This window comes from Kallipyga massiliensis ph2 (assembly GCF_000311985.1).
Lineage (GTDB): Bacteria > Bacillota > Clostridia > Tissierellales > Peptoniphilaceae > Kallipyga > Kallipyga massiliensis.
Genome location: NZ_HE978585.1, coordinates 1,125,512 through 1,240,854, shown reverse-complemented (window position 1 = coordinate 1,240,854; position 115,343 = coordinate 1,125,512). Strand labels below are relative to the sequence as shown.

The window sequence follows — 115,343 nt, the reverse complement described above, 5'->3', positions numbered from 1 at the left end:
TCCTTTACTCCCTTATCGGGGCAGGATTGGCAGCAGTTGTTTTGGCGCCCACCCTCTATTCCATTGTCTTATCCAAGGGATCCTACACCCAGGAATTCCTTCCGAAAATCGAATGGAACTATCCCCCCTTTGACTTTTTTGCCAAGATTATTCCCGGTGCTTTTTCCTATGACCAGGTCCCCTACGGCTTGCCTAATATTTTCGTGGGTAGCTTGGTGAATATCCTGATTATCCTCTACTTTTTTCAAAAGGGCATTTCCTTCCGGGAAAAATTAGGGGCATTCTTCGTCTTGGCTGTCCTTTATTTCTCCATGGGAATTGATGCTCTTAACATGATATGGCATGGGATGCAACACCCTCTTTGGTATATTTACCGCTACTCCTGGCTCATGTCTTTTTTCATGGTCTACCTGGCTTACCGGTCCTTTGACCGGATCAGGTCCACCCGCCCCATTGCTTATCTCGCCACCCTGGTCCTTTACGGCGGTCTACTGGCCTACCTCTATTTTAATCTGGACCGCTTTAAGGATTTCCTGACCCTCTACCACCTCCTGGCAACCGGAGTTATCATCCTTGTTCTGGTCTATCTCCTTCATGCCAGGGCATCTTCCCCATCTTTACTTTTCCGTCGCCAGTTGACAGGAATCCTGGCCCTGGTGACCTTTGTGGAGATGGGAATCCACGGGGCCTTCCTGACGGGCTGCTATGACTACGAATCTCACCAGCAATTCCGCTTTTTTGAACAAGCTTTAAAAGAGACTGTTGATGAGATCCTGCCGGGAGAAAATGACTTTTACCGGATTGAAAAGGACTTTCAGCATGACAATAACGACGGTATGCGGTTTGCTTATCCCTGTCTCTCCCATTTCAATTCGGATTTGAACCGGACAACGGTTGATGTCATGTCGGGTCTGGGTTTTCCGGTAACCTCCAATTCTGTAACGGGATCCAACCCCACCAAGTTGACGGATGGCTTATTTGGACTCCGCTATTACCTGGTTTCCAAAGTAAAAGATAATGGCCAGGTTCCCTATTACTCCCATTTCAAAAAAAACTCCTACCGGCCGGACATTCGAGATATGAAAAAGGTGGGATCCACGCCATATATGGATGTCTATGAGCTGGACCAAGCCCTACCCCTGGGCCTTCTCGCTGAAGAAGGAATCCGGAACTTTCATTTTGGACGGAAGAACCCCGTGGATAGTCAGGATATGATCGCTAACTTTTTGGATGGCAATCCCGGGTCCATCAACTACTTCCAACGAGAGGTTTGTGATCTGACAGAAAGAAAGAATATGAAGGAAAGTCAGTCCAAGGACAATCTCTCCCGCTTCCGCCAGATTGAAGACGGAAAAGAAGCCTCCCTCAACTACCATTTTCAAACAGAAAAAGGAGCCTCCTATTATCTATCCATCTCCAACACCCTCAATAAGAAGAACTCCAAACTTTCTTTAAATGGCGACCCCTTGCCTTCAAAACGAAACTCATCCTTCAGCTTTTCCCAGGTTTATAATGTGGCGGCAAAATCTGACCCAAGTCGGGCCCAGAATTTGAAGGTGACTCTCGATAAGAAGAAAACTAACTTCACCATCAATAACATCTCCCTTTTCCGCTTTAATGAAATGGCTTGGGACCAGGCCAAGAATTTCCAAGAGACGAATGGCCTGAAAGTGACTTATTGGCAAGATACCTACTTGGAAGGAAGCTTTCAGGCAAAAAAGAATACTCCCTACCTCCTCCTCTCCATTCCCTATGATGAGGGCTGGACATTCTTTGTGGATGGCCAACTGGTCCATAGTCAAAAAGGCTTGGACGGTCTGACCCTGGTCTCCGTTCCTGAAGGAAGCCACCGTTTTTCCATGACCTATACCCCGCCCTATTTGAATTATGGGGCCATTACATCCGCCCTTTCACTCGTGGTCCTTCTTATCTTTGAAATGACCTACCTCCGCCTAAAACAAGGTCGTAAGACAAATCTCCGCCGTGGAAGCTTTCGCTATCTGATCGCTTATGAACCCGAGGATGAAGCAACTTTCGACGAGGTGGAAGAATGAGCCTCCGAACGACCAGAATCCTCCACCTCATTCTTCGCCTGGCCATGGTGGGCTCTCTAGTCATTTTTTTCCTTAATAAAAATAAGGACCAGCTCCCTATCTTGGAGTTGGTCCTTTTGCTGGTCTTTATCCTGGCTGCCTATCTGGATTATAACCTCTGGCGCTGTCCTCATTGCGGCTTTCACCTTGGAAAGATGATCCCCTTTCCCCCGGCCTGCCCCCACTGCGGGAAGAAGATCCGGCCCGGAGATAGGATCCACGCTAGAGAAAACAGACAAGTGCAGAAGGAGACCATGGATAAGGAGAAGGATGAGGACTAATTCTTCTCCTTGATTTTGGAGAAGATGTAGCCGACAATCACACCCAACAAGGAGAAAAAGATCCAGGAAAAACCGTATTCGGCGAGAGGGATGTGGTCAAAGGCTTTAACGAGAGAGAGGTCTTTAAAGCCATAGGCTCGGATGCTATCGACCACTGAGGCAATAAAGGTGAAACTGATGGAAAATTTGTATACCCAGTGGCTGATCCGTCCTCGGTCAAGAAGGTTGAGGATGGTAAGGAGGATCATGACCGGGTAGACCACGAAAAGAAGGGGGGCCGATAAGGAGATGATCCGGTCAACCCCAAGGAGGGAGATGGCACAGGCAACCAAGGTGGTTACCGTCACCATCAACTTATAGGAGATCTTTCCCTTGGTAAAATCCCGGAAGAAGAGGGAGGTAGCATGGGTCAATCCGACGGAAGTGGTTAGGCAGGCCAGGAAGGTGCATAGGCTTAAGGCAATTTTACCAAAGGACCCCATGGTCATCTCAACAATTTTTGTCAAGAGCTCTGTCCTCTGCATTGAGGGATCTGCAAAAGTCGAGGAAATAGCTCCCAGGTAAGCCAGACCTCCATAGACCAGGGCCAGGAGGAAACAGGCAATCCCACAGACCCGGGTCATGGTCCAAGACAGGCTTTTTTTGTCCTGGATCCCCACCTCCCTGAAATGGGAGAGGAAGGTGGCGGCGATAATAACCGCAGTGATGGCATCCATAGTTTGGTAACCCTCGACAAAGCCTGCTCCCAGCTGGTTTTCCACCACCTGGTCGGAAGAAGTCAGGGGGGAAAAAATTCCGATAACAAGAATAATGACAAGGATGATGAGGAGGGCCGGGGTCAAATACTTTCCGATGAAATCAACCACGGAACTCCCATTGATGGAAAAGAAAAAGGTCAAACCAAAGAAAAGAAGAGAAAAGAGGATGGGGTTGAAGTCCGGAAAAAAGGGCAGGACCGACATCTCGAAGGTGGTCGCCGCCGTTCTGGGCACAGCAATGATAGGGCCGATCAAAAGCATGATAATAATTCCCAGCAGGACCCCAAAATTCCTGGAATACTTCCGGCCAAATTGCTTCATATCCCCTTCGCAGTAGACGGCCGCTTGAAATCCCATAAAAAGAAAGATAATTTCGGATAAAAGAAAACCGAATAGGGCAACCGGCCAGCTGGCCCCGGCCTTTAGCCCCATCATAGGCGGAAGAATGAGGTTCCCTGCCCCGAAAAAGATGGCAAAAAGGGCTAGGCCGGATACAATTATTTCTTTGTTGGATATTTTTCGGGATGGGTCCATAGTTTTCTCTCTTTCCGATTATTTATTGGGGGACATTTTTCATTGTAGAAGTTTTAATAATGATATCATTTCTCCCGATCTTTTTGTACAAAAAAGAGCCTATCCCCTAAGATAGGCTCTTTTCCTTTTGTTCATTTATTTTGCAAATGCTTGTGCACGGGTCTGACGGATCATGTTGATTTTGATCTGGCCGGGGTATTCCAAATTTTCTTCGATCTTGTGAGCAATCTCATTGGCCAGAACGGTCATCTGGTCTTCAGAGATGGCTTCCGGCTTGACCATGATCCGAACCTCACGTCCGGCCTGAATCGCGAAAGAATTCTCAATCCCCTTGAAGGAATTGGTAATCGCCTCCAGGTCTTCCAGGCGCTTGACATAGTTTTCCATGGATTCGCGACGAGCTCCCGGTCTGGCTGCAGAAATCGCATCAGCCGATTGAACCAAGAGGGCCTCGATCGTGGAAGGCTCCACATCGTTGTGGTGGGACTCAATGCAGTGGAGGACTTCCTTCTTCTCCTTGTAGCGGCGGGCCGCTTTAATGCCCAACTCGACATGGGGCGCATCGATCTCATGGTCGATGGCCTTGCCGATATCGTGGAGAAGTCCACCTCTTTTTGCCACCTTGACGTTGGCCCCCACCTCCTCTGCCAGCATGCCGGCAATATGGGCCACTTCAATGGAGTGGGCCAGGGCATTTTGGCCATAGGAAGTCCGGTATTTAAGCTTACCCAGGATATAGACCAATTCGGGATGCATATTCCGAATGCCGACATCATTAAGGGCTTCTTCACCGGCCTTTTTGATGGTCTGGTCAACTTCGGACTCTGCTTTTTTGTAGAGTTCTTCAATTCGAGTGGGGTGGATACGGCCATCAGCAATAAGCTTTTCCAGGGCCACCCGGGCTTTTTCCCGACGGACCGGGTCGAAGCAGGAGAGGACAACAGCTTGTGGAGTATCATCGATAATCAGGTCCACGCCGGAGATGGTCTCAAAGGACCGGATATTCCGACCTTCCCGGCCGATAATCCGTCCCTTCATTTCATCGTTGGGCAAGGAAACTACGGTTACCGTTGATTCTGCGACATAGTCTGATGCATAGCGTTGGATCGTCCGAGTGACTATCTCCCGGGCCATATCTTCCGCCGTCTCTTCCGTTTTCGATTGGTATTCTCGGAGAATCTGGGCCTGTTCATGAATGGTCTTGGCCTTCATCTCCTCCAGGACTTCTTCCTTAGCCTGGTCCTTGGTTAAACCGGAAATCCGCTCCAGCTCTTCCTGGTGTTTGTTAAGGAGGGCAACAGCCTCCTCCTTTGTTTGGGCCAGCTTTTTCTCGTCGGATTGAAGCTGGTTGAGCCGCCTTTCAAAGCTGGCGGTTTTGGATTCAAGACTATCTTCCCTCTTTAAGACCCGGCGCTCCATGTCCTGGAGTTCACTCTGGCGCTTAAAGTATTGGGCTTCCTGTTCGTCTTTCATCCGATGGATTTCATCCCGAGCTTCCAGTAGGGCTTCCTTTTTTGCAGACTCGGCGTCTCGGTTAGCCTCATCGACAATCTTTTTCGACAAGGACTTGGCCGATCCTACCTCCGACTCAAATTGATTCTCCTTTACCTTGCCTCCGATAAAGAAGAAAGCAGCAGCACCCACGAGAAAGGCCAGGATAGACATAATGATTAGATCCATCGTTCACCTCCTTTCATCTGGAATATAAAGGTACATTTTTAATGGGAATCAGTCGATATCAAAAAATGCGTCGTCGTCTTCCTTGTCACTCACTGGGGAAACGGCATCTTCCTGATCAGGACCCGAAGATCCTAACCGATTGTCGGACTGACTGGACTGGATGGTTGCACGAACCTTTCCTTCGATTTCTTCCAAAATGTCTGGATTCTCCTCAAGGAAGGTCTTGGAATTTTCACGGCCCTGGCCCAGCTTAACATCATTATAACTGTACCAGGCACCGGCTCTTTCCACAATTCCCATATCGTTGGCAGTATCTAAAATCGTGCCAATGCGGGAAATGCCGCTACCATACATAATATCAAACTCCACTCTTTTGAATGGAGGAGCAACCTTATTTTTCACGACCTTGACCCGGGTTCGGTTTCCGATGACGTCATTGCCATCTTTGATCTGTTCACCCCGCCGGATCTCCATCCGGACTGTGGAGTAAAACTTAAGAGCAATTCCGCCCGTAGTCACTTCCGGGTTTCCATAAAGAACCCCGATCTTTTGACGGATCTGGTTGAGGAAGAGGACGGTCGTATTGGTTTTGGAGACGATAGGTGTTAGCTTACGAAGAGCCTGGCTCATTAACCGAGCCAAAAGCCCCACATGGGTATCCCCCATCTCTCCTTCAATTTCAGCACGGGGTACCAAGGCGGCGACGGAGTCAATAACAACAATATCAACGGCATTGGAACGGACCAGGGATTCACAAATTTCCAGGGCCTGTTCCCCATCATCCGGCTGAGAGAGGACAAGATTGTCGATATCCACCCCTAAATTCTTTGCATAGCCCACATCCAAAGCATGCTCCGCGTCGATAAAGGCGGCAATACCACCCATCTTTTGGGCCTGGGCAACGGTTTCCAAGGCTAAAGTGGTCTTCCCGGAAGATTCCGGACCATAGAGTTCCACAATCCGTCCGCGGGGAATTCCACCGATTCCGAGGGCAATATCCAGGTTCAAGGCCCCGGTGGGAATGGCAGCAATTTCCATGTGGGGCATATCCCCCAACTTCATCACTGATCCCTTGCCAAACTGTTTTTCAATTTTATTAAAAGCCATCTGGAGGGCCTTATCGCGGTCGCTCACTTTTAGGTTTTGATTGGCCATTCTTCCTCCTTCATATAATTATAGAGAGTTCGCTAAATTCGATCAAATCAATTTTAGGCATTCTCCAGGTCCAGAACTTCCTTGTTCTTGACCAGGTAGTCCAGGCCGGACACGATAGTCAGGCCTAATGCCAAATAGAGTAGTACAGTGGACAAGGAGCCCAGGAAGGTCCATCCAAGCCGGTGGATCAAGAAGGGCTTGGAAAGAAAGACAATAATGGCTAGCATCTGGATGAAGGTCTTGTATTTTCCCCACATGGAGGCGGCGATGGTGATTCCATCAGCAGCTGCCAGGGTACGGAAGGCGGTAATCATCAGCTCTCTGGCTAAAATGACCAGGGCAATCCATCCGGCCACTTCACCCCGGTCAACCAGGAGAATAAAGGCCGCTTGGGTTAAAAGCTTGTCCGCCAGGGGATCAATAAACTTTCCAAAGGTGGTAACTAAACCCCGTGACCTGGCCATCCGGCCGTCGATAAAGTCAGTGATGGAGGCCAGGATGAAGATGAAGACCGGCCAGAGGCTCTCCTCAGGGAGGAGGTAAAATAAGACGATGAAAAGGGGGACAAGCAATATCCGGACCATGGTGATTTTATTCGGCAGGTTCATTGAGATTCCTCTCCTTCCATTCCTCAGGATCCCCTTGAACCAAAACTTCTCTGGGCTTGGATCCGTCCTGCGGAGATACGGCACCAATGGATTCCAAATCATCGATAATCCGGCCGGCACGAGCGTAGCCGATCCGGAAGCGACGTTGGAGACCGGAGATGGAGGTGGTTTCTTCATGGGAGATAAACTCCAAGACCTCATCCATCAGGTCATCCATGGGCTCATCCTCCCCTCCCCCATCGTTCCCGGAAGAGGGGTCTTTTTCAATCTTTTCAATAAAGCTGGTGTCATACTGGGCATTGTGCTTTTCTTTGATAAATCCAACTACCTTGGATACTTCGTCATCAGAGACAAAGGCTCCCTGGACCCTTTTGGGCTTAGGTAGGTTGGAGGGATAATAAAGCATATCTCCTTTCCCCAGAAGGGTCTCCGCTCCCGATTGATCCAAAATCGTTCTGGAGTCGATCGAAGAAGAAACCTGGAAAGAAATCCGGGAAGGAATATTCGCTTTAATGGTTCCGGTGATGACGTCAACCGAGGGACGCTGGGTGGCGATAATCAGGTGGATGCCACAGGCCCGGGCCATCTGGGCCAATCGGGTGATGTGGGCTTCCACATCCTTGGATGCTACCATCATGAGGTCGGAAAGCTCGTCAATAATCACGACGATAAAGGGGAGCTTCTCCATTCCTTCTTCCACCAGGCACTTTTCACGGTAACCTTGGATATCTCGGACGGAATATTTGGAGAAGAGCTTGAACCGTCTTTCCATCTCCTGGACGGCAGTATAAAGGGCCTTGGCCGCCTTCTTGGGATCGGTGACCACCGGGATTAAGAGGTGGGGAATTTCATTGTAAACGGAAAGCTCCACCACCTTGGGGTCGACCAGAACCATCCTGAGGTCGGAAGGTGAATATTTATAGATCAGGGAAAGAATAATTGTATTTATACAGACGGACTTTCCTGATCCGGTTGCCCCGGCAATAAGAAGGTGGGGCATCTTGGCAATTTTAGCGACGATGGGCTTTCCGGATATGGACTGACCCAGGGCAACAGGCAGGGAATCCTTGGCCTGGCTAAACTCGGGTGCTTCAAAAATCTCCCGGAGACAGACCATATCTGCAGAGGGATTGGGTACTTCGATCCCCACATAGGGCTTGCCGGGGATGGGGGCCTCAATCCGTATATCCGCTGCTGCCAGGGACAGGGCCAGGTCATCAGCTAAGTTGGTGATCCGGGAGACCTTAACTCCTGCAGCCGGCTTGAGCTCATAAAGAGCGACCGTGGGTCCTCTTTGAATGGAGACCACTTCGGATTCGATGCCAAAAGAAGCGAGGGTGGATTCGATAATCCGGGCATTTTTCTTCAAAACTTGAGGATTCATGTCCGAAGAATGGGTCGGTGAACGAAGGAGGTCAAAGGAAGGAGGAATATAATCCACTTCTTTCTTATCCACAGAAAAAGCAAGGTCCTCATCAGCCGATTCAGTAAATGATTCATCTTTTATCGAATGGTCCACCCCTTGGTGACGGGCGTAATCATTAATAGGGATAGGGTCCTTCTTAACAGGGAGGACTTCTTCCTTCTTCTCTTCCTTCCATTCCTCCTGATCAAACTGAAGGAGAGGCCCCGAGACTTCCTGATTAAAAGTCTCTGATTGGGATTCCTTCCTCCCCTCTCTTGTTAGGGGGAAGGGGTCATCCTTCTTCTTTTCTTCCTTTTTCCGGCTGGAAGCCTCTTTGAACTCCCGGACCGACCTTCTCGTCTTCTCAAAGAGACCGGAGAAGGCATGACCCATAATTTGGAAAAACTCCACAAAGCCAAGATCGAAGAGGTGGAGAAGGAAGAAAAAGACACAGAAAAAGGAGAGGAGGTAGATGCCGATGGAACCGATGACCTTGGAAAAGAGGAAACCAAAGAAGCCGCCAAAAAGGCCGGGACCTCTTTTTACCAGTCCCCACTCCCCCGCCATCTCCATGGATGTTTGAAAGGAGCCATCCGGGTTGACCCGGGTCCAGAGAACCAGGGACAGGCAAAAGAAAAGGGCGAAGACGAAAAGAACGCTTCCACCAAATTTTGACCGCCACTGTCGGGCCCACTCCGTGCAGAGGAAGAGCAAAAACAGAAGGGGAATGCCATAGGCCATGAGGCCAAAAAGGGTAAAGAAAAAATTACCAACCTTGGCGCCAACAATCCCGGTCATTGACTGGAAATAGATGGACGCCGCCATCAGCAAAAAGAGGAAAAATCCAAAAACCAGGAGTCCCTCTCTCTTCCCCTCTTTCTTTCGATTCTGTCGTTTCCGCTTATTCTGTCCTGCCATGGAACCTCCTAACACTACCCTTAATTATACCATAATAGAAGGAACATTTTCCCTCCAATCTCCCTTCCTCCAAACTTGGAACAAAGTGAGATGGAGGGAAAGAAAAAGGCTTAGACCGAAAGTCCAAGCCTTGATATTCTTCATAATTATCCAGAAAGGGATTAGAGGAGGTCTTTACGAGAGAGGTTGATCCGACCCTGGTCATCAATTTCAATAACCTTGACCTTGATCTTATCTCCGATATTGACCACATCCTCCACCTTGTTCACCCGGCGGTTTTCCAGTTTGGAGATGTGGACCATGCCTTCTTTCCCGTATCCCAAGTCAACAAAGGCACCGAACTTGAGGATGCGGACCACGGTCCCCTCATAGACATCGCCGACTTCCACATCTTTGACGATGTTATAAATGATTTCTCGGGTTCTCTCACCGGATTCCCCGTCCACAGACATGATGGTGATCAGACCGTCATCATCCGTATCAATGGAAGCACCGGTTTCTTCAATGATGGAGTTGATGGTCTTCCCACCCTTGCCGATAACGTCGCGGATCTTTTCCGGATCAATCCGCATGGTAATCATCCGAGGAGCGAAGGGAGAGAGTTCCTTCCGGGGCTCGGCGATTGCCCCGGTCAGGACATCCAAAATTTCATACCTTGCTTTCTTGGCCTGGGCAAGAGCCGTCGTCATGATGTCCTTGTCAATTCCTTCAATCTTGATATCCATCTGGAGGGCCGTAATCCCTTCCCGGGTTCCGGCCACCTTGAAGTCCATATCGCCCAGGTGGTCTTCCAGGCCTTGGATATCGGTCATAATGGAGGTCTTGTCCCCTTCTTTTATTAGACCCATGGCAATGCCGGCAACCGGTGTTTTAATGGGAACACCGGCATCCATCAAAGCCAGGGTGGACCCGCAAATGGAAGCCTGGGAGGAGGAGCCGTTGGATGAAAGAACTTCTGAAACCACCCGGATAGTGTAGGGGAAGTCCTCCAGGTCAGGCAGGACAGGCAGGAGGGCCCGCTCAGCCAGGTGTCCATGGCCGATTTCCCGTCGACCGGGAGACCGCATGGGCTTAACATCCCCCGTGCAGAAGGGAGGGAAGTTGTATTGGTGGAAGTAGTTTTTCACAATCTCTTCCGCATGGAGACCATCGATATATTCCACATCTCTGGGCCCGCCAAGGGTAACAACAGACATGACCTGGGTCTGTCCCCGGGAGAAGAGACCGGATCCATGGGTCCTTGGCAGGACGCCGGCTTCCGCATGGAGGGGACGAATCTCGTCCATAGCCCGACCATCGGACCGAACCTTATCCTCGGTAATCAGGCGGCGGACCTCATCACGAATGATCTCTTCCATTATGGTGTCGATATCACCCTTCTCCTGGGCAAAGGTCTCCCAGTCGGCCGCTTCAAATTGATCCATGGTCTCTTTTTTGATCTGGTCGATCCGGTCATTTCTGGCCACCTTATCATCCGAACGAAGGGCTTGAAGGAGGTCTTCCTTGCAGGCCCGCTCCACCCGGATCCTGAGCTGGTCATCCGGCTTGTGGACAGAAAAAGCCATTTTTTCCTTGCCGACTTCCTCTTGGATCCCTTTAATGAAACGGCAGATGGCCTTGATTTCTTCATGGCCATAGAGGATGGCACCTAACATCACGTCTTCGGAAAGTTCGTTGGCTCCGGCTTCGACCATCATAATGGCTTCTTCCGTCCCGGCGACAGTGAGGTTGAGGTCGGAATGAAGGGCCTGGTCCTCGGAAGGGTTGATGACGTATTCCCCATCAATATAGCCTACAATGACCGCTCCTGTCGGGCCATGGAAGGGGATATCTGAAATGGAAAGGGCAACGGATGACCCGTTCATAGCAGCAATTTCAGGAGGATCCTCCGGGCTGACCGAGAAGACCGTGGCAATGACCTGGGTGTCATTCATGTAACCTTCCGGGAAAAGGGGCCGGAGGGGCCGGTCCATCTGACGAGCGTTCAGGGTGGCTTCCTGGGACCCTCTCCCCTCTCTCTTGTTGTAGCCACCGGGAATTCGCCCGACCGCATAGAGCTTTTCCTGATAATCGCAGGTCAGGGGGAAGAAATTCTGGCCCTCCCGGACCTCCTTAGAAGCCGTTGCGGTGGTTAAAACAGCCGTATCACCGGCCTGGATCATACAGGCTCCATTGGCCTGTTCGGCATATTTTCCAATGGTCACGGTAAAGGCATTGTCCGTGAGGGGGGATTGGTATTGGTACTCCTTAATCATGTTGCCTCCTATGGCGGTTTCTAGGTGAAGATACGCCCTTCGTAACGACGAGTTTCTATAAAATTCAACATTGTTCTATTATACCCTACTTCTCCGAAATTATGGCCTCGTCGACACTATTCCCCAAGGGAGTTCGGATGGACAGGGCCTTGGGCAAGACCCGGATCCGGCTCTCCTTCCCCTTAAAGCCTTCTTCCCCATCCAGGGTCCAAGCCAGGTCGTCCTGAGAAAGAATATCGAGCTTGGTGGTCCTGAGACGGAGGATCAGGGCATTGTCCCGGCCGGCTAAAAGGTCGTGGAGGGCTCCCGCTAAATCCAGGGGCTTGGCAGCAGCTTTAACCAAAAGGACTTCAAAAAGGCCATCATAATAGTCCGTAGGTCCCGTTATCGAGCTAAAGCCGGCTACGGATTCAGAATTGGAAACCAGTCCCAGGATATAATCTCCTTCCAATTCACCCTCATCGTAGCGCAACTTCAGGGAATGCGTTTTTATCTGTGTCAGGTCTTTAACACCCTCAAAGAAATAAGCCAGTCGTCCGAGAAGGTTCTTCTGGTCTTGGGAGGTCCGGTAGGCCACCGATGTAAAGAGGCCAAAAGCAGCGACATAAATAAAGGACCGGTCATTCAAACTTCCTACATCAAAAAGAGAGGCCTTCCCCTGACAGGCCAGGTCAACCAGGTCATCTCGGTGGAGTTTACCCATACCCACTCCACTGGCGAAATCATTGGTGGACCCGGCTGGAATATAGGCCAGGTCCGGCCTGGGGTTGAGGGATAGGAGGCCGGAAACTACCCGGGAGAGGGTTCCGTCACCCCCCAGGCAGATGACCAGGTCAACCTCCGGTCCCCATGTTTTGACAAAAATTTCTTCATCCCCTTCTTTTTGGGTGGCCAGGACCAAGGGAAGGTAGCCTTCCCGGGTTAAACGGTTGGTCAGTGGTGCAAGAAAATGGCCGGCTTCTTCCACTCCGGCTACGGGATTAAAAACGACAAGGGCTTTTATCATACCTGCCTCCTCATCTTCATCAGATCATCAAAAAAAGAGTGCGCTCGGCACTCTTTTTCAGTCTATGGTTTTGGACTAGCCGCGCAATTCCAGCTTGGCGATGATTTCGCGGTAGCGTTCGATGTCGTTTTTCATCAGGTGGTCAAGAAGGCCCCGACGACGACCGATCATTTGATACATACCACGGCGGGAGGAGTTATCTCCCTTATGTCCACGAAGGTGTTCGGTCAGGTCGGAAATCCGCTTGGACAAGAGGGCGATCTGAACTTCCGGTGAACCCGTATCATTCTCATCTTTTCCGAATTCACGAATAATTTCTTGCTTTTCTTCTTTGGTTAACATTTATTTCTCCTTATGATTCTATCTTCCCAGTGCAAGAACCATTTCTCTACACCGAGCAAGAAGTACCAGAAAATACTACCATAATATCCCAACAGAATCAAGTCATTCGCCCATTTCCTTGATCTTTAACCGTAAAATTCCTTCATCCTTTTTGATCTGGTCGATTAATTCCTCCGCATTCCGGAAGACCAGGTCCTCTCTCTCGAAAAAGAGGAAAGAAAGGTCAAGGTCCGCTCCATAGAGGTCCCCCTGAAAGTCAAAAAGGTGGCATTCAATTTTCACCGGACCATTTTGAACAAAGGTGGGATTGGAGCCGATATTGGTCATCCCGTAATAGCTTTTCCCTTGGATCATGGACCGGGTCAGGTAAACGCCATCGGCCGGGAGGATATAGGGAAAGTCCAGGCCAATATTGGCGGTGGGAAAACCAAGTCTCCTCCCCCTCTGTGCCCCGGAAACCACCCGACCCGTCATCCGGTAGGGTCTACCCAACATGGCTTGTGCTTCTTCCACCTGGCCATGAGCCACCGCCTCCCGGATTCGGGAAGAAGAAATTCGACCTCCCCCATCTTCCACATAGGGAAGAAGGGAGACCTCATAGCCCAGCCTTTCCTGGCCTTCCAGAAGGTCACTGACCCTCCCCTGGGCCAGGCGGCCATAGGAATAATCCTTGCCACAAACCAGGTGCTTCACACGGAGGCGGTCCAAAAGAAAGTTCTCCAAAAAGTCCTCTTTGTCCATGGTCATGAAATCATGGTCAAAGGTCTTCAAAAAGACAAAATCCAGGCCCATTTGGTCCAGGATTTCCAACTTATCCTCCAAGGAGGTCAGGTGGCGGACCGGGTTATGGGTAATCTCTTCCAAGGTATGTTGTTTGAAAAGGAGGACCGAGGAATGAATCTTCTCTTGCCGGGCAAAATCCATGGCACGATGAATAAGGGCCTGGTGGCCCCTATGGATGCCATCAAAATTGCCCAGGGCCATGGATTGGTCCCCCGGGGAAAATGAATCGGCTTGGTCACAATCGATAATTTTCATCTTCATCCTTTAATCATTTCTCTTGCATCATATTTATCCCTAACTCCTCGCTGTACCTAGGCCAGGACCTTCTTCATCCGGAGTCTTTCTTTTTCACCGTCAAAATACCCCAGACCGATGAAGCCCCGGGGATCATAAATCCGGTAGAGCTTATCCGGTGGAGAGTCAGCCAACTGGGGCTGGCGGATAAAGCCGCCTAAGCGGAGGACCTTTCCTTCTGAAGATCCCAACTCCAAAACAGGAAGATGGGGAATGGATTGATCCATGGGTAATAGAAGGGAAGCAATCTCCTCCCGTTCCATAGTCCGGAGGCGGGAAATGGGAACGGCCCGGTCGATGGAAAAAGGACCTACCCGGGTCCGGACCAGGCGGCTGGTTGTCGCCCAAGTCCCCAGGGCCTTGCCTAGGTCATCCACCAGGGTCCGGATGTAGGTCCCCTTGGAACAGGAGCAAGTGAAGTCCACCCCCTCCTCATGGAAGGCCATGGGCGAGAAGTCATAAATGGTGACTTCCCTGGCCTTCCGTTCTACCTTCTTTCCCTGGCGGGCCAGGTCATAGAGACGCTGGCCTTGGACCTGGACAGCGGAATACATGGGAGGGACCTGTTGGATGGTCCCAATGAAAGCCTTCATGGCCCGACGGATTTCCTCCGGACTGAACCGGGTTTGGTCGGATCTTTCAGTAATCTCCCCGCCCAGGTCCAGGGTGTCCGTCCGGATCCCGAAGACCAGGCTCCCTTCGTAGGTCTTTCCCTGTTCGCTGATGTAGTCGGCCAGTTTGGTTGCCCTGCCCAGGCAGATGGGGAGGACGCCGGTGACCTGGGGGTCCAGGGTTCCGGTATGGCCCATCCGCCGCTGACCGGTCGTTCCCCGGAGGATGGCTACCACATCGTGGGAGGTCATCTCCTCTTCCTTAAAGACATTGAGAACCCCCTCCATATCAGCCTTCCTCCCCGGGGGCCAGGAGGGCTGTGGGGTCCAATTCTTCAAAATAGGTCTTGATCTGGTCAAGGGACTGGTTTTTTGGCAGGGATAGGGAGGCACCGGCCGCCTTGATATGGCCCCCTCCTCCGAAGGAACGGGCTACTTCCTCCACATTAAAGAAGCGCTTGGACCGGAAGGAGAACTTGCTGGATTTTTCCCCCATTTCCTTGACCAGGCAGGCCACTTCCACCCCATCCAGGTTTCGGAGGACGTCGACTACGCCCTCCGCCTCCCCCATGGTGATGGAATAATGGGCCAGGTCTTCTTGGCTAACCGTGGCCAGAACAACCCTTCCATCCCGGAGGAAGGTGGCCCGGTCGACGACGGCCCCCTTAAAAGCAAAGAGGCGGGGGTCAACCGACTGGTATTCATGGAGGTAGACCAGGCCGGGGTCGGCACCCCGGTCGATGAGGTCGGCGGCCAGGCGGAGGCAGCGGGCCCGGGCCGTGTCGTACATGAAGCGGTTGGAATCGGTGGTGATGCCGGCAAACAAGGCCGTCGCTGCCGGGGCCGGAATAGAGAAACCCTGGTCAATTAAATAGGCCCCTAAAAGCTCACAGGTGGAGGAGGCATCCTTGACCTGGCAGACCAGGTCACAAACCCCTTCGTTGACCTGGTGGTGGTCAAAATTGACGGTCATCTGAGCCCTATCCAAGAGGACGGCGGAGTCTTTTAAACGGTCACGGTCTCCCAGGTCCACCATAACAAAGAGGTCATAGGACTTATTCGGGTTAAGTGCCTGAAGACGGTCGAAACCGGGCAGGTAAGCCAAGTGACGGGGCCTTTCATTGTGGATCATGTCCACTTTTTTCCCCAGGGACTCCAGGGTCAAGCCCAGGCCCAGGATGGATCCCAGACAGTCTCCGTCGGGATTGACATGACCTGAAATGGCAATGGTTTCCGCCTCATGGATAGCCTGAGTAATCCTAGGCCAGGTCGGATGGGTCATGGTCCCCTCCCTCCTCATCCAGGTCCCCTCGGGCCCTCTGACTCTCCCGGTCTTTTTGGATGACCTCTTCAATTAAGGCATCCATCTTCATCCCCCGGTCGATCGATTCATCCAGGTGGAAGCGGATATCGGGGATCTGGCGGAGGTCCATCTTGGTGGCCAGCTGGTTCTTTAAAAAGCCAACCCCGGCTTCCAGACCTTCAATCGTTTGTTTTTTATCCCATTCCTTTCCCATAACGGAGATATAGGCATCGCAGTAAGAGAGGTCGGAAGAGACGGTAACATCCGTCACTGAAGTCATGGGTGCGATCCTGGGATCCTTCATCTCGTAAATGATGGCATTGGAAAGAACTTTTTTAATTTCCTGAGAAATACGTCCCATTCGTTTATGGTTCATCTTTCTCTCCTTTCATAAGGCAGGTCTAGTCCAGCTTCTGGGCCACTTCCACCTCATGGTAGCATTCGATCATATCGCCTACCTTGATGTCGTTATAGTTGGCGATGCCCAAGCCGCCTTCATAGCCGTGGGCGATTTCACGGACATCATCCTTAAAGCGACGGAGGGAGGCAATATCCCCTTCAAAAATAACCACATCGTTCCGGAGGAGGCGGGCCTTATAATTCCGAACCATTTTCCCGGAAACCACATAGATTCCGGCGACCAAACCGGCATTGGGAACCTTGAAGGTGTCCCGAACCTCGGCACGGCCGGTGACCTCTTCCACAATATCGGGCGAGAGCATGCCTTCAATAGCCTTCTTGATATCTTCGATGGCATCGTAGATGACCCGGTAGGTCCGGATGTCGATGCTTTCTCTGGCCGCCTGGGCAATAGCACCCTGGTTGGGCCGGACATTAAATCCGATGATGATGGCATTGGAGGCCACGGCCAGCATGACGTCCGATTCGGAAATCCCACCAACGGCTCCATGGATGATGTTGACCTTGACCTCTTCATTGGAGAGTTTCTCCAGTGACCCGGCCAGGGCATCAATGGTCCCTTTGACATCTGTCTTGACGACCAGGTTAAGTTCCTTTAGGCCTTCCTCGGAAATCTGCATATGGAGGTCATCCAAGGAAACATGGGTGGTCATGTTAAGACGCTCTTTACGGGCCCTCTGGGCAGCCTTTTCAGCGTATTCACGTGCCACCTTCTCATCCTTGACAGCATAGATCTTATCCCCCGCCTCCGGAAGGTCGGAGAGGCCCATGATCTTGACCGGCATGGAGGGGCCGGCCTTCTTGACCCGCTTTCCAAAGGAATCTTCCATGGCCCGGATATGGCCGGAAACCGTCCCTGACACCACATAATCATCATCGGTCAAGGTTCCCTTTTGAACCAGGATAGAGGCGGTAGCCCCCTTGCCCTTTTCCAACTGAGATTCGATGACGACCCCGACAGCCGGACGCTTGGGGTTGGCCTTGAGCTCCAGGATTTCAGAAAGAATGACGACATTGTCCAAAAGGTCCTCAATCCCTTCCTTGGTCTTGGCGGAAACGGGGACCATGATGGTATCGCCCCCCCACTCCTCGGCAACCAGTTCATATTCCATGAGCTCCTGCTTGACCCGGTCGGGGTTGGCCCCATGACGGTCCATCTTGTTGATGGCAACGACAATGGGGACATTGGCGGCCTTAGCGTGGTTGATGGCTTCCACGGTCTGGGGCATGACGCCGTCATCGGCGGCGACAACCAGGATGACGATATCGGTTGTTTTCGCTCCGCGAGCCCGCATCTGGGTGAAGGCTTCGTGGCCCGGGGTATCCAGGAAGGTCAGCTTATGACCGTTCACATAGGCCACAGAAGCACCGATATGCTGGGTGATTCCCCCGGCTTCTCCCCGGGTTACTGCAGTTTCACGGATGGCATCCAAAATGGAGGTTTTTCCGTGGTCGACGTGACCCATGACGGTGATCACAGGTGGACGTGTTTTTAGGGTCTTGGGCGAATCTTCAAAGTCCAAGTGGTCAAAGATCTCATCCTGGAGGCTTTCTTCCGGTTCGGTAATCAGGACACCGAAGTGGTCAGCCACCTTCTCGGCGGTTTCAAAGGTGATGGATTCGTTGAGACCGGCCATGATCCCCATCTTGATTAAAACCGTAATCACCTGCATGGCATCCTGGTGGATGACCTTGGCAAAATCGCCTACGGTGATTTCCGCCGGAATTTCGATGATGGCATCGAATTCGTCCTCTTCTTGAGGAGGTGTTATCTCTTCTTCTCTGGCCTTCTCCGGCTTTTGAGCCTTTTCTTCCTTCTTGGCCTGGGGCTTTTTCTTCTTTTCTTCCCCCTGCTTGGACGCTTTCTTCTTTGTCCGCGCCTTGGCCTGGTTCTTGAGCTTTGCCTCCAGCCGGTCTTCCTCTTCCTCCTCCAGGTCTTCGCGATTTTTCGCCTTCTTATGGGAAGGGGATTTGTCTTTTTTCTTATGGTCTTTCTTCTCTGCAGAAGGGGCGGCAGCCTTCTCTTTCCGGTCACGAGCATTCTGTCGGTTTTCCCGGTAGATGGCTTTGACCTTCTCGATATCTTCATCCTCTATCGTTGACATGTGGGAAGGGTAGGTCAGGTTCAGCTTCTTTTCCATCAAATCCCGCAGGGCTTTTGTGGGGACATTCAACTCTTTAGCAACTTCATAAACTCTCATCGTCCACCTCTATTCTTGTGTTACATGCATGAGCTCCTCATAAATCTCTTGGGGCGGGTTTCCCCTTAGGGCGGCATTGAGCCGCTTGCTGTCCAGAACTTTTTGAATACAGGCCTCCGACTTGCAAATATAGGCCCCTCGTCCCGGCATCTTCCCCGTTCTATCCAGGGAAAAGTTTCCCTCCTTATCCTTAACAACCCGGATAAGTTGGTCCTTTTCCTTCCTCTCTAGGCAAGCCAGACACTTGCGCAAAGGAGATTTTTTCATATTAGAAGACGTCCTCCTCTGCCGGGGATTCTTCCATGCCGGCTTCCTTTTCAAGATCCGGATCCTCAGAATCCTCATCCTCCTCGGTCAGCTGGAAGGCTTCGGGATCCTCAAAGTACTGGGATTCTCCTTTAATATCAATCTTCCATCCGGTTAGTCGGGCCGCCAGGCGGACATTCTGTCCTTCTTTTCCAATGGCCAGGGAGAGCTGGTCATCGGGGACTACCACAACGGATGTTTTTTCTTTTTCGTTAATGATGACACGGGATACTTTGGCCGGGCTCAAGGCATTGGCAATAAAGACCTGGGGGTCGGTGTCATAGATGGTAATGTCCATCTTTTCCCCACCCAGTTCTTCGACAATAAAGTTAACCCGACTTCCCTTATACCCAACACAGGCTCCGATGGGGTCCACATCGCTTTCCGTGGAATAGACGGCCACCTTGGACCGGGACCCGGGTTCACGGGCTACGGAATAAATCTCCACGATCCCTTCACCGATCTCGGGAACCTCCTGTTCAAAAAGGCGGGTAACTAAATTGGGGTGGGCGCGGGAGAGAAGGACCTGGGCTCCCTTGGAGGAGTTTCTCACATCCGCCACATAAAGCTTGACCCTGTCCCCGGGTTTGAGGTGTTCTCCGGGAATCTGTTCCTTGGAGGGGACGATCCCCTCGGTTTTTCCCAAGTTAATAAAGACATTCCCCCGGTCTACTCTTTGAACCGTTCCATTGATAATTTCCCGGACCTGGTCAATGTAGGCATCGTAGATGGTTTCCCGCTCAGCATCGTGGAGTTTCTGAATGACGATATTTCTTGCCGTTCCTGCTGCCACCCGGCCAAAATTTTCAGGGGAGACTTCCACCCGGACCTGGCCCCCTACTTCGGCGGAAGGATTGTAGCCCTTGGCTTCCGCCAGAGAGATTTCCGTAACGGGATCTTCCACTTCATCCACCACATTGCGGAGGGAGTAAACCCGGATATCTCCGGATTCCCGGTCCATCACCACGTCAACATTGGTCCGGTCGTCGTAGTTTTTCTCATAGGATTTCTCCAGGGCTTTTTCAATAGCTTCGAGGATGACCTCCTTGGAGAGCCCCTTGGACTTTTCTAAAGCGTCCAAGGCTTCAATCAGATTCTCGTTCATACTTCCTCCTAAAATTCCAAAGCGACTTTCACGCTGGCAACCTGGTCCCTTTGCAAGAGGACCTCTTGACCTGCCAGGTCATCTTCTTTTTTCTTCTTGCCTTTTTTTCTTCCGACATCCGTTTGGCGGACCAGGACCCGGTAGGCTGAATCATCGTAGTCCACAAGGTCACCCTTTAAGGCCTTAATCCCTCGATAGGTCCCATAAAAGGTGAATTCCAATTCCTGACCCCGGTAGATTTCCAAATAGCGGTCTTTGGTGATGGGCCGGTCCAGGTCCGGGGAGGAAACCTCCAGGTTGTAAGCTCGGTCCACCGGATCCAGCTCATCCAGGAGGGGACTGAGAACATCGTTGACCTTTTCACAGTCGTCAATGCCGATCCCGTCAGGATGGTAAATATAGAAGCGGAGGGCCTGGCCGGAAGAATCCCGGATGAATTCCAGGTCCAGAAGTTCATATCCTGCCCGGGCCACCGGTTCCGTCAACTTCAATTGAAGGTCCTCAAGGGCCTGTTTGTTCATGGATTTCCTCCTTAAAAAAACAAGAGCGGGAACCCGCTCTTGTCACACACATCCAATCATCTTCTGTATTTTACCACATTTTCCGGCTATAGACAAGTCAGAAGCCGATGAGGAAGGACATCTGGTTGGAGGAGGGATAGGCATCCAGGAGGCCATTTGCTTCCAGAGATTCCATCCCGGACTTATTGACCCCTGTGCGGTCCTTAAAGTCCTTCTTGGAAATAAAGTCTCCCTTCTCCCGTTCCCGAACGATGGCTTCCCCCATGGCCTCAGAGACGCTGTCCAAGGCGGAGAGGGGTGGGAGGACGGTCATTTCATCATAGACAGTGAAGCGGTTGGCTTCCGAGGTCATGAGGTCAACCGGGTGGAAGTGGAGGCCCCTGGCCAGCATTTCTTCGACCACTTCCATAAGGGTAATCTTCCCCTCATTTCCCTCGTCGCCGGCTTTGAGCTCCTCTAACGTCCGTTGCGCGGTCTCCAGGTCGTTAACCAGGAAGGCGGTGGAGAAATTGCTCAACCTCTGAGTGAAGTAAGAAGCGTAAAATGCAGCAGGCCTGTGGACTTTGAACCAGGCAATCCGGAAGGACATCATGACATAGGCAGCCGCATGGGCCTTGGGGAACATATATTGAATTTTCTGGCAGGATTCAATATACCAGTCCGGCACGCCGGTTTCCTTCATCTTGGGCAGGTATTCCTCCGGAATCCCCTTCCCCTTCCGGACCTTCTCCATAATCTTAAAGGAATCCAGCTTGTCCATCCCCATGGCGATGAGGTTGTTCATGATGTCATCCCGGGTGCAGATGGCATGGGTCAGGTCGATGGTTCCCTTTTGGATGAGCTCTTGGGCATTGTTGAGCCAAACATCCGTTCCATGGGAGAGGCCGGAAATCCGGACCAATTCAGCAAAGGTGGAGGGCTTCGTATCCTTGAGCATGGATCGGACAAAGTTGGTTCCGAATTCGGGAATCCCCAGGGACCCGTCCCGGCTGTTGGAATAGTCGGCCAAGGCATTCAGGGATTCCGTCCCGGAAAAGAGGGCCATGGTGGGAGGATCATCAAAGGGAATTTCCATGGGGTCGATCCCTGTCATCTCCTCCAGCTGGCGGATGATGGTGGGGGTGGTCTGCCCCAGTTCGTCGAGTTTAAGGAGCTGCTCCTCCAAATAGCGGTATTGGAAGTGGGTGGTAATATCGGAATTAGGGTCATCCGCCGGGTACTGGATGGGGGTGAACTCGTAGATTTCATTGTCCTTGGGAACAATAATCAGGCCACCCGGGTGCTGGCCAGTCGTCCGCCGGGTCCCTTCCATCTGCTTTTGAAGGAGGGAAATTTTAGCCGGAGAAAGGATCCGGTCTTCCTCGGGAACATAGCGAGCTTCCTGGTACTTGCGGATGAAACCATAGGCGGTCTTCTCCTGGACCCCGGATACCGTTCCGGCCCGAAAGACCTTGCCTTGACCAAAGAGTTCTTCGGTGTACTTATGGATCGTGGCCATGTATTCGCCGGCAAAGTTAAGGTCGATATCCGGCTCCTTGTCCCCATCAAAGCCCAAAAAGACTTCAAAAGGGATCTCCTGGCCGTCCCGGCCCATCTCTGTCCCGCAATGGGGGCAGGCTTTGGGTGGGAGGTCGAAGCCGGAGCCAACAGAACCATCTTCAATAAATTCGCTATGCTTGCATTGAGGGCAGATATAGTGGGGTGGTAGAGGGTTGACTTCGGTAATCCCGGCGGCAAAAGCAGCAAAAGACGAACCGACCGATCCCCGGGAGCCCACCAGGTAACCATCCGAATTGGACTTTTTTACCAGGCGCTCAGCGATGATATAAAGGGAGGCATATCCGTGGGAAATGATGGAGGTCAGCTCCCGATCCAGGCGACGGTCAATCAGGTCAGGTAAGGGATCTCCATAAATCGCCTTAATTCGGCGGTAGGAGGTCTCCTTAAGCTCCCGGTCGGCCCCTTCCAATTCCGGGGTAAAGGTTCCATGGGGAATAGGAATGATCCTGTCAATGGTTTGGGCCAGGCGGTTGGGATCCTCCATAACAACCTTCTGGCGGGTCTCCGGATCCAAATAGGAGAAGGCCTCCAGCATTTCCTTGGTTGAAAGAAAGCGGTAGCGACCATTGTAGTCAAAGTCGATATTCCTCTGGTAGTTGACCAGGATATTCCGGGCCAGTCTCTCTCCCGGATCCAGATAGAACGGCATGCCGATCGCGCAGCAAGGAAGGTCCAGGTCCTGGGCCAGGCGGATGATGGTCCGGGTGATCTCCTTAAAATGGTCCAAATCTCCGACAAGCTCTCGCCGGAGGGCCTTGTCCACAAAGGAGGGCGGCTGGATCGTTAAAAAGTCATAGCGTGAGGCGATTTCTTTCAAACTTTCATCCGGCCAGCGTCTGGAAATGGCTTCAAAAAGATCGGAGCCGACGAAGCCCGACCCATAGAGAAGACCTGAGTGGTTTTCCTCCAGAAGGGAGGCGGGAATACCTGGGCTTCGCCAGAAGTAGTCCAGGTTAGCTCGGGAGACCATGTGATAGAAATGAGCCAAGGCCTCCTGTTTCTGGACGTAGACCAGGACCTCCCGGTCCTCATGTCTGGCCAAGGGATATTCCGATGGAATTGCATTGATATCGGCCAAGGCGATTCCCTGGTTTTTGACCTCCTCCCACATGGCTAGGAAGGCATCCGCCGTCGCCTGGGCATCGTCAATGGCCCTGTGGTGGTGAAAGGAAGGAACCTTGAATTCCTTACAAACCGTATCCAGCTTATGATTCTTCAAACCGGGACGAAGAGCCCTGGCCAGGCCTAGAGTATCCAGGGAGAGGGGGTGAAAATCCAGGCCCAGACGGAAGGCATTTTCCCGAATAAAGCCGATATCGAAGTCCACATTGTGGCCCACAAAGGTAGAGCCTTTAGAAAACTCTAGGAAATCGGGCAGGACCTTCTCTATAGGATCGGCCGTTCTGACCATAGCATCAGAAATGGAAGTGAGCTCTGTTATCCTTTCAGGAATTGGACGGTTGGGGTTAACAAAAGCAGAGAATTCTCCAACCTTGACGCCTTCTTTTATTCGAACACCACCGATTTCAATGATGGCCTCCTGGAAGGGGGAAAATCCTGTCGTCTCCAGGTCAAAGACGGTAAAATCCTCCGGGATCCGGTCCAAGTCCTTTCGATAGGGGTTAACCAGAATTTTGTGGTCATCCCGAAGAACCTTGGCATGGAGGCCATATATGGCCTTGATATCAGACTTCTCAAAAGCCTGCTGGAGGAGGGGGTAGGATTGGACATTGCCAAAATCCGTTATGGCAAAGGCCCCCATCCCCAAATCCCTTAACCTCTTTTCCAGACGTGGAATGTCGATCAGGCCTTCCATGGTAGTCATCTGGCTGTGAACAGAAAGTTCCACCCTTTTTATGGGTGAAGGGTCGGCGATTTCCTCCGGACAGCCCTTCCGGATTCCCTGGGCCATGAAAACTAAAGACTGGTCAAAATCATCGTATTGAAGTTGGCCCCGGACCTGAACATAATCTCCATTTTTAAAAGCAAGGGCCCGGTCACTTTCTTTGTCCTTGACAAAGATTTTTCCCTTCTGGCATGCCCCCTCCCGGTTGAAGAGGATAAAGCTGAGGATGAGGCTACCTTTCTTCGTCGTTCGGCTTGTTATCCCCAACAAAAAACCTTCCACCAGGCTCACCCCGGATGCCTGGGTCAGGTTCTCTAAAGGGGTCAGGTCAGGTTCTTTTTTGGGGAATCGGCCAATGACCCCGTCCCTTGTCCCCTTCTTTGGAGGGGTCTTTTCTTTTTTCACCAGGCTGACGGCCTCCTGGTAAAAGCCTATAGTACTTTCCCCTCCAAAAGTCATGGCTTCCGCTTCTTGCTCAGAACTCTCGGAAGCTTCTTCCCCCTTTCCGGGATCCGCATAAAGGAAAACCGGACAGGCAAAATAAGCGGAAAGTTCTCCTTCCAACTCCTTTTGATCAACCGCCGACAATTGGACAGATAGCAGTAAAGAAAGAGCCTCTTTCTCCTGAGAATAAGAGGCTCTGATAATATCGGCATCCAAAAGCCCGTCGGCCTTTCTTTCCATGTCGGGATTTTTTCCGATCTTTTGGTAGAGTTCCCTAACTTTCATGGTCCATCCGTTCTATTTCTTCAAAGAGAGCATCCAGCAACTTTTCCTCCGGGACCTGGCGGAGGACCTTCCCCTTGCGGAATAGGACACCCGCCCCTTTGTTGCAGGCGATCCCGATATCCGCTTCCCTGGCCTCCCCCGGTCCGTTCACGGGACAACCCATGACGGCCACGGTGATGTTTCGGTCCATGCCCTTCAGACCCTTGTCCACCTTTTCGGCCAAGCCGATCAGGTCAACCTTGGTTCGGGCACAGGTAGGACAGGAAACCAGGTTGGGGCCCCATTGACGGAGGCCAAGACTTTTTAAAATCTCCATCCCTATGGTGACTTCCTGGACAGGATCTCCGGTGATGGAGACCCGAATGGTATCCCCGATCCCCTGGTGGAGGAGAACCCCCAAACCGACGGAGGATTTGATGGTTCCGGCAAAGGGTGGGCCGGCTTCCGTTACCCCCAGGTGGAGGGGACAGGAGGAGACTTGGGCAAAAAGCTGGTTGGCCCGGATCATGGTCCCAACATCTGACGATTTGATGGAAACGGCAACCTGGTCGTAGCCAAGGTTTTCAATGGCCTTAACCTCCTCCAGGGCCGAATAAACTAAGGACTCCTCATTGACCCCATGGTATTTATCGATCATGGACTTGTGGACGGAGCCGGAGTTGACCCCTACCCGGATGGGGATGGATTTATCCCGGCAGGCCTTGACGATCCGGTCCAGGTCCTTTTTTGACCCGATATTTCCGGGATTAATCCGAAGGGCATCCGTTCCATATTCAATGGCATACATGGCCAGGTCCGGATCAAACTGGATATCGGTAATGAAAGGAATATGGGTCCTGGCCTTGATCTCCGGAATGGCTTTGGCGTCTTCCAATGAATTGATCGCTGATCGGGAAAGGTCACAACCTTCCTTTTCAAAGGCCAGGATCTGACGAACCGTGGCCTCAACATCCTTGGTATCCGTATTGGTCATGGACTGGACGGTGATCGGAGATCCTCCTCCTATGGCTATGCCCCCTACAAGCAGCTTTCTTGTCTTATTGTGGGTCCACATGGCCCCTCCCCTCAACGGTTTCAACTAGCTACTGGAAGATGTTCCAGACGTCTTTAATCGATACAAGCAGGATCAGTGCAATCAGGAAGATGAATCCGGCAATGGTAATTTTGGATTCGATCTCCTTTTTTATGGGTTTGCCTCTTAACTTCTCCACCAGGATCAGAACCAACTTGGATCCGTCCAAGGCCGGAATGGGGAGAAGGTTGAAAAAGGCCAGGTTAAGAGAAATATAACCCGTGAAAAAGAGGAGGGGAGCCATTCCTTCTTGGGCAGCATCACCAATTAGACGAACCACCCCTACCGGCCCGGAAAAAGAAGATAGTGAAAGTCCGCCTGTGAAGAGTTGGCCGATGGTGACGAAGATCATGACGTAAATGGAGACCATCTTGTCAAAAGCCCCTTTAAAAGCATAGGCCAAGTCCTTATCCCGGTCAGCAATGAAGCCCAGGAGGTAGTCTCCATTTTCCTCCCGGACGGGTTCAACGGACACATCGTGCGTGGCATTGTCCCTTAAGTAGGTCAGCTTGAGCTCTTCCCCCTTGCTTTCGTGGATCAACTTAGTGAGCTGGTCATAGGAGTCCACCGGACGATCATTGATGGCAGTGATGGTGTCCCCTACCTTCACTCCTTGCCGGGGAAGGTTTGAATTTTCTGAAAATTCCAGAATTCGAGGGACCGGCTTCCCTGTCATCCCAAAAAAGAGAACAAAGCAGATATAGCAAATGACCAGGTTCATCAAAGGCCCGGCTAGGATCGTCAGGAAGCGGCCGAGGGCAGGAGCCTGGTCAAAACTGTCCTCTGCATCCGATTCCTCATCTTCTCCTTCCATGGCACAAAATCCCCCTAGAGGGATAGCCCGCAAGGAATAGAGGGTCTCCCCCTTCTTCTTCTGAAGGAGGGCAGGACCCATGCCTACGGAAAACTCATTGACTCGGATACCCTGCTTTTTGGCCATGATAAAGTGACCGAATTCATGGAACAATATGACCACCATAAATACAAAAAGTGCTGCGATAATTTTTAACATAAAAAACTCTTTCTTTTTCGAATAGGAGACCCTAAAAACTTTTCCTCATGAGTACATCGGGCCTTCTTTCACTACGCCTCCATTGTACGAAATCCATAATGAACCATCAATATCAAGAAAGTATCAAGAGGTCCCATTACGGACATAAAGATAGGATCAAAAAATCAAAAAATATAGAAAACGAAAATCAGCCAGATGTAGGGAATGGTAAAAACAACCGAATCAAAACGGTCCAAAAAACCTCCATGGGAACGAAGGATATGGGAAAAATCTTTGATCCCCGTCTTCCTTTTTAAGGATGAAGCAAAAATATCCCCCAATTGGGCAATGATGGACCCGATAGCTCCAATGACCAGCATGGGGATTAGGGATAGACCCTGGTAAAAAAAGCTTCCGATCCCACAAAGAGCCATGGCCCCTACCATCCCTCCAATGGAACCCTCCCAGGTCTTGTGAGGAGAGATTCGAGTCAAGGGGGTTCGTCCAATCCATGAGCCTACCAGGTAGGCAAAGGAATCCGTCCCCCAGGCAATGAGGAAGATGAAGAAGAGATAGGTCTGCCGGTCATTGGGAAAAAAGTAAACAAAGCAAAAGAGAAAGCTGATATAGATGGTTGAAAAGAGAACTTCCATAATGTCCTTCAGACCCTTTTGTATCCGGAAAATGGACAGGATAAAAAGGAGGACGATGGCCAGAGCCCAGACCGCCATGTAGAGATAGAGGTTGCTCAGGAAGGCGGTAACGTTGGCAAAGAGGTTCAGGACCTGTCCCCAAATCCGGAAGGGAGAAGATCGTTTGGGGTCCAGGGCATGGAAGACCTCCTCCAAACAGATGAAGGTGATAATTTCCATCCCGATAAAGAGGACCAGCCGATTAGCGGAAAAGATCATTAACAAAATAAATAGGAGAATGCCGGCTCCTACAGCCAGGCGGGAAAGAAAGTTTTTCATGATGTCAGCCCTCCAAACCGGCGGTTTCGTTGGGAAAAGGAAAAGCATGCTTGGACCAGGTCCTCTTTCGAGAAGTCGGGCCAATAGCAATCCAAAAAGGCAAATTCCGCATAGGCCGCCTGCCAAATCATAAAATTGGACAAACGAATTTCCCCCCCTGTTCGGATGATCAAGTCCAGGGGAGGAAAATCCCGGGTATCCAGGAAGGCATCCAGGTCCTCTGCTGTCAGGTCATGTGGACTTATGCCCGCCTGACCGGCCCGGCGGAAGGCCCGGATGATCTCATCCCTCCCCCCGTAGTTCAGACCAATGTTAATGACCAAGCCTTGGTTATTTTTGGATTTTTCAATGGCATATTCCACAGCCTTGCGGGTGGGCAAAGGAAGGCGGGTTATGTCCCCCATGACCGTAATTTTAGCCCCTTCGTCCATAAGCTCTTTAAAGTGGATTCTGACCACTTCAATCAATAGGCTCATCAGGGCGGCAACCTCTTCTTTTGACCGTTTCCAGTTTTCCGTGGAGAAGGCATAGAGGCTTAGGACTTCGATGCCCAACTCATCCGCCCAACGGCAAGCCTCGATGACCTTTCCCGCACCGGCCTTGTGGCCCTCCGTCCGAACCAATCCCCTTTGCTGGGCCCAGCGACCATTTCCATCCAAAATAATGCCGACATGACGGGGACCGTGGTCAAGGATTTCTTCAATTTTCTCCCGGCTTTCCATTGTCTCCATCATTCAACCTTACTCAAACTTCCATTAACTCTTTTTCCTTATTCTTAGTGATCTCTTCCATCTTTTCGATATACCGATCGGTCAGCTTTTGGAGATCATCTTCCGCACGGTAGCGGTCATCCTCGGCCATCTCCTTGTTTTTCTCGGCTTTTTTGATCTCTTCCATTCCTTCGCGGCGGATATTTCGGATAGCGACCTTCCCCTCCTCCATCCGCTTATTGACCTCTTTGACCAGGTCCTTCCGACGCTCTTCCGTTAATTGGGGGAAGGGAAGACGAATGGTCGTTCCGTCATTGGAGGGGGTAATACCCAGGTCGGAGCTGAGGATGGCTTGCTCGATGGGTTTCAGGTTGGCCTTATCCCAGGGGGTGATGGTGATTAAGCGGGCTTCCGGCACGTTGATGGTGGCAGCCTGCTTAATCGGTGTCTCCACGCCATAATAGGAAAAGCTGATGGCATCCAGGAGGTTGGGGTTGGCTCTACCGGCTCGGATGTACTTAAAATCGTATTCCATGGATTCCAGGGACTTTTTCATCTGACTTTCGAGTTCACTTTTCTTATACATACTGATTCCTTTCTCCTTGGGAAGTCGATATGCTGAAGGCCAGCATTATATTAGTTATTCTCGCTGGTAATGGTTGTTCCCAGGTCTTGACCCCGGGCGACCTTCACCATGTTCTCCGGTTGGTCAATGCCGAAGACCAGAATGGGGAGGTCATTGTCCATGGCCAGAGAGGTTGCCGTGGAGTCCATGACCGTAAGGCCCATGGTCAAGACATCACGATAAGTTAAATGGTCAAATTTTTGAGCATCCTTAAATTTGTTGGGATCCTTGTCATAGACCCCATCGGTTCCCTTTTTCCCGACCAGGATGCAGTCGGCATCAATTTCCAAAGCTCTCAGGGCTGCCGTGGTATCGGTCGAAAAATAGGGCAGGCCGGTTCCGGCGCCGAAAATGACAATCCTTCCTTTTTCGATATGGCGGATGGCCCGGCGGCGTATATAAGGTTCAGCCACTTCCTGCATCTGGATGGCCGTTTGAACCCTTGTCTCCACCCCTAAATTTTCTAAAGAAGCCTGAAGCCGGAGGGCGTTGATGACCGTGCCCAGCATCCCCATGTGGTCAGAGCTGGCCCGTTCAATAGAAGTCGATGACCGTCCCCGCCAAAAGTTCCCGCCACCGACAACGATGGCCATTTCAATCCCTAAATCATGGACTTCTTGGATGGATCGGGCGATCTCTTCAATGGTTTCATCATCCAGGCCAACCCGGTTGGGTCCGGCCATGGCTTCACCCGATAGTTTTAAGACAATTCGTCGATAGGAAAACATAATCCCCCCTCCCTATTTGATCCTTTTAATTTTACCATAAAAAAGAGGAAGGGTCTCAGACCCTTCCTCTCATATTTTATCAATACGTAAATCTTAGCCGTTAATCTGCTTGGCCACTTCCTCAGCAAAGTTCTCTTCTCTCTTTTCCAGACCCTCGCCCACCTCATAGCGGACAAAACGACGGATGACGATGTTTTCACCGATCTTGGAAATGAGTTCCTTGCGGATGGTATCCACGGACTTATCGGTATCCAGGATGAACTTCTGGTCCAGGAGGCAGATTTCCTCAAAGTACTTGCCCATCCGGCCTTCCACCTTCTTCTCAGCGACGAAGCGACGGCGGTCTTCCGGAATGTTCTGTCCTTCATTCATGGCCTGCTGGGTCAGGATTTCCTTCTCATGGTTGACCTCTTCTTCAGGAACGTCAGCCTGGGAAACGTACTTGGGGTTCATCGAAGCAATGTGCAAGCAGAGCTGGTGGACAAACTGAATAAACTCTTCGTTACGGGCGGCAAAGTCGGTCTCGGTGTTGACCTCTACCATAACGCCGATCCGGCCGTTATGAACATAAGTGTCGATCAGGCCTTCTGCCGCAATCCGGTCACTCTTCTTGGCCGATTTGGCAATGCCCTTTTCACGAAGGATATCGGAGGCCTTGTTAACGTCTCCGTCCGCTTCCACTAAAGCTTTCTTACAATCCATCATACCGGCACCGGTCATTTCACGGAGTTCTTTTACCAATCCAGCAGTAATTTTCATATTTGCTCCCTTTCTCTACAGGTAACGATTGTTAACCAACAGCCAAAATTGCTGCCTAGCTTATTCTTCTTCAGCGTGATCCAATTCCTGTCCAACCTCAACGTCTTCTTCGGTCAGGTCCTGGCTCACTTCTTCGGGGGCCTCATCTTCTTTGGCTTCTTCTTCAACCTCAACCTGGCTATCATCCTCTTCGGCAGGGGATTCTTCGTCATCCATTTGAACGCCTTGTTTTCCTTCCAGGACAGCGTCAGCCATGGTCTGGGTAATCAGCTTGACCGAACGGATGGCATCATCGTTTCCGGGGATGGGGTAATCCACTTCATCAGGATCCGCATTGGTGTCCAGGATGGCGACAACGGGGATGCCCAGTTTCTTGGCTTCGTTGATGGCAATGTGCTCTTTCTTGGGGTCAACGATGTAGATCAGGTCGGGCAAGCCACCCATATCTTTAATTCCACCCAGGAAGCGGTCCAGGCGCTCATATTCATGTTCGAGTTGGGCAACTTCCTTCTTTGGCAGAAGGTCAAAGGTTCCGTCTTCAGACATTTTTGCAATCTCTTCCAGACGGTCGATGGACTTGCGGATGGTTTGATAGTTGGTCAGCATACCGCCCAACCAACGCTGGTTGACATAGTACATGTTGCAACGCTTGGCCTGGAGTTCGATGGAGTCCTGGGCCTGCTTTTTGGTCCCGACAAAGAGGATCTTTCCGCCATCTTCAGCGGCCTGACGAACTGCCTCATAAGCATCGTCAATCATCCGGATGGTCTTCTGCAGGTCGATGATGTGGATCCCGTTTCTTTCGGTGAAGATATAGGGAGACATCTTGGGGTTCCAACGACGAGTTTGGTGGCCGAAATGGACACCGGCTTCCAGCAAAGCTTTCATGGATACTACGGACATAAGAAATTTCCTCCTATTGTGTTAAACTTCCAGCCCTCTCAAATCCGCACCAATCACCGAAATAAGCCCGGTGACACACGGCTATGGATATTCGAGAACTGTGTGACATACCCGGTTATTATAGCGTAAAAAGGTCAATCCGACAAGCAGAAAGGGGCATTTTTCAAGTCTCCACCCCTCTTTTTATGATTTTTTCTTGTCTTTCTTCCCTTCCCTTTGGTCAAAATTGTGGTTTGGGCAATCTTCATTGGCGCAGATCACCAGATCCTCCCTCCGATTCTTCCGGTGGACCAGAAGGTCACCGCACTTGGGGCAGGTCTCCCCGGTCGGCTTATCCCATGTGGCATAGTCGCACTTGGGGTAGTTCTGGCAGCCATAAAAAACCTTCCCCCGCTTGGAGACCTTTTCGATGATCTCTCCTCCGTCCTTGGGGCACTTCACCCCTATTTTTTTCACAATGGACTTGGTGAAGGTGCAGTCGGGGAAATTAGAGCAACCGATAAACTTACCATTCCTCCCGTGCTTATAGACAAGGTCATGACCGCATTCCGGACACTTCTCCCCGGTAGGCTCATCTTTAATCCGATAGGACCGGTCATCTTCCTTGGCTTTGGCCAGGTTCTTTTCGAAGACAGCATAGAAATCCCCTACCATCTTTTGCCAATCCAGTTCCCCCTCAGCCACCTGGTCCAAGCGGTCTTCCATTTGGGCGGTAAAGTTGATGTTAATAATTTTTTCAAAATTTTCTTCCATAAAATCATTGACTTTTCTTCCCAGTTCAGTGGGCTGGAAGCGCTTATCCTCCAACTTGACATAGAGCCGCTTTTGGATGGACTTGATCACCTGGGCATAGGTGGATGGACGGCCGATTCCGTTTTTCTCCAAGGTTTGAACCAGGGAGGCTTCGGAGTAACGGGCAGGGGGCTGGGTAAAATGCTGACGCTTGTCCAGCTTCACCGCTTTGAGGGTCTCACCCTGGAGGATCTCCGGAAGGATGAGGGACTTTTCCTGGATGGGCCAGACCTTCTGGAAGCCGTCAAAGTTGGGCTCCACACCGTTGACCCGAAAGAGGGCACCGGCATTGACCATATCCACTGTGGTTGCCTGGTAGGAGGCGGACTTCATCTGGGAGGCTACCGCCCTCCGCCAGATCAAATCGTAAAGGCGGAACTGGTCATTGGTCAGGTAGGACCGGATGCTTTGGGGATCCCGGGTAACATCCGTAGGCCGGACCCCCTCATGGGCATCCTGCTGGTTGGCCTTCTTCGAAGCATAGGAAATCCCCTGGGTGGCATAATTCTTTCCGTACGTCTCCGTGATATAGGCCTTGGCTGCAGAAGTAAACTCCTTGGAGAGGCGGGTGGAGTCTGTTCTCATGTAGGTGATCAGACCCACTTCCCCATGCCCCGTGGAAAGACCTTCGTAGAGCTGTTGGGCCACCATCATGGTCTTGGAGGTCGAGAAATTCAACCGTCGGGAGGCCTCCTGTTGGAGGGTGGAAGTGGTGAAGGGAGGGTAGGGCCGCTTCATCCGCTTTTTCTTCTCTATGGATTTAACCGTGAAGTCGGGGCCCAGGCTCTCAACCAAGGCTTTGGCCTCCTCTTCCGTCGCTAAATCCACTTTCTTTAGCTTTTTACCCTCATCCATCCCCATAAATTGGCTCTCAAAATTGACCCTGTTTTTATTATGGATAGCGTGGATGGTCCAGTATTCCCGGGGGATGAAGTTTTCAATCTCCCTTTCCCGGTCCACAATAATTTTGACAGCAACGGACTGGACCCGGCCGGCAGAAAGGCCTGACTTGACCTTCTTCCAGAGGATGGGTGAAATTTCATAGCCCACAATCCGGTCCATGACCCGACGACCCTGCTGGGAATCAACTAGGTCCATATCAATGGTACGAGGGTTTTCAATCCCCTGCTTAACCCCCGATGGGGTGATCTCCTGGAAAGAGATCCTATTCTTCTCCTGGGGGTCCATGCCCAGGATATGGGCCAGGTGCCAGGAGATGGCCTCGCCCTCCCGGTCAGGGTCGGTGGCCAGATAGGTGATATCGGCATTCTTCTTGGCCTTTTTCAGGGCATTAATGGTGGATCCCTTTCCCCGGACATTGATATATTTGGGCTCGAAATTATTTTCAATATCCACGCCGAACTGGCTCTTAGGAAGGTCTCGGAGGTGGCCTTTGGAAGCGAGGACTTCATAGTCCTTTCCGAGAATCCGGGATATAGTTTTTGTTTTCGTCGGTGATTCCACAATCACGAGTTTCTTGGTCATAATCCATCCTATCTATCCGAATTCATCATTGAACAAATTTCATGAAATGCGTTCCCGAATCTGATAACGGCCGGACAAATCCTTCTCGATAATCCCCTTCATTTCCATCAGGGTCAAAACCGTCCAAATGTCGGAAAGCTCTCCGCCCAGCTCCCGAATTAAAAGTTCGGGATACATGGGCCCGGAAGATAGCCTATCATATATCAAGACCTGGTCCTTTGGCAAATTCAGAGTTTTTACCCGCAACTTGTCTTTTTCAGGAGGTCTTGAAGGGATCCTCCCTTTCAGGGCCATTAAGATATCCGAGGGCCGCTGGGCCAGCATGGCCCCTTGTTGGATGAGCCAGTTGCAGCCGGAAGACCGGGGCTGGTTGATGTTCCCCGGTATGGCAAAGAGGTCCCTCCCCTGTTCCCCGGCAAATCGGGAGGTAATCATGGTCCCGGACTTGTCCCGGGCTTCCACCACCAGGGTGGCCATGGATAGTCCGGATAAGATTCGGTTCCGGTTCATAAAGTGGTGCTTAAGGGGTGGACTTCCAGGCGGGTATTCGGTCAAGATTCCGCCTTCCCGGCAGATCCTCTCCGCCAGGTTCCGGTGGCTGGCCGGGTAGACCCGGTCAATCCCACAGGCCATAACGGCCAGGGTTCGACCTTTCCCCTCCAGGGCTCCCCGGTGACAGGCTCCATCAATCCCCAGGGCCAGGCCGGAGACAATGACCAGACCTGCCGAGGCCAGGTTCCTGGCAAAACGGTTGGCAACACTTAAGCCATAGTTGGAGGCCTTCCGGGTTCCTACCATAGTCAGGCAGGGACCCGATAGAACTTCCTTTTGACCCCTACCGTAAAGAACGGCAGGGGGATCAGCCATCTCCCGGAGGAGGGCGGGGTAGTCAGGATCCAGGTAAGTGAGGATCCAATAGGAAGGATCCGGCCTAGGGTCGGGCTGCCGGTCACCATTATTCCCCTCTTTCAAATATTGGTAGAGCCGGGCCGGTTTAGCCGGAAGAGAGGAGAGATCCACCTCCTCCGATTTCAAGTCAGCCAACATGGCCCGGGAAAGAGCCATGGGGTCCGAGCCGGTTAGAGAAAGGTCAATCAGCCTGGCTCGTAGGACCTCCTTTTCTTCCGGACTCCTGGGCCAAACCATCAGGCTCCTTCTTTCAGAGCAAAGGCGTTCGGAATCCGGTGGATGGTTTTCTCCCTCAGGTTGACCTCAACTACATCAAAAAGATAGTAGGTCCAGGTCCCTTGTCTGGATTGTCGGGAGAGAAAATGAAAGGCCGTCCGGCGGATTTTATCCCGCTTTCGCCGGTCGACAAAATCGGCAGGCCGCCCATACTTGGACCTGGTCCGGGCCTTGACCTCCACAAAGCGGAGGCAGTCTTCCCGGCTGACGATGAGGTCGATTTCGCCAAAGGGAGACCGGTAATTTCTTTCCAGAACTTGGAAGCCCTGGGATTGGTAATAAATAGCAGTCGCCTCCTCTCCCCATCGGCCTTTCTCTCCCTCCGTCATCTGACTAATTTGGAAACTCCCATCCGAAGGGGCTTTTTCTATTTTCTGACCGGATCCCTCATGGCCGGTCTTCCTTTTCTTGACATCCTGCATGCTTGAATAATCCCTCTCTGTGGATAAAAGACATGCGGTGGATGGGCAATAATCCGTATTTCTCGATGGCCTCGTAATGCTTCTTGGTGCCGTAGCCCTTGTGACTTTCAAAGCCATATTCCGGGAATTCCTTCCCGTATTGGACCATCATCCGGTCCCGGGTTACCTTGGCAATAATGGAAGCACAGGAGATGGCATAGACTCGGTCATCTCCCTTGATAATGGATCGCTGTGGAAGGCTAGTCTTCACCTTCTCCGCATCCACAAGGACCAGGTCCGGAACCACAGGCTTACCTTCTCGGTCCCGGAGTCCTTCCAAGGCATCCTTCATGGCCGCCAGAGTGGCCTGGCGGATATTCATTTGGTCAATTGCCCTTTCATCCCGCATCCCAATCCCCCATGCTAAACATTGAGAGAGGATCCTGTCATATAAGGATTCCCGCCTTTTCTCCGTCAGCTTCTTGGAATCCTTGACACCCGGTATCGGTTCACCGCTCGGCATAATAATAGCACAGGCAAGAACCGGTCCGGCAATGGGGCCCCGTCCCACTTCATCAATACCGCAGACCAAATTAACCCTTTCCATTTCTTTTTCCAGGGCCTCCTGGTCTTCCGGTGTCCAGTGGTCACGCTTCATCCTTATCCTCCGGAATCTCCAAGCTGATCCGACCCAGCTTTCCCTTTTGAAAGTCATCTAAAAGCCTGGCGGATACCCGGTCATAGTCCGTATAGCCCCCCACCTTGGCCCCCATTTTTTTCCCAATCCGGTCCATGGCCTCCAGACCGGATAGGCCGGCAGGGAGGTCATAGCGGTCTACCAGGACTTCTCCATAGTGATCGACCATAAAGTTGATGAAGGCATAGCCGATTTCCTGGAGGTTAAGAACCTCCTCTTTGATGGCCCCGGTCCAGGATAAATGAAGGCCCTGGGTCCGTCCCATCTTCTTGACCATAATGCCCGGGGTATCCAAGAGGAGGAGGTCAGTTGGGGTCTTAATCCACTGGTTGGCTGTGGTGACCCCCGGCCGGTCTCCCGTTTTCGCACTTTTCCGTCCGGATAGCTTGTTGATAAAGGTGGACTTGCCGGAATTAGGGATCCCAAATACCATCATCCGGATCTCCCGGTTTTGAAGTCCTTTTTCTCTTCTTTTCTCCAGGATGGGCCGGCAGAGGACCTTAGCCCGCTTTTCCACAATAGCGGAAAAGTCCTCATCCCTGGCATTGAGGGCCAGGACGGATTGGTCTTTCCTTTCAAGAGCCTCCATCCAGGCCTTGGTTTTGTCAGGGTCCGCCAGGTCGGCTTTATTCAGGATGATGAGCCTGGGTTTACTTGCCGTAATGGCTTCCAGGGCCCGGTTTCTTGAAGACTCGGGAATCCGGGCATCCAGGACTTCACAGGATAGATCCACCTGGTCAAACTGGGTTTTGATCCGGTCTGTGGCTTTTTTCATATGGCCGGGAAACCAATTGATATTCATAGGACCTCCTTCCTAGAAAAAACCAGCGTCTGGTTGGACCAAACGCTGGCGGAAGAATTTAATATTCCTTCTTTTCCTTAACCTTAGCCCGCTTACCGACACGGTTTCTAAGGTAAAAGAGCTTGGCTCTGCGCGCCTTACCCCGGCGGGTAGCTTCAATCTCCTCTACTCTGGGGGAGTGAACCAGGAAGGTACGCTCTACACCCACGCCATAGGACAGACGACGGACGGTGAAGGTTTCATTCATGCCCCCACCTTGTCTTTTAATCACAGTACCTTCAAAAATCTGAATACGCTCGCGGGATCCTTCCTTGACCCTGTAGTGGACCTTGACGGTATCGCCCACGCGGAATTCAGGCATTTCTTTTCTCATTTGCTCCTGTTCGAGCTCTTTAATGTAGTCCATTCTTACCTCCTCAGTATTCTCTCAAAGATTCTTCTTCGATGGTGGATTTTCTTGGCAGTATTTTTGGTATAAATCAGGTCGCTTCTTCTTGGTGTTTTCCAGGGCCGATGCCTCCCTCCACTCGGCAATCGCCTTATGGTTTCCGGAAAGAAGAACCTCCGGAACGAGATAGCCTCGAAAATCTCTGGGCTTGGTGAATTCGTCATGCTGGAGAAGGCCATTGGCCAGGGAATCGGTCGATGCCGATTCTTCATTTCCCAGAACCCCGTCAATCCAGCGGACCACGCTATCAATCAGGACCATGGCTGGAAGTTCCCCGCCGGTCAAGACATAATCACCGATGGAAATCTCCTCATCCACAAAGTGGTTGACCACCCGGGAATCAACCCCCTCATAATGGCCGCAAAGGAGGACCAAGTGGGGCATTTTCGCCAGGTCCCTGGCCTTATCCTGGTCCAGGACCTTCCCTTGGGGAGAGAGATAGATGATATGTCCATCCTCCCCCTTGACCGACTCCAGGGATTCCACAACCGGCTCTGCCTTCATGAGCATGCCGGGGGCTCCCCCGAAAACGCCGGCATCAACTGTCCGGTGCTTGTCGTAGGTGAAGTCTCGGATGTTAGTTACTTGAATATCCAGTTTCTTTTCTTTCATGGCCCGGCCGATCACCCCATAGGATTCCATAATGGTGAAGATGTCGGGGAAAAGAGTCAGGATATCAATTTTCATCAAAGAGTCCTTCCCATTCATGGATGACGATTTGCTGACGGTCCAAGTCAACTTCCCGGATAAAGGCTTTGACAAAGGGGATGAGGACCTCCCGTCCCTGGTATCGAAGGGACAGAACGTCATTGGCCCATGTGGATATTACGGATTCCACTCTACCCCGGTCCAGACCTTCTTCATTCACCACATCCAAACCTTCCAGGTCCAGGATATAAAAGCGGTCCTTGGGAAGGTCGGGGAGGTCGGTCCGGTCGACGTAAAGAGAAAATTCCCTCAGGGCTTCCGCCTGGTCCAGGGTCTGACAGCCTTCCAGATAGAGAATGCCGAAAAGGCCCTCTTCCGAATAGGACTTGACCTGAAAGGTCTGTCCTTCTCCCCTTTCTCTCGGTCCCTTTAAAAGGATGGTTTGACCCGCCTGAAAGCGGTTAGGGCGCTCATCGGAAACCTTGATCTTAAGTCCCCCTCTTACACCATGGGGTCGGACAACCTGACCCAAAAATACCGGATTACTCATCGAGAGAAGCGATCTCCAAGCTGACTTTCACATTTTCTTTAATGGCACAAGCCTTTAGAATTTGTCGCATGGAATTGGCAATCCGGCCTTGCTTTCCGATGACCTTACCCATATCTTCGGGATTGACCTTTAAGGTTAAGTCAACGACACCGCCCTCGGAATGCTCTTCGATTTGGATGTCTTCTTTGTGGTCAGCCAGACTTTTTGCCATCATCTCCAATAAATCTCTCATGGAATTATTCCGCTTCTTCTGTGGCTTCTTCGCCAGCTTCAGCCTCTTGTGTCTCCGCTTCCGCTTCTTCCGGAGCTTCCGCTTCCTCCTGGTCATCCTCTTCAGGAGCTTCTACGGCTTCTTCCTTGGGAGGCAGGGGTTCAGCGTCATAGTGCTTCTTAGGTTTGGCTTCATTGGAGCAACCCTGCTCAATGATTCCCTTCCCTTCATAGACACCATACTCCTTAAACAGGCGGTTAACGGTATCCGAAGGCTTGGCTCCATTGCTCATCCATTCCTTGACCTTATCGGCGTTAATCCGGAACATCCGGGGATCGGAAATGGGGTTGTAGAAGCCGATCTCTTCAATGAACTTGCCCTTAACGGCCCGACGGGAGTCGGCAACAACAATCCGGTAAAAGGGTCTCTTTTTTGCACCAATGCGTTTCATTCTAATTTTTACAGCCATGCATTCCTCCTACTTGAAAAACCGCTGGAAGGGGTTTTTCTTGTTCTTTTTCAGCTTGTTCATCTGCTTCATCATCTTCTTTGTCTCCTTGAACTGCTTTAGGAGACGGTTGACGGTCACCGGAGACGTTCCGGCACCCTTTGCGATACGCTCACGCCTTGAGCTATTTATTATATCGGGATTCCTGCGCTCTTCATCGGTCATTGACGTGAGGATCGCTTCGATGTGGACGATTTGTTTATCATCCACATTCATTCCCGCTATCGCCTTTTGATTGAGTCCCGGGATCATGCCCAGGATATCTTCCAAGGGGCCCAGCTTCTTCATCTGTTGGATCTGGTCATAAAAGTCATTCAGGTCCATCTGGGACTTCCGGAGCTTGGCCTCCATCTCCCGGGCCTTTTCCTCATCGAGCGAGGCCTCAGCCTTTTCAATCAGGGTGAGGACATCCCCCATCCCTAGGATCCGGGAGACAATCCGGTCGGGGTAAAATTCGGACAGGTCGTCCAGCTTCTCTCCCGTACCCACTAGTTTGATGGGCTTTTCGGTTACGGCCCGGACGGACAGGGCCGCTCCTCCCCGGGCATCGCCGTCCATCTTGGAAAGGATAATGCCGGTGAGTTCAATCTCTTTATTAAAGGTATCCGCCACATTCACCGCTTCCTGGCCGGTCATGGCATCGACCACCAGGAGGGTTTCTTGGACGGGAACCGCTGCTTTGATATCCCGGAGCTCTTGCATTAAGTCCCGGTCAATTTGGAGGCGACCCGCCGTGTCGATGATGGCGATGTCGTGTCCCGTTTTTTTGGCCTCCCAGACCCCTTCTTTGGCAATATCGACAGGGGATTGGTCAGTCGGCCGGGTGAAGACTTGGGCTCCTGCCTGTTTCCCCACCACCTTCAACTGGTCGATGGCGGCCGGGCGGTAAACGTCACAGGCAATCAGGAGGGGGCGGTGGCCTTTTTTGATGTAGAACTTGGCCAACTTCCCCGCATGAGTGGTCTTCCCTGCACCTTGAAGTCCGCAGAGAAGGATAACCGTAGGTGGAGAGGAGTAGGTCAAAGCCTGGTTATCATCGGACATGAGGGCGACCAGCTCTTCACGAACGATCTTGACCACCATCTGGCCGGGCGTTAAGGACTTCATAATGTCCTCTCCCATGGCCTTGTCTTTGACGTCCTTGACGAACTTCTTCACAACCTTGTAGTTGACATCCGCTTCCAAGAGGGCCAGACGAATTTCCCGCATAGCCTGGTCAATGTCTGCTTCGGAAAGGCGGCCTTTTCCGGTTAGCTTGGCAAAGGTGTTTTGCAAGCGGTCTGCTAAATTTTCAAACATAAATCAGCCTTCCCTCCTTTCCTTAAAGAGGATGGTATTAAGTTGGTTGATAAGGGGCTTGATTTGATCGGCAACTTCAGGATCCAGTCCATCGACCGTCCGGTCCAAATCTTCAATCACTGATTGGCAAGCCAGGACCATCTCCACATGGTGGACCTTGTCCTCCATCTTTCTCAACTTGGTCCTTGCTTTCCCAACCTGGTCGGAAACGGCCTGCTTGGAGATCCCGGCATTGTCGGCAATTTCCTGGAGGGAGAGGTCATTGAAATAGTAGGCTTCCATCAGGTCTTCCTGGTTATCGGTCAATAGGGAACCGTAAGCCGACAAGAGCAAGCCGATCTCAATATTTGGGTCCATGACTCGTCCTCCTTTTATCAACGTTCCTATTCTAAACAGGAAAGCCTCCCCTGTCAAGTCTTTTTACTTGACAGGGGAGGCTTTTTTATAAAACGGTCAGGAAAAAATCGCTTCGACAAAAGAAGCCGGGTCGAAAGGACGGAGGTCGTCCATCCCTTCCCCAACCCCGATCCACTGGACCGGTACCTGACACTCATGCTGGAGGGGGTAAACCACCCCACCTTTTGCCGTCCCATCGAGCTTGGTCAAGACCAGGCCCGTAATATTCGTCACCTCATTAAAGGCCTTGGCTTGAAGGACCGCATTTTGTCCCGTCGAGGCATCCAATACCAGGAGGGATTCCAGGCAGGCTTCCCCATACTCCCTTTCGATGATGGAGTGGATTTTCTCCAGCTCCTTCATGAGGTTCTTCTTGTTGTGGAGGCGGCCGGCCGTATCAATAATCAGGACATCGCTGGACCGGTTCTTGGCCTCCTGGATCCCGTCAAAAACAACCGAAGCGGGATCGGAACCTTCTTCCTTTTTTACTAAGGGAACCCCGACCCGGTCGGCCCACATTTGAATCTGGTCGATGGCGGCAGCCCGGAAGGTGTCTCCGGCGCAGAGGAGGACGGACTTCCCTTGACTTTTCAGGTAATTAGCAATCTTGGCGATGGTGGTAGTCTTCCCCACCCCGTTTACTCCGATGACCAGGAGAACGGTGGGTCCCTCCCTCCGGACAATGTCGGTCACGGCAGAGTCGGTCAAAAGCCTCTGGGCCATGATCTCCTTGAGAGCCTGGATGACCCCATCCGTCTCCCGGATCCTTTCTTTGGCCACCCGATCCCTCAGGTCATCAATGATAGCCATGGAGGAATCGAAACCGATATCCGCCATGACCAGGGTTTCTTCCAGGTCATCGAACATATCATCGTCGATCGTAGCCCGACCATTGACGATATTGTCCACGGCCCCGGCAAAACTGTCCCTTGTTTTGGACAGGCCTTCCTTCAGTTTGTCAAAAAATCCCATTGTTAGGCTCCTTCCCCACTAATCTCTTCTTCAATCTGGTCAAAGCGCAAGGACACCACCCGTGTAATTCCCTTATCCATGGTGATCCCGTAGAGCATATCCGCCGGCTCCATGGTGGTCTTCCGGTGGGTGATGATGATGAACTGGGTCCCTTCCGTCAATGTTTTAATGAAACGGACATAGCGGCCGATATTGGCCTCATCCAAAGAGGCATCAATTTCATCCAGGAAGCAGAAGGGGGCAGGATGGATGGAGAAGATGGCGAACATAAGGGCTAGGGCCGTCATGGACCGCTCTCCACCACTCAGGAGGGCCAGAGACTGAAGCTTCTTGCCCGGAGGTTGGGCCTGGATGTCGATCCCGGCCTGCAGGGTATCCTCCGAATCCAGTGTAAGCTTGGCCTGGCCTCCGTTAAAGAGAACTTGGAAGATCCGGTTATACTCCCGGTTGATTTCCTCAAAGGCCGTCTGGAAGCGTTCCTTCATGACCCGGTCCAAGTCGCTGACCATCTCCCGGATATCTTCTTCGGACTTTTTCAGGTCTTTAACCTGCTGGTGGAGGAAGTCCACTTCCTTGGCTAATTCCTCATAGGCCTCAATGGATTCATAGTTAAAGAAGCCGATCCTGGACAGTTCCTTTTTAATGTCATTAACCTTGGACCGGGTAGTCTCCACCGGAATCAGCTTATTCAAACGTTCCTCGACGGCTTCCAAGGATAGGTCATAGCTTGCCCGATAGTCTTCCCGGATCTCCGCCTTCCGGTTCCTCACCTGGTCCAGGCGGAGGCCCAGCTGGTAGTCTTCTTTCTCCAGTTCATTTTTCCGGGCCAAACCGGTCTCCTTCCGCTTGACCTGGTCAGCAATCTTCTCTTCCAGCTTGGCCCTCTCTCCTTCAAGGGCCTGGCGGTCAAGGACGAGTCGATCGGCCTCCTCGGCCCATTTTTTCTCTTTTTCCTCGGCCTCTTTTAAGAAAGCCTCATTGTCCGCCATTCGAGCGAGGAGACCGGTCCTCTCTTCCTTGTCGGCCGTATCCTCCTGGAGGCTAACTTCCAAACGCTCCTGGATATCCGCCAGCCGGTTCTTCTCTAAAACCAAGTCCCTTTCCTTGAAGCTGAGTCGGTCGGTCAGGAGGGCCCTTTCTTTCTCCCTCTCATGGGCTAGGGCCATGGAGGCCCGTGCCTTTTCCAGGGCAAGGTCCAAGGCTTCCTGGGCCTTATCCCTGTCGACGACCAATCTTTCCCTTTCTTCTTCATAATCTTCCAAGGAGAAGGTGGATTTTTGCTGGAGGAAGGTCTGGAGGCGGTCATAGGCATCCCGGCAAAGGCCGATCTCGGTGGAAAGTCGGGCCCCTTCTTCCAGAAGTTCCTCCCTTCTCTCCCGAATTTGGGCCAGGACCCGGTCAAGGTCCTCCCTCTTTTCCAACAGGAGGGCCCGGTCTTCCTCCGACCTACGGAGGAGGTCCTCCTTCCGGAGGATTTCCTTCCGGAGATCCTCCATCTCCTCCTTGAGCTTCTTGACCTGGGTCTCCCGGTTGATCAAAGATCCCTCATTGCGCTGGTAGGTCTTTCCACCCACCATAGATCCCCAGGAATGGATGACATCCCCTTGAAGGGATACGATCCGGATCCCTGGGAGCTTTTTTTTGGATAGGACGACCGCATCATCCAGGTCCTTGGTGAAGACCGTTTTTGCCAGGAAATGTTCCATAATGGGGCGGAGATCCTCAGAAAAGAGGACGGCATCCATCCCCATGCAGGCCACTTCCTCTTCCCGGATCTTGGGAGGGCGAGTCCCCTGGATCCGGTCCTTGGGGAGAAAGGTGATCCGGCCTATTCCCTTTTTCTTGAGGACATTGATCAGGAACTTCCCGTCTTCCTGGGTCTCCACCACGATGTTTTGAAGGGCAGGGCCTAAGGCCACGTCGATGGCCTTCTCATAGGAGGGTTTAACCTCAATCAGATCAGCCAGGGGGCCGATGATCCGCCGACCCACTTCCGGCTCTCTCTCCCCCAGGCGAAGGAGGTCCTGGACCGACCGGTGGTAACCTTCGAAATTATCGATGAGGGATTGGAGGACCTGGAAGCGGGACCGCTTGGCTGCCAGATCTTCCAGGAGGACCCGGTAGCTATCCCGGTTCTGGTCCATCTTCTCTTCCCCCGCCTGGAGGTCCTCTAGGGTTCGGGCAAGGTCCTCGCCCGTCCGCTTAAGTTCATCGGACAGGTCCTTTTGAGACCGGTCGATATCTTCTTTTTTGCTGACCAGTCCCTTCAAGCGGTCTTCTTCTTCCTTGGCCGCTTGTCGCTTAGCTTCCTGGTCGACTTGGAGTTTTCGGTCCTGGGCCTGGGCCCTTTCCTTCTCATATTCGAGAAAGGACAGGCGGTCCCGGATTTTTTCCAGGCGGATTCGGGCCTCCTCAGCCCCATCCTTCCCTTCCTCCTCCCCTTCTTCCGGAGAAAGGCCGGCCACCCGGGCCTTCAAGTCCTCCACTTCCTGGGTCAGGCGAAGGATGGATCGGTCAGCTTGGGACCGGTCCTCCTCCAGGCCCTCCACCCGGACTTGGCGGTTTTCCATAGCCTGGTTGAGCCTTTCCAAGTCACCGGTAAAGAATTTCACCTGCTCTTGGCGGACGGAAACTTCCTGGCGGAGGGCAAGGGTCTTATTTTCCAGGGTCCTGGACCGGCCTTCCAACTCTCCCAGTTCTTCCCTTCCCCGGTCAATGGAGGACTGGAAGGGGGCCAAGAGGGCTAGAGCCTTATCCAGCTCGCCTTCCACTTCCAGGAGTTCCTTCTTTACCCTCTCCCGGTCAGCGAGGATTTCTTCTTCCGTCCGGTCTGCCCGGTCCAGCTGGCTCTTCACCAGGGAAAGTTCATGCTGGTTGAGCTCCCTGGTCAGGGCAACCCCCTTGCGGGCATTGTCCGCCTGAATCTTGAGAATCCGGGCCTCCTGGTCTTTTCCCCGAAGGTCCATCCTGAGGGAAGCCAGGTGGTCTTCTGTCTTTTCCAGCCGGTCCAGAGCCTCCTTTTTCTTATACTTGAACTTGGCGATCCCGGCCGCCTCATCGAAAATGGCCCGCCGGTCATCGGACTGGTTGGACAAGAGGTCTTCAATCCTTCCCTGGCCGATGAGGGAATAGCCCTCCTTTCCAATCCCCGTATCAAAAAAGAGGTTCCGGACGTCCTTCCGCCGAACCTGGTTCCGGTTAATCAGGTATTGGCTTTCCCCGGACCGGTAAACCTTCCGGGAAACCGTCACTTCCTCATAGGGGAGGTCGATCCCTCCATCTGAGTTATCAAAGGCCAGGGTCACCTGGGCCATATTCATGGGCTTGTGCCAGCGACTCCCGGCAAAGATGACGTCCTCCATTTTCTCTCCACGGATGGACTTGGCGGAAAGTTCCCCCAAGACCCAGCGAACGGCATCTGAAATATTTGATTTTCCTGACCCGTTGGGACCAACAATGGCCACGAAGTCCTTGTCAAAGGAAAGGCGGGTCTTTTCCGCAAAGGACTTAAACCCGTACATTTCCAGATATTTCAGTCTAGGCAATGCTGTCACAACCTTTTCTTTTCATCTTTTCCAAAGCGGCCTTGGCCGCATCCTGCTCGGCTGCTTTTTTTGACTTTCCTTCCCCCTGGGCTAACTTTCGTCCATTTACGAAGACCTGGACCCGGAAGATTTTATCATGGGGAGGTCCTTCTTCTCCAACCAGCTTGTATTCAAAGGTCTTTCCCGCCTTCTGGACCCTTTCCTGGAAGGCTGACTTGTAGTTTAGAAAGAGAGAATGGTCCTTTTCTTCCAAGTCTTCCAGTTTGGGAAGGTAGGCTTTCAGGGTCGTGTAGAGGAAATCATAACCTCCGTCCAGGTAGATGGCCCCGCAAAGGGCTTCAAAGGCATCCGAGACGATGGAGTCCTTCTTCCTCCCCCCCTGTTGTTCCTCCCCATTGCCCAGGACCATGAGGTCGGGCAGACCCCAGGACCGTCCCAGGAAGGCAAAGGAGGGCTCACAGACCATCTGGATCCTTTTCTTGGTGAGGACCCCCTCAGGCTCATCCGGAAAGGCCCGGAAGAGGAGGTCGGAAACCAGGAGTTCCAAAACCGCATCCCCTAAAAATTCCAGGCGCTCATTGGATTCCACCCCTTCCTGCTTGCATTCATTGACAAAGGAGGTGTGGACCAGAGCCCGGTCCAGGAAGGCTCTTTGACGGAAATGGTAACCCAGACGGTCCTGGAAGTTATCCAAGGCCAATTCCCTTTCCCTTCCCCTCTTATTCATGGGTCCCACTTTCACCAGGCTCCTGGATTTGAGCCATGATCCTCGCCAAATCCTTCTCTACCTCTCCTTCTACATGGGCTTCCGCATAATCCAGAGCCTCCTGGATAGCCAGGGCGAAGGTCTCCGGACTGGCGTTCCCGTGGGCCTTGAATACCGGCTTCCGGGCGCCCAGCAAGGGAGCTCCTCCGTGGCGGGTATAGTCCAGGGGAGAGAGCTTGGCTTTCAGGGACTTTTTCAAAAGAAGCCCCCCCAGCTTGGTCCCGACCCCCTCCATGATGGCCTCCTTAACCAGGCCCAGGAGGGTGGCCGCCGTCCCTTCTGCTGTTTTTACGGCAACATTGCCGGCAAATCCGTCGCAGATGAGGACCTCCCCATCCAGGTTGAGGAGGTCCCGGGCTTCCGCATTCCCTATGTAGAGAAGGTCGGTCTTTCTAAGGAGTTCGGCCGTTTTCAGGACCCGGTCATCCCCCTTGTGGTCTTCCGCCCCAACGCTCAGTGTCGCAATCCGGGGCCGGTCAATCCCCAGACCGGACTTGGCATAGGCGGAGGCCAGGACAGCAAATTGAACCAGCATCTCCGGGGTCGTATCCATATTGGCGCCCGCATCGGCAAGGATGATGTCCCTGCCCGTCACATTGGGCAGGATGGCGGCCAGGCAGCAACGCTTGACCCCCTCCAGGCGTTTGGTGATGAAGGTTGCCCCGGCGAGAAGAGCCCCGGTAGAACCTGCAGAAAGGAGGACCTGGGCATCCTCTGCATTGAGCCGGTGGAAGGCCAGGACCATGGAGGCGTCTTTTTTCCTCCGGATGGCCATAACCGGAGATTCATCATTGGAGATGGCCTGGTCACTCCCGATCCATTCGATCCGATCCCCATATTCCTCAAGGAGGGGGGTAAAGTCATCCTTTGGACCAACCAAGACGGCCTGAAAATTCGGATTTTTTTTCATGGCCAAGGCCAGTCCCTGGGCCACCATCTTGGGCCCCCGGTCTGCGCCAAGTCCATCAATTACAATCTTCGTCATCATTACTTCCTTGATCTCTAAAAAATAAAGTTTATGTCCAATCGGTTTTGGCTGAAAAGCTACAAAAAAAGAGTGTAGACCCTAATCGGGGCACTACACTCTAGTCGGTCAAACTAATCGTTAACTTGGACGACTTCTTTGCCATCATAGTAACCGCATTCGCTGCATACCCGATGGGGTAGTTTCGGCTCACCACAGTTAGGGCAAGTTTGGGTCGCATACGTCTTTAAGCGATAGGATGAAGCTCTTCTTTTATCTCTTCTGGTCTTAGATGTTCTCCGCTTGGGAACGGCCATGTCAAACACCTCCTTGAAAATAGTCTCGTTATGAATAACATAGAAATTATAGACTTGAAGCCGGACTTTGTCAAGGGCTCTTCCGACTGATAGAATAGCTTATGAAGAAATTTTCATGCCATATCCCCTCCCGGGTCGAATAAAACCCCCTGAAAGGACCTCCTATGAAAGTCAAAGGCATCATTTGTGAACTCAACCCCCTCCACCAAGGCCACCGCTATCTCATGGACCGGGCCATGGAGGGCGAAGACCCTGAGTCAACCTGCCTGGTCGCCGCCATGTCCGGCCCCTTTGTCCAACGGGGGAACCCGGCCATTTTGGATAAATGGACCCGGGCCCGAATTGCCGTCCTGGAAGGCTTTGATTTGGTCCTGGAAATCCCTGCCGCCTACGTCCTCCAATCTGCCCGAACCTTTGCCTATGGCGGCCTCCGGACCCTCTCCCTCCTCCCCGGCTTCGAGAGTCTGGTCTTTGGGGTGGAAGAGGACTTTTTTAGCCCTTCCTTCCAAAAGACTCTGGCCCGCCCGGAAGAAGATGAGGTCCAGGAAATCATCCGGGAGTACCTCCGTCAGGGCCTCTCCTACCGGATGGCCGTCAGCCGGAGCCTGGGACTGGACTTGGGGCCTAATACCATCTTGGCCATGGAATATATGGCCATGGCTAAGAAACTCGCCCTCCCCATCCGCTTCCAAGCCATCGCCCGCCAGGGGATGGGCTACCACCAAAAGGAAATGGTCGGAGACTTCCCTTCCGCCTCCGCTATCCGCCAGGCCCTGGTTCAAGGCCTTCTGGATAAAAAGGACTTGCCTGGCGGTCAGGAAATCACCCAGAACGCCTTCACGGAATCCCTGGACCCTCTGGCGTCCTATCTGGACCTTCGGGATATCCTGGACCCCTTGGACTATGCCTCCTCCCCTCTCTTTGAAAGCGGGATGGACTTCCGCTTAAAGGCCTGTCTGGATGAAAGGCCCGGCGTGGACGAGGCCATGATGAAAGCCGCCAACAAAAGGCAGTCGGCCTCCCGCTACCGGCGGATGCTGGTGACCTCCCTCCTGGGCCTGGAAAAAGGGAAAATCCCCCCCATCACCTTCCTCCGACCCCTGGCCTTCAATGAAAAGGGGAGGGTCCTCCTCCGCTCCCCCTCCTGCCCGGTCATCCAAAAGCTGCCGGCTTCCAATTTGAATGGCCCGGAAAAGGACCTCATGGCGGTCAACCTCAGGGCTCAGGCCCTCCAGGAATACCTCCTAGGCCTTCCCCCAAAGATGGACTACAAACAGTCCTTCTTCCTCCCCTCCTCCCACTAGCCCCGGAATCCCGGGGCTTTTTTTATGACCCTAGTCTTTCTCCATCATCCGCTTGGACGCAGGCCTTAGCCACTTCCGTATCGGGGACCATGGGCTGGGAGCCCCGCCCCACCGATTGGCTGTCCTCATCCCCCTTGCCCAGGATGAGGATGAGGGTCTTCCTCCCCTCTCTTTCGTAGCGGTCTCGCCCGGCCCGGAAGGCTTCCTTTATTGCCCCCTCCCGGTCCAGATTAATCTCATAGGATCCCCCTACCTGGTCCAGGTAATGGGCAATCTCCCTGGCGATTTTCATGGGGTCCTCATCATATGGATCCTCCAGGGTCACGTAGGCATAGTCCATGGCCTGACCCACCAGGAGGCCCAGATCCTCCCTCCGGTTGATGGCCTTGCCGCCGGGAGATCCAAATACAGTCACCTTATAGTGGTCGAGGTAGATCCTCTCCATTTCCCGGAAAAGGACCTCATAGGAAAGCTTGTTGTGGGCATAATCCACAATCAGGCAGACTGCCCCGTCAGAAGTTTCAAAGCGCTCGGTCCGCCCTTGGACATGGGCCGAAGCCAGGCCCTTTTGAATGACCTCATAGGGGAGGCCCGCCCGGCGGGCCATGGCAAGGGCCATGAGGGCATTCTCGCCATTATAATGGCCCAGGGTGGGGACCTGGACCCGGTTTTTCTCCTCCCCCTCAGTCACTTCCATAACAAAGCCGTCATCTAAATCCTCGATCAGACGACCTTGGAAGTCTCCCCTCTCTCCCATGGATAAGGTAGTCAATCGTGGGCATGCTCCTGCCCTTTCCATAACCTCATTTAAGTGGTCCGTGGCCAGGTTGACATAGGCATGGTCCGCCCCGTCAAAGATTTTCAGCTTGGATCCGAAATAATCGGCAAAGTCCTTATGTTCGATGGGAGAAATATGGTCCTCCGAAATATTTAAGAAACCGGCGTGGCTGAAGTGGAGGCCCTTGGTCCTTTGGTATTTCAGGGCCTGGGAAGAAACCTCCATGACCACCCTCCGGCAGCCATGGTCCCGGCAGGCAGCCAGGGTCCTATAGAGCTCCAGGGGTTCCGGGGTAGTCAGATGGGAAACCCGGGCCTCTCTCCCGTCATAGGTGGTGGTGGAGGCCAGGAGGCCACAGGGCCCTTCCCCGGTCTCCTCCCCATAGGTCTGGAGGATCCGGTGGAGGTAGGTGACGGTGGTGGTCTTCCCCTTGGTTCCCGTTAGAGCAAAAATTTCCAGGTCCCGGTCGGGATGGCCATAATAGAGGGCAGCCATGGGGGCCAGGACCTCTCGAAGGTCCTCCACTTTTAATAAGGGAATGGAGACCCCATAATCCTTCTCAGAGACATAGGCAATGGCCCCCTTTTGGATGGCTGAATCCAGATAGGAGGGATTAAAGTGAGCCCCCTTGCAAATAAAGAGGGAGGATGCTTCCACCTCCCGGGAATCGTAGGTGACCTGGTTGACCGGGAGGTCGGCCCAGGCTTGGTCCACAGGGAGGTCCAGAATTTGGGCAAAGTCCTTCAAATATAGGGTCATGGGCTTTCCTTTCTAAAAAAGAAAGGGGATAGGTAGACCTATCCCCTTATCGTTGAATTGTAGAATGGGACCTAGGGTAAAACCGATATTAGTGGAGTTCCTGGCGGTTCCGGTCCAGTTCGTGGATGACGGTGTTGAGATTTTCCTGGGTGTTGGCCAAGATCTCATCAATATAGGCGAAAGTGGATTCCCGAATCTGCCGGGCCTGCTCCTCAGCCTTTTGGACGATGTGTTCCCCGGTCTCGGTTGCCGCCTGGGTGATCCGGTCCTGGGAAACCAGCTCTTCAAACCGTGCCTTGGCCTGGGCGTCGATGGCATCCACCTGCTGCTTGGACTTGGCTTCGATCGCAGCAGCCTGGTCGTTGGCTTCCTGGAGAATGCGGTCCTTCTCATCGTTGACCCACTTGGCCTGGCGGATTTCCTCCGGCAGGGTCTCGCGGATTTCTTTGATGATATCAAAGACCTCATCCGGGTCAATGGAGACCTTTTTTGAAAAAGGAATATTGGTTGCATCCGAAAGGACGTCTTCGAGTTCTTCAATGAGTTGCAAAATATCCATCGTTATCCCCCTACTATAAACACTGAATTTGCTTCATTTTTTCGTCAACAACCGGATCAGAGAAAAACTTTTCATAAAGCTTTCTCGCCACCGAACAAGGCACCAAACCCGAAACATTCCCTCCATAGGATGCCACTTCTCTGGCATAGGAGGAGGAAATGAAGGAATACCTGGTTTCCGTCACTAAAAAGAGGGTTTCCAGGCCCGGACACAAGGAGTGGTTCAAAGCCGCCAGCTGTCTTTCATATTCATAATCCGATGGAGTCCGGAGTCCTCGAAGGACCGCATCCGCATCCTTCAACCGGTAATAATCGGCCAGTAAGCCGGAGAAAACTTCCACCTTTACATTATCAATATCATATAACAGTTCCTCGAGCATTTCAATTCTTTCCTCGGTGGGAAAGAGAGGCTGCTTTTGGTTGTTTTCAAGGACGGCAACAATGACTTCATCGAAAAGGGAGGCCGCTCTCTTGATGATGTTGAGGTGGCCAAGGGTCACCGGGTCGAAGGACCCGGGAAAAATCACTCTCATTGGATAGACTCCTTCAGAACATGGATCCGGTTAAATTTTTGGGCCCGGGTCCGGAGGACGGTAAAGGTCGGAGGAATGGTAATTTCTTCTTCGCTGGAGCTTTCAACCACCAGGATGGCATCCGGATTGAGGACCTCTTTTTTTAGGATTAAATCCAGGGCTTCCTCCACCATCTTCATCCCATAGGGAGGGTCAATGTAGACTAGGTCAACCTTCCTGCCCAGGTCATCCAGCCTCCGGCGGTAGTCCCCGTGGAGGATAAGAGACCGGTCCCCATAACGGGTTTTCTCCAGGTTTTCTTTGATCACTCCGACCATGGGGCCCGATTGTTCGATAAAGATGGCGTAGTCACAGCCCCGGGAGAGGAATTCAATCCCGATCTGCCCGCTCCCTGCAAAGAGGTCCAGGCAGGTCAGGCCCTTGGACAGGGGACCCAGGATATCAAATACCGTTTCCTTGATTTGGTCCCGGGTGGGCCGGGTCTTCTGACTTTTTCGGGGGCCGACAAGGGTCATCCCCCGCCTTTCGCCGGATATTACCCGCATGGTCCTTCCTTTCTTCTCATTTTTGAGATCAGTTTCTGGAAATATGAGCTGTTTTTTCCATTTTATCAAAAATTGCCGACCGGAGGGGATCTTTTATGGCCTTCAAAGCCTGGGGATCCCCTTCCAGGATTCCGGGGCCGAAGGTCCGGGTCAAGGACTCCTCCGCCTTCAAAAAGAGGGGGTGGTCAGGCCGGGTCAGGAGGTCCTGGAGGCCCATGAGGCGGTCGGGGAGGAAGCCGTGCTGGCTCTCCCCAAACGGGTCACCCCCGCCACGAAGGGCCAGGTCCTTCTTAGCGATGGCTAAGCCGTCTTCGGTTGATGCCAGGAATTTCAGCCGGCCCAGGGCGGTCTTGGAGGGTTTGTGGTAGACAAAGACCGCATAGGACTTGTCCTTCCCCCTCCCCACCCTCCCTCGGAGCTGGTGGAGCTGGGAGAGGCCAAAACGGTCAGCGCAGAGGACCACCATCAGTCGGGCGGTGGGAACATCCACACCCACCTCGATAACGGTGGTGGAGATGAGGATGGAGGTTTTTCCGGAGGCAAAGCCCTCCATGACCCTCTCCTTTTCCGGACCTGACATGGGACCGGTCAGGGCATCGATCGTAACCCGGTCTCCATAGTATTCCCTTGCCCGCCGGCAGACTTCCTCTACCGACCAGAGGGAAAGGTCATCCTCCCCTCCTTCGATCCGGGGACAGATGATATAGGTCTGTCCTCCCTCCCGGGCCAATTTTTCAGCAAAGGCAAAAATCCGCTTCTCATACCGCCGGTCCAGGACGAAGGAGTCCACCGCCTGACGCCCGGGAGGAAGGCCCTTGAGTTGGGTGAGGTCCAGCTCCCCCATGGCCACCAGCTCCAGGGTCCTGGGGATGGGGGTGGCGGAAAGGACATAGGAATTGGGGAGGATGGCCTTCTCCTGGAGGCGGGACCTTTGGTTGACCCCAAACCGGTGCTGCTCATCGGTCACGACCAAAGCCAGGGAGGAAAAAGCCAGGCTATCCTGGAAGAGGGTGTGGGTCCCGATATAAAGGCCGGCTACCCCACTTCGGGCTGCCTCTTCCACCTCCGCCCTCTCCTCCCGGCTGGATGACCCCGTCAAAAGGAAGAGAGGGAGGTCCAAGTCGGCAAATAGGGCCTTGGCCTTGTCAAAGTGTTGGCGGGCGAGAACTTCCGTCGGGGCCATGAGGGTCGACTGGTAGCCGTTAAGATGGGTCAGGTAGGCCAGGGCAAAGGCCAGGACCGTCTTTCCTGACCCCACATCCCCCTGGAGGAGGCGGTTGGCGGGGCGGGGGGAGAGGAGGTCCCCAACCATCTCATCCAGAGCCTCCCCCTGACCGGGGGTTAGTTCATAAGGAAGGGCCTGGAAAAAGGGCTGGAGAGATTTTCCTTCCATGTGGGGGGCCTTTTCCCGGACCCGACGGGCCTTTACCGTGGATTTGACCAGGAGGTCCAAGATGGCCAGGCGGATTCCCACCCCCTCCAAGCCCAATGCCAGGTCCTCCTTGGAGGAAGGAAAATGAATCCGGCGGAAGGAATCCAAGAGAGGAGGAAGGGAGAGGGGGCCGATGAGGTCAGGGCAAAAAGGATCCAGGTCCTCATCTTCCAGGAGGTCCAGGGCCTGGTGGACCGCCTTGACCCGGAGGTCCTGGGAAAGCCCCTTACAAAGCCGGTAGACCGGACGGATGCCCAAAAAAGTTTCCACCTTATCCCGGTTCTTCCGGTTGACCATGGCCGGGTTGGCCATCCTCCTCTTTTCGGGGTCATAGGTCCCGTATAGGAAAAAGGAATCTCCACAATGAAGATTCCTTCCTAAATAGGCTTGGTTATGAAAAACAACATCCACTTTCCCCGTATCATCCAAAAAAGAAGCCTTTTGGATGGACTGGCGGCCTTTAAGACGGATAAGACGGCTTAGTGAAGTCAGGCCTACCTCCAGGACCAGGTCAGTCTTTTCGCCCAGGTCGGCCAGGTCTTCCACCGGATAGATCCGGGACCGGTCTTCATAACGGGTAGGGAAATCCCAAATGAGGTCCTTCAGGCTAAAAATGCCTAATTCATGAAAGAGGGCAGCCCTTTTGGGGCCGATCCCGTCTAAACGTGTAATCTCCATTATTCAATCGAGAAGATATAGGAATAAGTGGGCTGGCCGCCATAGACGACATCCACATCTAACAGGGAATAAGTCTTGGAAATTGCTTTTTCCAGTTCTTTTTGGTCCTCTTGCTTGACCCCTTCTCCCGGGTAGACGGTCAGGAGGGAGGCATCGGCGTCCACATATTTGGCCAAAAGGTCCAAAACCAGGGCCTTGTCATCCTGGCCGGTGAGGACAATCTGGCCGTCGATCAGGCCGATCTTGTCATCTTTTTTAATGACCATCCCGTCCAGGCTGGTATCCCTGACCGCATAGGTGACCTGACCGGTAATGACCGATTCCAAACTCTCAGTCATGGCCTCCCGGTTTTCTTCGTCGGACAAGTCCTCATCAAAGTGGAAGAGGGCTGTGATCCCTTGGGGAATGGAGGTGGAGGGGATGACAATCACCTTGGAGGAGGACAATTCATCCACCTGTTCAGCCGCCAGGATAATATTTTTATTGTTGGGGAGGATAAAGACCGTATCCGCATTGACCCTTTCCACGGCGTCGTAAAGTTCCTTGGTGGAGGGATTCATGGTCTGGCCTCCGGAAACCACTTCATCGACCATGAGCTGGTTGAAAACTTCCTTGAAGCCTTCACCCAGGGCAACGGCGACAAAGCCGACCTTGGACCGGGCCTTCTTCTCTTCTTTTTCTTCTGTAACTCCGGAAAGTTCATAAATCTTGGCATCCACATGGACCAGGTTCATCTCAAGGATCCGGGCCCGACGAAGGATGGAGGCAAGCATATCCCCAGGACGGTCACAGGAGGCCTGGACCAGGAGAGCCTGACCGGAATGCTCCACCATTTCCACATGACCATGGTGGTTCATGTGGCGGACTAAACGCTCTTCTTCGATCCCTTCCACCTTGACCTTGAGGAAGTAGTCGAATTGCTGGGCTTGGTGGGAATCCTTCTCGAAGTCTGAAATGGCCATGGCATTTTGGGGAGAGGATTCGGCCTCCAAAAGATGGGAAAGGTCCTTGTCGACCAGCTTTTCCACAAAACCGGTTAAAAGGTAAACGAGACCCTGACCACCGGCGTCCACCACCCCCGCTTCCTTAAGGGCGGGCAGCATATCCGGAGTTTTTTGGAGGGTCAGGGAAGCCTGTTGGAGGGCCCCCACAAGAAAATCCTCCAGATTGGGATTATCCGCATTCCGCTCGGCAAATTCAGCGATCCCCCGGGCTACGGTCAACATGGTCCCTTCCGTGGGCTTCATCACGGCCTTATAGGCCTTTTCCTTGGCGGACAGAAAAGCCTTGGCCGCCAGCTTGGTGTTGAGGATTTGTGCCCCTTTTAAGGCATCGGAAATCCCCCGGCAGAGCTGGGAAAAGATGACTCCCGAATTCCCCCGGGCCCCCATTAAGGTCCCATTTCCCAGGGCCTTAGCATAGGCGGAAACCGAGTCCTCCTTGGCCTTTTGGACAAATTCCATAGCAGAAGCCATGGTCATGGTCATGTTGGTTCCCGTATCCCCGTCAGGGACCGGGAAAACATTCAGTTCATCGACTTCTTCTTTATGAGCAAGCAGGGATTCGTAGGCAGCCTGGAGGGCATCTCGAAATTGTGCCCCGTTGATATATTCCATTCTCCCTCCTTAGAACCGGATCCCCTGGATATAGAGCTCCACGGTTTCCACTTTAATTCCAGTGGATTCTTCCACACTGTAGTTAATCTTTTCAATCAGGTTTTGAGCAACCGTGGCGATCCGGATCCCATATTCCATGATGACCTCAATTTGGATGATGACGGTCCCCTGTTCGGTGGGAATGACCGTAACTCCCCGGTTCATGTTCTCAATGCCCAGGAGCTCATAAAGCCCGTCTTTGGCATTCCTGGCCGCCAAACCGACTACGCCATAGGATTCCATGGCCGCCTGGCAAGCAATATTGGAAATCACCCGGTCATCAAATAGAATGGTCCCGAGTTCATTAGTTATTCTGGATACCATAGATCCTCCTCATCTTTTCATTAAAACGATTCTAGCTTATTATATAAGAGCCGACAGGAACTTGCAAAGGAAGTCCGGCCTTGCTATAATGTCATAGTTAGTTCATGCATGAAAAGACGAGGAGGAAACATGTCAAAAGTTTGTGATGTTTGCGGTAAGAGAAAAGCATCAGGTAACAACGTTACTTTCTCCCATAGAGGTATCAAGCGCACTTGGACTCCCAACCTTCGCAAGGTTCGAGTTTATGATGAGAAGGGTACACCTAAGAGACTGAATGTTTGCACGCGTTGCCTGAGAAACGGAGCAGTGAACCGGGTTAAACCCGCAAGCAATAATTCGGAAATGGATCTCCTGTTTACCGAAGAAGTTGAAGTCACTGAGGAAAACCAGGTCAGCCCTGAAGACCAGACGGATGTCCAAGAGACCGGTGAAAGTGTAGAAGCCTCCCCTGAGGCCTAATCTCCGTCAAAAGACAAAAATAAAAAAATCCCCCTAGCCCTGAACTCGAGACGGGACTAGGGGGATTTTTTTGACAAGGCGGGAAATCAGGTATCCTCCTCATCCTTGGAATAGAAGCAATAGACCCCACCTCCCCCTTCAGCCCGGACTTCCATTCGGTTTTGGGGAGAGAGAATGTGGTTGGACACGGCCCGGGAGGTCCCGGCTACCAGATGGAAGCGATCAAGGTCGTATTCGAAGCCTTCCAAGGACAAATAGACGTCCGGATCCAGGGTAAAAAAGGAGACATAGGTCCCCTCCTCCGCCATCTCCAATACATAGGAGCCGGTAGGAAGGAAGCGGACTTGATTGTTCCGGCCTTCCATCCGGACATCCATCCCCCTTTTGCTAAAGGCCTCCAGAAGGAGGAGGTTGGAAAAAGAATGGTCCAAACGGGATCCCGTTCCTCCTAAGAAGAGAACCTCTTGAAATCCCATATCCAGGAGGATCTTTAAGGCCAGTTCGGAATCCGTATCATCCTTGTGGGTGGGAAAGCTTTCAAAAGAGGTCCCCTTTTCTTCCCAGATCTTCCGGTAGGCCGGATCTCCAAGCCGGCTGGAGGAATCGAAGTCCCCCACCACCCGGTCTATGGGAAAATCGTAGCCCTTGACATAGTCAAAGCCCCGGTCGGCACAGATAACATAATCCGCTTTTTCGAGAAGCTGTGCTATCCGGTCGGGGGCAGGAAGGTCCTCTCCCCCGGCCACCAGGAGGGCTTTTTTCTTTTCAATGGGATTCATGGTTTTCTCCTCTCCGGAAAAAGTCGGTTTAATACCGGCTGATGATCTCTAAAAATTCCCTGGCATTGGTTTCCGTTTTCCCTGGAGAGAAAACTGCCGAACCCGCCACCAGCCAATCCGCTCCGGCCCGGATGACCTCTTCTACATTATCTTTCTTAATCCCCCCATCCACCTCCAGGATGATCTTTCGTCCCGACCGGTCAATCTTCTGACGGATATCTTTTATCTTTTCCAAAGCGGAGGGAATAAAGGATTGTCCCCCGAAGCCGGGATTGACGGACATAACCAGGATCAAGTCCAATTCATTCATAAGATAGGAAAGGCCTTCTGTCGATGTGCCGGGATTGAGGGCCAGTCCGGCCTTCATCCCCAGGGCATGGATGGCCTGGATGGTCCGGTGGATGTGGGTGGAAGCCTCCAGGTGGACGGTGACCAGGTCACAACCTGCCTTTTTGAAATCCCCTAAAAAGGGATCGGGTTCCTCGACCATGAGGTGGGCGTCGAAGAAGAGGTCGGTCCTGGGGCGGAGCTTTTGAATGAGCCCCGGTCCAAAGGAAATATTGGGCACATAGTGGCCGTCCATGATATCCAGGTGGAGGTGGTCCACGCCGGCCACCTCGATTCGATCCAATTCCCTATCCAATTGGGAAAAATCGGCAGAAAGAAGGGAGGGTAGCAATACTTTTTTCACGAAAAACTCCTTTATTTTATGGGCCTTAATAGGACCGAAAGCCTTCAACTTCTTCCAAAATCTTTAAATAAGACCGGTAGCGACTGGGATGGACCTCTCCCCTTTCCAAGGCCTCTTTAACCGCACAGGCCGGCTCCTTCCGGTGGAGACAGTTGCGAAACTTGCAGGCGTCCTTCAGAAGGGTGAACTCCGGGAAAAAGTCCTGGACCCGGTTGATATCCTCCACTTCCTCCAGACTGAGGGTTGAAAATCCGGGAGTATCAAAAAGATAACCCTCCTGACCGATTTGAAAAAGGCGGATCTTCCGGGTGGTCTGGCGGCCTCGGAGGATTTTTTTCGAAAGTTCCCCAACTTGGACATCCAGACCCGTCATCTTGGCAACCAGGGAAGATTTTCCCGCTCCGGATGGACCGGCCAGGGCAGAAATTTTTCCTTGGAGGGCACCAACCAGGGGGACCAGGCCTTCTCCCGTAAGGGCGTTGGTTTGGAGGACGAAATAGCCGATGGACTGATAAAGTTGGGTCCACTTATCCAATTCCCCTTCGGCGGCCCGGTCCATCTTATTAAAACAGAGGAGGACAGGGAGATTCCTTCTTTCAATGGAGACCAGGATTTTATCCAGGGCCAGAGGGTTAAGGCTGGGCTCTTCGATGGTTTGAACCAACAAGACCTGGTCCACATTGGCCACGGGAGGACGGAGGAGGAGGTTCTTCCGGGGGTAAATTTTATGGATGGTTCCTTCCGGACTATCCTCTCGAATAAAGACTTCCACCAAGTCGCCCACAACAGGCCGGAGATTTTTATCCCGGAATACCCCACGACCCTTGCAGGGGACCAGGATCTCTTCCCCATCAACCCTACAGTTCACCAGATAGAGGTCTTTTTCTGATTCAACAATATGACCCTTAAGGCTTGGACTCTCCTTCATAGCCCTCCCTTCTTTTTAATCGCGATTCCCGGGTTGTTCACCACTGGACTGACCCGGCTCATTGGCCTTGGCCGGCTTGCCGTCATAGAAGATCCGGAGGTCGGCGTCCTCTGCTGTCCGAATATGGATGGGGATGTAGCCGGACCGGTTGACATCTTCCGCCTTTAACTTGCCCTGGAAGATGGCTTTGGTCGTGCTCTGTTTGAAGTCAAAGACTTCAACGTTGAAAGTCTCCTTCCCTTCCGGGGGATAAATCCGGAGGGTAAAGTCCACCAAGTTAAGCTCCGGGTTTGCCTTGGGACCGGACGAGATAACCAGATTAATGGTGGTGGAAGTGGGCACTTCCTCCCCCGCTTTGATAGACTGCTCAATGACGATCCCTGAAGGATAGGAGCTTTCCCTGGGTTCGATGGAGCCCAGCTTGAGTTCCGCTTCCTGGAGGAGTTGGTTGGCCTTGCTTTGGTCCGCACCAATAAGGACGGGGACCTTGCTGGTCTTCTCCTCCGGACCGTCGGAGACCACCAGGTTGACCCTTCCCCCCTGCTCCAACCTTTCATTGGCCCTAGGTTCTGTCCGGATGATATGGCCCTTTTCCACCTCATCCGAATTTTCAAAGATATTCTGCCCCATGGTAAAACCGGCATTGGTTAGGGTGGCGGCGGCGTCTTCCTGGCTGGACCCGGTCACATCCGGTATGGGGAGGGTGTTTTTCCCCTGGGAAACCTTGAGTTCCACCTTGGTTCCCTTGTCCACCGTCGTTCCGGACTTGATGGACTGCTCCATGACTAAACCCTCATCCGTCTTGTCATCATAGGTTCTCTCCACGACCTCGCCCAGGAGGTCATTATTTTTCAAAAGATCCATGGCCTCATCCACCGATAAGTTGATCACGGGAGGAACCCGGGTTTGGCTGGCTTCCAGGCGGTTGGCGTTTTGCCCTCCGAGGATGGTGGTGACCAGAAGAACGGTGGCGACGGCCACGGCGACCAAGACCAGGGCAAACCAGGGGAAGCCCGACTTCTTCTCTTCTTCCTCCACCGGGTGGCTGGGATTGCTTTCATAGACCACTTCCCGATGTTTTTTCCGCGCCGGCTTGTGGTCCTCGGGCCGGTAGTTCGGCATGGGTGGCGGGGTTTTCATGTAGACGGTATCCCGGTTGGAAAGGTTCCTGAAATTCTTCAGATCCCCCACCAGGTCGGAAGCGGAGGCATACCGGTCTTCCGGATTTTTTTCCATACAGGTCAGGATAATCCGGTTGAGGGCCGGAGACAGGTCCGGGTTAAGGTCAATGGGAGGGACGGGGCTTTCCTGGATATGCTTGATCGCAATCCCCACGCTGTTATCCGCATCAAAGGGCACCTGACCGGTGGCCATCTCATACATGACCACACCCAAGGAATAAATATCCGATTTGAAGTCGGTAAACCGTCCCTTGGCCTGCTCCGGAGAGATATAGTGGACCGTCCCCAGGATGGAGTTGGTATAGGTAACGGTGGAGGCTGAGGAAATTCGGGCAATCCCGAAGTCAGCGACCTTGATATCCCCGGACTTCATGATCAGAATGTTTGCCGGTTTGATGTCCCGGTGGACCAGGTTGTGGTCATGGGCACATTGGAGGGCCATGGCAATTTGGCTCCCGATCCGGGCCACCACTGAGGAGTCCATCTGCCCTTGGGCGGCGATGGCATCCTTTAGGGTGGATCCTTCGATGAGCTCCATAACGATATAGTGATATTTCTGTCCCTGGATCTCCTCGCTGCCGACATCATAGATATTGACGATGTTGGGGTGGGATAGAGAAGCGGCGGCCAGGGCCTCATTTTCAAACTTCCGGACGAATTCCTCGTCCTCAATATATTGGTTTTTTAAAACCTTGACGGCTACCTTTCTCTTTAAAAGGATATCTTCAGCCTCGTATACATAAGCCATGCCGCCAACCCCAATCCTCTGGAGGATTCGGTAACGGTTGTTTAATAAAACTTGGTCCATGTCGCTCTCCTATATTCAAATACAGTCACCGTAATATTATCGGCTCCCCCTCTATCTAAGGCGGCCTGTACGAGACCGGTCACTTGATCCTTGGCCTCGCTTGTCGTTAGTAAAAGATCTAAAATCTCCTGGTCTTCCACCATGGTGGTTAGACCGTCGCTGCAGAGAAGGACGGTATCCCCCTCTTCCAGGTCCAGGTAGTCCAGCTCCACCTCCACCCTCTCATCCGTTCCCACCGCCCGGATCAGGGTGGAACGTTCAGGGTGGTGGCGGGCTCCTTCTTCGGTCAGGAGTCCCTGGTTGATGAGCTTTTGAACCAGGGAGTGGTCCTCGGTCAGTTGGCGGAGGGACCGGTCCCGCATGAGGTAGACTCGGGAGTCCCCCACATGGGCAATGATGGCCCTTCCCTCATGGACCAGGACAAGTACGCAGGTTGTCCCCATATTGAAGTAGTCCGGGTTGGTCTTGGCCAGGTCATAGACCGCCTTGTTGGCAGCCTCCACAGCCTCAACCACCATCTTTTCGTAATCAGTCCTCTCCTTGGCGGAGATGAGAAATTCCTGGATGGTTTCACTGGCCAGTTTGGATGCCGTGTCCCCGGCCCGGTGGCCCCCCATTCCATCGCAAACCACGAAAAGGGCCAGACGGGAAGAAAAATAGTTCACATAGGAGTCCTGGTTGTTGGACCTTTGGAGTCCCTTATCGGTGAGCGAGTAGGTGTTCATGATGGTCCTCCCATCCCTTGGTAGAGGATTCGAAGCTGGCCACAGGCCCCGTCGATATCCTCTCCCCGTTTCCTGCGTATACTGGCATGGATGCCCCGCCTGTGGAGGGCTTCCTCAAAAGCGAAGATCCTCTCCTCCCCGCTGGGCCTCCCCTTGTATTCTTTAATAGGATTCAAGGGGAGGAGGTTAATATGCCACATGGGCCCTTTAAAGAGGCGGGCCAGGGCGTCCAGGTCTTGGGGGCGGTCATTCTCTCCCTCTATTAAAACATATTCCAGGGAAATTCGCCGTCCCGTCTTTTCAAAATAGGCCATGCAGGCCCGGATGATCTCCTGAATCGAGTAGCGGTTGGCGATGGGCATGGTCCGCCGCCGGTCCTCATCGGAGCTGGCATGGAGGGAGATGGCCAGGTTAATGGGAATCCCCTCCTCCGCCAGATCATAAATCCGGGGGACCAGACCACAGGTGGAGAGGGTGATAGCCCGGGCGGACAAGTTTTTTCCCTTGGGGTCGGTAATGAGGCGGAGAAAGCGAACCACTTCATCGTAGTTATCCAGGGGTTCCCCGATCCCCATGAGGACAATCCGGTCCACCCGGTCTCCTGTGATTCTTTCCGTCTGATAGACCTGGCTGAGAATTTCTTCCGCCTGAAGGTTTCGGGCGAAGGCGGCTTTGGTAGAGGCACAGAACTTACAGCCCATCTTACAGCCCACCTGGGAAGAAATACAAAGGGTAGTCCGGTCGGGATAGGGCATATAGACTGTCTCCACAGTATTCCCATCCTCCAGGGCGTAAAGGAATTTCCGGGAACCGTCCCGGGAAAGGAGTTGGTTGACTTCCTTAACGGTCCGTAAAGGGTAGTCTTTTAAGACCTCCCTTAAGGCCTTGGGGAGGGTGGTCACCTCATCCAGGGAATCCAAGCCTTCCGCATGGAGGGCATGGAAGACCTGTTTGGCCCGAAAAGGCGCTTGACCCAGTCCCTTGAGAAGCGCCTCCAGTTCTTCCAGGCTCATTCCATTGATTCCTCTTTCCATCCTTCCTCCTTTCTCCAACCTTATCGATCCGGCCCCTCTCCTCGGTCTAGTCCTGACCTTTTCCCTGAAAGAGGACCCCCGCCTCCAAGGGATTTCCGTTCAGAAAATCCCCTACCGCCATGGCCTTCTTTCCAGGTGCTTGAAGGGAGGTGATAAGAAAAATTCCCTCTCCGGTCCTCACCCCCAGGCCATTTTTCTCAACAGAAACCAAGGTCCCGGGCTCTTCCGGGCCGGCCCCTTCCAGGGCGGAGGCTCCATGGACCTTGTAGGTCTTGCCCAGGTAGTCGAACTTCGCCCCCGGCCAGTTCTTTAGGGCTCGGACATGGTTAACCAGGTCCTTAGCGGGCTTGGTGAAATCCAGGTAGGCATCTTCTTTGGTCACCTTCCGGGTCTTGGTCACCAGGCTTTCATTCTGGTCCTCCTTAACTTCCAAATAGCCCTCATAATCCCGGAGGACCTCCACCATCAGATCGGCGGAAAGGAGGGATAGGCGGTCCTCCAGGCTCTCCAAATCGTCCTCCTCATGGATCTTGATCCTTGCCCGGGCCAGAACTTCTCCCGCATCCAGGCCCTTTCGAACGATCATGGCGGAGACCCCGGTCTCCTCTTCCCCGTTTAGGAGGGCGGCCTGGATGGGCGAAGCCCCCCGGTACTTGGGCAGGAGGGACCCGTGGAGGTTGAGGATATCCTCCCCATAGGTCTGGCGGAGCTCCTTGCCGATCATCTGACCATAGGCGATAACCACCAAAACCGTCGGATCGGCCTCCTTGATCCTGCGTATCGCTTCCGGGCTGTTGACATCCTCGGGAGAGATGACCTCCAGACCATGATCCAAAGCATAAGCCTTGACCGGGGTCGGTGTTTTTTCCTTCTTCCGGCCCCGGATCCGGTCCGGCTGGGTGACGACTAATACAGGGTCCATGTCCTCTTCTTCAACCAGGGCATCCAGGCAGGGAAGGGCATAGACCGGTGATCCAAAAAATGCAACTTTCAATTTCACCCTCCTTATGGGCAAAGACCCTTACTCCTCGGCCAGGCTGGCCGAACTCTCTCCATCATCGGATTGGTCCTGGAGGATTCCATGGGACTTCAGATAATCCACCTGTTCTGGGGTAGGATTGGCCAGGTTGATTTCTTCCACCACCCGGTCACGGAAGAGGATCCCATCCAAATGGTCGATTTCATGGCAGATGCAGCGGGCAAAAAGTCCCCGGGCCTGGACCTCATGGTCCTCCCCCATCTCATCCGTATAGCGGAGTCGGACTTCCTCCGGACGAAGAACTGTCCCGTTGAAGCCGGGTAAAGAAAGGCAACCTTCCACATCCTCCTCCAATATTTCCGACCGTTCAATAATTTCCGGGTTGATCATTTTGATGGGCCCCTGGCCCACATCAATAACCACCATCCGGCGGAGTTTCCCCACTTGAGGAGCAGCTAGACCAACTCCCTCTTCCTTGTACATGGTCTCCACCATATCATCCAAAATCTTCCGGATCCGGTCGTTGATTTCTTTGACAGGGCGGGACTTCTTTCGAAGAATGGGATCGCCCTCGATTCGCAAATTCATGAAAGCCATATCTCATCTCATTTCTATGTTTAAAAAATGGACACAGGGTCCATGGTAAGGACAATGTTGATTTTGGGCGTGGAGGGAAAAGCATCCAGGATCTCCCTCCCTAGACCCCTCAGATCCTCCTGTTTGCTTGACCGGACCATGATGCCGAAACGGTAACGCCGGTTCATCCGCTCGATGACACAGGGGGTCGGGCCTTCCACCTGACCTTCCTCCAAGCGTCCCAGGCGGCTGTCTATAAAAGCCCGTAGGTCATAAGCCTTGTCAAGAAGGGCCGCCCGGTCAGGGGAGGTGATCCGGATGTGGAGTTCCCGGCTGAAGGGAGGGTAGTGGTTCATGGCCCGGATCTTCTTTTCCCACTGGTAGAAGGCATCCACATCATATTGGGCGGCTGTCACAATGGCGGGATGGTCGCTTTTATAGGTCTGGATAAAAACCTGACCCGGCTGGTCTCCCCTCCCTGCTCGGCCGGCCACCTGGGTGATGAGCTGGAAGGTTCGCTCGTTGGCCCGGATATCAGGAAGGTTGAGGGAAATATCCGCTGCCATAACACCGACTACGGTGACCCGGGGAAAATCGAAGCCTTTGGCAATCATCTGTGTCCCCAGGAGGATGTCGATCCTTCCGGCCAGCATATCCCGGTAGACCCGGTCGTAGGCCCCTTTTCGGGTCATGGTATCAGCATCGGCCCGAACCACCCTCGCCTCGGGGAAGAGTCTTCGCACCTCTTCTTCCAACTGCTCGGTTCCTGCGCCGAAATCCCGGATGGCGTTGGACCCGCAATTGGGGCATTTCTTACCCAGGACCTTCTCCCGCCCACAATAGTGGCAAACCAACCGCTTCCGCCCCTTGTGGTAGGTCATGGCCACATCACAGGCATCACAGCGGTAAACGTAACCGCAGGACCTGCAGAAGACGAAGGAGGTATGGCCCCGCTTATTGAGGAAGAGGATGACCTGGTTCCCCTCTTTCAGGGCCTGGTCCATGGCCCGGTAAAGGGGGCGGGAGAACATGGTCCGGTTGTTGGCTTTAAGTTCCTCCCTCATATCCACCAGCTGGACCTTGGGCATGGACCGGCTGCCGACCCGATTAGGGAGGTCCAGTCGAGTGATCTCTCCCTCGTCCACCCGGTAAAGGGTCCGGATAGAGGGGGTGGCTGTCCCTAAGACAAGGCTGGCTCCATGGTAATCTGTCCGGAAGCGGGCGATGTCGTAGGTGTGGTATTTGGGATTTTTCTCGGAAATATAGGAGCCTTCATGCTCCTCGTCGATCACGATTAACCCCAAGTTTTCAAAGGGGGCGAAGATGGCCGACCGGGCCCCGATGGCGATGGAGACTTCCCCCTCCCGGATCTTTTCCCACTCCTCATAGCGTTCGGAAGTCGAGAGGCGTGAGTGGAGGATAGCCACTCGGCGACCGAACCGCCCCTCGAAGCGGGCGATGGTTTGGGGCGTCAGGGATATTTCCGGGACCAGGACGATGGCCTGCTTGCCCTCACGGAGGACCTTGTCGACCAGTTGGAGGTAGACCTCCGTCTTCCCCGACCCGGTCACCCCGCAAACCAGGTAGGTCCCCCTCTCCCGGACAATCCGGTCGAAGACCTTCTTCTGGTCTCCGGTCAAAGGGAGCATGGGGTCCCTCCCCCCGACCTCCACTTCTCTCCGGGCCACCCGCCGGTCTGCCTTCTCGATCCACCCCTTCTCCAGAAGGGCTTTCAAGGTGGATGATGAGGCCCCGGTCGCTTTCAAAAGGACAACCTGCTCCTCCTCCCCTTCCTTTCTCAGGTAATCCATGACCTTGGTCTGGCGGTGGGCCCTCGGAGGGACCGAAGAGGTCTTCCCCTCCTCCGTCAGCCGGTAGAAAGACCGGATCTTGGGGACAAATTCGCCGATGGCTCCGGGAGGAAGGACGGACTGGAGGGCGGAAGCCCAGTCGGACAAGGTCGTCTCAACCAGAAACTGAGCGATAGCCAGGGCTTCCTCGGGAAGATCAGGGAGTTCTTCGATTTTCCGGATCACCTCTTTTGTGGGGAAGTCGGGGACCCGGTCTGTCACCTCCAGGACCATGGCCGGAGTTTTTCGGTTCCCCCGACCAAAGGGGACGTAGACAGCTGACCCCCTTTTCACGGTTTTTTCCAAGTCCGAAGGAAGGGCATAGGTAAAGGGTTTGTCGGTCATCCGGGTTCCGGAATTAACCAGGACCCGGACAAAGAAACTATTCATAACCCCCTCCTTTCCCCTCATCTTCTCTCTTATTTTCCGGCTTCCCTTTCCTGAAGAAGGCCAACTACCCGGTCCAGGATCTCCCGGGCCACTTCCTCCTTGGATTGAAGGGGGAGGTCTTCCCGGTCCTTTTTCGTGAAGATGGTCACGATATTGGTGTCCCCCGCAAAACCGGCTCCTTGGGCAGAAACATCATTGGCAACAATAAAGTCCAGATTCTTTTCCTTGAGCTTTTTCTTGGCATAGTCCTCGACGGACTGGGTCTCCGCCGCAAAGCCCACCAGGACCTGGTCTTTTTTTTGACCGCCCAAGGTCTTGAGGACGTCCGTGGTCTCCTTAAATTCCAGGGAAAAGCTCCCGCTTTTTCCCTCCTTCTTCATCTTCTGGTCCAGGTAGTGGACCGGGGTCATATCCGCCGGTGCTGCCGCCATAATCAACGCCTGGGCCCCATCGAAGCGATCTTTCAAAGCCAGGTAGAGGTCCTCCGTGGAAGTGACGGGGACATCCTCCACCCCCTTGGGGACAGGGGCTTGGAGGGGGCCATGGACAAAGGTCACTTCCCCGCCTCGCCTTGCCGCCTCCCGGGCAATGGCAATCCCCTGTTTGCCGGAAGACCGGTTGGAAATGAAGCGGACCGGGTCAATCATCTCCCGGGTCGGTCCCCCCGTCACCAGGATCTTAGTCCCGACCAAGTCCTTCGGCGCAAAGAAATCCTCAAGAACCCGGGCCAAATCCTCTGCCTCGGGCATCCGCCCCTCTCCTTTTTCATCGCAGGCCAGGAGGCCGGAGTCGGGCTCAATGATCCCGATCCCCCGGTCCCTTAAGATTTGGATGTTTTCCTGGGTAGCCGGATTTCGGTACATAACCACATTCATGGCCGGTGAGACCAGGACGGGGCAATGGGCTGCCAGGGCGGTAGAAGAGAGGAGGTCATCGGAAATCCCCCGGGCCATCTTGGCCAGGATGTTCGCCGTCGCCGGAGCAATCAGGAAGACATCCGCCCAGCGGGTCAAGTCAATATGGGGGATAAAGTGGTCCTCCTCCGAAAAAAGGTCCTTGTAAACCTTGTTCTTGGACATGGTCTGAAAGGTTAAGGGGGTCACAAACTGACAGGCCCCCTCGGTCATGACCACCCGGGTCTGGGCACCTTGCTTATTTAGAAGAGATAAGAGGGTCAGGGTCTTGTAGATGGCGATTCCACCGGAGACCCCAACCAGGATTTTCTTTCCTTGAAGCCGGTTCATGGTCCCCTCCTTAGCGCATGACCTCGTGTTCTGCAATTTCTTCCATCAGGCGGTTATCCTGGACATTTTCCTCCTGACCCGGGTCCTGTTCCTTCTTGACCACAGCCCCCTGCATGATCTCATCCAGGGCAACGGTGCAGGCCTTCTTCCCCGTGGACTTGACCAGGGGCTCCGACCCGTCCGTGAGCAGGCGAGCCCGCTTCATGACCATGACACAGATGTCATAGCGGGACTTGGAAATTTGGGCTAATTCTTTAAAGGATGGGTTAATCATGGTATTCCTCCCGGTATTTTTTCATTAAACTGGCATCAATTCGCTGGTTTTCTGCATCAATGATATGGAGGATGGTTTCTGCGCACTTCTCCACCTCATCATTCACCACGGCGTAGTCGTAATTATGAAGATTGGCCAATTCTCCTTCCGAATTTTTCAGACGGAGGGCAATCTCTTCCTCCCCTTCTGTCCCCCTGTTGTGGAGGCGGTCGGCCAGGTCTTTGACCCGGGGCGGAAGAAGGAAGATAAAGACCCCTTCATCCAGGTTTTCCTTGACCTGCATGGCCCCTTGGACGTCGATCTCCAGGATAACATCCTCTCCCTTTTCCAGGTTGTCCATGACATAATCCCTGGGTGTTCCATAGAAGTTTCCATGGACCTTGGCAAATTCGATCAGCTTGTTTTGATCAATCAGGTCCTGAAATTCTTCCATAGAGTAGAAAAAGTAGCTCTCTCCGGAAAGCTCATGGGGGCGTTTGGGCCGGGTGGTGGCCGAAATGGATAGCTTGAGGGAGGGGCGTTGGCGCATGATCTCTGCACACACCGTCCCCTTGCCGACTCCGGAGGGTCCGGAGACGATAATCAGGTGACCTTTTCTTCGCATGGCATCCTCCTTATTCGATATTTTGAATTTGTTCGCGGATTTCTTCGATGGTCGTTTTTCCTTGAATGGTCCAGGATCGGATGGCCTCATCATTGGACTTGGACCCGATGGTGTTGACCTCCCGGTTCATTTCCTGGACGATGAAGTCCAAGGTCTTTCCGACCGGCCCTTCTTTATTGACCGTATCGTGGAAGGACTTGATGTGACTCCGGAGGCGGACAATTTCTTCGTCGATGGCTGCTTTCTGGGCAAAGAGGGCCACTTCATTTTCCAGCCTCCCCTGGTCCAGGACCGTCTTTTCAGAGAGAAGGTCCTCCACCCTCTTGTTGAGTCGGTCCTTCTCTTCCTGAACCAGGTCCGGTGCCCTCTCCTCTATCCGGTTGACCAAATCCTCCAGCTTATCCAGCTTTTCTAAGAGATTGTTTTGTAACCTCTCCCCTTCCTTAGCCCGGAGGTCTTCCACCCGGTCCAGGGCCCGGTCCACGACTTCCATGGCCAGGGTCTGCCAGGATTCCTCATCAATAGCGGGCGGGCAGGGGACCATGATGCCGGGGAGTTTGACCAGTTCATCCAAGCGAAGCATGGGGCCCCCTTCACTCGATAGGTATTCCTCCGTAAAATCCTCCAGGTCCTTGGCCACCTGGAAGAGAGCTTCCTGGTTGACCCGGTAGCCGGCATCCAGGGTCTGGGAGAGGTCGGTCAAGGTAAGGTTAACCCTCCCCCTGTGAATCCTCCCCTCTACCTCCTTGCGGAGGAGGGGGTCCAAAAACCGGAGTGGGTCCGGTAGATGGATATAGAGGTCTAAAAAACGGTTGTTGACAGTGGAGATTTCTCCTTCAAGGCGAAGGTTGCCAAGGGATTGGGCAGCCTTCCCGTAACCGGTCATGGAAAGCATGGTTTCCTCCTTTGATCAATTGTACTTTAAGCCTAAAGCATGGAGGGGATCTTTTCCAGTTAATAATACATTTTTGTAATACTTTCCTTCTCTTCTTTTTTGTTTCTTCGTGTTTCCTCTTCCCCTCATCCCCTATGAGCCGGTTAGCCACATGATATAATGGGAGAAAGACTAGAAAAGGAGATCCTATGACTTTTGACGGAATCACATGCCGGGCGGTGGTCTTGGAATTGCGGGAAAAAATCCTGGGCGGCCTGGTCCGCAAGATCAACCAGGTGGGGCCTTCCACCCTGACCCTTTCCATCTACGCCAACCGGTCAAACCACTTGCTCTACCTTTCGGCAGACCCCTCCAAGTCCTGCCTTTTTTTAAGTGAAAAAAAATATAAAAATCCCACCAGCCCTCCCGACTTCTGCATGGTCCTCCGGAAGCACCTGGCCTCTGCAAAAATCGAGGACATCCGCCAGGAAGGAATGGACCGGACGGTCCGCCTGGTCTTCTCTGCATCAGGGGATTTGGGCGAAAGGGTGACCCTGTCCTTAGTTGGCGAATTTATGGGCAAGTATTCCAACCTCATCCTAGTTGACGAGGAAGGCCAGGTTGTCGATGCCATTCGACGGGTTTCCCGCCATATGTCCCGGGTTCGACAGGTCTTCCCCGGAAAGGCCTACGAAATCTTTCTCTCGGATAAGCTGGATATTTTACAAGAGGATATTTTCCTGGAGGACCTGGCCAAGGACATGCCGAAATCAGCCCAGGCCAACAAGATCTTCATCCGTAATCTAACCGGATTTTCCCCCCTGGCTGCCCGGGAAATCCTATTTTTATCCGGCATGGACCCCGACTGCCCGCTTGGGCAAATCACAAAGGAAGAAATGGACAGGATCCAGGAGGTCTTCGACCACCGGGTCCGGGACATCCGCCAGGGATCCTTCTCCCCCTCCCTCTACCTGGGTTCCAAGAGCCTCTATCACGCCTTCCCGGTAACCTATCTAGGGCCAGCTGACCAAAGTTCTCCCTCCATGTCCCGAGTTATGGATGACTATCTCTCCCACTTCGGCCGAGATGACCAGGTAGGCCAGGTCAAGTCCAACCTCCAGGCCCTCTTGAAAGGGCCCATGGAAAAGGGGGAGAAAAAGCTCCTCCGCCAGGAAGAGGACTATAAAAAGACCCTGGACCGGGACATTCTCAAGGAGGAAGGGGACCTTCTGGCCGGCCAGGTCCACCGGATCAAAAAAGGAGACAAGTCCATTACCGTCCCCGACTTTTACCACGGTGATGTCCCCCGGACCATTGAACTGGATGCCAGCAAAGACCCCTGGGAGAATGTGGAAAGCCGCTACCACAAGTTTTCCAAGCTCAAGAGGGCCAACCTCCTCCTCTCCCGGTCCATCCCCCAAGTAAAACAAGACTTGGACTACCTGAGCCAGTTGGCCACCATGCTGGACCATGCTGACTCCATGGAAGACTTGGAAGAGATCCGCCAGGAGATGGTCGACCAGGGTCTCCTCAAGAAAAGGAAGAAGGGGAAAAAGGATAAGGCTCCCCGGTCCAAGCCACCCTACCACTTCCGGACCGAGAATGGCCTGGATATTTATGTTGGCCGAAATAACAAACAAAATGATGCCCTGACCCTCAAGCTAGCCAATAAAGAAGATATTTTCTTCCATGCCCAGGCCATCCCCGGGGCCCATGTCATCCTCCGCCTCCCCTCCGGACAGAAAGCGGAAGAAGAGGACCTGGAAGCAGCCGCCTGGCTGGCCGCTAGCCATTCCGCCCAAAGCGATGAGGGAAAGGTCAGCGTGGACTATACCGAGAAAAAGAATGTCTACAAGGCCAAGGGGGCCAAGCCCGGCATGATCTATTACAATGATTTTTCCACCATCCTGGTCAATACCCAAGCCCGGCCCAAACTGGACCGGGTCGAATAGCCCTGAAGGGAGTCTGCCTTGAAATTTTTCCACCTTGCTGACCTCCACCTGGGAAAAAGGGTCCACGATTTTTCCATGCTGGAGGACCAGGAAGACATCCTCCGCCAAATCCTCGACCTCTGCGAAAAGGAGGGGCCGGATGCCATCCTCCTGGCCGGTGACATCTACGACAAATCCACCCCATCCGCCCAAGCGGTGGACCTCCTGGACCGGTTTTTAGTGGACCTGACCCAAAGGGTGGACCATGTCTTCATGATCCCCGGCAACCATGACTCTCCGGAAAGGCTGGCCTTTGGGAGCCGCCTCATGTCCCGGGAAGGCCTCCACATCGCCCCAGCCTACCAAGGCCCCCAAGCTCCCTATGTCCTGGAGGATTCCCATGGTCCCCTCAATATCCACCTCCTCCCCTACCTCCGACCCGGTTTGGTCCAAGCCCAATTTCCGGAGGAAGAAATCACCTCCTACACCCAGGCTGTCGAATCCGCCATCGCCCATCTTTCCATTGATTCCGGAGAAAGAAACCTCCTGGTGGCCCACCAGTTCGTGACCGGGGCGGAGCGGTCGGATTCCGAGCGGGTCATTGTTGGCGGGTCGGATAATGTTTCCGCTTCCGTCTTTGAGGCTTTTGACTATGTCGCTTTAGGCCACATCCATGGCCCCCAGAATATCCTCAGCCCCTGCCTCCGCTATGCGGGATCCCCTCTCAAGTATTCCTTTTCAGAGAAGAACCAGGTCAAGTCCGTCACTGTTGTAAACCTGGAAGAAAAGGGGACGGTCCAGGTATGGACCCTTCCCCTGATTCCCAGGCATGACCTCCGGGAAATCCGGGGGAATCTGGACGACCTCTTAGCGTCTGCCCCCTCCTCCGGACCGGAAAAAGAGGACTACATCCGGGCCATCCTGACTGATGAAGAGACGCCTCCCATGGCCCTGGCCAAGCTGAGGAAGGCCTACCCCCGGATCATGCGGCTGGATTTGGATAATCGCCGGACCCGCCATCAATCCTTTGTCGACGACAAGGTCCGGGAAGACCTTTCGAATCTTGACCTCTTTTCCGGCTTTTATGAGAGTCAAAACGGTAAGCCCCTGTCCCCTGACCAAAAGGCCTATGTGGAAAAGGTCTTCAAGCGCATCGGAGAGGAGGACCAATGAAACCCCTTCAACTCACCCTATCCGCCTTCGGTCCCTACGCCGGGAAATGCCATCTTGATTTCAGCCGCTTGGGTCCTTCCGGTCTCTATCTGATTTCCGGGGATACCGGTGCGGGGAAGACCACCCTCTTTGATGGGATTTCCTTCGCCCTCTTCGGTCAGGCCTCCGGGGACAACCGTGACCCCTCCATGCTCCGGTCCACCTATGCTGACCCGGAATGCCCGACCTTTGTGGACTTCACTTTTTCCTATAAAAATAAAATCTACCGGATCATCCGGTCCCCGGCCTATGAGCGACCCAAAAAAAGAGGCCAGGGAACCACCTTCCAGCCTACCAGGGCCAGCCTGACTCTCCCTTCCGGCAAGCTGATGGCCAAGACCAGCGAGATCACCTCCTATATTGAGGAGCTCCTGGGGGTCAACCGGGATCAGTTTGCCCAAATTGCCATGATCGCCCAGGGAGACTTCCGCAAGCTCCTCTTTGCAGAGACCAAGGACCGGATGGAGATCTTCCGCAAACTCTTCCACACTGACCCCTTCCGTCGCTTCCAAGACCTGGTCAAGGAAGACCTGGCTGACCTGGTCCAAGAGAGAAAGGAAGAAGAAAACCGTCTCCACCAATATCTTGAAGGGCTCCTGGTCATCGACCATGACCCCTCCGGTGATAAAATGACCCCTCTTTTCCCTTCCAAACAAGTCCGCTTGGACTCCTTTAAGGAGAGCCCTTTCGATGAAAAAGACCTCCTCTCCTTCCTTTCTTTTTTAGAGGAAGAGGACCGGGCTGAATTGGCTCAAGTTGAAGGATTGGTTCAAGTCAGGGAGGGAAATGTCCAAAGGATCCAGGCCCGGATCCTCCAAATCCGGGAGAGGGAGAAAAACCGGGAGGAGGCCCTTCGTATTCAAGAAGCCGTAGAAGAAAAAGAGCAAGATAAGGTCCTTCTAGAAGATAAACTGAATAAGCTGGATGCAGAAAAAGAAGATTTTGACCGCCTCCTCATGGAAAACAACCGCCTGGAAAACCTCCTCCCCGCCTATGAAAAATGGAAAGAAAAAGATTTGGGCCTGTCTAAGGACCGGGCTCAGCTGGAGGGTTTGGAAGAAATCCTCCATGAGGAGGAAGATAAGCTGGTCGAGCTGGACCGGGAAAGGGAGGAGAAGGCCGATCGACAAAAGGATTTGGCTGACCTTTACCGAAAGAAAAGGGACCTGGGCCAAGCCAGCCAAAAAGAAGAAGAGAGCCTGAAAAAACTGGACCGGCTCAAGGATTTGGTGGAAGAGAGGATGGATCTGGCAGGAGAAATCCGGGTGGCTCAAGAATCCTACCTTCGAAAAGAAAAGGAGGCCGGTCGAGCCTATGAGGATGCCGTCTCCCTCCGCCGGGCCTTCCGCCTCGCCCAGGCCGGACTCATGGCCCGTGACCTGGCCCGGGGGGATCCTTGCCCGGTCTGTGGGTCCAGAGACCACCCCCGGCCGGCTAGCCTGACCCAGGACCCTCCCCGGGAAGAGGAGGTGGACCGGGCAGACCAATCGGCCAAAGAGGCCCAGGATGAGGCTGGTCAGTCGGCTTCCCAATTGGCCGGCCTCCGTGCCGAGGACCGGGAAAAAGAGAAGGCCTACCGGGACTTGGCAAAGGACCTGGGCCTTTCCTTAGCCGGAGGGGATTCCCTTGAGGACAGAGAAAGTCATCTCAACCATGACCTGGACCGGATCCTGTCCCTGCATTCCCATGCCGAAGAGGAGCTGAAAAAAGGCCGGGTTGAGGAAAAGGAATTGGACCGGGAAATTCGGGACCAAGAAAATCTTCGGAAGGAGATCCCCCTTATCCTTAAAAAATCGGAAGAAACCAGGACCCGGCTTGCTTCAAAGCGTGAAGAAGTCATGACCCTCAAGATCCAGGTCCAAAACCTGGAAGACCAAATCAGGGAAGGCCTAGAATCCCTCCCCTATCCCAGCCAAAGGCAAGCACAAGACGCCTTGGATAAAGGCAAGTTGGACGTCCAAAACTATGAAAAGGAAGTCCGGGAAAATCGAGAAGGCCTACATGATTTGGAAAAACAAATTCAGTCATTGATCGGACAGATCCAGTCCCTGGAAAAAAGAAGGAAGGCCCTCTGCCAAGACCCCTTGGAGGAGGCCCTGGTTGAAGAAAGGGAAATGGAAAAAGACCTGGCTGAGGCCAGGAAGGATCTTGAGGAAATCCGCTATCGGTTGACTTCCAACCGGAAGTCGGAAGAAAGGATTCGAAGTGTCCTGGATAAGCTCAAGGCCACGGAAGAAAGATGGACCCTCCTCCAGCCTCTTTCCGCCACCGCTAACGGTCAGATTCCCGGAAAGGCCAGGATCAGCCTGGAATCCTACGTACAAATGCGGTTCTTTGACCGGATCCTGGACCGGGCCAACCTCCACTTCTCCCAGATGACCTCCGGCCAATATGACCTCATCCGCCAGGAGGACCCCCAGGACCTCCGGTCCCAGTCGGGTTTGGACCTGGCGGTCATCGACCATGCCAACGGGTCGGTCCGGTCTGTCAAGTCCCTGTCCGGTGGGGAGACCTTTATTGCCTCCCTCTCCCTTGCCCTTGGCCTCTCAGAGGAGGTGGAAGCCTGGGCCGGCGGAATCCAGCTGGATGCCCTCTTTGTGGATGAGGGTTTCGGGTCCCTCGATGAAGAGACTCTAAGGCAGGCTATAGCCGCCCTGGAATCCCTGACCCAAGGTTCCCGCCTTGTGGGCATCATTTCTCATGTCAGTGAACTCCAGGAAACCATTCCCAAACAGATCGCAGTCACCAAGAGAGCGGATAACCAGGGATCCCAAATTCAGATCATCAACCAGGAATAAAAAAAGGACCAGAACGGGAGCACCCGTCCTGGTCCTTTTTCATTGATATTACTGAATGCCGACCAGGTTCATAAAGAAAGTGATGTTGGCAGCATTGGTGAAGTTGGAGAACATACCTCCAACAACAGGGACAATAATGAAGGCCAGCTTGGAGAATCCATAGACCGAGCAGACAGCTGTCATGTTGGCCATGGAAGCCGGAACGGCGCCCATGCCGAAGCCGATGTGACCACCCGCCATGACGGCTGCATCGTAGTCCGAGCCCATGGCTTTGAAGGTGACAAAGTAGGTGAAGAGGATGGTCGCGATGGTTTCAGCGGCCAAGATCAGAATCAGAGGAATAGCCAGAGCAATGAGATCCCATAGGGCCATAGACATGACGGCCATGGAGACGAAGATACTCAGGCAAACCGAACCGAAGATGTCGATCTCTTTGGCCGGGGTGGCCTTGGAGGTCCCCTTGATGGCATCATAGACGTTGCGGACAATGGCACCGCCGATCATACCCATGACGTGGACCGGAAGGGTGACGCTCGGAAGAAGGATCTTGAAGAGGTCAGCTAGGTAAGCCCCGATGCCAAGACCGATGAAGATCATGGCGGACGCTAAAGCCACACGCTTCTTGTCCAAAACAACTTGATCATCCGCCTGGTTCTCCAAGAAGGCTTCTCTGGAAGCTTCCGCTTTCTCCTGGTTGACAGGGGTGGCAAGGTTATATCTTTTAATCAGACGGGTTGCCACCGGGCCGCCGATGATAGAGCCTGCAGCCAGACCATAGGTGGCGGCGGCGACAGCGACGGAGACAGCTCCGGTTACCCCGGCGTCCTCAGCCAGAGGGGCAAAGGCGGCGGCGTTGCCGTGTCCCCCGGTCAGAGGTATGGACCCGCACATGAGACCCAGCTTGGGGTCCAGCCCGACGACAGGAGACATGCCGACCGCAATGGCGTTTTGAAGAACAGCCAGAACAGCAGCCAGGACGATGAAAATAAGGAGCTTGCCGGAAGATTTCTTGATGAGTTCACCGGAGGCTTCAAAACCGGATGCCGTGAAGAATAACTGCATAAAGAAGGACTGAAGGCTGGTGTCAAATTTGAATTTCACCAGGTTCAGCTGGTATAAAATCAAAGTTAAAATAGCAAATAAGGTGCCACCGACTACCGCTTCAGGCAGGGACCAGCGAACCAAAAAGGGAATTTTTTTCCGCAGGTATCGCCCAAAGAAAACTAAAAGGACGGCTAACAAAATTGTCTTGGCCGTATTCATTTCAATAACCATATGTACTCCCTCAAAGTGAAGTTTTTGGAACAGCAACTTGGGAAGTCGCTGTTCCAAACAGGTTCTATTTACTTATGTTTAATAGGTCAAATTATGGAGATCAACTAAACATATTCAGAAGGAGTCCTGCAGCAACAGCCGAACCGATGACGCCGGCCACATTGGGGCCCATGGCGTTCATAAGGAGGAAGTTGGAAGGATCTTCTTTTTGACCCACCCGTTGGGCCACCCGGGCAGCCATAGGAACGGCAGAAACGCCGGCAGCTCCGATGAGGGGGTTGATCTTCCCGCCGGAAAGGACATACATGAGCTTTCCGAAGAGGACACCGGCCGCCGTGGCAATGGCAAAGGCGACCAGGCCCATAAGGATGATTCCCAGGGTTTCAGCCGTCAGGAAGGAGGGCCCGGTGGCGGTCGCTCCAACCGTCAAACCTAAGAGGATGGTGACCACATACATGATGATATCAGAGGCAGCGGTGACCAGGTGGGGAACGACGCCCGATTCCTTAAAGAGGTTTCCGATCATCAGCATCCCGATCAGGGGGGCTGCAGAGGGAACAATCAAGGAAACGACGATGGTAACAATGATGGGGAATAAAATTTTCTCCCGCTTAGATACGACGCGGACGGATTCCATCTTGACCTGGCGTTCCTTCTTTGTTGTCAGGGCCCGCATGATGGGGGGCTGGATGATGGGCACCAGGGCCATGTAGGAATAGGCGGCGACAGCAATGGCACCTAAGAGGTGGGGAGCCATCTTGGAGGTCAGGTAGAGGGCGGTCGGACCGTCTGCCCCACCGATAATCCCGATGGAAGCCGCTTCCTGGGGGTTGAAACCCAGGGCCAAGGCACCCAGGAAGGCACCAAAGACGCCGATCTGAGCGGCAGCGCCTAAGAGCATGGACTTGGGATTGGCAATCAGGGGGCCGAAGTCTGTGGAAGCTCCAACGCCCATAAAGATGAGGGGTGGGTAGATGCCTAGGCTTACGCCCTTATAGAGGACATCCAGGAGTCCCCCCTCGTCCACCAGACCGGCAAAGGGAAGGTTGGCCAGGAGCATCCCGAAACCAATGGGGATCAGGAGGTAGGGCTCATATTCCTTTGCGATAGCCAGGTAGATCAAGGTACAGGCGACCACAATCATAATTAAGGACCGAATATCCATCCCGGCAATCCCCGAGGATAGGAAGAGATCCTTTAGCATATCAACCATAGTCTACCTCTCTATTCTAATGAATAAAGGTCAGCACCTGCATCAACGGTCTCTCCATCCGACACAAAAATTTGACCAATGGTTCCGGCTTTCGGAGCCATAATTTCATTTTCCATCTTCATGGCTTCCAGGATCATGACCACATCACCGGCTTCAACGTGGTCACCGGCCTGGGCCTCGACCCGGAGGATCTTCCCTTGGATAGGAGCAGTTTCCACCTGGCCATTGCCTGTGGGGGCATGAGCCGGAGCGGCGGGAGCAGCAGGTGCTGCAGGAGCGGGAGCGGGTGCGACCGGCTTGGGCGCTTCAGGAGCTCTGGAAATGGGACCGGAGGCCGCCGGTGAAGAAACAGCGCCTTCCGCCACTTCCTTCAGGGTCACTTCATAGTTCTTACCGTCAACAGTTACCATAAAAGTTTTCATACATTCACCTCACTAATTTTTTGATTCGCTGGCCAGGCAACTGGCGACAATGGCAGCAATCAGTTCACTGTCCTGTCCGGGACTGGATTCAACCACCGGCTGAGGACGACTTGGGCTTGGCTTGCTTTTTTTGACAGGGGCCTCTTCTTCCTTTCCAACATACTTCAACAAGGAAATAATGAAGGAGAGTAAGATGAGGACGCCAAAGACGATCAGGATCGAAAAGATCGAAGTCGTCAGTCCCTGTGCAATGGTATAGTTTGGCATATCTTCCTCGTTTCCGCAGTTCATAAAACAATAAATAGTGATAATTTCTATATTTGGGGACCGGCTTATCGAACCGGTCCCTTCATATATTCAAGTTCCTTAGTTTTAGGCCTTGGCCTGGACCTTAGCATAGGCGTAAATGGCCGCCCCCAAGGCACCGACATATTGGGAAAGATCGGAGGTGGAAACCTCATGCTTGAGCTGCTGGCTCAGGGCATGGACAACCCCCTTGTTCTGGGCAACGCCACCGGTCATGACCACCCTGTCCCGGATCCCGATCCGACGGGCTAGGCCGACCACCCGGGCGGTAATGGCCCAGTGGACTCCGTTAGCGATATCCGCCTTATGGACCCCCTTGGCCAGCTGGCTGATCACTTCACTTTCCGCAAAGACTGTGCAGGTGGACGAAATGGAGATCTGCTCTGTGGACTGGGCGGCCAACTTGTCGAGGTCGGACACATCCACTTCCAAAATCCGGGACATGACATCCAAAAACCGTCCCGTCCCTGCTGCACACTTGTCATTCATCTGAAAGTTTACCATAGCCCCATTGGAAATCTGGATGACCTTGACATCCTGACCTCCGATATCGATGACCGTCTGGACATCCGGAAAGAGATAGCTGGCCCCCTTGGCATGGCAGGACAGCTCAGACATCTGTCCATCCGCCCTTTCAAAGGTATTGCGCCCATAACCGGTCGTCAACAAAAAGGATATGTCATCGATGGTCAGACCCGCATCTTCCAGGACTCCGTCAAAGGCCCGCATGGGCCCGGAGGTCCCGGTTCCTACCGGGATCAAAGATTTTCCGACGATTTCTTTTCCGTCGGCTAAAATAATGCTCTTGCAGGCGGAAGAGCCAATATCCAGGCCCATGGTATAGATCATAGTTTCACTCCCACTCTATTTAGAAGATGGCTTTGTTGGCCTTCACCTCATCAGCCAAGGCCTGAAGAGCCGTCTCAAGCTGTCCGAAATCCCTCATCTGCATATCCACACCGATCTTGACATGGCGGACCCCGGCATCATTCAAGGCCTTGTTGAGGTAGGGATATTCCATCTCCTCAGGGTCGCAGAAGGTCATCATGAAAACGACCAGACCGTCGGCCTTATTTTCCTTTACCAAGTTTACCACATAATCCGCCCGACGGTTTTGGTGGGATTCTTCATCATAAAGAAGGACGTCATAGTCCTGGGCACCGAATTGGCGGGCCAGGGCTTCCATGGGGTCTCCTTCTTCCGGCGCATCCACCCGGAAGGACCGGGATTCATTGGCCACATCGTCGGCAACAATGGCAATGTCGTTCTTGTCAAAGATGGAGAGGAGGGTGGGATTGTCACAGATAATGCCTGAAGTTACCAGACGGACCCCCTGCCAATTGGATTCTGGGAGGGCTTCCAGTTCTTTATTCAGCTCCTCCAGCATCTCGGTGTGGTCTTCCTTCCGCATGAAGTAAGAAGCCTTCAAAACGGCTCCCCGGTCCACGGCGGAAACGGCTTCGGGATGGTCGCCAACCAACTTGACGAACTTCCTCCGGGCCTGACGGTTCCTATTGTAGACCTTGATCGTCTCGCTTAATGCCTGGTCGGTAATTTCCTTGCCGGCAATCTTCTCCAGCTCTTCCTTGACATTCTTATACTGGGAAATGCTATAGCGAATTCCATATTCCTTAGCCCGGTTCTGGGGATGGGCCAGGAAGATGACCGGCATCTTTCCCATCTTCTCCATGGCTACCCGGATATTCTGGCTCATGGGCCGGAGGGTGTCACAGAGAACGGAGGTGATGACCCCGTCCAGGTCATCCAGGGTTCCATCCAATAGCATTTCCAAATCCAACTGAGCTAAAGAACAATAGAAGGAAGCGCAGTATTCCTTGGACAGGGAGATGTACTTGTCGTTGGTCCCCCAGAGGCCGAAGGGAACCATACCGGCGGCATGGACCAGCTCCTCGGGCGCATAGTAGGGCATGCAGCCGATAGCTTTGTAGCCCTGAGATTTGTAGGAGGCCAGCTGGGCCTTGGGGTTGTTGGCAATTTCGTTAAAATCCTTGAGCAATGCATCAATGGCCATTACTTGGTCTCCTTTCTCATCTGTCTTCTTTCTTCCATGGCTTCCACTAAGCCCTGAACCCGGGTCTCATATTGGGCCACGTTGAAGTTTCTCGGATCAGCCTGGTCTCCGTCAAAGGCGGCGCAGGGGATACCCAGGTTTTCCGTCCACCGTCTCTGCATCTCCGGCATATAGCCCGACCAAGGCTTGCAGGAACGGTTGTAGTTGATCAGGGCCCCTTCAACCCCGTTCTCCCTCATGAGTCCCTCTCTCCACTCAACGCCTTCTTCCAGGCAGACGCTGTTGGGGGCCTTGCAGTAGGCTCGGGCCATGGAGTCGATATCGTCATAGACAAATCCAAAAGCCGGCGCATAGACAACGGCCGTTACGTTGATGCCGTTTTCCTTGAGGGGGTGGTAGAGGTTCCGGAGGCCCGGCCAGCAAGGAATGCCTTCAAAAAGGATCCGGTAGTTTTCCTTAAAGGGAGCCGTGGACTTCCCTTCCTCATGGTAGCGTTGGAGGTCTTCTGCCAATTGTTCAAAGGCTTTTGCTGTTTCCGGTTTGGCACGGGCCGTCACTACGTCGGCCATATGGTTGAAGAGGTCAAAGCCGGACATGGGTGAAGGTTCATAGGAGCAGAACTTGCAGACCTTGAGCCAGGCTTCCGAGGTCCGGTTGGCATTGGCGCAAACTTCCTTGAACTTTTCCTCATCAAACTTCTTTCCGGAGATCTCTTCCAATTGCTTGATCGCATCCTGGAACTGGGCCTTGAGATATTCCACGTTGTCATCCGACACGCCGAATTCATTCCGGTAAGGGATATCCACCATAATCAGGGGAATGTTGTGCATGCGGGCGATATTTTCATACCACTTGGTCATGCAGTTGCAGATGTTGTTGCAGCAAAGGACGAAGTCCGGCTCGGGAACCCGGCGGGATTCGTTGGTTGTCTCAATGCCGGCGGCATAGGCCAGAGAGATCCGCGCGTAACCGCAGATGTCGTTATCATAGCCCATGTCCTCCGCTTCCTGGCACATCCTCTCTCCGTCGTGGCGTGCGGCAATACCGGCCGCCTGGTTCTCAGGATAGACGACCGCCAGGTCGAAGGCCTCGGCCAGCTCGCAGGGGAACTTGGAGGCAGACCAGCCCACAGGCTTTCCGGCTTTTTTATCATCCCAGGCCTTTTGGTAAACATTGGTCACAATATCCTGAAGGGCTTTGGCACCGGGTAAAACTTCCCTTTTCTTTTTCTTTGGGGCTTCCTGTTCAACTTTTTGTTCAACTTTCTCAGCCACAATGAGCTCCTTTCATCAATATGGATTTCACTCCTCAACGGTTAATGAAGATTGTCGTAGTCCCGGATGACCCTGGGGGTCAGCATCTGGTGGATGGGACAGATGGAGTCGGGATTCTGGTAGTAGCCTTCAGCAAAGGCGATGATATAGGCCCGCATCTTGTTCATTTCCACAATTTCATCGACCAGTCCAATCTTGGCGCAGTATTTTGGTGTAGATTTTTCCTTGTAGTTTTCGATCAAGTGGTTCATCTTCTCGATCGTGGGTTCCAGGTCGTGACCGGCCGCTTCTTCCTTCACCAGGCGGCGGGAGTACATGGCGGCAGCCGCTGTCTCCCCGTTCATGACGTTCATCTCGGTTGCTGCTGTACCCAAGGAGAAGACGTTGGTCGTATGCCCCTGGGGACCGCCCATGACATAGTGGGCTGCAGCGGAACCGGTCCGGACGGTGATTTCCATCTGGGCCAGCTTGGAGTTCTGGATGGAGTAGATGAGGGATTGACCCAGGCCCAGAAGTTCGGCCCGTTCGGCGTCATCCCCGACATCGATGCCGGTGGTGTCCTGGAGCCAGACAATGGGGATCCGGTCTCTTGCGCAGAGGCTGACGAATTCGTTCATCTTAATCAGGCCCTGGCGGTAAAGTTTCCCGCCCAAGCCCACTCGGCCCTGGACATATTCCGGATAGTTCATGATCAGGCCCTGGTTGTTGGTTACGGTTCCCACCAAGAGGCCATTGACCTTGGCCAGGCCGCAGATGATTTCCGGACCATAGCCCTTCTTGAATTCCATAAACTGGGAATTGTCGAAGAGACGGGCAATCAGCTCATAGGGCTTAAACTGGCGCTTCTGGTTGTGGGGAATCAGGGTATAGAGGTCTTCCTGGGAATACTGGGGTTCCTGGGGGTCATCCACCCGGAAGAACTGGAGGTTATAGGCCGGGAGGTAGTCGATATACTTCCGGATACCGGCCAGGACCCCTTCCTCATCCGCATAGACTTCACGGAAGAAGCCGGTTTCCGAATAATGGACCCGGACTTGACCGGGAGCCTCGGATGTCCCCTTTTTGGTCGCCTCAATCAATTGCTGGGCCCCTTCCAGGTCCATATAGCCCTTGGGGTTCATCCCGCCCAGGATTCCTGCACCGCCGACCGCCATATTGGCCTTCTGGTGGGCAATGAGGATGGTGGGCGAGATGGAGTGGTATCCCCCACCGGCCGGGTTGGTTCCGAAAATCCCCACGATGACGGGGATGCCCAGCTGGTTGAGTTCGGCATTCCGGTAGAAGGGGGCCCCGCCTCCCCGGCGGTTGGCATAGACCTTCTCCTGCTCATCCAACTTAACGCCGGAGCAATTTAATACATAGACCAGGGGAATTTTCATGAGCTTAGCGGTGTCGGAGGCCCGGATCAGGTTCTCCGACTGTCCGGGAACCCAGGCCCCTGCCAGCTTCTTGTTATCGGATGCGACGATGACGCACCACTTGCCGGAAATTTTTCCCAGCCCCTTGATAATTCCCGTGGACCCGTTTTTATTGTCCTGGGGGTTGTAGAGGCTGTTTAAAGGGAGGAATATCCCGTCATCCACCAGGATCTTAATCCGCTCCATGGCGGTCATTTCCCCGGATTGGTGGACCTTATCCGTGGGCTTCCCGGCTTCCCGGGCTTCCTGGATTAATTCCGCAATTTCTTTCTCAATGGCCTTTAATTCCTGGCAATTTGCTTCATCCACCTTCCTAAGAGGACTTCCTACAGAAGGCATAGCCTGGAAATATGAGGGCATGGAATAGAGTTCTTGACTCACGCTAGCGTCTCCTTTCATGAAAGGGCCCCGACCGGGGTCCTTGCCCTTATCTACTTCTTCAACTTAATAAATACCTGACCCGGGTCAATCTCTTCGCGGATAATCCGGATAATCTCAGGATCCGGTCCTTCCATAAGCTGGGCACGAGAGGTATCAATCTCGAAGCCGGTATTCTCCTGGCAGATTTCAGGGCTGGAGTAGGGATAATAGTAGGCTAGGTACATTTTCTTCGTTTCGTCGTCAAACTTGAAAATGCCCAGGTCGGTGACCACCATCCGAGGACCCCGGTCCTCAGGAAGTCCGGCGGCTTTCCGGCTGCCGGGCCCGGTCATCCAACCGGGACTGGTGATATAGCCAATCTTGTCAACAAAGCGTCTGGATTGGTGTTGCATCATGATGATGGTGTTTTGGTAGGTGGCAATCCCGTTGGCTCCGCCGGATCCGGTGAAGCGAACCTTGGGATTGTTGTAGTCTCCAATGCAGGTGGAGTTGACGTTGCCGTAAATGTCGATTTCCGCCCCTCCGATAAAGGCAATCATATTGTCCTTCTTATTGAGGTAGGAATTGGTTTCAAAGCCCACAAAGCGGACGTTGGGCCACTGGACGGCGCAATGGGCCATAAAGCGGAGGTCTCCCACTGAACGGGGAACTTCAACCGGGGCACAGTCCATCAAACCGGACTCCACAATCAAGTGGCAGGAGGGCTGGATGACTTTCTTGGCCAAGGATGCCCCGATCAAAGGAAGGCCGGTTCCGACGGTAACGATCTGGTCTTCTTCAATGAACTTAGCGATGGCATAGGCCTGCATTTCTTGTTTGGTATATTGTGTATAATCGCTCATGTCTCTCTCCTTTCTCCTGATTTATTTGATGGACGTGGAGTAACCCAAACCCGGAACTACTCTTAACTTGGTCAGGCGGGCGCCACCGATTTTATCCAGGAGCTGGTCTTGATTTTCAACGGAGTAGATCCACTTCTGGCAGTAGTCTTCAAAGGTCTCAGGAGGATTCTTTTCATCGTATTCCAGACCTTTTTTCTCCAGGCTGGCCTTGGCATCGGCAGCATCCTGGTAGCGGGAAGCCTTGTCATACTCCCGGAGGGCTTGGGGATCGTCATCATAATAGCCATAGCACTGGGAGGGCCATGCACCGAAAGGAACATGGACCACAGCATCTACACAGCCGCTGAAGATGTTGGGCTTGCTGGGATCCTGACGGATAAATTCATTGGAAACCAATTCATCACAGGTGATGATGACCTTCTTGGCGGCGATAGCGATATCGACATCGTGGAATTCGTCTCCCATGATGATCGCTGTTCCGTCGGGGCTGGCCATCTGGGCATGGATGATGGCGGTATCCAGCCGGGGTACGGGGACGGCGAGGATTTCTTCGCCGGGTTTAAAGGGATTCTCCATCCGAACCAATTTCTTGTTGTCCACCTTGTCCAGGGTCTTTCTCTTTTCCTCGGACATCCCCCAATACTCTTCCAGGCCGGAAGCCTGCATTAAACTCACCGGGAGGAAGGGAAGGCCTAAGGCGGAAGCATGGAGCTGGAGCATTAAAACGTCTTGCGAATAGTCCTCATAATTCAGTTGGCCGCTTTCAATGGCTGCCCGGAAACGACGAGCCACATTGGTAAATCCGGAGTTGGCCGTATAGCAGTTGATGTAGGCCTTGACTCTTCCTTCACCGATCAAGAGGTCCCAATCGCCCCCACCCGGTCCGGGCCAACCCACAAAATCCTTCTTTCCCTGACGCAAAATCTCGTATACGGCCGCATAGGGCTTGCGGTTGGTGGTAAATCCGCCCAAGCTCAGGACGTCGCCATCTTCTACATATTTGGCAACCGCCTCCGATAGTGACATCGTTTTGTCCATGTCATCCTCCTTCAACCTTTCAGGTGTCAATTTTGACTGGCCTTCAAACTTGAATGCTTTCCGTATCATGGAACGCATTCCCAGTCTTTCTATTTAATGATATAAGATAGGGACTTTTTCGTCAATTTATGCCCTGGAATTCTTTAGACTTTTTTCATCTGTTATAATACAAGTATCATTTATATCCCCTAGCCCCTATTGGACTTATTTCAGCAAAGGAAAAAGCATGTCAACGATTCAATCCATCGACCGGACCATCGATATTCTCAACCATATGGTCTTAGACAAGGAAAGCGCCATCGCTGACCTCTCCCGGGACCTGGATCTGGCTCCCTCTACCGTCCACCGGATTCTCCAGACCCTCCAAGCCCACTCCTTCGTCGTTAAAAATGAGGAGGCCAAAACCTACTCCCTGGGCCCTGCCCTCATCCGTCTTGGCCAAAAAGCCTCCGCCAACAATTCCCTCCTCAAGCTCTCCCAATCCATTCTCAAGGGCTTATCCGAGGAGGTGGGTGAAGACACCTACTTCGTCATCCGGTCCGACTACAAAGGGATCCTCCTTTCTCGATACGAGTCCCCCACCCGGTTAAAGATCGTGGAGCAGTTCGGCTATGGTCTGGACCTCCACTGCGGGGCCATCCGGAAAGTCCTCCTGGCCTTCTCCGGCCCGGTCTTTTGGAAGGAATACCTGAACTATATCGGAAAAGTGGGAACCGACTACCCCATTTCCTCCCAAGACCAATTGCTGGAAGACCTTCGGGACCTGGTCAAAAACAAAGGGGGCTGGTCCTATGGCGATTATATTCCCGGTTGCTATGGGATCGCTGCCCCCGTCTTCAACGCCGACGGGTCCCTCGCCGGTTCCATTGGAACCATCGTCCCTGAGCTCCACCTGGCCTCCAAGGAACTGGACCAGCTGGTCAGCCTGGTCAAAAAATATGGCCTTCAGTTCTCCCAGCTTCTAGGTTACCAATAAGGACTTACAAAAAATGAAAAGGAGGAAGGAATTTCTAATCAATTCCTTCCTCCTTTTTGTTCCACAAAGAATTTATAAGGCACGGATAAGGGCATCGACGGATGACTCCTTGGTCGCCCATGAGGTGACAAAGCGGACCGAATACAGTCCCTCCCCCTCCTCCGCCCAATCTTCAAAAGCGAAGTTCTCCCGCAATTCCCGGATTTTTTCTTTGGTGAAAATGGGGAAAATTTGGTTGGATTGAGCATCTTGAATCAGGTCGTAGCCCTTTTCTTGGAGGGCCTCGGCCAGCTTCATGGCCAGTTTGTTGGCATGGTTGGCCAGGTCATAATAGAGCCCGTCCTCGAAGAGAACTTCAAACTGGATCCCGGTGACGAAGGACTTAGCCAGGATAGCCCCGTTCTGCTTCATGATGACCCGGAAATCCTCCTTGAGTTCTTCTTTCATGATCACCAGAGCCTCCCCGATCATAGCCCCGTTTTTGGTTCCCCCAATGAAGAAGGCATGGGAATACTTAGCGAAGTCCGCCAAGCTCATATCATTGGCCGGCGAAGTCAAGGCTGACCCCAGTCGGGCTCCATCGATATATAAGAGAAGGTCCCGGCTCTCACAATAGTCATACAGAGCCTTGATTTCTTTTTTGCTATACACCGTGCCCACTTCCGTCGTGTCCGAGATATAGACCAGCTTGGGATGGGCTGTATTTTCTGCTTGATGGCTTTGGACCAAGGGATCGATGGCTTCCGGACGGAGCTTGCCGTCCGGGCTATCCGCCAGGTAAATCTTGTGTCCACGAGATTCAATGGCCCCGGCCTCATGGTCATGAATATGGGCTGTCCGGGCCCCTATGACCGCCTGGTGGGGACGGAGAAAGGCAGCGATGGCGACCAGGTTGGCCTGGGTTCCGCCCGGGATAAAGTGGATATCCCCATCACTCCGGCCCATCTCTTTATAGAGAAGTTCCTTGGCCCGGTCGCAGTGGCTATCGTAGCCATATCCGGCCTGGGGGGCAGTCAGGTAGTCCCTCATCCGGTCCAAAATTTTGGGATGGCAGATTTCAGAATAGTCGTTGACAAAATACTCCATAAAAACTCCTTTGGAAAGCAAAAGAAAAAGGTGTCCAAGACCGGCTTGGGCACCTTTTTTGATCAATTACATGGATTCAGGGGCAGAAATTCCGATCAGCCACAGGGCGTTTTCCATGACTTGGCGGCAGGCCATGACCAGGCCGATCCGCTCATTGGAAAGCTCGGGATCTTCGGGAACGATGACCTTGGAAGACCCATAGAAAGAATGGAAGGCGGTGGCCATCTGCATCAGGAAGTTGCAGATTCTGTGTGGCCGGCGAAGGACCGCCGCTTCCTCAACGATGGAGGGGAAGTCATCCATGAGCTTCAAGAGGTCCACTTCCTTTTCCTCATTCAAGCGGGTGAACTCGGTCTGTTCCTTAAATTCAGGGGCATTTCTCAAGACACCGCAAGCCCGGGCATGGGCATACTGGATATAGTAAACCGGGTTTTCATTGGAATGGGACCGGGCCAGAGCCAGGTCGAAGTCCATCTGGCTCTCCACTGCACGAGAAGCAAAGAAGTAGCGGGTGACATCCACGCCGACATCATCAATCAAGGCCTGGATGGTGATGGCGTTGCCGGACCGCTTGGACATCTTGACTTCCTGGCCATCCTCCACCAGGTGGATCATCTGGATCAGGTCCACTTCCAAGTCGTCAGGGCCAAAGCCCAGAGTCTGAAGGCCCGCCTTCATCCGAGCCACATAGCCGTGGTGGTCCCCACCCCAGAGGTTGATCATCTTGGTGTAACCGCGGTCATGCTTAAATCTGTGGTTGGCTAGGTCCGGGGTCATGTAGGTCAATGTGCCGTCGGACTTGACTAAGACACGGTCCTTATCATCCCCCCACTGGGTGGTCTTGAGCCAGAGAGCTCCATCTTCTTCATAGGTGACGCCAAGGTCTTTGAGCTTTTGGATGGTTTCCTCAACCAGACCGGAATCGTAGAGCCACTGTTCACTGACCCAGGAATCAAACTCCACCCGGAGGTCTTTAAGGACCTGCTCAATTTTCTTGAGCTCCACCTCATAGCCCTTCTGCTTAAAGTGTTCGATCCGACCTTCCTCCTTGTGGAGCCAGACATCCCCTTCTTCAAGAGCAATATCCTCACCGATCTTCTTCACATCATCAGCAAAATAGCCATCTTCCGGCATTTTTACATCCTCGCCGAAGAATTGGGCATAGCGAGCATAGACGGACTTGCCCAGGTTGATCATCTGTGCACCGGCATCGTTAATATAATATTCACGGAGAACGTCGTAGTTGGAGGCCTTATAGAGTCGGCAGATGCAGTCTCCCCAAACAGCACCACGGGCATGGCCCAGGTGGAGGTCACCGGTCGGGTTGGCAGAAACGTACTCGACCAAAACGGGCTTACGGACGCCGGAATAGTTCCATCCGTACTTATCTCCCTTTTCAAAGACCCGGCTGATGACAGCGCCCAAAGAATCGGATTTCAGGCGGAAATTAATGAATCCGGGACCGGCCACTTCCACAGTATCAATCAAGTCCTTCTCCTGAAGGAGGGCCTCCTTCATTTCATCAGCGATGGCCCTGGGGTTCTTTTTCAATCGCCCGGCAAGCTGCATAGCAACCGGGGTGGCATAATCGCCATATTCCGTGTTTTTGGGGATCTCGATCGTCACGAGACCTTCCCCTTCCACTCCGTAGAGGTCTTTCACAACCCCTTCAACAGCACTTTGAAGTTTGTTTTCATTATTCATAAGCTACTCCCATCTGACCATACTAAAAATAAACGAATTTGATTCATTTTACCATATCTTGAGTGATATGGGCAGAAAAAAGCCCCCGGCTCAAAGCCGGGGGCAAGTGAATCATTTACTCGATGATGAAATAGCTTAAGACATCATCTCCGCTGCGGTTAAGATGACGATGTTGGCAATACCGACGATGATGAGGAACTTCCACACGAACTTCAGGTAGGTGGAGTACTCAACACGGGAGGCAGCAACGCCGCCCATAACAACACCCGAGGTCGGGGTGAAGTAGTTGATGACGCCGGAAGCGGCGGAGAAGACCATAATCATGATGGTCGGATTGAAGCCCAATTCTGCAGCCAAGGGGCCCATGACCGGGATGGAGAGTCCGGCCAATCCGGAAGTGGAGGGCACCAGGAAGGAAAGAATCAGGTAGATGATATAGGCCAGAGGAATGAAGACCAGGGCAGGGACGCCGGAGAGGAGCTGGGAAGACTTGTCCAGGATCCAGAAGTCCATGTGGGTGGCATTCATGACAACGGTGATACCACGAGCAGTTGCAATGATCAGGGCAACGGAGATCAGGTCCGCTGCACCGGCCAGGAAGGAGTTAATGAAGTGCTTCTCCGAGAAGCCGGCAATCACTGCAACGATGATAGAAGCAAAGGTGAACCAGGCGGCTAACTGAGTGAAATACCACCAACCCAGGGGCTCACCGGTCAGGAAGTCAGTCCAACCCATGGCAGCCAGGAAGGCATCTTCGTCGCCGCCAAAGACAAGGTCGGGCCAGGAAATCAAAGAAATGATCATAACAATAAAGGAGATGCCGAAGACGGTCAGGATAGCCTTATGCTTGCCGGTGAATTCCAATTCGGCAGCCTTGGCGGCTTCCTCGCCCAGTTCTTCTTCCATGATCTGCTGTTCACGGACAGTTAAAAGGGTGGAACCCTTGTCCGCCTTAACCTTCTTGGCATAAGAAGTGACATACCAAGCTGCAATGGCATAGGTGGAGAGCCAGAGAATAACGCCCAGGCCCATGATTAAGGTGACATTGGGCTCAATGCCGACGGACTTGAGGGACGACATGGCAACGCCGGTAGCAAAGGGGTTAATGGTGGAACCCAAAACACCGGAGGTAGCACCGATCAAAACGGTGGACAGGGCAACCAGGGTATCGAAGCCGGCGGCGACCATGGCGGTGGTAATGAGGGCATAGAAACCGATGGTTTCCTCAGCCATACCGTAGGTGGTTCCGCCCAAGGAGAAGAGGAACATCAAAATGACGATCAGTCTTTCTTCCTTGCCCTTCATCTTTTTAACCAGGTGGAGGACGCCGGCTTGAAGGGCACCGGTTTCCATAACGATACCGATAAATCCACCAATGCAGAAAATAAAGACGATAAGGTCAGAGGCATCCATAAAACCATTGGGGATGGACATGAAGAAATCTTTAATCCCGGCCCCAACAACCTCAACATGGTTGCCTTGCTCAAGAATCTCAAGGAGAGAGCCGTATCTTTCAGGATCCAAGTTCTTGATCACGCTATCAGAAATGGGTGATCCGGACAGAACTGCAGATACAATGCAGAGAACGAGAAGGATCAGCATCAAAATACTAAAGGCTGATAGGGACCCTCTCTTTTTCTTTTCAGTCATAAAATGACTCCTTTCGGAATTTTTGCTCTTCGTGAGAAAAGCATTTGACAGATGATCCGCCTGAAGGCCCATTCATGAGAATGGGCCTAGATGCGGGGGTCTTTCCTACGAGTAAATGATTGTTCCGGTCTTTCCTTCCAAGGCTTCCTTGGCTCTCTCAAGAGAGGTAATCAAGGCTTCCTTGCCCTTGTTGGCTTCAACAAAGGATAAGCAGGCTTCCACCTTTGGCAACATGGATCCCTGGGCAAACTGACCTTGGTCAATATAATCCTTAGCCTCTGCCACATCGATCCTCTCCAAAGCCTTCTGGTCCGGCTTATTGTAGTTGATATAAACCTGGTCAACAGCGGTTAAAATCACGAGGAGGTCGGCACCGATATCATTGGCAAGTTTGGCCGAAGACCGGTCCTTGTCAATGACGGCCGGGACACCCTCATAGCCGTATTCCTTTTCAATGACGGGGATGCCGCCACCACCGGTGGTGATGACAATATCGCCCTGAGCAACCAATTGGTCGACCACGTCAAGCTCAACAATCCGCTGGGGCATGGGCGAGGCAACCACCCTCCGCCAGCCGCGGCCAGCGTCTTCTTTGACGGTCCAGCCCTTTTCCTTGGCTTCCTTTTCGGCAACTTCCTGGGTCATGAAGGAGCCGATAGGCTTAGTCAGGTTTTGGAAGGCCGGATCCTTTTCATCGACAACAACCTGGGTTACCAGGCAGGCCACCGGGCGGTCTTTGATCCCCCGCTTGGCCAGCTCATTCTGGATGGACTGGACCAGGTGGTAGCCGATATAGCCCTGGCTCATGGCCCCACATTCAGGGAAGGGCATGGCCGGGGTCTCTCCCCCATTGGAGGCGGAGAAGGACATGGCGTTGTTGATCATACCAACCTGGGGACCGTTCCCGTGACCGATGATGACATCATAGTTCTCGGAGAGGTCAACAATGGTGGAAGCGGTCTTCTTTACCAGGGAGAGTTGTTCTTCAGGCGTGGAACCCAGGGCGTTTCCGCCCAGGGCCACGACGATTTTCTTTCTTGTCATAGAGTAAATCCTACTTTAAGGTGGCGAACATGACCGCTTTGATGGTGTGCATACGGTTCTCTGCTTCATCAAAGACCCGGGATTGCTTGCCCAAGAAGACCTCGTCGGTCACTTCCATCCCGTTCAGGTCATACTGATCGCCGAACTCCTCGTTGATTTCACGACCGGTAGAAGTTTCCAGGTCATGGAATGAGGGCAGGCAGTGGAGGAAGATGGCTTCAGGATCAGCCAGATTCATCAATTCCTGGGTCACTTTGTATTTGTGAAGTTCAGAAATCCGCTTCTGGTAGATTTCGTGGGGCTCGCCCATGGAAACCCAGATGTCAGTATAGATGGCATGGGCACCCTTGGCGGCTTCTTCCGGATCTTCAGTGAACTCAACAGTGGAGTTATAGTATTTTGCGAATTCCTTGGCCTTGGCAATGAGGTCCTTCTCCGGCCAGAGGTCCTTGGGACCGCAACCGACGTAGTTGAGACCCAGCTTGGCACAGGTGATCATTAAGGAGTTGGAGACATTGTTCCGGCAGTCGCCCATGAAGACAAATTTGAGACCCTTCAGATAGCCGAAGTTCTCACGGACGGTCAGCATGTCGGCCAACATTTGTGTAGGATGGGAAGCGTCGGTCAGTCCGTTCCATACGGGAACACCGGAATATTTTGCTAACTTTTCAACCAGTTTTTGGTCGAAGCCGCGGTATTCGATACCGTCATAGAAACGGCCTAATACTTTAGCGGTGTCTTCGATGGATTCCTTATGTCCCATCTGGCTTGAGCCGGGGTCCAAGTAGGTGACGCCCATACCCAGGTCCATACCGGCTACTTCAAAGGAGCATCTGGTGCGAGTGGAGGTCTTTTCGAAAAGAAGAACAATATTCTTTCCTTCAAGATACTTGTGAGGAGTACGGGTGTGCTTCAGGCTTTTGAACTTGGCGGAAAGGTCGATCAAGTAGGTGATCTCTTCCGGGGTGTAATCTTGAAGGGTCAGAAAGCTCCGACCCTGAAAATTAATTGGCATAGTTTGCCTCTTTCTAATGGTTAATCATAGGCCGGGTCAAGAGAACCCGGCCCATGGGTCAAGAACAGACTACTTGGTCAGCTTTTCGATGGGCTCACGAATCAGAGGCATGGACATGCAGCGTGGGCCACCACGACCGACGGTCAGGTTGTCGGAATCGAGTTCCAGAACTTCGAAGCCGGCTTCCTTCAAGGATTTGTTGGTCGCATAGTTTCTCTTGTAAACCAGGATTTTTCCGGGAGCCAGGGTCAGGGTGTTGGACCCGTCAGTCCACTGCTCTCTCTCGGCAGCAATGACATCGCCGGCGCCGCAGGGGAAGAGACGGACTTCTCTGCCCAGGATGTTGCTGAGGATTTCCTGGAGGGAACCCTTCATCTCCTTAATGACGATCTCGCCTTCCTTGTTCTCGTCCTTGGTCAGTTCGAAAACGCGGAGGGTGGCAGTGATGCCGGGATGGTAGGTGAAGGCATCGTAGTCGATCATAGTGAAGACGGTGTCAAGGTGCATCATGGCACGGTTATTGGGAATATCAAAGGCATAGATTCTCTTGATATTGTTGGCCCCCTTCTCCCAATAAATGTTATGGGCTAATTTCTGAAGGGCATCCGCCTCGGTCCGCTGGGAAATACCTACAAAGAGGGTATTTTCATCGACGTTGAAGACGTCACCACCTTCGATGTGGAAGTGCTCATGACGACCGTAGAGGTTGGGAACCTTGCCGGCATATTCGGGGTGGTAACGGAAGATATAGTCGCAGTAGATAGTCTCACGGTTTCTGGTCACGGAGTACATCTTGTTGACGACAGCGGAGTCACCAACAGAAGCAAAAGGATCGCGGGTGAAATAGAGGTTGGGCATGGGGTTCAAGATCAGCTGGGAGCTTCTATCCAACTCGTCAATCAGGAAGTTGGTTTCCACTTCGGGCAGCTCATCGAATTTGACACCGGCCATGGTCTTCATGACCAGTTCCTTGTTGTCCTTGTACTGGCTGAAGAACTGCTTAAGAATGTCATGATAGGTTTTGGTAACGATTCCTGCGTCATCCAGGAATTCATCTAAAAATTGGTCTTTAAGGTCGGGGTTGGCATCCAGAGTTTCAGCCATGAGGTCTTCCAAGTAAACAACCTCTACACCCTCTTCACGCATAATGTCAGTGAAACGGTCATGCTCGGCCTGGGCCTTGCTTAAATCAGGGATATCATCGAAGAGCAACTCTTCTAGTGTGTTGGGAGTGAGATAGAGCAGCTCATCACCGGGACGGTGGACGAGAACCTTCTTCAACCTGCCAATCTCACTAGTAACATTAATTGGGTTCATGTAATCTCCTTTCAAAGATTAAAATAAAGTGACCTTAAATCAACAAGGATTAATCGTTTTCCAGCCTGGTGTACGAGGACACTAAAAAAGGAAGAATCTCTCCACAAGGGGGCTAATGCAAAAGCAAAACCCTCTCTATGTTCAGGACCTCCCACTTCTATCAAATTCGATAGAAGTTAAGCGGAAGTCCATCTTCATGGTGAGATACTCCCTATCTGAAAAACTATCTTCCCTAGGGATAATATATCATAGTTTCTAAAAAAAAGAAATAATTTTTAAAATTTCTAAGGCCAAGTAAAAAAGCCTGATTATCAGCAATCAGGCCTTACAATAATTAGCATTTCTATTCATTCTGTCCATGTGTTAGGAATGGCTAATTTTTCCGCTTCCTGACCATGTCCCCTACTTGGCAGAACTCCTCCAAGGGGATCCAATAGTCCTCCATAGGAACTTTGGCTTCCTCCTGTCGGGATCCTTCCTGATCCTCGATATGCGAAATTTTGAAGGAAAGGGTACAAGATTTTGCCCTGACCATTTCCACCTCATCGCCTCGAGAAAACTTATTCCGGCATTGGATGAGGACCCGTCCCCCGGCCCGGTCGATTTCCCGGACCACTCCAATGAAGTCATAATCCTGGATATACGATGTGGTGTCATAATTCTGACCGCCCAATCCGGGATTTCCAAAGAGGAAGCCGGAGGTGAAATCCCTGTGGGAGGTCTTGGCCAGCTCCTTCATTAAGTTATCAACCAGGTCCTGGTCCAACTTCCCTTCCAGGGCGGCATCTATGGCCTGGCGATAGGCCCTGACCACACAGGCGACGTAGAAAGCAGTCTTGACCCGACCTTCGATCTTAAAAGACCGGATGCCGGCGTCCATGAGGTCGGACATATAGGGGAGGAGGCAGAGGTCCTTGGAATTTAGAATGAAGGTCCCTCCCCCATCCTCCCCGATGGGATAAAACTCCCCCTCCCTTTTTTCTTCCATAAGATGATACTTCCACCGGCAGGCCTGGGCGCAGTCGCCCTGGTTGGCATCCCTACCCGTCATATAGTTGGACAGGAGGCAGCGGCCACTATAGGAAATACACATGGCCCCATGGACAAAACACTCCAGATCCACATCTTCATAGGCGTTTTCCCGGATCCGGCGGATTTCCTCTAAACTGAGTTCCCGGGCCAAGACGAGGCGCTTAGCCCCCAGGTCTGCCCAGAAGTTCACCGTATCTGACGAAGTGATGGAAGCCTGGGTGGAAACGTGGATTTCTACGTCTGTATTATTCTTAAAAGCCATAAAGATACCGGGATCCGAAACGATGACGGCATCCACTCCAATGGATGCCAGGAAGAGGGCATAGTCCTTTAAGCCATCCAGGTCATTATCGTGGGGAAGGATATTGGTCGTCACATGGATCTTGGCCCCCTTGGCATGAGCATAGCGGACGGCTTCTTCCAATTCCTCCCGGGAGAAATTTTTTGATGCCTTCCGGAGTCCAAAGCTCTCCCCGCCCAAATAAACGGCATCCGCCCCGAAGTGGAGGGCGGATTTCAGCTTTTCCATGTCCCCTGCGGGAGCCAGGAGTTCAAACTTACCTTGATTTGCCATTGGCGGTCTCTGTTTCCATAATGATCGAAAGGATCATGGGGTTTCTCTGGATTTCTGCATAGACATAGGACTTGATCTTATCCCGGATTTCCGACTTGAGGAAAGACCAATCCTTGATATTCTTCTTTTCCGCATTGTCGAAGATGGCACGAACCTGCTTTTTAATCTCCTGGATCATGTCGATGTTGTCCTTCATATAGACAAAGCCTCGGGAGATGATTTCAGGTCCGGCTGCCAGGTGGGCGGAATTCTTGTCCACTGTTGCCACAATGACGATCATCCCGTCATCCGATAGGCGCTTGCGGTCGTTCAGGACCACATTGCCCACATCGCCGACCCCCAGACCGTCGATCAGGACCTTGCCGGCCTGGACTTCATTATCCGTATTCGCCTTGACATGGGCCCCACGGCGCTCAAATTCAAAGACGGTTCCGTTTTGTCCCATCAGAACGTGGTCTTCCGGCATACCTAAAGACATGGCCAGTTCTTTATGGGCGACCAGCATCCGGGTTTCCCCGTGGGCCGGAATAAAATATTGGGCCTTGACCAGGGAGTGCATGAGTTTGAGCTCCTCCGCACAGGCGTGGCCGGAGACATGGACCTCAGCCAAGGAAGAATAGATGAGTTTGGGCCCCATCTCCGTCAAATTGTTGAGCATATCCCCAATAGCTTTTTCATTTCCCGGGATCTGGGAAGCCGAAAGGATGATGGTATCCGTAGGCTGGATTTGAATCTGGCGGTGGGCATTGTTGGCCATCCTGGACAAGGCCGACATGGGCTCACCCTGGGACCCGGTAATTAAAAGGGTCACCTGTGAAGGCTTGTAGTTGCGGACCTCATTGATGTCGATCAAGGTGTTTTTCTTGACCTTGAGATAGCCCAGGTTCATGGCCACATCCACGTTAGTCAGCATGGACCGTCCTGACAGGGCCACCTTCCTGTGGTTGGCTTCCGCCGCCCAGATGATCTGTTGGACCCGGTGTAGGTTGGATGCAAAGGTGGCGACGATGATCCTGTCCTTTGCCCGGTTAAAGATGTTCTTGAAGGTTTCCCCCACTGTCCGCTCGGACATGGTATAACCCTGGTGCTTGACGTTGGTTGAATCGGAGAAGAGGGCAAGGACCCCTTCTTCACCGAGGCGGGCCAGAGCCTGGAGGTCGGTGGGTTGTTCATCAATGGGGGTGAAGTCGAATTTGAAGTCACCGGTAAAGAGGACCGTACCAACCGGGTTGTGGACAGCAATGGCACAGGCATCGGGAATGGAATGGGCCACCCGGATGAATTCACATTCAAAGGCGCCCAGCTTGATCCGGTCACCGGCCTGGACATACTGGATCCACTTTGTGGACAGGCCGTGCTCATTAAATTTGTTCTGGAGCATGCCTCCGGTCAGGCGGGTGCAATAGATATTGACGGGGAGCTTTTTTAGAACATAGGGTACCGCCCCATAGTGGTCTTCGTGTCCATGGGTGATCAGGATCCCCCGGATCTTGGACTTATTTTTTTCCAAATAGGTGATGTCGGGAATAACCGTGTCAATCCCAGGCATATCCTCGTCCGGAAAGGTCAATCCGCAGTCGATGACGATGATGTCATTCCCGTATTCCACAGCGGTCATGTTCTTCCCGATCTCTTTCAGGCCGCCAAGAGGGATAACCTTAAGCTTTTTTGACCGGCTGGCGGGCGCCTGCTTTTTTTCCGGGCTTCTGCCTGTAGGCTTAGTTGACCTTGTACGGGTCCTGGTTGAAGAGCCAGTCTCCCCCTTTTTCATTGAAGGGCTCGATCCTCCGGTTCTTCTTCGACCGGCGGACTTAGCTTTCGCCTTTACTCGGGAAGAGGAAGCATGAGATGGCCTCCCCCCTTGACCGGACGCTTTCATCCGGCCCTGATTATTGTTCGTTGTCAATTTCCATTCCTTTCCTTGTATTCCATGCTCTCTCATCGTTCCGGTCCTTGAGGATGTCCTGATAGGCCTCGTTCGCCTCCTCATATTCCTTGGCATCCTCCACCAGTTGAAAGACCATATCCTCTTTGTCGGAATAATAGCGGAAAAGGACAGGATCCTTGGTCTCCGGATCCTCTAACCAGCAGTAGTCCCTCTCATCTAAGGTGAAGGAAGCGAGAATTTTTACCTCAACGGCCTCCCCTCCCGCATAGAGGGTGATGGTTTCTTTCTCTTTGTTTTTCATGATGAAAAACTCCTTTTCTCTTTATCCAACCAAGTTTGCAAAATAAACGTCGCAGCAATAGAGTCGACGTATTTTTTTCGATGTTCACGACGGACACCCGTTTTTTGAAGGACCCGGTCGGCGGATAGGGTCGTCATCCGCTCATCCTGGTAAACCACCGGTTGTCCGAGTTCTTTTTCCAAGGCCCGGCCTAGGCTTTTGGCCCGGTCAACGGACCGTCCCTGATCTCCATTCATGTGTTTAGGGAGACCAAGAACAACTTCCCGGACTTCTTCTTTTTGAATAATGTCCAGGATTTTTTGGATATCTTCTCTTTGGGAAGTTCTCTGAACGGTGCCATGGGCCTGGGCAATCAAATAGGAAGGGTCGCTTAAGGCCACCCCGATCGTCTTACTGCCCACATCCAAGCCCATTGCCCGACTCATCCTTCCCCCATCTCTTTCACTCTTGCTTGATCTCTCGGTTATTCCTATTCCATCTCTCGGAAAAGCCAGGCCGGACCCATGATCCGGCCTAGGCATTCTATTCTAATTCTCTTTTTCCTCTGTCTCCGGGTCTTCTTTTAAATAGTAGGCCAGGAGTTCCTCCAGGAGCTCATCCCGGTCGATTTGACGGATGAGCTTTCTGGCCCCCTTGTAACTGGTAATGTAGGTGGGATCCCCGGATAAGATATACCCGATCATCTGGTTAAATGGCGAATATTCTTTTTCTTCCAGAGCTTGGTAGACTTCTTTGAGGATTTCCCGGAATTCTCTTTCCCGGTTAATCGGCGTAAACAGCATGGTTTCTGAATAATCTTTGGCCATTTCCATCCTCCTATTTCAATTGTTCCTTCAATCGATCTTCTAGCTTGGCAAGGGCCTCATCAATTGCCCCGGGATCCTTACCGCCGGCTGTGGCAAAGTTTGGACGTCCTCCGCCGTTTCCACCGGTGATCTGGGCCAATTCCTTGACCAGTTTCCCGGCATGGCCTCCCGCTTTTACCGCTGCTTCATCCATGGAGACCACCCAGAAGACTTTCCCGTCCAAGTCGGAGGCAAGGACCAGGATCATCTTCTCCTTCCCTTCTTTCAAGGCATCGGCTGTTCCCTTGAGCTCATCCATGGTCTTCCCGGACAGGTGGTCCTTGACCAGGGTAAAGCCTTCAACTTCCAGGGTACGGCTCTCCAGTTCCTTCGACAGGTCCTGGGCCATCTTGGATTCCATGGAAGCCAGGCTCCGCTTGAGTTTCTTATTCTCATCCAGAAGCTTGAGAATCTTTTCTTCCAGATTGGATCCGCCAACTTTGATCAAGTCCTCCGCATGCCGGATGGTCTCCCGGTCATCCCTGGCCATCTCATAGGCCGCCCGACCGGTAACCGCTTCGATCCGCCGGATACCGGATGAAATCCCCTGTTCAAAGAGGATGCGGAAGGAGCCGATCCGGGCCGTATTCTCCACATGGGTTCCCCCACAGAGTTCCTTGGAAAAGTCCCCCATGGAGACGACGCGGACATGGTCCTTATACTTATCTTCAAAAATTCCGATGGCTCCGGTTTCCATGGCTTCCTTCAGGGGAAGGATGTCCGTGTGAACCGGATAAGCCTCATATATCGCCCGGTTAACGATAGCTTCCACTTCCTCGATCTCCCGGTCGGTCATGGCCTCATAGTGGGAGAAGTCGAAGCGAAGTCTCCGATCATCGACATAAGAGCCCGCCTGGTTGACGTGGCCCCCTAACACCTGGTGGAGGGCCTTGTTCAGGAGATGGGTGGCGGAGTGGTTCTTCATCACATCCCTCCGGAAATCCCGGTCCAAAAGGGCTTCCAAGTCATCTCCGACAGACAGGGTCCCCTCCAAGACCTCCAGGACGTGGATGTAGTGGTCGTCCTTATCCTTTTGGGTATCCAGGACCCGGGCCTTCCAACCTTGGCCTTCCAAATATCCCCGGTCGCCGACCTGTCCCCCGCCTTCCCCGTAGAAAGGCGTTTGGTCCAGGAGGGCCTGACCCTCCTGACCGGCTTCCAGTCTCTCGGTCTCCTTTCCCTCATGGAAGAGGGCCAGGACCTTACCCTGTCCCCGGAAGGACTCATAGCCGGTGAAGTCGGTGGAGGGGTAGGCGGTCAGGTCCAGAACCTTCTTATCCTCCCATCCGTGACCTCCCTTGCGGTTGGTCCGGGACTGGATCCTCTGGTCCTCCATCATTTTGTGGAAGGCCTCCTCATCCACCTCAATCCCCCGCTCCTTGGTAATTTCCCAAGTCAGATCCAGGGGGAATCCATAGGTATCATAGAGTTTAAAAGCATCTTCACCGGAGAGGACCTTTTCCCCGGATTCCTCCACCTGGGCCAGACGGGATTCCAGGAGTTCAAGGCCCTGGTCGATGGTTTTCTGGAAATTCTCTTCTTCCCGGACAGCAATCTTGAAAATCCGGTCCCGGGATTCGGTCAGGCCGGGATATTCTTCTTTATAAACAGGAATGACCTGGCTCATGGTCTTGGTCAAAAACTCCCCTTCAATCCCTAAAAGTTTCCCATGGCGGTAGGCCCGGCGGATGAGCCGGCGAAGGATATAGCCCCTTCCCTCATTGGAAGGAACCACTCCGTCATGGATAAGGAAGGTCATGGCCTTGGAGTGGTCAATGATGATCCGCATGGACTCATCCACCTTTTGGCTTTGGCCATACTTCTTCCCGGAGAGTTCTTCGATCTTCTCCCGGAGGGGCATGAACTCCTCCAGTTCAAAGATGTTGTCCTTATCTTCCGTAATCAAGGCCAGGCGCTCCAGGCCCATTCCGGTATCAATATTGGGGTGGGCTAAAGGAATGTAGGTGGTCCCGTCAGACTGGCGGTCAAACTGGGTGAAAACCAGGTTCCAAATTTCCATAAAGCGGTCGGAGTTTTCGGTGGGGTTGGATCCTTCCCCATAAGCAGGACCACGGTCATAGTGGATTTCCGAGCAGGGGCCGCAAGGTCCCTGGTCCAGCTCCCAGAAATTGTCTTCCTTTCCCAGCTTGAGGATTCGGTCCGTAGGAATCCCGATTTCATCCTTCCAGATTCCGTAAGCTTCGTCGTCTTCAATAAAAACGGACACCCAAAGACGGTCCTTATCCAGGCCGATTTCTTCGGTTAAGAAGGTCCATGCCCAATGGATGGCTTCCCTCTTAAAATAGTCTCCAAAAGAGAAGTTCCCCAGCATCTCAAAGAAGGTCCCGTGACGGGCAGTTTTGCCGACGTTGTCAATATCCGCTGTTCGAACGCAGCACTGGGATGAAGTGGCCCGGTTCTTGGCCATCTTCTTTTCCCCCATAAAATAAAGCTTCAGAGGAGCCATGCCGGCGTTGATGAGCAAGAGGCTGGGGTCATCTTCAGGAACTAAAGAAAAACTCTTTAACCGCACATGGTCCCGGGCCTCAAAAAAGTCCAGGAAAAGCGTGCGACATTCGTTCAAATTGATTTTTTTCATGGTCATCTCCCTTTTTTTACCTGGGTCAATTATATCATAGAGCCCATCTCATCAATGCACCAAAAGGAGGACCAGCTGAAAAAAGAGCTGGTCCTCCCACCACATTCGCTATTATGGATCCGACCCGGATCCTAGACCGCCTTGTAAATCTCGGCCATATCCGCCAGGGTCTCCCCTTCGACCGCCTCTTCGATGGCCCGACTCATCCTCCGGATGATCAGGCGGGTGGGGCAGTTGGTGTTTCCTCCCGGGCATTCCCCACACTGGGTGCAGTCAGAAAGCCAGAGGTCCCCTTCCAAGGTCTTCAAAAGGTCCAAGACCATGATGTCTTGGGGGTCCTGGACCAGTTCATAGCCCCCCTTGACTCCTCGGATGGACCGGAGGAAGCCGTCCTTTTTAAGGGTTCGTAAAAGCTGTTCCAGATAATTGTCGCTGAGATTGAGACTTTCGGCAATTTCCGTCGTAGGTATGGGGCCCTCCCCTGCCTTAGCAGCAATGTAGGTCATAGCCCGGAGGCCATAGCGACTTCTGGTGGTCAGTTTCATGGCAAACCCTCTCTATATCCGCAATACTCATTCTTCCGGTAAGCGGAGAAATCAAGAATGAAAAACTGTAGTAAATTACTAGACTTATTTTACTACAAAATTCAAGATTTTTTTAGGGATATAAATGGTTTTTACCAATTTTTTATCCAATAAGTGACGGGCGACCCCTTCATCCCTTTGAGCCAAGTCGAGAGCCGTGTCCTGGTCAGCATCAATGGGCACCTGGATGTAGCCCCTCAGCTTCCCGTTGACCTGGACCGGCATTTTTATGGTCTCGCCCAAGAGCTTATCCTCATCATACCGGGGCCAAGAACCGTCGGTGGCCAGATGGCCTTCAAATCCTGCTCTCTCCCAGAGTTCCTCGGTAATATGGGGAGCGACCGGGTTGAGGAGGGTCAGGTAAACCTTCCAATCAGCCTTGGTCATGGATCCCAATTTCCGGATCTCATTGGACAGGGTCATGAGCTGGGCAATGGCCGTGTTGAACTTGAGGGATTCGAAGTCTTCCGTTACCTTTTTGATGGTCTGGTGGATGGTTTTCTCCAGGTCGGGAGTGAAGTCCTGGCCATCGGTTAAGAGTTCTTCCATCTTCCAGACCCGGTCCAGAAACTTCCGGCAACCCAGGACCCCCTGGTCGGTCCATGAGGCGGAGTTGGTGAAGTCTCCAATGAACATCTCATAGGTCCGAAGGGTATCCGCTCCGTATTCCCGAACGATCTCATCCGGGTTGACCACATTCCCCCGGGACTTGGACATCTTCTCCCCATTTTCGCCCAGGATCATCCCATGGGAAGTCCTTTTGTGGTAGGGCTCCTTGGTGAAAACCACACCGATATCGTAAAGGAACTTGTGCCAGAATCGAGAGTAGAGAAGGTGGAGGGTGGTGTGCTCCATTCCCCCGTTATACCAGTCCACCGGTCCCCAATACTTTTCCGCCTCCCTTGAGACGGCCTTTTTGTCATTGTGGGGGTCCATATAGCGGAGATAGTACCAGGAGGAACCCGCCCACTGGGGCATGGTGTCCGTCTCCCTCTTGGCCGGCTTGCCGCAGATGGGACAAGTCGTGTTGACAAAATCTGTCATCTCCGATAGAGGGGATTCCCCATCCCCTGTTGGCTCATAGTGGTCCACCTCCGGCAGTAAGAGGGGGAGGTCCTCTTCGGGGACGGGGACCCAGCCATGGTCCGGACAGTGGACCATGGGAATGGGTTCACCCCAGTAACGCTGGCGGGAAAAGACCCAGTCGCGGAGCTTATAATTGGTGGCCCCCTCTCCCAGTCCCTTATCCTCTAACCATTTCGTCATGAAGGAAATGGCCTCTTTCACCGGCTTTCCGTTGAGGAAGTCGGAATTGACCAGGGTCCCCTTTTCCACATCGGTGAAGGGAGCTTCCTCCACAGGGACCTCTGCCCCGGAGACGACTTCAATGATGGGCATGCCAAACTTTTTGGCAAATTCCCAGTCCCGGCTGTCATGAGCCGGAACCGCCATGATGGCTCCGGTTCCATAGGAGGTCAAAACATAATCGGAGATCCAGATGGGGATTTCCTTCTGGTTGGCCGGATTGATGGCTGTCAGACCTTCCACCATAACCCCGGTTTTTTCCTTGGCCAGCTCCCCACGCTCGAAGTCCGATTTCAGGGCTGCCTGGTCCCGGTAGGCCTGGATGGCCTCCCAGTTGGTGATCCTCTCCTTATTTTCATCAAGGATGGTATGTTCAGGCGCCAAGACCATATAGGTGGCTCCGAAAAGGGTGTCGGGCCGGGTGGTATAGACGGTGATCTCCTGGTGACCTTCTTTGATAGCGAACTTGACATTGGCCCCATGGGACCGGCCGATCCAGTTGATCTGTTGTTGTTTGATCTGGGGCATGTAATCCACTTCATCCAGGTCGTCGATGAGGCGGTCGGCATATTCGGTGATCTTGAGCATCCACTGGTTTTTGACCTTATGAACCACGGGTGTTCCGCAGCGCTCGCAGGCCCCGCCTACCACCTCTTCATTGGACAGACCCACCTTGCAGGAAGGACACCAATTGATGGGGACCTCTTTTTTATAGGCCAGGCCGTGCTTATAAAGCTGGATAAAGATCCACTGGGTCCACTGATAATAGTCGGGATCCGTGGTGGAAAATTCACGGTCCCAGTCAAAGGAGAAGCCGATAGCCTTAAGCTGGTCCTTAAAATGGGCCACATTCCGCTCAGTAACCAAGGCGGGATGGATGTGGTTTTTTATGGCATAGTTTTCCGTGGGAAGGCCGAAAGCATCAAAACCCATGGGAAAGAGGACATTATATCCTTCCATCCGGCGCTTCCGGGAAACAATATCCAGGGCCGTATAGGGCCTGGGATGGCCGACATGAAGCCCCTGTCCCGAAGGGTAGGGGAATTCCACCAGGGCATAGAACTTCTTCTTGTCGGAATCATTGTCCGCATGAAAGACGTCCTTTTCCACCCAAAAGGCCTGCCACTTTTTTTCAATTGCATTGGGATTGTATTCCATAAATTGACTCTCTTTCCTTGACCAATTTAAAGGCTGCCGACCGTCCGAGGGTATGGGAGGACATCGCGGATATTCCCCATGCCCGAAAGGTACATGACCAGACGCTCGAATCCCAGGCCATAGCCACCGTGGACACATCCGCCGAAGCGTCGGAGGTTGATGTACCACTCATAGCCTTCCGTCCCCATTCCCTTCTCATTCATGAGGGCGGTAAGCTTGTCCGGATCCGTTTCTCTCTCCGACCCGCCGATCAGTTCGCCGATGCCGGGCACAAGCATATCAAAGCAGGCCACCGTCTTTCCATCATCATTCTGCTTCATATAGAAAGACTTGATCTCTTTCGGGTAATCAGTGACAAAAAGAGGACCATGGACCACTTCTTCCGTCAAATAGCGCTCATGCTCGGTCTGGATGTCGGACCCCCACTTGACCTTGTAGTCAAAACGGTCATTGGCTTTCTCCAGGATTTCAATGGCCTCGGTATAGGTCATCCGGGCAAAGCTGGAGTGGCGGACCTGGTTGAGCCGGTCAATTAGGCCCTTGTCAATCCATTGGTTGAAGAAGTCCATCTCCTCGGGAAGAGCTTCCATGACGTGGTTGATGACGGATTTGACCATGGCTTCCGCATTATCCATGGTCATGGCATTGTCGGCAAAAGCCAACTCGGGCTCAATCATCCAAAACTCAGCCGCATGCCGGGTAGTATTGGATTTTTCCGCCCGAAAGGTGGGACCAAAGGTGTAAACATTGCGGTGGGACATGATGAAGGGCTCGACTTCGAGCTGGCCGGAAACGGTGAGGTTGACCTCTTGGCCGAAGAAGTCCTCCCCATAGTCCACTTCCCCCTCTTCCGTCTTGGGGACTTGCCCAAGGTCCAGGGTGGTTGCCTGGAACATCTCCCCTGCCCCCTCGGCATCCGATGCCGTGATGATGGGGGTATGGACGTAGGTGAAGCCTTCTTTGTGGAAGAAGTCATGGATGGCATAGGCAAGCTCCGACCGGAGGCGGAAGACGGCCATAAAGGTGTTCGTCCGAGACCGGAGGGAGGGGTGGTCCCTCAAGAATTCAAAGCTCTGCCGCTTGTTCTGGAGGGGGTAGTCCAGGCTGCAGGCATCCAGGAGCCGGATGGATGAGGCTTGGATCTCAAAGGCCTGCTTGGCCTGGGGAGTGGCGACCAGCTTCCCTTGAACTTCAATGGAAGATCCATTGGGAATGTGGGCAACCTCCCGGTAGTTGTCCATGTCGGATGATGCCACCACCTGGACAGGCTTGAAAAAGGATCCGTCGTTGACGATAAGGAATCCCACATTCTTTGAAATCCGGGACTGCTTGATCCAGCCTTGGATGGTTACTTCTTTTCCGACATAATCATCCATATGCCGGTAGAATTCTTTAATTTGCATTCAGGCCTCCTTATTATTGAAGACCATCGGAAGGATCCCCATCGGAATCCGACTTCCGGCCTAAAATTTCTATTTTTTCTTCGAGGAATTCCTTCATTTTCCCCTCAAATCCATGCGTTGTCGGCTGATAAAATTCGCCTTCCATTATCTCATCCGGGAGGTAGTTTTGCAAGACAAGGGCCCCGGGGTAGTCATGGGGATAGAGGTAGCCCAGGCCTCGGTTAAGGTCCCCTGCCCCGGAATAGTGGGCATCCTGGATGTGGAGGGGGATAGCCTGGTCAGCGTGTTTGCGGTAGTAGTCCAGGGCCCTGTCTATCGCCAGGTAGGCCGCATTGGACTTGGGGGCGCAGGCCAGATAGATGGTCGTCTGGGCCAGGATGATCCGGGCCTCCGGCATCCCGATCTTGTAGACCGCCTCCATGCAGGACTGGGCCAGGACCAGGCCCATGGGCTGGGCATTGCCGATATCTTCCGAAGCCAGGATGACCAGGCGGCGGGCGATGAACATGGGGTCTTCCCCACCGGCCAACATCCGGGCCAAGTAATAGATGGCGGCATCAGGATCGGACCCCCGGACGGACTTGATGAAGGCGGAGATGGTATTATAGTGCTCCTCCTCCCCCTTATCGTAGCTGAGGACCTTGCGCTGGATGGAATTTTGGATGTCCTCGACATCCAAAACCAACTTGCCTTCTTTGCCGGGGCTGGAAAGAAAGGCGATTTCCAGGGAATTCAGGAGGATCCGGCTATCCCCGGAGGAGGCAGAAATCAGGGTCTCCCTCGCCCCATCCGTCAGGCTGATGTCTTCCTTCCCCAAGCCCTTTTCCGGATCGGTCAGAGCCCGGTCAAGGATCTTGCCCAGGTCCTCCCGGTCCAGTCGGTGGAGCTCTACCAGCTGGCAGCGGGAAAGGAGGGCCTTATTGACTTCGAAAAAGGGGTTCTCTGTCGTGGCCCCGATCAGGGTGATGGTCCCGTCTTCCACATGGGGAAGAAGGGCATCCTGCTGGGCCTTGTTAAAGCGGTGGATCTCATCAATAAAAAGGATGGTCCGAATATTGTCGAAGCTGATGGCATCCTGGGCTTCCCGGATGACTTGTCGAACTTCCTTTACCCCCGCCGTGACAGCCGAGATTTTTTTGAAGGACCTCCGGGTGGTTTGGGCGATAACATAGGCTAAGGTGGTTTTTCCGGTCCCCGGGGGGCCAAAGAGGATGAGGGAGGGCACTCGGTCCGCCTCAATCAGCCGGCGAAGGGCCTTTCCTTCCCCCAGGATCTCCTCATGGCCCATAAATTCATCCAGAGACCTGGGCCGTAGGCGGTCGGCCAGAGGGGCCGTCCGGCGAATTTCTTTTTCTCTTTGAAGGTCAAATAGGTCCATGACGTCCTCCTTTCCATGAAAAAAAGAGAGCGCAAGGCTCTCTTTATCCGTCTACATTCTGACGGGTTAATCTTCCTTATCCTCATCCTTCAGAAGCTCCAACTCGTCATAGAACTTCTCCACATCTTCAAACTCCCGGTAGACCGAGGCAAAGCGGACATAGGCCACCTTATCGATCTTCTTGAGCTGGCTCATGACCAGGTCACCGATATAGGTCGAGGAGACTTCCTTTTGGTTGAGGTGGTTGAGGGCCGTTTCGATCTCATCCGCCGCTTTTTCCAGGCGGTCAACGGCGATGGGTCTTTTTTCACAGGACTTGATCATCCCCCGGAGAACCTTAGCCCTGGAGAAGGATTCCCGCGTCTTATCCTTTTTGACGACCACAATGGCCTGGTCTTCAAAGCGTTCATAGGTGGTAAAGCGCTTGTGACACTTAAGGCAGACCCTCCGACGACGGATGGCCATGTTATCTTCAGTCGGACGTGAATCAATCACCTTCGTGTCCAAAAATGAACAGAAAGGGCATTTCATATTAGCGGTACTTTCTCAGGAAATCAGGGATATCCAAGCCGTCATCCTGGCGGTCCTTGGACGGGGAGACGGTCTCATCCTGCAAGTCCTTGGACGACTTAGAAGATTCACTCTTGTTGGCATTGAGCTGCTTGGAGTCGAAACCGGTAGCAATGACGGTGATCTTGAGGTCATCGCCCAGGGATTCGTCGGTCCCGGCACCGAAGATGATGTTGGCGTCGGAGTCAACCGCTTCGCGGATGAGCTCAGCCGCTTCATTAACCTCGAAGAGGCCGATATCGGCAGCTGTGACGTTGACGAGAACAGCCTTGGCTCCATCAATGGAGGTCTCCAGCAAGGGGGACTTGACAGCGGCCTTGGCGGCATTGACAGCCCGGTTTTCACCGGATGCCAGGCCGATACCCATGTGGGCAATCCCCTGGTCTTTCATGATGGACTCCACGTCGGCGAAATCCAGGTTGATCATATTCGGAACGGCAATAAGGTCGGAAATGCCTTTGATACCGTTCATGAGGACCTGGTCAGCCATAGCGAAGGCTTCCCGCATGGTTGTCCGACGCTCGGCAATCTGAAGGAGGCGGTCATTGGGGACAACGATCAGGGTATCTACCTTGTCCTTAAGGGCCTGGATGCCTGCTTCAGCCTGGCTGGCCCGCTTCCGTCCTTCAAAACCGAAAGGCTTGGTCACCACGCCTACGGTCAGGATGTCCATCTGCTTGGAGACTTCGGCAATGATGGGGGCTGCACCGGTCCCGGTACCCCCACCCATTCCGGCAGTAATAAAGACCATGTCGGTGTTCTGGAGGAGGTCCTGGACGTCGGACTTGGATTCTTCCGCCGCCTTGGAGCCGACTTCCGGATTTCCGCCGGAGCCCAAGCCACGGGTGAGTTTGGTCCCGATCTGGAGTTTTCGGTCCGCTTCCACCACATCCAAAATCTGCTTGTCCGTATTGATGGCAATGAACTCAACGCCGTCCAGACCTTCCGTCTGCATCCGGTTCAGGGCGTTGTTTCCGCCACCGCCGACACCCAACACTTTGATTTTTGCTAAACCGTCGTTGTTCAATTCCATGTCAAAATTACTGGTCATTGGTCCCCCCATACTTCTTCTACGCTCGGAGTCTCAGGCAGGAACCGCCTCAGCTCCGACTCTTACGCCCGTCTTTCTGTTTTACTTTTCTGTACCGGCTTCCTCTGCTTCAGTGACGACAATCATTTCCCGACCATCTTTGATGATGATTTCCTTGGCAGGAATGGACTTGGTCTGAATTTCCTTTAAAGCGGCCGTTACGTTGTTGAGTTTTTTGAAAATGTCATCCGGTTCCCCAAAATGAACGAGAATATCTTTAACCATTATATCAATGTTGCCCGTTTTATCAAAGCTTACAAGCTTGATATTGTCCGATAATTTCGTTTTTAGGAGGGCAATCATGAAGTCGATATCCCGGGGATCATCGGAGAGGGTTTTTCCCTTTTCAATGCCCCCCTTATTCCACACGACTTCCAGGGGAACCACCCGGTCTTTGATCACATTGCCTTTTCCCTGGTCCAGGACCATCCCCAGGTTGTCCACCTGGTAGGGCGGATCTCCCTTGAGATTAGCCAAAATATAGGATTCCTTGACCAGAACATTGATCCGATCAGGCAGTTCTTTGTCGATGGTTACCTCCCGGATCCCCTCCACCTTCTGCAGGTTCAGGATGGCTTCCTTGGGTGAATAGAGAAAAATATTTCCCCTGACCTTCCCCATCTGGTCCACCACTTCCCGGTCCGTTAAAAGGGTGTTCCCCTCAACGTTGACATATTTAATGGTGAATGTTGAAGATTTAAGAGCAAAACCGACAATTCCTAGCGCCAAAAGGAGGAAGACCAGGACAAAGAGACGGATTCGCCTTCTTTTCTTCATTGGCTTTTTCTTAGTTCCCATGGGTCTGCCCTCCTTCCTTGGATGGAGGCCTTGTCCTCCCGGTCCGGGATAAGGACTCCGCTTCTCTGGAGATGTTCAGGACAATCCCCATCATCATGGAAACAGCCAAGAGGGAGGATCCTCCGTAGGAGATAAAGGGCAGGGTGATTCCGGTTGGCGGAACCCGGCCGATGGTCACCCCGATATTGACCATAGCTTGAAAGGCAATGATAAAAGTGAGACCGAAGCCCATGAGCTGGCCAAAGCGGTTGGGACAGGCCCGGACAACCTTGACCATCCGGTAGATCATATAGGCATAAAGGATAATGAAGAGGGCGGCCCCCACAAAGCCCAATTCCTCGGAAAGGACGGCAAAAATAAAGTCATTGTGGGGCTCATCGGCCAGGTAATCGAACTTCTGCCGACTCTGTCCAAATCCCACCCCGAACAGGCCCCCTGTCGTTACAGCAAAGAGAGACTGCATGAGCTGCCAACCTTCATTCAGCGGATCCTTCATGGGATCCAGCATAACGAGTAGTCGGTCCAACCGGTAGTTTCCTTCTCTGGGCCAAAAAGCATAGAGGAGGCCGGCTATGGCAAGCAAAACCACCGGAAGAATTTCCCGACTTTTCATCCCCCCAACGAAAAAGAGGACTAGGAGGCTGACAGAGATGACGATGACTGCGGAGAAGTTGGGTTGGAGGCTGACGGGGAGGACGGTGATCCCAATAAAAACCATGATCAGAAAAAAGGACCTCCAGGCTTCCTTCCCCTTCTCCAGGGCCCGGTTCCGCTTGGCAAGGTAGCGGGCCAGGAACATGACCGATCCGATCTTGAGATAGTCGGACGGCATGATGGTAAAGGATTCATGGCCGATCCAGCGGTGAGCACCGTTACGAACAACCCTGATCCCGGGGACAAAACAAAGAACGCAAAGGATAAAGGCCAAAAGATAGAGGAAATAAGCATAACGCCTATAGGTCCGGTAGGGAATCCGGGAGACCAGGACCATGGCAAAGATGGATATTGCCGCCCAAACCAGGTCGCGTTTTAAGACATAGTTGGGGTCCCCAAATTCCCGGAGGGCCCAGGGAGCCGAAGCGGAAAAGACCATGATGACGCCGAAAATGATGAAGCCCAAGGCCAGGGCAAAAAGAAGGCTGTCGACCTTCCCCTCCGGCCTGGCCAGGAGGTGGAAGAATCCGGCTTTCTTTTTTTTATTCACTTTTTCTTTGGCTTTTCCGGCTCTCATGGAAACTCCTTTTTAATCCCTATTTTTTCAAGTTCTTAACCAAGTCCTTAAACTCCCGGCCTCTTTCTTCAAAGTTATTATACATGCCCCAGGATGCTGATGCCGGAGAAAGAAGGACCACGTCCCCTGCCTGGGCCAGGTCGTGGGCCCGGTTGATGGCCTCCTTGAGGCTATCCACCATGACCACCCGGTCCCCCATTCCCCGCTCTTCCATTCCCTGCTTCAGACTGTCCCTGGTCTGGCCCATGAGGATCATGGCCTTTCCCTGGGGACGAAAGGCCTCATAAAATTCATCAAAGGGGACGTGCTTATCGTAGCCGCCTGCGATGACGATGAGGGGGGCCTGGAGGGAGTGGATGGCCTGGACGGCGGAATCCACATTGGTGGCCTTGGAATCATTGATATAGGTGACCCCATCGATCGTGTCAACCACCTCCATCCGGTGTTCGATCGCCCGGAAGCTTTGGAGGGCTTTTTTGATAATGGGCCAGTCCAAGCCGATATCATGGCAGAGGCCGGCTGCAAATAGGGCATTATCGACATTGTGGCTTCCTACCAGGGTCCAGAATCCGGGTTCCCGGATTTCCCGGGCCCATTCCCCTTCCGGGTCGATCCACTTGACCTGGGCCTTGAAGCGGCCGGATTCAAAGGCCTCCTTGGAGGGCCGGTCATGGGGGTTGAGGTAGAGGATGTCCTCCGGCCCCTGACCCTTGGAGATGTTGAACTTACAGGCGGCATAGTGGGCAAAATCCCTATGCCAGTCAATGTGGTCAGGGGTGACATTGAGGATGGCCGCAAAGCGGGGCTTGAACCGGTCCACCGAGGCCAACTGGAAGGAGGAGGATTCGATGACCAGCCAGGTGTCGGGGTCCGCCCTGTCCAAGGCTTCAAAGACCGCCAGGCCGATATTCCCACAAGCAATGGCGGGATGGCCGGATTTATTGAGGATATGGGCCACCATGGAGGTGGTGGTTGTCTTTCCATTGGACCCGGTAATGGCCACCATGGGCTGGTCGGGAAAGAGCCGGTAGGCCAGCTCAATGTCGGAACAGACCGGCAGGCCCTCTTCCCTGGCCCTTTCCAGGAGGGGCTTGTCCAGGGGGATGACCGGAGCCTTGACCACATAGGCCAGGTCGGACCAAGGGATCGAATCCAGGTCCTTAGCCAAGTCCACCTTGGAGGGGTCAAGACCCTCCTTGACCAGGTCATCAAGCTTAACCTCCTGGTCATTATAAAGAGTCACCTGCCATCCTGCTTTGGGGAAGGTGGAGAGAATGGCCTTTCCGGTGACGCCCAGGCCATATAAAAGAATCCGATTTTTACCTTCAGGGCTTTTGATCTTCATGGAAACCTCCTAAAAAATAGACAGGGTAAGCAAGGAGAGAAGGAGGGAAACCAGGCTGAAGGCGATGGTGATCTTCTCTTCGGGATATCCGGACAGTTCAAAGTGGTGGTGGATAGGGGACATTTTGAAGATCCGCTTCCCCCCCGTCCGTTTAAAATAAGTGACTTGGATGATGACGGATAGGGCTTCCATCAGATAAACTCCGCCCAATACCACCATGAAAAGGAGGCGGTTATAGAGAAGGAGGAGGGAGACAATGGCGCCTCCAATGGCCATGGACCCCGTATCCCCCATCATGACGGAAGCGGGATGGGCATTAAAGAAAAGATAGCCCACCAGGGCTCCGGCAAAAATCAAGGCATAGTAGTAGATGACATTGCTAACCGCATAGGGATAGATGAGGGCGGCCAAGGCGAGGGCAAGGAAGATAGGGATGGAAACCCCGGTGCATAGGCCATCCAGGCCGTCCGTTAAATTGACCGCATTCACTGACCCCACCACCACAAACATGAGGATGGGAACCCAGAAAAGGCCCAAGTCCAGGGTGACATTGAAGAAGGGAATCTTCTGCCGGGCCAGGTCTCCATTGACCAGGAAGGCCAGGCTGACCAGGATAAAGGAAAGGCCGAATTGGAGGTAGAGCTTTTGACGGGGGGTCAAGCCCTCATTCTGCTTTTGTTTGACCTTCTCATAATCATCCAAAAAGCCGATCAGGGCAAAGCCCAGGGTGCCCAGGAGGAGAAAGAGGCTTTCCGGGCGAAAGCCGGTGAAAACGAAAAGAAGGACCAGGCTGACCAGGGTAAAGACGATCCCCCCCATGGTGGGTGTTCCTGCCTTTTTATAGTGGGCTTTATTGCCTTCTTCCCGGATGGGTTGGCCGATCGCCTTCTTTCGGGAAAAGCGTATCCAAAAGTAAGTTCCCAAGCCGCTGAAGAGGGTCGCTAAAAAGAACGTCAGTAAGCCCGGGTATTGTAATTCCATCATCATTTTCCTTTCCGTATGATCAGAAACAGGGAGCAAAAGCCTTGTTTTAATTTCCTTCTTTTTCCTTGTCTAAAATGAAGCGGATCCGGGTGGTTCCCGGGACCTTTGTTCCCGGCTTGGGATCCTGGTCAACGACCTTCCCCTCCCCCCTGGTATCAAAGGGGATAGAGGTCGCCTGGAAGGTGTCCTCCACTTCCTTCTTGCTGGCTCCCGTCATATCAGGAACCAGATAGGAGGCCCGGTCATCGGGATAGAGGGTGATGGTTTGGCCTTCCCGGTAGAGCCCTCCCGCCTTGGGCATCTGACTCCCAATGACAGAAAAGTCCGACATGGACCCATAGCGGGTGAAGGGATAGCCGGTCTTTTCGGCTTCTTCCACCGTTTTTCCAACGAAGTCCGGCAGGGCTTTGCCGTCTGACGGACCCTTTTCCCCTTCCTTCTCTCCCCTCTCCACATACCGAGTCAGGGTCTGGCTGGCCACAGGAACGGCAATCAGGGATCCGTAGCCCTGATTGTTGGGAGTGTTGACCACAATTAAAATCGACAGCTTGGGGTCATCCGCCGGATAAAAGGCAAAATAGGAAGCGATGGTATCCCGGGTATAAACTCCATCCTTAGCGATCACGGTGGTTCCGGACTTTCCGCCAACCGGCTTGCCCTGGAGTTCTTTAAAGGGCTTGGAGGCTGAGGCCTGGAGGTAATCCCGCATGGTTTTGACCGTGTCCTGAGAGAAGATGGGGTCCCCTTTTTCCACCTGGTAGGAGGAAAGCAGGGTCTTATCGGAATTCATGGATTGATAAAAAATATGGGGCTGGATATAGTAGCCACCGTTGATGGTGGTGTTGGCCATGGTAAGGATCTGCAGGGGAGTAACGGAGAGGCCGTGGCCATAGGACATGGTGGCAAAGCGGGCCTGATCCATGGCGGACAGGGTCTTGGGGATGACTGATGAAGCTTCGGCCGGCAGGTCGATCCCACTCTTCCCACCCATATGAAGGGCCCGGAGGTAGGAGGTGAAGCGCTGGGGGCCAATCTTCCAGACAATCTGGACGAAACCGCTGTTGCAGGAATTGACCAGGGCATCCTTCAGGAGCTCTTCGCCGTGGGCCCGGCCCCTATCACAGGAGATCCGGGTTTGGGGGGCAATTTGAATAGAACCCTGACAGAGAACATGGTCTGTATCCTTGGAAAGGGCCTGGCTGTCCAGGGCCAGGGCAGTGGTGATAGATTTGAAAACGGAACCCGGCTCATAGAGTCCGGAAACCGCCGGATTCTTCCAACGCTCATAAAGAAGGTTAAGCTTGTCTTCCTCCGTCATGGAGTCCCAACGGACACGGTCTTCCGTCTCCTCGGGCTGGCGGGGTTGGTTGGGGTTGAAATTGGGCAGGCTCTCCATGGCCAGAATCTCCCCGGTATTGGGGTTGGAAATAATCCCGGTGATGGATTTAGGATCATATTTTTGGACACACTTGGCCATCTCCTCCCGGAGGATTTTCTGGGCCTCCAAGTCGATGGTCAGACAGATGGATTGGCCGTTAGAAGGATCAAAGGACTTCCCTTCTTCAGTGGGAACTACCCGTCCCCGGAGGTCCTTGGTAAAGACATCTTGGCCGGCCGAACCTCTCAGGACCTGGTCGAATTCCTTCTCCGCCCCGTAAATCCCCAGACCCTCATCATTGGTATAGCCCAGGGTTTGGGAAAGGAGGCTGTCATTGGGATAAAAGCGCTGGCTTTCATGCTCCAGGGACACCGCCCGGATGCCCGAGGCAGTTAAAGCCTGGATCTCCCCATCGGACACCTTGTCTTTGATCCGAATATAGTCCTTTTTGGAATGGAGGCTGTCCATAACCTTGGCCGGCTCCAAGCCCAATATGTAGGAAAGGGTATCCGACACCTCCTGGTA

At 53.0% G+C, this 115,343-nt stretch carries 101 protein-coding genes and 2 pseudogenes (2 of these 103 running past the window's edge); 8 read left to right on the top strand and 95 right to left on the bottom strand.

The features are described from left to right. Positions 1 to 2,054, top strand: the 3' portion of a protein-coding gene (locus HGKM_RS05615) for a YfhO family protein (RefSeq protein WP_019134373.1). 769 nt of this gene lie to the left of the window's left edge; only the last 2,054 of its 2,823 coding nucleotides appear in the window; its start codon lies off the left edge, out of view; the stop codon is at positions 2,052 to 2,054. Then, positions 2,051 to 2,374, top strand: coding sequence for a hypothetical protein (locus HGKM_RS05610; protein ID WP_019134372.1), 324 nt, complete (start codon positions 2,051 to 2,053; stop codon positions 2,372 to 2,374). The genes HGKM_RS05615 and HGKM_RS05610 overlap by 4 nt, the downstream gene beginning before the upstream one ends. Here HGKM_RS05610 and brnQ read toward each other — a convergent pair. The 42 genes and pseudogenes from brnQ to rpmF all read right to left on the bottom strand — a co-directional run bounded on the left by brnQ (position 2,371) and on the right by rpmF (position 47,459). Continuing rightward, complete coding sequence (brnQ, locus tag HGKM_RS05605) at positions 2,371 to 3,666, bottom strand: branched-chain amino acid transport system II carrier protein (protein ID WP_019134371.1); 1,296 nt, start codon at positions 3,664 to 3,666, stop codon at positions 2,371 to 2,373. The genes HGKM_RS05610 and brnQ overlap by 4 nt on opposite strands. 135 nt (positions 3,667 to 3,801) lie before the next feature. Then, the gene (rny, locus tag HGKM_RS05600; RefSeq protein WP_019134370.1) at positions 3,802 to 5,346 is read right to left on the bottom strand and encodes a ribonuclease Y; all 1,545 of its coding nucleotides are present in this window, start codon (positions 5,344 to 5,346) and stop codon (positions 3,802 to 3,804) included. 48 nt (positions 5,347 to 5,394) lie between these two features. Then, a complete protein-coding gene (recA, locus tag HGKM_RS05595) occupies positions 5,395 to 6,501 on the bottom strand; it encodes a recombinase RecA (protein WP_019134369.1) in 1,107 nt (368 codons plus the stop codon). Positions 6,502 to 6,554: 53 nt separating this feature from the next. Then, on the bottom strand, positions 6,555 to 7,109 hold the full coding sequence (gene pgsA, locus HGKM_RS05590; RefSeq protein ID WP_019134368.1) for a CDP-diacylglycerol--glycerol-3-phosphate 3-phosphatidyltransferase: 555 nt from the start codon (positions 7,107 to 7,109) through the stop codon (positions 6,555 to 6,557). Beyond that, positions 7,093 to 9,432, bottom strand: coding sequence for an FtsK/SpoIIIE family DNA translocase (locus HGKM_RS05585; protein ID WP_019134367.1), 2,340 nt, complete (start codon positions 9,430 to 9,432; stop codon positions 7,093 to 7,095). The genes pgsA and HGKM_RS05585 overlap by 17 nt, the downstream gene beginning before the upstream one ends. A gap of 161 nt (positions 9,433 to 9,593) precedes the next feature. Beyond that, a complete protein-coding gene (gene pnp, locus HGKM_RS05580; protein ID WP_019134366.1) occupies positions 9,594 to 11,687 on the bottom strand; it encodes a polyribonucleotide nucleotidyltransferase in 2,094 nt (697 codons plus the stop codon). Between the two features lie 85 nt (positions 11,688 to 11,772). Beyond that, positions 11,773 to 12,693, bottom strand: a complete 921-nt coding sequence (locus HGKM_RS05575) for a diacylglycerol/lipid kinase family protein (protein ID WP_019134365.1) — start codon at positions 12,691 to 12,693, stop codon at positions 11,773 to 11,775. Positions 12,694 to 12,768: 75 nt separating this feature from the next. Then, positions 12,769 to 13,035 (bottom strand): 30S ribosomal protein S15, encoded by a 267-nt coding sequence (gene rpsO / locus HGKM_RS05570; RefSeq protein ID WP_019134364.1) that lies wholly within the window; start codon positions 13,033 to 13,035, stop codon positions 12,769 to 12,771. A gap of 102 nt (positions 13,036 to 13,137) precedes the next feature. After that, the gene (locus HGKM_RS05565) at positions 13,138 to 14,073 is read right to left on the bottom strand and encodes a bifunctional riboflavin kinase/FAD synthetase (protein WP_172634697.1); all 936 of its coding nucleotides are present in this window, start codon (positions 14,071 to 14,073) and stop codon (positions 13,138 to 13,140) included. Positions 14,074 to 14,129: 56 nt separating this feature from the next. Further along, the gene (truB, locus tag HGKM_RS05560; protein WP_019134362.1) at positions 14,130 to 15,011 is read right to left on the bottom strand and encodes a tRNA pseudouridine(55) synthase TruB; all 882 of its coding nucleotides are present in this window, start codon (positions 15,009 to 15,011) and stop codon (positions 14,130 to 14,132) included. Between the two features lies 1 nt (position 15,012). Then, a complete protein-coding gene (locus tag HGKM_RS05555) occupies positions 15,013 to 16,005 on the bottom strand; it encodes a DHH family phosphoesterase (RefSeq protein ID WP_019134361.1) in 993 nt (330 codons plus the stop codon). Beyond that, positions 15,983 to 16,402: a 30S ribosome-binding factor RbfA gene (gene rbfA, locus HGKM_RS05550; protein ID WP_019134360.1), complete on the bottom strand. Its 420-nt coding sequence runs from the start codon at positions 16,400 to 16,402 to the stop codon at positions 15,983 to 15,985. Before rbfA ends, HGKM_RS05555 begins: the two co-directional genes overlap by 23 nt. 25 nt (positions 16,403 to 16,427) lie before the next feature. Next, positions 16,428 to 18,647 carry a translation initiation factor IF-2 gene (gene infB / locus HGKM_RS05545; RefSeq protein WP_019134359.1) on the bottom strand — a complete coding sequence of 740 codons (2,220 nt, stop codon included), beginning with the start codon at positions 18,645 to 18,647 and terminating at the stop codon, positions 16,428 to 16,430. A 9-nt stretch (positions 18,648 to 18,656) separates the two neighbouring features. After that, positions 18,657 to 18,914: an RNase P modulator RnpM gene (gene rnpM / locus HGKM_RS05540; protein WP_019134358.1), complete on the bottom strand. Its 258-nt coding sequence runs from the start codon at positions 18,912 to 18,914 to the stop codon at positions 18,657 to 18,659. A gap of 1 nt (position 18,915) precedes the next feature. After that, the gene (gene nusA / locus HGKM_RS05535; protein ID WP_019134357.1) at positions 18,916 to 20,058 is read right to left on the bottom strand and encodes a transcription termination factor NusA; all 1,143 of its coding nucleotides are present in this window, start codon (positions 20,056 to 20,058) and stop codon (positions 18,916 to 18,918) included. 8 nt (positions 20,059 to 20,066) lie between these two features. Next, positions 20,067 to 20,579: a ribosome maturation factor RimP gene (locus tag HGKM_RS05530; protein ID WP_019134356.1), complete on the bottom strand. Its 513-nt coding sequence runs from the start codon at positions 20,577 to 20,579 to the stop codon at positions 20,067 to 20,069. A gap of 97 nt (positions 20,580 to 20,676) precedes the next feature. After that, positions 20,677 to 24,714 (bottom strand): PolC-type DNA polymerase III, encoded by a 4,038-nt coding sequence (locus tag HGKM_RS05525; RefSeq protein WP_019134355.1) that lies wholly within the window; start codon positions 24,712 to 24,714, stop codon positions 20,677 to 20,679. Continuing rightward, complete coding sequence (gene ispG, locus HGKM_RS05520; protein ID WP_034579030.1) at positions 24,704 to 25,768, bottom strand: flavodoxin-dependent (E)-4-hydroxy-3-methylbut-2-enyl-diphosphate synthase; 1,065 nt, start codon at positions 25,766 to 25,768, stop codon at positions 24,704 to 24,706. Before ispG ends, HGKM_RS05525 begins: the two co-directional genes overlap by 11 nt. Before the next feature lie 28 nt (positions 25,769 to 25,796). Next, on the bottom strand, positions 25,797 to 26,798 hold the full coding sequence (locus HGKM_RS05515; protein WP_019134353.1) for a M50 family metallopeptidase: 1,002 nt from the start codon (positions 26,796 to 26,798) through the stop codon (positions 25,797 to 25,799). A 164-nt stretch (positions 26,799 to 26,962) separates the two neighbouring features. Continuing rightward, a complete protein-coding gene (locus HGKM_RS05510) occupies positions 26,963 to 27,748 on the bottom strand; it encodes a phosphatidate cytidylyltransferase (protein ID WP_019134352.1) in 786 nt (261 codons plus the stop codon). After that, positions 27,745 to 28,482, bottom strand: coding sequence for a polyprenyl diphosphate synthase (gene uppS, locus HGKM_RS05505; protein WP_019134351.1), 738 nt, complete (start codon positions 28,480 to 28,482; stop codon positions 27,745 to 27,747). The genes HGKM_RS05510 and uppS overlap by 4 nt, the downstream gene beginning before the upstream one ends. Positions 28,483 to 28,492: 10 nt before the next feature. Then, a complete protein-coding gene (frr, locus tag HGKM_RS05500; protein ID WP_019134350.1) occupies positions 28,493 to 29,044 on the bottom strand; it encodes a ribosome recycling factor in 552 nt (183 codons plus the stop codon). A gap of 50 nt (positions 29,045 to 29,094) precedes the next feature. Next, entirely contained in the window at positions 29,095 to 29,811 is a 717-nt protein-coding gene (pyrH, locus tag HGKM_RS05495) for a UMP kinase (RefSeq protein WP_019134349.1), read from the bottom strand. A gap of 93 nt (positions 29,812 to 29,904) precedes the next feature. Continuing rightward, positions 29,905 to 30,570 (bottom strand): translation elongation factor Ts, encoded by a 666-nt coding sequence (gene tsf / locus HGKM_RS05490; RefSeq protein ID WP_019134348.1) that lies wholly within the window; start codon positions 30,568 to 30,570, stop codon positions 29,905 to 29,907. Positions 30,571 to 30,630: 60 nt separating this feature from the next. Beyond that, positions 30,631 to 31,473, bottom strand: a complete 843-nt coding sequence (gene rpsB, locus HGKM_RS05485; RefSeq protein WP_019134347.1) for a 30S ribosomal protein S2 — start codon at positions 31,471 to 31,473, stop codon at positions 30,631 to 30,633. 183 nt (positions 31,474 to 31,656) lie between these two features. Continuing rightward, on the bottom strand, positions 31,657 to 33,750 hold the full coding sequence (topA, locus tag HGKM_RS05480; RefSeq protein WP_019134346.1) for a type I DNA topoisomerase: 2,094 nt from the start codon (positions 33,748 to 33,750) through the stop codon (positions 31,657 to 31,659). 39 nt (positions 33,751 to 33,789) lie between these two features. After that, positions 33,790 to 34,896, bottom strand: coding sequence for a DNA-processing protein DprA (gene dprA, locus HGKM_RS05475; protein WP_019134345.1), 1,107 nt, complete (start codon positions 34,894 to 34,896; stop codon positions 33,790 to 33,792). Beyond that, entirely contained in the window at positions 34,896 to 35,357 is a 462-nt protein-coding gene (locus HGKM_RS05470) for a YraN family protein (protein ID WP_019134344.1), read from the bottom strand. The genes dprA and HGKM_RS05470 overlap by 1 nt, the downstream gene beginning before the upstream one ends. Then, entirely contained in the window at positions 35,323 to 35,994 is a 672-nt protein-coding gene (locus HGKM_RS05465) for a ribonuclease HII (protein WP_019134343.1), read from the bottom strand. The genes HGKM_RS05470 and HGKM_RS05465 overlap by 35 nt, the downstream gene beginning before the upstream one ends. Beyond that, positions 35,984 to 36,835, bottom strand: coding sequence for a ribosome biogenesis GTPase YlqF (gene ylqF / locus HGKM_RS05460; protein ID WP_019134342.1), 852 nt, complete (start codon positions 36,833 to 36,835; stop codon positions 35,984 to 35,986). Before ylqF ends, HGKM_RS05465 begins: the two co-directional genes overlap by 11 nt. A gap of 58 nt (positions 36,836 to 36,893) precedes the next feature. Further along, the gene (gene rplS, locus HGKM_RS05455; RefSeq protein WP_019134341.1) at positions 36,894 to 37,241 is read right to left on the bottom strand and encodes a 50S ribosomal protein L19; all 348 of its coding nucleotides are present in this window, start codon (positions 37,239 to 37,241) and stop codon (positions 36,894 to 36,896) included. A 21-nt stretch (positions 37,242 to 37,262) separates the two neighbouring features. After that, entirely contained in the window at positions 37,263 to 37,970 is a 708-nt protein-coding gene (gene trmD, locus HGKM_RS05450; protein WP_019134340.1) for a tRNA (guanosine(37)-N1)-methyltransferase TrmD, read from the bottom strand. Then, positions 37,960 to 38,481 (bottom strand): ribosome maturation factor RimM, encoded by a 522-nt coding sequence (gene rimM, locus HGKM_RS05445; RefSeq protein ID WP_019134339.1) that lies wholly within the window; start codon positions 38,479 to 38,481, stop codon positions 37,960 to 37,962. Before rimM ends, trmD begins: the two co-directional genes overlap by 11 nt. Continuing rightward, complete coding sequence (locus tag HGKM_RS05440; RefSeq protein ID WP_034579025.1) at positions 38,474 to 38,713, bottom strand: KH domain-containing protein; 240 nt, start codon at positions 38,711 to 38,713, stop codon at positions 38,474 to 38,476. Before HGKM_RS05440 ends, rimM begins: the two co-directional genes overlap by 8 nt. A gap of 199 nt (positions 38,714 to 38,912) precedes the next feature. After that, positions 38,913 to 39,161 (bottom strand): annotated as a pseudogene (rpsP, locus tag HGKM_RS09070) (30S ribosomal protein S16); the annotation flags it as partial. 9 nt (positions 39,162 to 39,170) lie between these two features. Next, positions 39,171 to 40,499, bottom strand: a complete 1,329-nt coding sequence (gene ffh / locus HGKM_RS05430) for a signal recognition particle protein (protein ID WP_019134336.1) — start codon at positions 40,497 to 40,499, stop codon at positions 39,171 to 39,173. A 3-nt stretch (positions 40,500 to 40,502) separates the two neighbouring features. Beyond that, positions 40,503 to 40,856: a sigma factor-like helix-turn-helix DNA-binding protein gene (locus tag HGKM_RS05425; RefSeq protein WP_019134335.1), complete on the bottom strand. Its 354-nt coding sequence runs from the start codon at positions 40,854 to 40,856 to the stop codon at positions 40,503 to 40,505. A 96-nt stretch (positions 40,857 to 40,952) separates the two neighbouring features. Then, the gene (gene ftsY / locus HGKM_RS05420) at positions 40,953 to 41,867 is read right to left on the bottom strand and encodes a signal recognition particle-docking protein FtsY (protein WP_019134334.1); all 915 of its coding nucleotides are present in this window, start codon (positions 41,865 to 41,867) and stop codon (positions 40,953 to 40,955) included. Positions 41,868 to 41,869: 2 nt separating this feature from the next. Next, the gene (smc, locus tag HGKM_RS05415) at positions 41,870 to 45,412 is read right to left on the bottom strand and encodes a chromosome segregation protein SMC (protein WP_154645931.1); all 3,543 of its coding nucleotides are present in this window, start codon (positions 45,410 to 45,412) and stop codon (positions 41,870 to 41,872) included. Further along, positions 45,405 to 46,139: a ribonuclease III gene (gene rnc, locus HGKM_RS05410; RefSeq protein WP_019134332.1), complete on the bottom strand. Its 735-nt coding sequence runs from the start codon at positions 46,137 to 46,139 to the stop codon at positions 45,405 to 45,407. The genes smc and rnc overlap by 8 nt, the downstream gene beginning before the upstream one ends. Continuing rightward, positions 46,132 to 47,163 (bottom strand): phosphate acyltransferase PlsX, encoded by a 1,032-nt coding sequence (plsX, locus tag HGKM_RS05405; RefSeq protein ID WP_019134331.1) that lies wholly within the window; start codon positions 47,161 to 47,163, stop codon positions 46,132 to 46,134. The genes rnc and plsX overlap by 8 nt, the downstream gene beginning before the upstream one ends. Before the next feature lie 113 nt (positions 47,164 to 47,276). Next, entirely contained in the window at positions 47,277 to 47,459 is a 183-nt protein-coding gene (gene rpmF, locus HGKM_RS08565; protein ID WP_074017978.1) for a 50S ribosomal protein L32, read from the bottom strand. A 164-nt stretch (positions 47,460 to 47,623) separates the two neighbouring features. Between rpmF and HGKM_RS05400 the strand changes: the two genes are divergently transcribed. Continuing rightward, positions 47,624 to 48,763 carry a nucleotidyltransferase family protein gene (locus tag HGKM_RS05400; RefSeq protein WP_019134330.1) on the top strand — a complete coding sequence of 380 codons (1,140 nt, stop codon included), beginning with the start codon at positions 47,624 to 47,626 and terminating at the stop codon, positions 48,761 to 48,763. A 22-nt stretch (positions 48,764 to 48,785) separates the two neighbouring features. On the opposite strand, the gene HGKM_RS05395 is transcribed toward HGKM_RS05400, so the two are convergent. The 7 genes from HGKM_RS05395 to HGKM_RS05365 all read right to left on the bottom strand — a co-directional run bounded on the left by HGKM_RS05395 (position 48,786) and on the right by HGKM_RS05365 (position 56,025). Next, entirely contained in the window at positions 48,786 to 50,300 is a 1,515-nt protein-coding gene (locus HGKM_RS05395) for a Mur ligase family protein (RefSeq protein ID WP_019134329.1), read from the bottom strand. Between the two features lie 88 nt (positions 50,301 to 50,388). Continuing rightward, positions 50,389 to 50,859 carry a hypothetical protein gene (locus HGKM_RS05390; protein WP_019134328.1) on the bottom strand — a complete coding sequence of 157 codons (471 nt, stop codon included), beginning with the start codon at positions 50,857 to 50,859 and terminating at the stop codon, positions 50,389 to 50,391. Positions 50,860 to 50,872: 13 nt separating this feature from the next. Beyond that, positions 50,873 to 51,391, bottom strand: a complete 519-nt coding sequence (coaD, locus tag HGKM_RS05385; protein ID WP_019134327.1) for a pantetheine-phosphate adenylyltransferase — start codon at positions 51,389 to 51,391, stop codon at positions 50,873 to 50,875. Then, a complete protein-coding gene (rsmD, locus tag HGKM_RS05380; protein ID WP_280986165.1) occupies positions 51,388 to 52,005 on the bottom strand; it encodes a 16S rRNA (guanine(966)-N(2))-methyltransferase RsmD in 618 nt (205 codons plus the stop codon). Before rsmD ends, coaD begins: the two co-directional genes overlap by 4 nt. After that, positions 51,965 to 54,046 carry an ATP-dependent DNA helicase RecG gene (locus tag HGKM_RS05375; protein ID WP_019134325.1) on the bottom strand — a complete coding sequence of 694 codons (2,082 nt, stop codon included), beginning with the start codon at positions 54,044 to 54,046 and terminating at the stop codon, positions 51,965 to 51,967. Before HGKM_RS05375 ends, rsmD begins: the two co-directional genes overlap by 41 nt. After that, the gene (locus HGKM_RS05370; protein ID WP_019134324.1) at positions 54,046 to 55,662 is read right to left on the bottom strand and encodes a DAK2 domain-containing protein; all 1,617 of its coding nucleotides are present in this window, start codon (positions 55,660 to 55,662) and stop codon (positions 54,046 to 54,048) included. The genes HGKM_RS05375 and HGKM_RS05370 overlap by 1 nt, the downstream gene beginning before the upstream one ends. A gap of 9 nt (positions 55,663 to 55,671) precedes the next feature. Continuing rightward, entirely contained in the window at positions 55,672 to 56,025 is a 354-nt protein-coding gene (locus HGKM_RS05365) for an Asp23/Gls24 family envelope stress response protein (protein WP_019134323.1), read from the bottom strand. Between the two features lie 129 nt (positions 56,026 to 56,154). On the opposite strand from HGKM_RS05365, the pseudogene rpmB reads away from it, so the two are divergent. Beyond that, positions 56,155 to 56,340 (top strand): annotated as a pseudogene (gene rpmB / locus HGKM_RS09065) (50S ribosomal protein L28); the annotation flags it as partial. 230 nt (positions 56,341 to 56,570) lie between these two features. Here the strand turns inward: rpmB and HGKM_RS08290 are convergent. From HGKM_RS08290 to HGKM_RS05300, 13 genes are read right to left on the bottom strand one after another with little or no spacing between them, the layout of a single operon-like run. Further along, positions 56,571 to 57,263 carry a thiamine diphosphokinase gene (locus HGKM_RS08290; RefSeq protein WP_019134321.1) on the bottom strand — a complete coding sequence of 231 codons (693 nt, stop codon included), beginning with the start codon at positions 57,261 to 57,263 and terminating at the stop codon, positions 56,571 to 56,573. 28 nt (positions 57,264 to 57,291) lie between these two features. Continuing rightward, positions 57,292 to 57,954 (bottom strand): ribulose-phosphate 3-epimerase, encoded by a 663-nt coding sequence (rpe, locus tag HGKM_RS05355; protein ID WP_034579697.1) that lies wholly within the window; start codon positions 57,952 to 57,954, stop codon positions 57,292 to 57,294. A gap of 25 nt (positions 57,955 to 57,979) precedes the next feature. Continuing rightward, complete coding sequence (rsgA, locus tag HGKM_RS05350; protein WP_019134319.1) at positions 57,980 to 58,882, bottom strand: ribosome small subunit-dependent GTPase A; 903 nt, start codon at positions 58,880 to 58,882, stop codon at positions 57,980 to 57,982. 15 nt (positions 58,883 to 58,897) lie between these two features. Further along, positions 58,898 to 60,871 carry a Stk1 family PASTA domain-containing Ser/Thr kinase gene (gene pknB / locus HGKM_RS05345; protein ID WP_019134318.1) on the bottom strand — a complete coding sequence of 658 codons (1,974 nt, stop codon included), beginning with the start codon at positions 60,869 to 60,871 and terminating at the stop codon, positions 58,898 to 58,900. After that, entirely contained in the window at positions 60,853 to 61,596 is a 744-nt protein-coding gene (locus HGKM_RS05340; protein ID WP_019134317.1) for a Stp1/IreP family PP2C-type Ser/Thr phosphatase, read from the bottom strand. The genes pknB and HGKM_RS05340 overlap by 19 nt, the downstream gene beginning before the upstream one ends. Continuing rightward, positions 61,593 to 62,630, bottom strand: a complete 1,038-nt coding sequence (gene rlmN, locus HGKM_RS05335) for a dual-specificity RNA methyltransferase RlmN (protein ID WP_019134316.1) — start codon at positions 62,628 to 62,630, stop codon at positions 61,593 to 61,595. The genes HGKM_RS05340 and rlmN overlap by 4 nt, the downstream gene beginning before the upstream one ends. A 46-nt stretch (positions 62,631 to 62,676) precedes the next feature. Then, positions 62,677 to 63,624, bottom strand: coding sequence for a methionyl-tRNA formyltransferase (fmt, locus tag HGKM_RS05330; protein ID WP_019134315.1), 948 nt, complete (start codon positions 63,622 to 63,624; stop codon positions 62,677 to 62,679). Between the two features lie 27 nt (positions 63,625 to 63,651). After that, positions 63,652 to 64,206 carry a peptide deformylase gene (def, locus tag HGKM_RS05325; protein WP_019134314.1) on the bottom strand — a complete coding sequence of 185 codons (555 nt, stop codon included), beginning with the start codon at positions 64,204 to 64,206 and terminating at the stop codon, positions 63,652 to 63,654. Positions 64,207 to 64,226: 20 nt separating this feature from the next. Further along, positions 64,227 to 66,425: a replication restart helicase PriA gene (priA, locus tag HGKM_RS05320; protein WP_019134313.1), complete on the bottom strand. Its 2,199-nt coding sequence runs from the start codon at positions 66,423 to 66,425 to the stop codon at positions 64,227 to 64,229. Between the two features lie 29 nt (positions 66,426 to 66,454). Next, entirely contained in the window at positions 66,455 to 67,669 is a 1,215-nt protein-coding gene (coaBC, locus tag HGKM_RS05315; protein WP_019134312.1) for a bifunctional phosphopantothenoylcysteine decarboxylase/phosphopantothenate--cysteine ligase CoaBC, read from the bottom strand. A 10-nt stretch (positions 67,670 to 67,679) separates the two neighbouring features. Beyond that, on the bottom strand, positions 67,680 to 67,943 hold the full coding sequence (gene rpoZ / locus HGKM_RS09235; protein WP_019134311.1) for a DNA-directed RNA polymerase subunit omega: 264 nt from the start codon (positions 67,941 to 67,943) through the stop codon (positions 67,680 to 67,682). Then, positions 67,936 to 68,547: a guanylate kinase gene (gene gmk, locus HGKM_RS05305; protein WP_019134310.1), complete on the bottom strand. Its 612-nt coding sequence runs from the start codon at positions 68,545 to 68,547 to the stop codon at positions 67,936 to 67,938. Before gmk ends, rpoZ begins: the two co-directional genes overlap by 8 nt. Positions 68,548 to 68,557: 10 nt before the next feature. Next, positions 68,558 to 69,442, bottom strand: a complete 885-nt coding sequence (locus tag HGKM_RS05300) for a YicC/YloC family endoribonuclease (RefSeq protein ID WP_019134309.1) — start codon at positions 69,440 to 69,442, stop codon at positions 68,558 to 68,560. Between the two features lie 188 nt (positions 69,443 to 69,630). On the opposite strand from HGKM_RS05300, the gene HGKM_RS05295 reads away from it, so the two are divergent. Genes HGKM_RS05295 through HGKM_RS05285 form a run of 3 tightly spaced genes read left to right on the top strand, consistent with a single transcriptional unit; the run spans position 69,631 to position 75,362 of the window. Beyond that, the gene (locus tag HGKM_RS05295) at positions 69,631 to 71,373 is read left to right on the top strand and encodes an Rqc2 family fibronectin-binding protein (RefSeq protein WP_019134308.1); all 1,743 of its coding nucleotides are present in this window, start codon (positions 69,631 to 69,633) and stop codon (positions 71,371 to 71,373) included. Positions 71,374 to 71,391: 18 nt separating this feature from the next. Next, a complete protein-coding gene (locus HGKM_RS05290; protein WP_019134307.1) occupies positions 71,392 to 72,525 on the top strand; it encodes an exonuclease SbcCD subunit D in 1,134 nt (377 codons plus the stop codon). Continuing rightward, positions 72,522 to 75,362 (top strand): AAA family ATPase, encoded by a 2,841-nt coding sequence (locus HGKM_RS05285; protein ID WP_019134306.1) that lies wholly within the window; start codon positions 72,522 to 72,524, stop codon positions 75,360 to 75,362. Before HGKM_RS05290 ends, HGKM_RS05285 begins: the two co-directional genes overlap by 4 nt. A 48-nt stretch (positions 75,363 to 75,410) precedes the next feature. On the opposite strand, the gene gltS is transcribed toward HGKM_RS05285, so the two are convergent. The 10 genes from gltS to HGKM_RS05235 all read right to left on the bottom strand — a co-directional run bounded on the left by gltS (position 75,411) and on the right by HGKM_RS05235 (position 85,563). Continuing rightward, the gene (gene gltS, locus HGKM_RS05280) at positions 75,411 to 76,637 is read right to left on the bottom strand and encodes a sodium/glutamate symporter (protein WP_019134305.1); all 1,227 of its coding nucleotides are present in this window, start codon (positions 76,635 to 76,637) and stop codon (positions 75,411 to 75,413) included. Between the two features lie 100 nt (positions 76,638 to 76,737). Beyond that, complete coding sequence (locus HGKM_RS05275; protein WP_425357652.1) at positions 76,738 to 77,841, bottom strand: sodium ion-translocating decarboxylase subunit beta; 1,104 nt, start codon at positions 77,839 to 77,841, stop codon at positions 76,738 to 76,740. A gap of 20 nt (positions 77,842 to 77,861) precedes the next feature. Then, positions 77,862 to 78,272: a biotin/lipoyl-containing protein gene (locus HGKM_RS05270; protein ID WP_034579020.1), complete on the bottom strand. Its 411-nt coding sequence runs from the start codon at positions 78,270 to 78,272 to the stop codon at positions 77,862 to 77,864. 12 nt (positions 78,273 to 78,284) lie between these two features. Then, positions 78,285 to 78,539, bottom strand: a complete 255-nt coding sequence (locus HGKM_RS05265) for an OadG family protein (protein ID WP_019134302.1) — start codon at positions 78,537 to 78,539, stop codon at positions 78,285 to 78,287. A 105-nt stretch (positions 78,540 to 78,644) separates the two neighbouring features. Next, positions 78,645 to 79,427 carry an acyl-CoA dehydratase activase gene (locus tag HGKM_RS05260; RefSeq protein WP_019134301.1) on the bottom strand — a complete coding sequence of 261 codons (783 nt, stop codon included), beginning with the start codon at positions 79,425 to 79,427 and terminating at the stop codon, positions 78,645 to 78,647. Between the two features lie 19 nt (positions 79,428 to 79,446). Next, positions 79,447 to 80,610: a (R)-2-hydroxyglutaryl-CoA dehydratase subunit beta gene (hgdB, locus tag HGKM_RS05255; protein ID WP_019134300.1), complete on the bottom strand. Its 1,164-nt coding sequence runs from the start codon at positions 80,608 to 80,610 to the stop codon at positions 79,447 to 79,449. After that, the gene (locus tag HGKM_RS05250) at positions 80,610 to 81,884 is read right to left on the bottom strand and encodes a 2-hydroxyacyl-CoA dehydratase subunit D (RefSeq protein ID WP_019134299.1); all 1,275 of its coding nucleotides are present in this window, start codon (positions 81,882 to 81,884) and stop codon (positions 80,610 to 80,612) included. Before HGKM_RS05250 ends, hgdB begins: the two co-directional genes overlap by 1 nt. A gap of 41 nt (positions 81,885 to 81,925) precedes the next feature. After that, positions 81,926 to 83,662: an acyl-CoA carboxylase subunit beta gene (locus HGKM_RS05245; RefSeq protein ID WP_081585150.1), complete on the bottom strand. Its 1,737-nt coding sequence runs from the start codon at positions 83,660 to 83,662 to the stop codon at positions 81,926 to 81,928. A gap of 71 nt (positions 83,663 to 83,733) precedes the next feature. After that, positions 83,734 to 84,525 (bottom strand): glutaconate CoA-transferase subunit B, encoded by a 792-nt coding sequence (gene gctB / locus HGKM_RS05240; protein WP_019134297.1) that lies wholly within the window; start codon positions 84,523 to 84,525, stop codon positions 83,734 to 83,736. A gap of 21 nt (positions 84,526 to 84,546) precedes the next feature. Then, positions 84,547 to 85,563: a CoA transferase subunit A gene (locus HGKM_RS05235; RefSeq protein WP_034579685.1), complete on the bottom strand. Its 1,017-nt coding sequence runs from the start codon at positions 85,561 to 85,563 to the stop codon at positions 84,547 to 84,549. A 226-nt stretch (positions 85,564 to 85,789) separates the two neighbouring features. Here HGKM_RS05235 and HGKM_RS05230 point away from each other — a divergent pair, with 226 nt between their 5' ends. Further along, positions 85,790 to 86,539, top strand: a complete 750-nt coding sequence (locus HGKM_RS05230) for an IclR family transcriptional regulator (protein ID WP_019134295.1) — start codon at positions 85,790 to 85,792, stop codon at positions 86,537 to 86,539. 72 nt (positions 86,540 to 86,611) lie between these two features. Here the strand turns inward: HGKM_RS05230 and HGKM_RS05225 are convergent, their stop codons facing one another. The 23 genes from HGKM_RS05225 to HGKM_RS05115 form a co-directional block, all read right to left on the bottom strand. Further along, positions 86,612 to 87,625, bottom strand: coding sequence for a threonine aldolase family protein (locus HGKM_RS05225; protein WP_034579683.1), 1,014 nt, complete (start codon positions 87,623 to 87,625; stop codon positions 86,612 to 86,614). A 66-nt stretch (positions 87,626 to 87,691) separates the two neighbouring features. After that, entirely contained in the window at positions 87,692 to 89,329 is a 1,638-nt protein-coding gene (gene argS, locus HGKM_RS05220; protein ID WP_019134293.1) for an arginine--tRNA ligase, read from the bottom strand. Positions 89,330 to 89,464: 135 nt separating this feature from the next. After that, complete coding sequence (locus HGKM_RS05215; protein WP_019134292.1) at positions 89,465 to 90,979, bottom strand: YfcC family protein; 1,515 nt, start codon at positions 90,977 to 90,979, stop codon at positions 89,465 to 89,467. Between the two features lie 105 nt (positions 90,980 to 91,084). Next, the gene (gene arcC, locus HGKM_RS05210; RefSeq protein ID WP_019134291.1) at positions 91,085 to 92,023 is read right to left on the bottom strand and encodes a carbamate kinase; all 939 of its coding nucleotides are present in this window, start codon (positions 92,021 to 92,023) and stop codon (positions 91,085 to 91,087) included. A gap of 10 nt (positions 92,024 to 92,033) precedes the next feature. After that, the gene (argF, locus tag HGKM_RS05205; protein WP_019134290.1) at positions 92,034 to 93,038 is read right to left on the bottom strand and encodes an ornithine carbamoyltransferase; all 1,005 of its coding nucleotides are present in this window, start codon (positions 93,036 to 93,038) and stop codon (positions 92,034 to 92,036) included. A 69-nt stretch (positions 93,039 to 93,107) separates the two neighbouring features. Beyond that, the gene (gene arcA, locus HGKM_RS05200; protein ID WP_019134289.1) at positions 93,108 to 94,355 is read right to left on the bottom strand and encodes an arginine deiminase; all 1,248 of its coding nucleotides are present in this window, start codon (positions 94,353 to 94,355) and stop codon (positions 93,108 to 93,110) included. 373 nt (positions 94,356 to 94,728) lie between these two features. Continuing rightward, a complete protein-coding gene (locus HGKM_RS05195; protein WP_019134288.1) occupies positions 94,729 to 95,961 on the bottom strand; it encodes a peptidase U32 family protein in 1,233 nt (410 codons plus the stop codon). After that, positions 95,945 to 97,732, bottom strand: a complete 1,788-nt coding sequence (locus tag HGKM_RS05190) for a ribonuclease J (protein WP_019134287.1) — start codon at positions 97,730 to 97,732, stop codon at positions 95,945 to 95,947. Before HGKM_RS05190 ends, HGKM_RS05195 begins: the two co-directional genes overlap by 17 nt. 118 nt (positions 97,733 to 97,850) lie before the next feature. Beyond that, positions 97,851 to 98,150, bottom strand: coding sequence for a DUF1292 domain-containing protein (locus HGKM_RS05185; protein WP_019134286.1), 300 nt, complete (start codon positions 98,148 to 98,150; stop codon positions 97,851 to 97,853). Further along, positions 98,147 to 98,575 carry a Holliday junction resolvase RuvX gene (gene ruvX / locus HGKM_RS05180; RefSeq protein WP_034579013.1) on the bottom strand — a complete coding sequence of 143 codons (429 nt, stop codon included), beginning with the start codon at positions 98,573 to 98,575 and terminating at the stop codon, positions 98,147 to 98,149. Before ruvX ends, HGKM_RS05185 begins: the two co-directional genes overlap by 4 nt. Before the next feature lie 102 nt (positions 98,576 to 98,677). After that, on the bottom strand, positions 98,678 to 98,956 hold the full coding sequence (locus HGKM_RS05175) for an IreB family regulatory phosphoprotein (RefSeq protein ID WP_019134284.1): 279 nt from the start codon (positions 98,954 to 98,956) through the stop codon (positions 98,678 to 98,680). A gap of 10 nt (positions 98,957 to 98,966) precedes the next feature. Further along, entirely contained in the window at positions 98,967 to 101,594 is a 2,628-nt protein-coding gene (alaS, locus tag HGKM_RS05170) for an alanine--tRNA ligase (protein ID WP_019134283.1), read from the bottom strand. Between the two features lie 131 nt (positions 101,595 to 101,725). After that, positions 101,726 to 102,139 carry an Rrf2 family transcriptional regulator gene (locus tag HGKM_RS05165; protein ID WP_019134282.1) on the bottom strand — a complete coding sequence of 138 codons (414 nt, stop codon included), beginning with the start codon at positions 102,137 to 102,139 and terminating at the stop codon, positions 101,726 to 101,728. Positions 102,140 to 102,223: 84 nt separating this feature from the next. After that, positions 102,224 to 104,641, bottom strand: a complete 2,418-nt coding sequence (leuS, locus tag HGKM_RS05160; RefSeq protein ID WP_019134281.1) for a leucine--tRNA ligase — start codon at positions 104,639 to 104,641, stop codon at positions 102,224 to 102,226. A 26-nt stretch (positions 104,642 to 104,667) separates the two neighbouring features. After that, positions 104,668 to 106,044, bottom strand: coding sequence for an asparagine--tRNA ligase (asnS, locus tag HGKM_RS05155; protein WP_019134280.1), 1,377 nt, complete (start codon positions 106,042 to 106,044; stop codon positions 104,668 to 104,670). 13 nt (positions 106,045 to 106,057) lie between these two features. Next, entirely contained in the window at positions 106,058 to 107,422 is a 1,365-nt protein-coding gene (locus HGKM_RS05150) for a replication-associated recombination protein A (protein WP_019134279.1), read from the bottom strand. 66 nt (positions 107,423 to 107,488) lie between these two features. Continuing rightward, positions 107,489 to 107,953: a transcriptional regulator NrdR gene (gene nrdR, locus HGKM_RS05145; RefSeq protein ID WP_034579009.1), complete on the bottom strand. Its 465-nt coding sequence runs from the start codon at positions 107,951 to 107,953 to the stop codon at positions 107,489 to 107,491. Between the two features lies 1 nt (position 107,954). After that, positions 107,955 to 109,043, bottom strand: a complete 1,089-nt coding sequence (gene ftsZ, locus HGKM_RS05140) for a cell division protein FtsZ (RefSeq protein ID WP_019134277.1) — start codon at positions 109,041 to 109,043, stop codon at positions 107,955 to 107,957. An 81-nt stretch (positions 109,044 to 109,124) separates the two neighbouring features. Continuing rightward, positions 109,125 to 109,880, bottom strand: coding sequence for a cell division protein FtsQ/DivIB (locus HGKM_RS05135; RefSeq protein WP_019134276.1), 756 nt, complete (start codon positions 109,878 to 109,880; stop codon positions 109,125 to 109,127). Next, positions 109,870 to 111,111, bottom strand: a complete 1,242-nt coding sequence (ftsW, locus tag HGKM_RS05130) for a putative lipid II flippase FtsW (protein WP_019134275.1) — start codon at positions 111,109 to 111,111, stop codon at positions 109,870 to 109,872. Before ftsW ends, HGKM_RS05135 begins: the two co-directional genes overlap by 11 nt. Positions 111,112 to 111,130: 19 nt before the next feature. Beyond that, positions 111,131 to 112,456 (bottom strand): UDP-N-acetylmuramoyl-L-alanine--D-glutamate ligase, encoded by a 1,326-nt coding sequence (gene murD / locus HGKM_RS05125; protein WP_019134274.1) that lies wholly within the window; start codon positions 112,454 to 112,456, stop codon positions 111,131 to 111,133. 9 nt (positions 112,457 to 112,465) lie between these two features. Further along, positions 112,466 to 113,437 (bottom strand): phospho-N-acetylmuramoyl-pentapeptide-transferase, encoded by a 972-nt coding sequence (mraY, locus tag HGKM_RS05120; protein WP_034579677.1) that lies wholly within the window; start codon positions 113,435 to 113,437, stop codon positions 112,466 to 112,468. 49 nt (positions 113,438 to 113,486) lie between these two features. Beyond that, on the bottom strand, positions 113,487 to 115,343 hold the 3' portion of the coding sequence (locus HGKM_RS05115) for a penicillin-binding protein (RefSeq protein WP_019134272.1). It continues 297 nt past the right edge of the window; 1,857 of the gene's 2,154 nt are visible here — the last part of the coding sequence; its start codon lies beyond the right edge, outside the window; the stop codon is at positions 113,487 to 113,489.

Excerpts from the sequence above, each read along its gene's own strand:
- HGKM_RS05610 (WP_019134372.1), top strand. The coding sequence starts at position 2,051 with ATGAGCCTCCGAACGACCAGAATCCTCCACCTCATTCTTCGCCTGGCC.
- brnQ (WP_019134371.1), bottom strand. The coding sequence starts at position 3,666 with ATGGACCCATCCCGAAAAATATCCAACAAAGAAATAATTGTATCCGGC.
- rny (WP_019134370.1), bottom strand. The coding sequence starts at position 5,346 with ATGGATCTAATCATTATGTCTATCCTGGCCTTTCTCGTGGGTGCTGCT.
- recA (WP_019134369.1), bottom strand. The coding sequence starts at position 6,501 with ATGGCCAATCAAAACCTAAAAGTGAGCGACCGCGATAAGGCCCTCCAG.
- pgsA (WP_019134368.1), bottom strand. The coding sequence starts at position 7,109 with ATGAACCTGCCGAATAAAATCACCATGGTCCGGATATTGCTTGTCCCC.
- HGKM_RS05585 (WP_019134367.1), bottom strand. The coding sequence starts at position 9,432 with ATGGCAGGACAGAATAAGCGGAAACGACAGAATCGAAAGAAAGAGGGG.
- pnp (WP_019134366.1), bottom strand. The coding sequence starts at position 11,687 with ATGATTAAGGAGTACCAATACCAATCCCCCCTCACGGACAATGCCTTT.
- HGKM_RS05575 (WP_019134365.1), bottom strand. The coding sequence starts at position 12,693 with ATGATAAAAGCCCTTGTCGTTTTTAATCCCGTAGCCGGAGTGGAAGAA.
- rpsO (WP_019134364.1), bottom strand. The coding sequence starts at position 13,035 with ATGTTAACCAAAGAAGAAAAGCAAGAAATTATTCGTGAATTCGGAAAA.
- HGKM_RS05565 (WP_172634697.1), bottom strand. The coding sequence starts at position 14,073 with ATGAAAATTATCGATTGTGACCAAGCCGATTCATTTTCCCCGGGGGAC.
- truB (WP_019134362.1), bottom strand. The coding sequence starts at position 15,011 with ATGGAGGGGGTTCTCAATGTCTTTAAGGAAGAGGAGATGACCTCCCAC.
- HGKM_RS05555 (WP_019134361.1), bottom strand. The coding sequence starts at position 16,005 with ATGACCCATCCGACCTGGCCTAGGATTACTCAGGCTATCCATGAGGCG.
- rbfA (WP_019134360.1), bottom strand. The coding sequence starts at position 16,402 with ATGAACCATAAACGAATGGGACGTATTTCTCAGGAAATTAAAAAAGTT.
- infB (WP_019134359.1), bottom strand. The coding sequence starts at position 18,647 with ATGAGAGTTTATGAAGTTGCTAAAGAGTTGAATGTCCCCACAAAAGCC.
- rnpM (WP_019134358.1), bottom strand. The coding sequence starts at position 18,914 with ATGAAAAAATCTCCTTTGCGCAAGTGTCTGGCTTGCCTAGAGAGGAAG.
- nusA (WP_019134357.1), bottom strand. The coding sequence starts at position 20,058 with ATGAACGAGAATCTGATTGAAGCCTTGGACGCTTTAGAAAAGTCCAAG.
- HGKM_RS05530 (WP_019134356.1), bottom strand. The coding sequence starts at position 20,579 with ATGAACAAACAGGCCCTTGAGGACCTTCAATTGAAGTTGACGGAACCG.
- HGKM_RS05525 (WP_019134355.1), bottom strand. The coding sequence starts at position 24,714 with ATGAAAGTTAGGGAACTCTACCAAAAGATCGGAAAAAATCCCGACATG.
- ispG (WP_034579030.1), bottom strand. The coding sequence starts at position 25,768 with ATGTGGACCCACAATAAGACAAGAAAGCTGCTTGTAGGGGGCATAGCC.
- HGKM_RS05515 (WP_019134353.1), bottom strand. The coding sequence starts at position 26,798 with ATGTTAAAAATTATCGCAGCACTTTTTGTATTTATGGTGGTCATATTG.
- HGKM_RS05510 (WP_019134352.1), bottom strand. The coding sequence starts at position 27,748 with ATGAAAAACTTTCTTTCCCGCCTGGCTGTAGGAGCCGGCATTCTCCTA.
- uppS (WP_019134351.1), bottom strand. The coding sequence starts at position 28,482 with ATGATGGAGACAATGGAAAGCCGGGAGAAAATTGAAGAAATCCTTGAC.
- frr (WP_019134350.1), bottom strand. The coding sequence starts at position 29,044 with ATGTATAAGAAAAGTGAACTCGAAAGTCAGATGAAAAAGTCCCTGGAA.
- pyrH (WP_019134349.1), bottom strand. The coding sequence starts at position 29,811 with ATGTTTTCCTATCGACGAATTGTCTTAAAACTATCGGGTGAAGCCATG.
- tsf (WP_019134348.1), bottom strand. The coding sequence starts at position 30,570 with ATGAAAATTACTGCTGGATTGGTAAAAGAACTCCGTGAAATGACCGGT.
- rpsB (WP_019134347.1), bottom strand. The coding sequence starts at position 31,473 with ATGTCCGTAGTATCCATGAAAGCTTTGCTGGAAGCCGGTGTCCATTTC.
- topA (WP_019134346.1), bottom strand. The coding sequence starts at position 33,750 with ATGACCAAGAAACTCGTGATTGTGGAATCACCGACGAAAACAAAAACT.
- dprA (WP_019134345.1), bottom strand. The coding sequence starts at position 34,896 with ATGGTTTGGCCCAGGAGTCCGGAAGAAAAGGAGGTCCTACGAGCCAGG.
- HGKM_RS05470 (WP_019134344.1), bottom strand. The coding sequence starts at position 35,357 with ATGCAGGATGTCAAGAAAAGGAAGACCGGCCATGAGGGATCCGGTCAG.
- HGKM_RS05465 (WP_019134343.1), bottom strand. The coding sequence starts at position 35,994 with ATGAAGCGTGACCACTGGACACCGGAAGACCAGGAGGCCCTGGAAAAA.
- ylqF (WP_019134342.1), bottom strand. The coding sequence starts at position 36,835 with ATGAATATCAATTGGTTTCCCGGCCATATGAAAAAAGCCACAGACCGG.
- rplS (WP_019134341.1), bottom strand. The coding sequence starts at position 37,241 with ATGGACTACATTAAAGAGCTCGAACAGGAGCAAATGAGAAAAGAAATG.
- trmD (WP_019134340.1), bottom strand. The coding sequence starts at position 37,970 with ATGAAAATTGATATCCTGACTCTTTTCCCCGACATCTTCACCATTATG.
- rimM (WP_019134339.1), bottom strand. The coding sequence starts at position 38,481 with ATGAGTAATCCGGTATTTTTGGGTCAGGTTGTCCGACCCCATGGTGTA.
- HGKM_RS05440 (WP_034579025.1), bottom strand. The coding sequence starts at position 38,713 with ATGAGAGATTTATTGGAGATGATGGCAAAAAGTCTGGCTGACCACAAA.
- ffh (WP_019134336.1), bottom strand. The coding sequence starts at position 40,499 with ATGTTTGAAAATTTAGCAGACCGCTTGCAAAACACCTTTGCCAAGCTA.
- HGKM_RS05425 (WP_019134335.1), bottom strand. The coding sequence starts at position 40,856 with ATGGACCCAAATATTGAGATCGGCTTGCTCTTGTCGGCTTACGGTTCC.
- ftsY (WP_019134334.1), bottom strand. The coding sequence starts at position 41,867 with ATGGGATTTTTTGACAAACTGAAGGAAGGCCTGTCCAAAACAAGGGAC.
- rnc (WP_019134332.1), bottom strand. The coding sequence starts at position 46,139 with ATGAATAAGAGGGGAAGGGAAAGGGAATTGGCCTTGGATAACTTCCAG.
- plsX (WP_019134331.1), bottom strand. The coding sequence starts at position 47,163 with ATGACGAAGATTGTAATTGATGGACTTGGCGCAGACCGGGGGCCCAAG.
- rpmF (WP_074017978.1), bottom strand. The coding sequence starts at position 47,459 with ATGGCCGTTCCCAAGCGGAGAACATCTAAGACCAGAAGAGATAAAAGA.
- HGKM_RS05400 (WP_019134330.1), top strand. The coding sequence starts at position 47,624 with ATGAAAGTCAAAGGCATCATTTGTGAACTCAACCCCCTCCACCAAGGC.
- HGKM_RS05395 (WP_019134329.1), bottom strand. The coding sequence starts at position 50,300 with ATGACCCTATATTTGAAGGACTTTGCCCAAATTCTGGACCTCCCTGTG.
- HGKM_RS05390 (WP_019134328.1), bottom strand. The coding sequence starts at position 50,859 with ATGGATATTTTGCAACTCATTGAAGAACTCGAAGACGTCCTTTCGGAT.
- coaD (WP_019134327.1), bottom strand. The coding sequence starts at position 51,391 with ATGAGAGTGATTTTTCCCGGGTCCTTCGACCCGGTGACCCTTGGCCAC.
- HGKM_RS05375 (WP_019134325.1), bottom strand. The coding sequence starts at position 54,046 with ATGGAGATTACACGTTTAGACGGGATCGGCCCCAAAAGGGCTGCCCTC.
- HGKM_RS05370 (WP_019134324.1), bottom strand. The coding sequence starts at position 55,662 with ATGGAATATATCAACGGGGCACAATTTCGAGATGCCCTCCAGGCTGCC.
- HGKM_RS05365 (WP_019134323.1), bottom strand. The coding sequence starts at position 56,025 with ATGGTATCCAGAATAACTAATGAACTCGGGACCATTCTATTTGATGAC.
- HGKM_RS08290 (WP_019134321.1), bottom strand. The coding sequence starts at position 57,263 with ATGAATCCCATTGAAAAGAAAAAAGCCCTCCTGGTGGCCGGGGGAGAG.
- rsgA (WP_019134319.1), bottom strand. The coding sequence starts at position 58,882 with ATGAAGGAGAGTCCAAGCCTTAAGGGTCATATTGTTGAATCAGAAAAA.
- pknB (WP_019134318.1), bottom strand. The coding sequence starts at position 60,871 with ATGGACCAAGTTTTATTAAACAACCGTTACCGAATCCTCCAGAGGATT.
- HGKM_RS05340 (WP_019134317.1), bottom strand. The coding sequence starts at position 61,596 with ATGAACACCTACTCGCTCACCGATAAGGGACTCCAAAGGTCCAACAAC.
- rlmN (WP_019134316.1), bottom strand. The coding sequence starts at position 62,630 with ATGGAAAGAGGAATCAATGGAATGAGCCTGGAAGAACTGGAGGCGCTT.
- def (WP_019134314.1), bottom strand. The coding sequence starts at position 64,206 with ATGGCTTTCATGAATTTGCGAATCGAGGGCGATCCCATTCTTCGAAAG.
- priA (WP_019134313.1), bottom strand. The coding sequence starts at position 66,425 with ATGAATAGTTTCTTTGTCCGGGTCCTGGTTAATTCCGGAACCCGGATG.
- coaBC (WP_019134312.1), bottom strand. The coding sequence starts at position 67,669 with ATGAACCGGCTTCAAGGAAAGAAAATCCTGGTTGGGGTCTCCGGTGGA.
- rpoZ (WP_019134311.1), bottom strand. The coding sequence starts at position 67,943 with ATGATTAACCCATCCTTTAAAGAATTAGCCCAAATTTCCAAGTCCCGC.
- gmk (WP_019134310.1), bottom strand. The coding sequence starts at position 68,547 with ATGCGAAGAAAAGGTCACCTGATTATCGTCTCCGGACCCTCCGGAGTC.
- HGKM_RS05300 (WP_019134309.1), bottom strand. The coding sequence starts at position 69,442 with ATGCTTTCCATGACCGGTTACGGGAAGGCTGCCCAATCCCTTGGCAAC.
- HGKM_RS05295 (WP_019134308.1), top strand. The coding sequence starts at position 69,631 with ATGACTTTTGACGGAATCACATGCCGGGCGGTGGTCTTGGAATTGCGG.
- HGKM_RS05285 (WP_019134306.1), top strand. The coding sequence starts at position 72,522 with ATGAAACCCCTTCAACTCACCCTATCCGCCTTCGGTCCCTACGCCGGG.
- gltS (WP_019134305.1), bottom strand. The coding sequence starts at position 76,637 with ATGGTTATTGAAATGAATACGGCCAAGACAATTTTGTTAGCCGTCCTT.
- HGKM_RS05275 (WP_425357652.1), bottom strand. The coding sequence starts at position 77,841 with ATGCTAAAGGATCTCTTCCTATCCTCGGGGATTGCCGGGATGGATATT.
- HGKM_RS05270 (WP_034579020.1), bottom strand. The coding sequence starts at position 78,272 with ATGAAAACTTTTATGGTAACTGTTGACGGTAAGAACTATGAAGTGACC.
- HGKM_RS05265 (WP_019134302.1), bottom strand. The coding sequence starts at position 78,539 with ATGCCAAACTATACCATTGCACAGGGACTGACGACTTCGATCTTTTCG.
- HGKM_RS05260 (WP_019134301.1), bottom strand. The coding sequence starts at position 79,427 with ATGATCTATACCATGGGCCTGGATATTGGCTCTTCCGCCTGCAAGAGC.
- hgdB (WP_019134300.1), bottom strand. The coding sequence starts at position 80,610 with ATGGCCATTGATGCATTGCTCAAGGATTTTAACGAAATTGCCAACAAC.
- HGKM_RS05245 (WP_081585150.1), bottom strand. The coding sequence starts at position 83,662 with ATGCCCTCATATTTCCAGGCTATGCCTTCTGTAGGAAGTCCTCTTAGG.
- gctB (WP_019134297.1), bottom strand. The coding sequence starts at position 84,525 with ATGAGCGATTATACACAATATACCAAACAAGAAATGCAGGCCTATGCC.
- HGKM_RS05235 (WP_034579685.1), bottom strand. The coding sequence starts at position 85,563 with ATGGACAAAACGATGTCACTATCGGAGGCGGTTGCCAAATATGTAGAA.
- HGKM_RS05230 (WP_019134295.1), top strand. The coding sequence starts at position 85,790 with ATGTCAACGATTCAATCCATCGACCGGACCATCGATATTCTCAACCAT.
- HGKM_RS05225 (WP_034579683.1), bottom strand. The coding sequence starts at position 87,625 with ATGGAGTATTTTGTCAACGACTATTCTGAAATCTGCCATCCCAAAATT.
- argS (WP_019134293.1), bottom strand. The coding sequence starts at position 89,329 with ATGAATAATGAAAACAAACTTCAAAGTGCTGTTGAAGGGGTTGTGAAA.
- HGKM_RS05215 (WP_019134292.1), bottom strand. The coding sequence starts at position 90,979 with ATGACTGAAAAGAAAAAGAGAGGGTCCCTATCAGCCTTTAGTATTTTG.
- arcC (WP_019134291.1), bottom strand. The coding sequence starts at position 92,023 with ATGACAAGAAAGAAAATCGTCGTGGCCCTGGGCGGAAACGCCCTGGGT.
- argF (WP_019134290.1), bottom strand. The coding sequence starts at position 93,038 with ATGCCAATTAATTTTCAGGGTCGGAGCTTTCTGACCCTTCAAGATTAC.
- arcA (WP_019134289.1), bottom strand. The coding sequence starts at position 94,355 with ATGAACCCAATTAATGTTACTAGTGAGATTGGCAGGTTGAAGAAGGTT.
- HGKM_RS05195 (WP_019134288.1), bottom strand. The coding sequence starts at position 95,961 with ATGGCAAATCAAGGTAAGTTTGAACTCCTGGCTCCCGCAGGGGACATG.
- HGKM_RS05190 (WP_019134287.1), bottom strand. The coding sequence starts at position 97,732 with ATGAAAAAGGGGGAGACTGGCTCTTCAACCAGGACCCGTACAAGGTCA.
- HGKM_RS05185 (WP_019134286.1), bottom strand. The coding sequence starts at position 98,150 with ATGAAAAACAAAGAGAAAGAAACCATCACCCTCTATGCGGGAGGGGAG.
- ruvX (WP_034579013.1), bottom strand. The coding sequence starts at position 98,575 with ATGAGTCGGGCAATGGGCTTGGATGTGGGCAGTAAGACGATCGGGGTG.
- HGKM_RS05175 (WP_019134284.1), bottom strand. The coding sequence starts at position 98,956 with ATGGCCAAAGATTATTCAGAAACCATGCTGTTTACGCCGATTAACCGG.
- alaS (WP_019134283.1), bottom strand. The coding sequence starts at position 101,594 with ATGAAAAAAATCAATTTGAACGAATGTCGCACGCTTTTCCTGGACTTT.
- HGKM_RS05165 (WP_019134282.1), bottom strand. The coding sequence starts at position 102,139 with ATGAAACTGACCACCAGAAGTCGCTATGGCCTCCGGGCTATGACCTAC.
- leuS (WP_019134281.1), bottom strand. The coding sequence starts at position 104,641 with ATGGAATACAATCCCAATGCAATTGAAAAAAAGTGGCAGGCCTTTTGG.
- asnS (WP_019134280.1), bottom strand. The coding sequence starts at position 106,044 with ATGCAAATTAAAGAATTCTACCGGCATATGGATGATTATGTCGGAAAA.
- HGKM_RS05150 (WP_019134279.1), bottom strand. The coding sequence starts at position 107,422 with ATGGACCTATTTGACCTTCAAAGAGAAAAAGAAATTCGCCGGACGGCC.
- nrdR (WP_034579009.1), bottom strand. The coding sequence starts at position 107,953 with ATGAAATGCCCTTTCTGTTCATTTTTGGACACGAAGGTGATTGATTCA.
- ftsZ (WP_019134277.1), bottom strand. The coding sequence starts at position 109,043 with ATGACCAGTAATTTTGACATGGAATTGAACAACGACGGTTTAGCAAAA.
- HGKM_RS05135 (WP_019134276.1), bottom strand. The coding sequence starts at position 109,880 with ATGGGAACTAAGAAAAAGCCAATGAAGAAAAGAAGGCGAATCCGTCTC.
- ftsW (WP_019134275.1), bottom strand. The coding sequence starts at position 111,111 with ATGAGAGCCGGAAAAGCCAAAGAAAAAGTGAATAAAAAAAAGAAAGCC.
- murD (WP_019134274.1), bottom strand. The coding sequence starts at position 112,456 with ATGAAGATCAAAAGCCCTGAAGGTAAAAATCGGATTCTTTTATATGGC.
- mraY (WP_034579677.1), bottom strand. The coding sequence starts at position 113,437 with ATGGAATTACAATACCCGGGCTTACTGACGTTCTTTTTAGCGACCCTC.